Below are 111557 nucleotides of genomic sequence, written 5' to 3'. Positions count from 1 at the left end.
CGTCGCGGTCACGCACCACCACCCCGACCACGTGGGCGGGGTCGCCCACTACGCCCGCGAGACGGGGGCGACCGTCTGGGCGCGTCGCGGGCGCAAAGCGGCGTTCGAGGCTGCGACCGGTGTCGCTCCGGACCGAACCTTCGTCGAAGGGACGACGATACCGGCCGGCGACGGCGTCGACGTCGTGGACCTGCCGGGCCACGCGCCGGAACACGTCGGGTTCGCTACCCGATCGGGCGTCGTCAGTGGCGACGTCGCCGTCGCCGAGGGGAGCGTCGTCGTCGGCGCACCCGAAGGGGACGTTCGGGCGTATCTGACCTCGCTCCGCCGCCTCCACGCCCGGAATCCGGTCCGGTTGTTCCCCGGGCACGGACCCACCATCACGGACCCGCGACGGGCCTGCGCGCGACTGCTCCGCCACCGTCTGGACCGCGAACGTCGCATCCGGGCGGCCGTCGAGGCCGGTGTGACGACTGTAGACGACGTACTCGACCGCGCCTACGAGAAGGACCTGACCGGCGTCCGTGACCTCGCCCGGGCCACCGTCGTCGCCCATCTGGAGAAGTTGGCCGTCGAAGGTACGGTACGCTGGGACGGCCAGCGGGCACGGCCGGCCGACTGACGCCTTTTTGGGCGTCGACACCAACGGGTAACCATGGAGTCTCTCGAATCCGAACTCGAACGCGCCCGTGACCTCGACGTCGCGGCGCTCGCCGACGCCATCGAGACTATCGGGTTCGAGTGTACGCGCTGTGGGGCCTGCTGTAAGGCCGGCGAGACGGCCTGTGGCGACGGCGGCAGCGACACGGCCGGGGAACCCGGACCACACACGGCGACCGTGTTCCCCGACGAGATACGACAGTTGCAGTCGGCGGGGGACTACGACTTCCGGGATATCGCCCGGCCGATGCCCTACGGCATCGAGGAGTCACCCGACGGGCCGCAAGGCGAGACGTTCGAGTGGGCGCTCCAGACCGACGACTGCGGCGACTGTACGTTCTACGCCGAGGACGACGACGGCGTGGGCGCGTGCACGGTCCACGAGGACCGACCGCTCATCTGCCGGACCTACCCGTTTAGCGTCGCGCTGGGTGGGACGAGCCAGCCGATGGGCGAGGCCGTCGACAGCGTTGCGCTGGAAGGCCAACGGGAAGCCGGTGAAACCGACGACGAAGAAGGGATGGTTCGAGCGCACGAATGTGAGGGGTTGGGGCGTGACATCTCGCGGGCGGACGCGGAGGAACTGGCCGCTGCGCTGAAAGAGCGGGCCATCAGAGAACTCGAAGAAGCCGTCGGCGTCCGCGACAACTACGAACCCACGGACGTGGACGGCGTTGTAGTCCACGACTCGGAAGGGCAGAAACGACCCGACGGGACGCCGCTCGACGACGCCTGAGGCCCCACGACGCCCGAAAGAGAGAGACGACGCAGTCGCTGTGGGTCGGCGGTCACGGAAGGAAGCCGTGACCTACACGTCCTCGTCGAGAATCTCGCCGACTGCGAAGTTCGATTTGACTTCGGTCACCTCTATCTTTACGCGCTCGCCGATGTCGGCGCCCGGGACGATGATGACGTAGCCGCGTTCGACGCGAGCGATGCCGTCGCCCTGCTTGCCGATGTCCTCGATTTCGACGTAGCGGGTCTCGCCCGGTTCGACCGGCGGCTGTGGCTGGTCCGGCGGCGTCTCCGTCTCGGTACTCTCGGCAGTCTCGTCGCTCTCGGCGTCCGCGGAGATAAGTGCGACTCGGTACGTGCCACCGGCGTCGACGGCCCCCGTCTCGACTTCGCGGCGTGGCACTTCGACGACGTACCGGTCGCCGTCGTCGCTGACCTCAGCACTGAACAGACACAGGAGTTCGTCGGAGATTTCCAATGTAATAGACCTCCGTTCGGCATACTGACCGCCCACTATTAAAGAACTGCCGGACAGACGGAAGTGTGTGGCTCCGTCCGCGTGTTTCCCCGACGTACCAACCGGGACGGTATCGACACTACAGCCGTCACCGTCGGCCGGACTGCAGCGCAAAAACCGCAAGACGGCGAGGCGTTAACCGACTGTACCAAACCCACTAAGGGTGCACCTACCGAACGAACGAGTGTAGCAATGAGCGCGACTGCACAGGCGGCCGACACCCCGCTCTCGGAGAAACAGCGTCGTATCCTGGAGTACCTCCAATCGAACGCCGACGAACAGACGTACTTCAAGTCCCGCCTCATCGGTGACGAACTGGAGCTCTCGGCGAAGGAAGTCGGGACGAACATGACGGCGATTGCCAGCGGCGACTACGACATCGACGTCGAGAAGTGGGGGTACTCCTCCTCGACGACGTGGATGGTCGAGGCCTGATTCCTGCCGGTTGCACCACCGTTTCTCGCCTCGCGTTCTCGGACTCGCGAGCGACCGCTACGGGTCGTAGCGGAACAGCGAGTCGGCCTCACTCGCCAGTTCGGCCGCGTCGCCGCCAAAGGAGTCCGCGTACCGAACGAGCAGTGTCAGAATCGTCTCCGGTTCGGTGATGGCGTACCCGTCCTCGCGTGAGAGGAGGCCCGCCGATTCGAGGTCGGCAGCGTAGTTGCTGATGGTCGGACGGGAGACGTCCAGCGCCGACGCCAGTTCGGAGGCGGTCACCGTCGGGTCCCGGAGCAATGTGACGAGCATCCCGCGGGGCGTCGCCCGCCGAAGGTAGCCCAGCGTCGTCTGCTCGAACTCGGTGAACTGGTCCGCCGGGAAGTACCGGCGGTAGTCGCCGTCCTTCTGCGAGGCGACGACGCCGTCGTTTTCGAGGCGGTGGAGGTGGTGTTGGGTCTCGCCCGTCCCCAGTTGCAGGTCGTCGCGAAGTTTCGAGAAGTGGGTGCCGGGGTGAGCGGAGACGTAGCCAGCGATGGCATCCGGCGCGTCGCTGTCGCTCCCGTCGTCGGTAAAGCGGACGAAGGGGCTGGCGGCACCGAGGGCGGCGAAACGGCGGAGCGTCGCACGCTTGTCCTCGTCGACGCCGCCGTCCCGTGTCATAGTGGAGCAGAAGTGATTCTGCTACAAAACGTCTTCGGCTACGCTTATTCGTCGTCGCCCGTGGTGTCGTCGGGGCCACCGGCGATGTCCGTCTTCTCGCCGTCGATCTCCGCGTCCATCTGCTCGATTACCTCGTCGGCGCTGTCGAGGCCGGCGTCCTCGCCGTGTTTTATCTTCTGGGCTTCCTGCTCCATGGCCTCGACGTCGACTTCGGCCTCCTGGTCTATCTGGCCGAGAATCTCCTCGATGTCGTCGAGTCCCAGCATCTCGCGGGTCTCCTCGTCGAAGTCCAGCGCGTCGAGGACGTGACCGTCCTCCTTGACGTCAGAGCCCGAGAGGTGCTTGCCGTAGCGGCCAACCAGCGACGTGAGTTCCTGCGGGAGCACGAACGTCGTCGACTCGGATTTGCCCATCTCGCCGAGCGTCTCCATCCCCTTGTCGATGACGGCGCGTTCGCCCATCGACTCGGCGGACTTCGCGCGCAGCACCGTCGAGATAGCGTCACCTTGTGCTTCCAGAATCTGGCTCTGTTTCTCACCTTGCGCGCGGATGATGTTGGACTGCTTGTCACCCTCCGCCGTCTCGATGGCGGAGCGGCGTTCACCCTGCGCTTCCAGAATCATAGCACGGCGTTTCCGCTCGGCGGAAGTCTGTTGCTCCATGGCCTGCTGGACGTCCTTCGAGGGGTTGACCTCGCGGACCTCCACGCTCTCGACCCGGACACCCCACTCGTCGGTGGGTTCGTCCAGTTCCTTCCGGATGCGGGCGTTGATCTCCTGTCGCTTGTTCAGCGTGTCGTCTAGTTCCATGTCGCCCAGCACGGCGCGGAGCGTGGTCTGGGCGAGGTTCGAGACAGCGCGCTCGTAGTTGTCGACTTCGAGGAACGCCTTCTTCGGGTCCATCACCTTGATGTAGACGACGGCGTCGGCGGTCACCGGCGAGTTGTCGCGGGTGATTGCCTCCTGTCGCGGCACGTCGAGCGTCTGGGTCCGCATGTCGAATCGGGTGACGTCCGAGACGAAGGGATAGATGAAGTGAATCCCCTGATCGAGGATGCCACGGTACGTCCCGAGGACGGTGTAAGCACCTTTCTGATACGGGCGGATGATGACGACGCTGGAGTACACCAGCGCGATGGCCAAGAGGAGGAAGATCACCGTGACGAAGCCGATGATCCCACCAATCTGTAGCGGCACTATCGCGGGGAACATAACGATTGAGACTCCGGGACGCTGAAAGAAAAGCCTTCGGTGCGTCTGTCACATACTGACTGTTCGCACGGTCACGCCCGCTCGGATTCGGTGTCTCGCTCCGCCTCGCTCGCCCGGTCACGTTCCAGCGCTCTGTCGATGTCGTCGTCGGTCGCGTTCACCGCCTCGACGGTGATGACGTTCCCGCCGCCGGGGTCGACGACCATCACCTCGGTGCCGACCTCGATGACGCCGTCGACGCTTCGGGCCTGATAGTAGGGGTTGAAGCCGCCGTCCTCCAGTTTCACCTCGCCGGAACTCTTCGTGACTCGTTCGGTGACGGTGCCAAATTGGCCCTGCAGCGAACTCGAACTCAGGGTTTGGCCGCGGTCGCCGCCGGCGAAGTCCAGTTGCCGGTACCCCCAGAGGGTCGCCGCCGTCGTCGCGAGGACGACGACCGCGAGGATGATGGGCGCGAGGATGCCGAGACTCGCCGGGATGAACAGGCCGACGAGACCGGCAGTCAACAGCGCGATACCGAGGACGAAAAAGTGCGTCCCCGGTGCGAGCGCCTCCGCGACGACCAGTCCGGCCCCGGCGAGAAACAGCAACAGCGAGAGCGACATACTGAACAGTGGGTCGACCTGGGCGGGGGCGAGAGAGAGCGAGACCAGGGGAACTACCATACGCTATCGTAGGGCGGGCGCAGGATTAAGTGTCGGGGTCGCTCCGAGCGAAGAGCGCGTAACAGACGGCCGAACCGACCGCGACGACGGCGGTAATCGTCGCGAGCGTCGTCGGCGCGTAGACGGCCGACCCGACGACCATCTGTCCGAGGACGAGCGTCGAGAGGTACACCCCGAGTGCGACGAACAAGACGTTCTCCAGCGACGGCGATCCGGGCGTCACCTCGGCGTCCGGCGCGAGTGCGCCCGCGACGGAGCCCTCTGTCTCGCCCTCGACGTCGATGACGTCGGCCTCCGTCGCGAACTCGTACTCCTCGACGAAGCCGTCGTCCGATTCGGCGACCCGGTCGTCGTCAGACCCGTCAGCAGCCATGTGCGACTGTCTACGGGCGACAGCTACAAAAAGGGACGGAGAGCGCGTTACTGAACGCGCGTGCCGAGCGGCGCGTCCTCGTGGGTGGTCAGCAGGTCGGCCTCCTCGCCCGCGGCGAGCACCATCCCGTTGGATTCGATGCCGAACAGTTCCGCTTGCTCCATGTTCGCGAGCAGGATGACCCGGGTGCCCGGCAACTCCTCGACGTCGTGGAGCTTGGCGAGGCCGGCGACGACCTGTCGAACCTCGTGGCCGATGTCGACCTCGAGTTTGAGGAGTTTGTCCGCACCGTCGACCGGTTCGGCGGCGACGATTTCGCCGACGCGCATGTCGACCCCCTCGAAGTCCTCGAAGCCGATGCGCTCTTCGACGAGCGGTTCGAGGTCGGCGGCCGCAGCCTCGTCGTCCTCGCCCGCGTCGTCCGCGTCGCGTTCGTCGTCCTCGCTGGCTTCCTCGATGCGGGCCTGCAGTTCTTCGTTCAACTCCTCGATGTGGTCGTCCTCGACCTGTTCGAACAGTTCGTCGGGGGCGTCGAACTCGGCCGGCGGGGCCTCCAGCGCGGTGTCGAGCGAGACGTCCGCGACGGACCCCTCCTCGCCCAACTGCCCCCAGAGGCGTTCGGCCTTGCCCGGCAGGACCGGTTGCATGACGACGGCGACGGCCTTCGTCAACTGCACGCAGTCGCGGATGACCTGCTGTGCACGGTCGGGGTCGTCGTCCACGAGGTTCCACGGTTCGTTGCGCTGGATGTACTCGTTGCCGTAGTTCGAGAGGTCGATGGCGACGTCGGCGAGCGTCCGGACGTCGTAGTCGCGCACGGCGGCCGCGAAGTCGTCCAGCGCGTCCTCGATGCGGTCCCGCACGTCGTCGCTGACGCTGGCGTCGGGCGTGCCGTCGTAGTTGCGCTCGGCGAACAGCAGCGAGCGGTAGATGAAGTTGCCGACGTTCCCGACGAGTTCGCCGTTGACCCGCTCCTGGAAGCGGTCCCACGAGAAGTCCACGTCGGTCTCTAAGCCCGCGCCGGTGGCGATGTAGTAGCGGAACAGGTCGGGGTGGAAGCCGGCGTCTAAGTACTCGTCGGCCCACACCGCGCGGTTCCGGGACGTCGAGAGCGCGTTGCCGTCGATGCCGACGAACCCGGTTGCGAGGATGGTCCGTGGCTCGTTGTAGCCGGCGCCGCGAAGCATGGCGGGCCAGAAGACGGCGTGGTGCTGGATGATGTCGCGACCGATGACGTGGATTATCTCGCCGCTGTCCTCGCTCCACTCGTCGTTCCACTGGGTGCCGTGCTCGGTCTCGCCGTCGACCTTCCAGACCTGCTCCCAGTCGTACGCCTCTTTGCCGACGCGCTCGGAGTACTGTTTCGTGGAGGCGACGTACTCGATGGGGGCGTCGACCCAGACGTAGAGGACGAGGTCTTCGCTCTCGTCGGCGGTTTCACCGCCTCCGTCTCGTTGCTCCTCCGGAGCAACGCTATCCCCGGGGTAGTCGATACCCCAGTCCATGTCCCGCGTGATACAGAGGTCCTGCAGTTCGCCCTCGATCCACTCGCGGGGCTGGTTCTGCGCGTTGTCCGTGCCCTCGATGCGGTCGAGGAAGCCCTGTAAGTACTCCTGGAAGTCCGCCAGACGGAGGAACTTGTGTTCGCGGGTGCGGTACTCGGCGGGGTTGCCGGTGATGGTGCTGACCGGGTCCTCGATTTCGCCGGGTTCGAGGTGGCGTTGACACCCCTCGTCACACTCGTCGCCGCGGGCCTGTTCGCCACAGTACGGACAGGTGCCCTCGACGAAGCGGTCGGGGAGCGGTTGGTCCTCCTCGGTGTCCCACGCGACCTGAATCTCCTTCTCGTGGACGTGGCCGTTGTCTATCCACGAGCGGACGAACTCCTGAGTGAGTTCGGTGTTGGTCTCGTCGTCCGTGTGGCCGTAGTTGTCGAATTCGACGTTGAACTGGGGGAACGTCTCGGCGTACGTCTCGTGATACTGCAGGGCGAATTCGCGGGGTTCGACGCCCTCCTCGGCGGCGTTGACGGCGACGGGCGTGCCGTGCATATCCGACCCGCAGACGAAGGCAGTCTGCTGACCGAGACGTCGCAGGGCGCGCGAGAGCGCGTCCCCGTCGACGTAGGTCCGCAGGTGACCGACGTGCAGGTCGCCATTCGCGTACGGCAGCCCACAGGTCACCACCGCTGGCTGGTCCGTCGGGAACTCGTCGTGGCTCATACCTGTCGTGTACCGCCCGCGGGTCAAAAGGGGGTTGGTTTCCGGCGGCCGCGACGCGCCCGAGCGGCCGTTTCCGGGGCCAGTGGCGGAGCCACCGGTACCGGTCGCTCCTGCCGGGGTGTCTCTTTACCACAGTCGCGGTCGTAGAGGACATCATGACACGTGACAGTTACGAGTTCGAGACGACGGCGACCCGGGCGGAGGCGGCAGCAGTACTGACCGACGTCGCGGACGGTATCCTGGCGGGCAGCGTCCTGCTGGGCGACGGACCGGACGCGGTTACCGTCGAACCGCCGGCGGAGCTAGACGTCGAGGTAGAGTTCGAGACCGACGACGACGGCGTGAGTCTCGAGGTCGAGTTGGAGTGGCCGCAGTCGGCCGACGGGGCCGTCGTCGCTCCGGCGACGTCCCCGGAGTCGGACGACGTGACGCCCGAGGACCCCGAACCGGCGCAGGGTGAGAGCGCCGCCGAGGAGGAGCGGGACCCCGGCGCGGACGGGCCGGCCGAGACGACGGACAGCACGCCGGTGGGTGCCGCCGACGGCACCCAGTCGCTGGCGCGGTTCGAGCTGTTCCGGGACCGCAACGACGAGTGGCGGTGGCGGCTCCGGCACCGAAACGGGAACGTCGTCGCCACCAGCGGCGAGGGATACACCCGCAAGCACAACGCCCGGAAGGGGCTCAGGAGTGTCATCCAGAACGCACCGGGGGCCGAGGTCACGGAGGAGTCGACCGAGTAGCGGGGGCGACGCCGACCACCGGGCGCGACTGGCGACCGGCTCACAACAGTGCCAGCGTCCCGCCGGCCAGCCCCAGCGTGACGAGCAGGCGGCCGGCGCTGCCGGCGAACGTCGCCGCACCGAAGCGGAGGTAATCCTCCTCTAACACCGTGAAGGCGTAGATAGAGAGCGTATCGGGGAAAAACGGCACACACAGTGCCAGCGCGAGGCCGACGTAGCCGTAGCGCTTTGCGAGTTTGATGGTGTTCTTCTCCGACCACGCGATGATGTCGAACCGCGAGCGCTGAATCCACCGGACGAGCGGCCCGTACTCCTTGGCCTCCTGCCCGATGTGGAAGGCAAAGAGGCTCCCGACGGCCTTGCCGAACGCGCTGACGACGATGATGGCCGCGAGGTTCCCCGTCGTCGAGAACCCGAGTCGGAGCGTCTCGGCCGGGACGAGGACCACCTCGCTCGGGAGTGGGAGCACGAAGGCGATGAGGAACGAGTAGACGGCGATGATGGCGAGCCCCGTCGGGCCGGTCGCGGTGCAGACGGCCTCCTCTAGCGGAGAGAGGGCAGAGCTTGTCGAACACTCGCCGACTAACGCAATCAACATCGGAAGCGGGGCTACCGAATCCACACTCGCCGGTTATCTATACGGGGTCCTAAAGCTTGGTATGTGCGCTCCGGAGACATGGGTAGTGAGATTGCGACACCGATAGAAGGCGGTCCCGACGGGCGGCACACTCAGTACCAGTCTAAGTCCGCCACGAACGAGCGAAGCATCGACCGGGTGACGTGGGGCATACAGACGACTCGCATCTCGCCGGCGCCCGTCTTCGAGACGCGCCAGCCGCGCTCACGGAGTTCGTCGGTCATCGGCACCGAGAGGTCGGCGGCGACGAGGGGGAGTTCCACGTCGACGACGTCGTGGCCCCGGGCGCGCAACTGGTCGGCGAGCCAGCGAGCGTTCTCCATCGAGCGCTCGTACTGCTCGCGGTAGCCCACGGGCCACAGCGACTCCATCGCCGCGACGGCCGAGGCGACGCCGGCACCCGAACGCGTCCCCGTCAACGTCAACTGACTCGTCGATTCGAGGTAGGGCGTCTCGACGGCCAACTCGTCCAGTAGTGCCTCGTCTCGGGCGAGCAACCCCCCGGCGGGCACCGCCGCCTGCCCGACCTTGTGTGGGTCGATTGTCATCGTGTCCACGTCGGCGTGCCCGAAGTGCCAGTCGTGGTCGGTAAACGGGAGGTAGAAGCCGCCCCACGCGGCGTCGACGTGACACAGCGCATCGGCGTCGTGGGCCAACTCGGCGACGGCGGGGATGGAGTCGACGTAGCCGTACTCCGTCGACCCGGCGACCCCCACCACGCAGACGGTGTCCTCGTCTATCAGTTCGGCCATCGCCGCCAGATTCACGCGGTAGTCCTCGGCCGGTGCCGTCCGCAACTCGACGCCGAGGATGTCTGCGGCTTTGGTGAACGAAAAGTGCGCGTGGACGGGTGCAACGACGTTCGGGTCGTCGGTGTCGGCACGGTTGCGGGCGATGCGAACAGCCTGAACGTTGGCCTCCGTCCCGCCGGAGGCGACGTAGCCTGACGGGTCGTCGAGTCCCGTCACCTCGCCGAGGTAGTCGACGGCCTCGGTTTCGAGTTCGGAGACCGTCTCGTAGGTGCCGGGGTCGCCGGGGTTGGTCGCGAGAAAGCGTTCGGCCGCGTTGCGGGCCGCGGGGTGTGGGACGGTACACATCGAAGAGAGGACTCGGTCGAACTCCTGTGGCTCGGCCCGCTGAAGCATTCTATCGGTAGGCATGGGGGCGAGCGGTTTAGCCGTTTTGCTCGGCCGTGTCCCCCCTTCCCTGCCGCCCTACAGCCGACGGCGACGGACGAGTCGGGCCGCGACGCCGACGGGGACGGCCACCCACGCCACCAGCGCGCCGGCGACGGTCGGCGTCGAGAGGCCGGCCGCCGCCAGCACGCTCCCGAACCCGCCGGCGACGACGTCGACCTGTGCCAGCGCCAGCACGCGGAAGCAGTCGACGGGGTTGAGCAGGACCGCGGCGGCGACGGCCCGCCCGCCAAGGTCCAGCCCGGCGACGGCACCGAGCGCGACGAGGTCGTGCAACAGCGCCACCCAGAGCCAGACCGCCAGCGCGGCCCCGAGCGCGTGGGTCTTCTCGGCGGCGACCGTCGACAGCAACACGGCGACCCCGAGCATCGCCCACGCGGTCAGAACGGCCGCAAGCGCGGTAGCCGCGTAGGTGCCGATGCCGGCGACGCCGACGTACCACAGCGTGAGCAGAGCGCCCGGGAGAAATCCCAGCAGCATCGCACCGGCTAGCACGCCCGCACGGCCGAGGTAGACGCCCGCGACGACGCGAGCCTTCGACACCGGGAGCGCGAACAGCAGTTCGGCGCCCACTCGTGGGCGCCGACGACGGCGTCGTACCCCATCGCCAGCGCCGCGAGCGGGACCAGATAGACCCCGAGTTCGGCGATGGTCGCGACCACGGCGCCGAACCGGCCCGGCCCCACGGCAGTCGCGCCGAACTGGACCACCGCCCCGGAGAACAGGGCAAAGAGTAGCGCCACCCCGGCGGCCCAGCGGCTCCTGACGGCCAGTCGGTACTCGCGACTCGCGATCGCGAGGACGGGGCTGTCGACCAGTCCGGCCCCCGAAACGGACCCGGCGGCGACCCCCGACGCCGGTGCCGTGGCCACGCCGCCGTCCGCCGACGTGTCCGGTCCGTCCTCGGCGGGGGTCACGCGGTCTCACCTCCCGACTGGCCGCTGTCGTCGAGCGACGCCGGCGGCGCCGCGTCGACGGCCTCGTGAAAGGCCGCCTCCAGCCCCGGCTCGTGGACCGCGAACCGCTCGACGTCGTAGTCCGGTCCCAGTCCACAGACGAGGTCGTAGGCGGCGGCTGGCAGACAGTCGGCCTCGACGACCGCACCGGCCCGCGTGACCGACCCCGTCGCGTCCTGCCTCCGGAGATGACTGGCCGCGTCCTCGGCGGCCGTCGGGGTCGACAGCGTCAACCGGACGGTCACCGCGTCGCCGGCGGCACAGCGGAGCGACTCGACCGGCCCCGCGACTGCCACGTCGCCGTCGACGACGACGGCGGCGTCCGTACAGAGGCGCTCTATCTCCGAGAGCGCGTGGGAGGCGAAGACGATGGTCACGTCCGTCTCGTTCGAGAGGGCTTCGATGACCTCGTGGAACGCCCGGATGCCCTCCGGGTCCAGCCCGGCGGTCGGCTCGTCGAGGACGAGTATCTCCGGGCGGCCGACCAGCGCCGTACCGAGTCCGAGCCGGCGGCTCATCCCGTTGGAGTAGCCGCCCACCCGCCGGTCGGCGGCGGCGGTTAGTCCCACGGTGTCCAGCACCCGTTCGACGTGGTGCTCGCGGCGCTCGGCCGGCGTCGACCGGACCCGCGCGTGAAAGCGGAGTATCTCCCGGCCGGTGAGGTTCGGTGGGAAGCCGGCGTCCTCCGGGAGATACCGGACCCGCTCGCGGACGGCCGTCTCGGTCGGGTCGCCGCCGGCGACCGTCACCTCGCCGGAATCGGGTCGGTTCAGCCCGGCCAGCAGTTTGAACAGCGTCGTCTTGCCGGCACCGTTGGTGCCGAACACGCCGAGGGTGGTGCCCCGGTCGACGGACAGCGAGAGCCCGTCGAGGGCCTGTACCTCCCCGTAGGCCTTCGATACGTCGTCGATGTCAATCACGCTCATAGTACGTCCTCCAGTTCTCGTGTGGCGGCTCGGTTAGCGGGCGGGCGTCGACGACCCCGGGCGACTCGACGACCGGGACCGACGACTGGGCCAGCCTGACGGCGTCAAAGGCCGGGCTGCTGGCGAACACCCGCGTCGCGGGCTGTCTCGCGGTCAGTTGCTGGACGGCGCCGGCGGGCTGGTACCTTGTGTCGCTGACGCCGTCGTCGTCGACGTCGGTCGGGGTCGCGCCCGACCAGTAGTTGCCTCGACTCTCGTTCCAGTACACCTGCTCGGACAGCACCGCCAGGACGGCCCGGTCGTTCCTGACGAAACTGTTGCCGTAGACGGTCTCCTCGGTGCTGCCGGCAGAGATGTGGACGCCCACGTCGTTGCCCACGACGAGGTTGTCCGCTATCTCGTTGCTGACGGAGTTGTAGACGAACAGCCCGTTCTCGTTGCCGACGAGGTGGTTCCCGCGTATCTCCGTCGCGTCGATGCTCTTGACGAGGATGCCGTGGCCGGACTGACCGGTGTTGTTGACCGCGACGTTGTCGACGATTTCGAGGTGCTTCGAGACCATCAGCGCGTAGCCCGCGTCGTTGTCGAAGGCGGTGTTGTTCCGCAACACGCAGTCGTCGGAGTACATGTAGTGGACGCCGTAGCGGAGGTCCCACATCGTGTTGTTCGCCGCGACGACGTCTTTCGCCCAGTTGTAGTAGATGCCGTCCCGGACCGTCGTGATGTGGTTGCCCCGGACGACGACGTCCTCGGACTTCCATATCTGGACGCCGTTGCCTCGGGCGGTGAGTGGCGTCACCGCCTCGCGGCCGACGACGGTGTTGTCGAGGACGCGAGCGTCGCTGGCGTCGTTGAGCCAGATGCCGAAGGTCATCGCCGTCACGCGACTGTCCCGAACCGTCACCCCGCTTGCGTTGACGTAGATGGCGGCGTCGTTGTCGGCGGCGCTGTAGCCGCTGTTGCGCACCCAGAGGTCCCGCACGGTCACGCCGGACACTTCGACGGCCAGCACCGTCCCCTCGCCACGGCCGTCTAGCAGCGCCGTGTCGGCACCGCTGCCCGCGAGCGTGACGTTCGGCGTGTCGACGACGACCGTCTCGTCGAACCGCCCGTCGAGGTGGACGGTCTCGCCCCGGTCGGCGGCGTCGACCGCGGCCTGCAGGCTCTCGTAGGTCTCCCCGTCGACCGTCGCCGTCCCGTCGGTCGTCGGCGCGGTGAACCCGTCGGTGTCGGGCACTTCGGGGTCGAACGCGAGGTCCCCGGCCGGCGGCTGGCTCCCGCTCGCGGCGACGGTGAGCACCGACAGGACCACCAGTACGGCCGTCGCGAGCGCGAAGGCCCGTTCGAGACGCTCCCGTGGCATCGTCAGCGGTCCCCCGTGTCGGCGTCGGTCGTCGGTCCGGTCGGCTCCTCGGCCCCGGTCTCACGGTCGAGGAGTCGCTCGATGCGTCCGCGGACCCGGCCCGGCAGTTCACGGACCGTCACCGGTTCGTCGCGGTAGGAGAACGCCACGGCCAGCAGGCCGACCGCGACCATCGCCATGTACGCGCCCAGCCCGAACCGGGAGACGCTGGTGATGTTGGCGACGCTGTAACGGCCCCACAGCGGCGGCGTGAACCCGCTGACGCCCATCACGGGCGCGTCGGGGTCGAGCGTGTGGCCGGCCTGCCAGAGGCGGTACTGGATGTCCGCGACCAGCACGCCGAAGACGGCGACGGTACCGACGAACTGGTAGGTAAGCCCCCGCTTTAGCTTCTCGGTCGTGGGGGCGACGGCGACGAACACCGACAGCAGCGAGACGGCCACGAAGGCGACCGGCCCCAGCGACCACTCCGGCACGTCGATGGCCCGCTCCTGAACCGGGAAGTTCGGCTCGACGAACACCGGGTCGGGGTAGTAGAACCCGATGTAGTGGTTCAGCCGGGCCATCTCGGTGAAGTCGCCGGTGAGATGCGGGTAGGCGTAGAGCTGAACGTGCAACACCGTGTTGGGGTACTGGACCGCCTGAACGCTGATGCGCCACATCGGGAACGCCAGCGCGGCGACGAACAGCACCGCCGCTACGACCGGCAGGCCGCGCCGGACCTCACGAAAGTCGTCGAGGGTGGGTCGTTGCATGGCTAGTCACCTCCGTGGTCGGGGTCGCTCACCCCTCGGCCGGTTCGACGAGCATTCTGCTGCGCATCTCCAGGTGCAGGGCGCTACAGAAGAACGTACAGTAGATCCAGTACACACCGGGTTCGTCAGCGGTGAACGTGACCTCGCGCGTGTCCTGTGGCGCCACGGCGTAGTTGATGTCGTGTTCGGGGATGGCGACGCCGTGGATGATGTCCTGGATGCCCTCGATGTTGGTCGTCGTCAGGCGGACCTCGTCGCCCTCCTGAACGGTGAAGTCGGGGAGGCCGTACTCCGAGCGCTTGGTCGTCATCTTGACGTGGACGCTGTTCTCGCCGGTGCGTTCGACGCCGGAGGCCTCCTCGGTGATGTACGTCTCCTCGTAGTCCTCGGGGTCGTACACCTTCTTGGCGTCTATCTTGTCCTTGTGAGCGAAGACGCAGTCGTGGGGTTCAGGGTAGGCCGGGTGGTCGGCGACCAGTTCCATCTCCTTTTCGCCCTGCCCGATGTGGATGAGCTGGTCGTTGTCGGGCATGATGGGGCCGACCGGGAGGAAGCGGTCCTTCGAGAGCTTGTTCAGGCTCACGAGCCACTCCCCGTCGGGGTCGGTCGTCATCGCTTCGAGCGCCTGAATGTGGCCGGGGTTGTAGTGGACGTCCTGCCGCTCGATGATCGGCTCCTCGGAGCCCTCCTCGGCCTCGACGGCCGCCTCGATGTCCCACTTGACCGCCTGAGAGTCGATGAACAGCGACGTGTAGGCGTGGCCGTTGCCGTCGAAGGTCGTATGCAGCGGCCCGAGGCCCACGCGGGGTCGGCCGACGACCGCGTCGGCGGGATTCTCGACCTCCGGCAGTTTGTTGAGGTCGATGATGGTGACCGTCGGCGAGAGCTTCCCGGCGACCATCGCGTAGTCGCCGTTCGGTTCGACCTCGACGCAGTGGGGGCTCTTCGGCGTCGGGATGTACTTCACTATCGGCCGGTCGCCCTGATTGAGTGGACTCTCCTTCGTGCCGTCGACGACGGGGATGCCGTTGACCTCCTCGTAGTTGCCGTTCTCGACGGCCTGCTCGATGGCGGGGATGTCGAAGGCCTTCACGTCGTCGCGGTCGTCGCGGGTCATCCCCTGGATGGAGGTGGCCTCCTCGCTGTTGTACGCGGAGGCGATGACCCACCGCCCCTCCTTACCCGAGTCGTTGATGTCGAGGTTGCCGTCGACCTTGACCTGCCACTGGGTCTCCATCGACTCGGGGTCGACGGCGGCAAACAGCGCCGTGTAGCTATCGGGATCGTCGAGGTCGCGCCCGTCGTTCGGGAGCGGCGCGCGGAACTCCCCATTGCCGAAGACGTACTTCGTGTCCGGCGACAGCACCGTACAGCCGTGGATGGCCTGCATGTTCGGGACGTCCGTGATGGCGTCCGTCTCGAAGTACGTCAGGTTCACCCGGGCGATGCGGCCGTTGGCCTTGTCGTTGACGTAGAGGTACTCGCCGTCGTAGTCGCCGTCGGTCTCCGAGAGGTTCGGGTGGTGGTTGTCACCCCAGGAGTAGCCGCCGCTGTCCTCGAGCAGTTGCTTCGTATCGTCGGTGTAGCCGTAGCCGCTCGCACAGTCGGTGTTGAACACCGGGATGCGGGTCAGTTCCCGCATCGAGGGGATACCGATGACCCGGAGTTCCCCGGAGTGGCCGCCCGACCAGAAGCCGTAGTACTCGTCGTGTTCGCCGGGCGCGACGGAGTGGTCGACCCCGCCACCGCCGGACTCGGTCGCCTGCCCGCCACCGCCGCCGTTGAGGCTGGAACAGCCGGCGACGGCTCCCATCGCGCCGGCCGCCACGCCAGCCTTCATGAAGTCCCGGCGGTTGAGCGAGAGGCCGGGGAGGCCAAGCGAGACGCCCCCGTCACCGTCCGGTTCGGGCGCGTCGACGTCCGAGAGGACGCTGTCGAGGGTCTCCTCGTACTCGTCGACGACGTCCGTCGGGTCGCGGACCTCGGCAGTGTCGTCGTGCATAGCTCACACCACCTTGATGGAACCGACCATCCCGTTCATCTCGTGGGGGATGCAGTAGTACTCGTAGGTGCCGGTCGTCTCCAGCGTGACCTCGTAGCTCTCGCCCGCAGGGACGTTGCCACCCTGACTCTCACTGTAGCCGTCTTTCGCCGCCTGCTCGGAGTCGAACTCGCCCGAAGCGAAGTAGTCGGCCCCGTCGGGAATCTTGTCCTCGTAGGCCGTCACCGTGTGCCCGATGCTGCCGACGTTCTCGAAGGTGATCGTCGTCCCGGCTTCGACCTGTATCTGCTTGGGTTCGTAGGCCAGTTCGTCGGTCATCTCCACGGTACTGGTCTGGGTCCACTCGTCGCCGCTGCCGCCGTCGCCGCTGCCGCCGTCGTCGCCGGCCGACTCCGTGGTGTCGGAGTCGCCGCCGCTGGACCCGCCGCCGGAAGAGCACCCGGCGAGCGACGCGCCGACAGCCGTCACCGCAAGTCCACGCACGAACGTTCTACGCGAAGTCATGGTAGCTCACACCACCACCTCCCGGCAGGAACCACATATAAGGAAAACCGCGTTCCCGGGCGTCGGGGCCGTCCCCGAACACGTTCGTTGCGGTCACCACCCCCCGACTTGCCACGCCGTCCAGAGACCGTCGGTCTCCTCGTCAGGAACGGACAGGTTCAAGCGCGCCCTGCCTGTACGCGGGTGTATGTACGACCGCGTCAAGGGTTTTCGCGACTTCTATCCCGAGGAGATGGCGGCGCGTCGGTGGGCCATGGACACCATCGAGGACGTGGCAACGCGCTACGGCTTCCGGGAGATCGAGACGCCCGCGCTCGAACCCACCCAGATGTACACGGACAAGAGCGGCGAGGAGATCGTCGAGGAACTGTACAGCTTCGAGGACAAGGGCGGCCGTAGCGTCGCGCTGACCCCGGAGCTGACCCCGACCGTCGCCCGGATGTTCGTCGAGAAACAACAGGCTCTCTCGAAGCCGGTCAAGTGGGTCTCGACACGCCCGTTCTGGCGCTACGAACAGGTCCAGCAGGGCCGTTTCCGCGAGTTCTACCAGACCAACGTCGACATCTTCGGCTCCTCGGACCCCGCCGCCGACGCCGAGGTGCTGGCCGTCGCCGTCGACATGCTCACCGACCTCGGCCTGACCAGCGAGGACTTCGAGATTCGCGTCTCCCACCGCGACATCCTCGCCGGCCTGCTCGACTCCTTCGACGCCGAGGTGGACACCCGCGAGGCCATCCGCGCCGTCGACAAGCGGTCGAAAGTCGACCGCGAGGCGTACCTCGATGCGCTCGTCGAGGCCGGCCTGAGCTACGGGCAGGCCGACTCCTTCGACGAGATGCTCCAGAGCGGCGAGGACGAACTGGACTCGCTGGCCGACATCACCGGCTCCGAAGCCGTCGCCGAGGCCACCCAGAACCTGCGGGCCGTCCTCGACGCCGCGGCGGACTTCGGAGTGCGAGACCACCTCACGCTGTCGCTGACGACCGCTCGCGGACTGGACTACTACACGGGCGTCGTCTTCGAGTGTTTCGACTCGACCGGCGAAGTCTCCCGGTCGGTGTTCGGCGGCGGCCGCTACGACGACCTCATCGAGGGGTTCGGCGGCCAACCGACGCCCGCCGTCGGGTTCGCGCCGGGTCACGCGACGCTGCAACTCCTCTGTCAGCGGGCCGGCGTCTGGCCCGAGGAAGGGCTGTCGACGGACTACTACGTCCTGCAGGTGGGCGAGACGCGGGCGACGGCCGCCCGCATCGCCCGTGACCTGCGCGAGAAGGGTCACGTCGTCGAGACGGACGTCGCTGACCGCTCGTTCGGCGCACAGATGGGCTACGCCGACGGCATCAACGCCGAGACGGTGGTCATCGTCGGCGAGCAGGACCTCGAAAACGACGAGGTGACGCTCAAGGAGATGGACGAGGGCGAACAGATTTCGGTCCCCGTCGACGACTTCCCCGGCGAGTACGACCGGCCCACCTTCCAGGACTTCGCGGACGAGTGAGCCACCACACCGAGCGCCGCTCACCAGTTCGACGGGCCGATTTTCTTCGTCGCTTTCGCCCGGAACCCCGTCGGCCGCACCAGCGAGCAACACCGTACTCCCCGTCGGAATCCGCGGACGTGCCCGTCGAACGCGAGGTCGGTGTCACCGACCTCGTCTAACGTGGCGGCTTCGCCGCCACGCGCCCCGGGATTGCCGAACGGGATGTAAGAGACGCCCTCGCTGATGCTCTTGGCCTCCACCGTGGATGGCCGTGACATACCCGTCGGAAGACGCGAACCGCAAAAATCTGGTGTCCGTCGACGCTGCTGTCAGCGAACCGATTCGAGCAGGAGGCGCTGTTCGACCCGCTTGACTTCGTGCTGGACGTCGCGAACGGCGTCGATGTTCGCGGAGATGGAGGTGACGCCATCGTCGACGAGGAACTGGACCATCTCCGGTTTCGAGGCGGCCTGCCCGCAGATACTGGTCGCCACGTCGTAGTCGCGGCAGGTACCGATGACTTGTCCCATCAGGTCCAGCACGGCGGGGTGGAGTTCGTCGAAGCGGTCGGCGACGTTGCCGTTGTTGCGGTCGACGGCGAGCGTGTACTGGGTGAGGTCGTTCGTCCCGAAGGAGACGAAGTCGAGTCCCGTCTCACACAGGTCCTCGATGCACAGCGCGCTGGCCGGCGTCTCGACCATCACGCCCCAGTCGCGCTTCTCGGGGTCGATGCCGACCTCCCGCATCAGCGACTTCGCACGGAGGACGTCCTCGGCGTCGGTCACCAGCGGGAGCATCAGTTCGACGTTGTCGTACCCGAGTTCGTAGAGGCGCTCGAACGCCCGGAGTTCGAGTTTGAACTCGCCGGGGCGGTCCAGCGAGCGCCGGATGCCCCGATACCCCAACATCGGGTTGTGCTCGCTGGGTTCGTCCTCGCCGCCCTGTAACTGCCGGAACTCGTCGGAGGGGGCATCGAGCGTGCGTACGCGTACCGGGCGTGGGTAGAACGCCTCGGCGACGCTCCGGACGCCCTCGACGATCTCCTCGATGTAGGCCCGTTCGCCGTGGTCCTCGACGTAGCGGGCCGGCGTCTTGTCCGTCGAGAGAATCATGTGCTCGATGCGGAGCAATCCGACGCCGTCCGCCCCCGTCGCGGCGGCCCGTTCGGCCGCTTCGGGGATGGAGACGTTGACCTTCACCTCGGTGCCGGTCATGGGCTTGACCGGGGAGTGTTGCTGGTCGACCTCGGGCGTGGCCAGTTCCGACTGCTCGTCGTCGGCCTCGTCTATCTCGGTCCCCTGTTCGACGGTCCCCATGTCGCCGTCGATGGTGACTATTTGGCCGTCTCGGAGTCGTTCGGTGGCGTCGTCGGCCCCGACGACGGCCGGCACGCCGAGTTCGCGGGAAACGATGGCCGCGTGGCTCGTCATCCCCCCTTGGTCCGTGACGATACCGGCGGCGCGTTTCATCGCGGGCACCATGTCCGGCGTGGTCATCTCCGTGACGATGATGTCGCCCTCCTCGACCTTATCGAGGTTGTCCAGTTTCGTCACGATGCGGACCTCGCCGGTCACCTTTCCGGGGCTGGACCCGATACCGGATAGCCGCACGTCGTCGGACTGGCTCTGCATCGACCCGCCGTCGGCGACGCCGGTGCTCTCGGGACTCTCGCCGGACGTCCCGGCGTCGGCTCCCTCGTCGATGGTCGTTATCGGCCGGGACTGGAGGACGTACACCTCGCCCTCGTAGATGGCCCACTCCACGTCCTGTGGAGTGCCGTAGTGGTCCTCGACGCGGTCGCCGACCTCGACGAGGCGGTGGATCTCCTCGGGCGAGAGGACGCGTTCGTTTCGCTTCTCCTCGGGAACCGACCGCTCGACCGTCTCGCCGTCCTCGCCGCGGACGCACATCACTTTCTTGTCGGCGACGGTGACCTCCTCTATCTCCTCGGTCGCGCGGTCGACGACGTAGTTGTCCGGCGAGACGGCGCCGGAGACGACCGCTTCGCCGAGTCCCCACGCGGCTTCGAGGATGGCCGTGTCCGCGCCGGTCGAGGGGTGACTCGTGAACATGACGCCGGACTTCTCGGCGTCGACCATCTGCTGGACGACGACGGCGATGTCCACCATGTCGTGGTCGAACCCCTGCTCGTTCCGGTAGTAGATGGCTCGCTGGGTGAACAGCGACGCCCAGCACTCCTTGACGCGCCGGAGGAGGTCCGCCCGGGAGACGTTGAGGTAGGTGTCCTGTTGGCCGGCAAAGGAGGCGTCGGGGAGGTCCTCGGCCGTCGCCGAGGACCGCACCGCCACGTCCTCGTCACCCATCTCGTCGTAGGCCGCGAGCAGGTCCTCCCGAACCGATTCCGGCGCGTCGGTTTCGAGGATGAGTTCCTGTGCTTGCTCGGCCGCCTCCGCGAGAGCGTGCGAATCGTCACTGTCGACGTCGACCACCGAGAACAACTCGTCGTCGATACCGGTTGCTTCGATGAACGACCGGTACGTGTCGGCGGTGACGACGAACGCCGACGGGACGGGTAGTCCCGCCGCGGTCAGTTCTCCGAGAGACGCCGCCTTGCCGCCGACCCGCGCTAGGTCGTCGGCACCGATTTCGTCGAGCCACAATGTAGGCATTGACTCATGTGCTGGTTCATGAACGACTGTTATGGACTTTCCGGTGCCGGCATCAACCGGGGGTCGTTCACTCGAATCCGAGCGAACTACACTTCGAGAATCTCGTCGTCCGCGTCGACCGCAGGCACCGTCAGTGACCCGTCGAGCGTCGTTACGGCCCGCCCACCGACCCACACTTCGAGTCCGTCCGTGTCGACTTTTACCGTGCCCGGCCGGTCGAGAAAGTGCCCCTGTTCGACGACCACCTGTTCGACGGTGCTGTCGATAGCACCGTACCGGCGAATGTACGCCCCGCAAGCCCCGGCGGCGGTGCCGGTCACCGGGTCCTCGGTGATACCCGCTCGCGGCGCGAACGCCCGTCCGTGGAGCGTCGACTGGCCGCCGATAGTGTCGAACGTGAAGGCGTATACCCCCATCGCGTCGACCGATTCACAGAGCGACTCGATGGCCGACGGGTTCGGGTCGGCACCGCTGAGATGCTGGAAGTAGTTGACCGGGACCAGTAGCCACGGGAACCCCGTGTCGCCGACGGCCAGTGGGAGGTCCGCGCCGACGTCCTGCAACGTCGCCACGTCGATGCCGAGAGCGTCGGCCACCTCGTCGAGCGCGCAGTCGACCTCACGAATGTCGGCCTCGCCTTGCTCCATCCACACCGTCCCGTCCGCCTTCGTCTCGACGTCGAGGACGCCGCGTTCGGTCGCCATCGTGTGTTGGCCGGCCTCGACGGCGCCGCGTTCGAAGAGGGCGGCGTGAGCCGCGATAGTCGCGTGCCCGCAGAGGTCGACCTCCTGTTCGGGCGTGAAATACCGGAGTCGGCGGTCGGCGTCCTCGCTGTCGAGGACGAACGCCGTCTCGCTAGCGCCCAGTTCGCCGGCGATAGCCCGCATCTGGTCGTCGGTCAGTCCGTTCGCGTCCGGCACCACCCCGGCCGGGTTGCCCGCCATCGGTTCCGCGGCGAACGCGTCGACGAGCAAAGCCTGTCGCGTCTCCATGGCACCGTGTTGTGGGACCCCGCGGATAACAGTTCGTGCTACCCGACGCGATTACAGCTACGTTATATGGTAACAAACGACGAACGGTTAAGCGGTTCCTCCGTGAAGTGTAGCACGTATGACGGTACTGGAACCGCTCGCGTTCGAAACCGAGTCGGACAGGCGCATCTACCAGTTCGTCGACCGACACGGCGCTCCCGCGCTGGAAGAGGTGCGAGACGCCGTCGACGTCCCCGACGACGAGTTCGACGAGCGTCTCGACTACCTCCAAGACCGGGGGTACGTCGAACGGCAAGACGGGACAGTGGAACTCGGACTGGACGCCGGGGCCGAGAGGGAGTACGAGACGCCGGACGTCACGTACGTCGTCCGGCCGGCCCGCGAGGAGGACTTCGAGTCGCTCGTCGACACGATTCGGACGGTCACCGACCGACAGACGTACGTCATCGGCGAGAACCTCGCCGAGGAGTTGCAGTACGAGAACACCGTCACGCGGCACAACACCGTCTGGTCGCGCCTCTTTTTCGTCGCCACCGTCGACGACTACATCGTCGGGTGGTCACACCTCACCCTGCCACAGACGGAGAAACTGCAGGGGACTGCGGAACTGACGCTCGGCGTGCGCAGGGACTACCGCGGCTACGGCATCGGCGAGCGCCTGCTGGACCGGGCACTGGACTGGGCCGAAGCCCACGGCTACTGGAAGGTGTACAACAGCCTCGCGCGCACCAACGGCAACGCCATCACGTTCCTCGAACGGCACGGCTGGGAGCGCGAGGCGGTCCGGAAGAAACACTACCTGCTCGGCGAGAAGCGCGTCGACGAGGTGATGCTGGCGTACACGTTCTGAAACCGTTAAGGCCGCCCGTCCACGCCCTCCTGTATGGGCGAGCTACCGGAGGAGTTCCCGTGTACCATCACCAACTGGGAGTACATCTACGGGTTGTGCCGCGACGTGGCCGACGACGTGAAGGCCGCCGACTTCGAGCCAGACGTGGTCGTCGCGCTCGCGCGTGGCGGCTGGTTCGCCGGCCGCTGTCTGTGTGACTTCCTCGGCCTCGACGACCTCGCGAGCCTGAAAGTCGAACACTACGTCGGCACCGCCCAGCAGGGCGACGAACCCGAAGTCCGGTACCCGCTTGCCGACGGCGCCGTCGAGGGCAAGGACGTCCTCGTCGTCGACGACATCGCCGACACCGGGCAATCCATCGAGACGGCCGCCGAGTGCGTGCGCGACCGGAACCCAAACAGCGTGCGGACGGCGACACTCCAGTTGCTCCAGACCAGTGAGCACGAACCGGCGTTCGTCGGCGAACGGTTAGACGAGTGGGCGTGGGTCGTCTACCCGTGGAACTTCGTCGAGGACATGATAGAACTCCTCGCCGGCGTCATGAGAAAGAGCGACCAGCAGGTCCACACCGAAGACGACGTACGTAGACTCCTCCGTGAGTACCACGACGTGAGCCACACCGAGATGGAAATCGCTCAGCCGAACCGGTTCGACGAGGTGATGGCCGAGATGGTGCGTCGGGACGTAGCCGTCGCTACCGACGACGGCTGGCGACTCAACGACGGCTAAAACGGGCTCTACTCGGCGCGAAGCGTACTCAGTGTCGACGGCCGTCGTCGCGTACGTACTCCAGCGCGGAGACGAGTTTCTCGGTGTCGACGCGGCCCTCCGACTCTTCGAGGCGCTCACGTATCTTCGTCGGAGTCATGTTCAGTGTTACCATACGTCCCGACCCGGCATAGTTCTTTCTCTTTCCCCAACACGTCTGCGCCAAACCGGTTTCAGGGGCTCTCGGAATCTTCCTCGACCGGGATGCTGACCGACTCGCGGTCGTCTTCGTGTGCCATCTCGGCCAGCGTGTATCCGACCGCGTACCCCGTCGACCCACCGACGAGACCGCCGATACCGGCCCCGACCGGCCCGCCGCCGGCCCCGACCACCGCACCGAGGAACCCGCCGACCGTCGCCGACCGTTCGGCCGCACGCTCCGGGTCGTCAGTCACACAGGTGTCGTGAGACATACGCGGTCGTTCGGCCGGGGCGACCGAAACAGTTTCGTGCCCAACAGTTTCTTCGGACCGCCTCTCGTCTGGGTCAGTATGTCACGGACTGCCGTCGTCGCTGGAGTCGGCCCCGGTCTCGGCGCATCGCTCGCCCGTCGGTTCGTCGCGGAGGACTGCCGCGTCGGCCTGTTCGCTCGCTCGGACGACTACGTCATCGACCTCGCCGACGACATCGGGGAGCGAGCCATCGCCGTCCCGACTGACGTCACGGACCCCGAGGCCGTCGCCGAAGGGTTCGAACGCGTTCGGGAGGCGTTTGGCCCCGTCGATATACTGGTCAACCACGCCAGCGGCGGCGCGTGGAAGGGCCTGCAAGACATCTCCGACGACGAGTTCGCTCACGCACTCGACGTGGGGCCGGCGGGCGGCCTCTACTGTTCGCGGGAGGCCGTCGCCGACATGCTCGACAACGACGGCGGGACGGTCATCTTCACCGGCGCGACCTCCGCGGTCCGCGGCCGCGGGGGTGCCATCGGCTTCAGCGCCGCGAAGTTCGCCGTCCGCGGGATGGCCGAGTCGATGGCCCGCGAACTCGGACCGGAGGGTATCCACGTCGCACACGTCGTCGTCGACGGCCAGATTCTCGGCCCGGACGCCCCCGCCGCCGACCGCGACGCCGAGGAGTACCTCGACCCCGACGAGATAGCGGCGTCGTACTGGCATCTGGTCGAGCAGGACCGCTCGGCGTGGACGCTCGAACTCGACTTGCGGCCCCACGTCGAGGCGTTCTAGTCGTCGCTCGGCCGCTCGACGGTCCGCTCCTCGTGGAGTTCTATCCACTCCCGGAGTGGCTGTCGGATACCGTCGACGGTGACGGTCACGTCGCCGTCGAACCGCCACCGGGCGCGCGGCGCATCGTCGCCGAAGCGTATCGGCACGTCCACCTCCAGGTCCTCGACGGACACCGCAAGCGCGTCCTCCCGGTCGACCGTCTCGTCGAGGAGGCGCTCTACCGCCGCACGGAGTTCCTCGAAGTCGGGTTCGGGAACCCCCGCTGACTCGCTCATATCACCGTGTTCACGCCCCCGCCTATTTCGTGTTTCCCCGGCCTCGGGGATGCCCCCAACAGGCATACCCGTCCGTCCCCTCCCGGAACCGACGACGGAGTTTCCGACGCCGTACCACATCGGCGGCCACCACTACGTCTACGACGACCCGTGGCACGTCGTCGCCCGCGTGGCTCCGACCAGTCACGTAGCGGAACCCGCGGAGTCTTACCGATCCAGCCGATAGTGGCCCCATGGAGCAGCGTACGGGCCGGTTCCGGATCTATCGAGTCGTCGAGTCGGTCCCCCACATCAACTTCTTCGACGCGGACGCCACGCGACTGTACACGGTGTATCGGTCGGGTTACGGCGAGCGACAGGCGCGCGTCGACGCACTCCGAACCGGTGACCTCGTCGATGCGACGCTGGCCGGCAACCCGGACGACTCCGAGGAGGCGTGGTCCATCCAGTCCGTAGAGCGGGTCGGTGGCGTCCGGATGTCCTTCGCCGTCGACGCCGAGATGCCCGCCCTCGCCGAGGAGGCGTGGTCCGAGGGACAGCGTCACCCGAGCAGTATCGTCATCGAGGAAGACGGGACGCCGGTCGCGGAACTGTACGTCCAACCCCGCGACCCGCTCCCCGGTGGGTCGTTCGTCCCGAGCGTCCTCACCGGCCTCGTCCCGATGGAGGGGCCGCTCTCGGTCCTCCCGTCTATCGGTGGCCCCGCGACCCACGCCCTCTTTCTGGACCCCGACCCACCCGACGCCGACCGCTACTCGCGCCCGTTCGGCGTCGTCGTCCTGTTCGGCGAGGACGCCGACGCGGTGCTGACAGAGTGGCACGACCGCTACGACGTCGACCCCGAGGGAGACTCTCGGCCGACGTACGACCCGTACGGCATCTGAGCGCAGTCACAGCGAGATGGCGATCGGGACCGGGACGAAACACAGCAGGCCGAGGACGAGCGTCAGCACGCCGATGGCCTGCCGCTTCGGCCCGACGGCCGTCTCGTCAAGCGGCGTCACCGAGCCGACGCGGCCGAAGACCAGCGTCAGCACGCCCCAAAAGCCCCACAGCGCCGCCGCGTCGCCGTTCTCGAAGACGAACAGGTAGCCCGCCAGTCCGAACAGCACCACCGGCACGGCCGTCTGGACGGCCGACATCCGCTCGCCGAGCAGCGACCGGGTGACGTGTGCGCCGTCGAGTTGCCCGACCGGGAGCAGGTTCAGGAACGTGACGAACGCGCCGACCCACGCCCCGATGACGACGGGGTTCGGGATGACCGCGGGGTTCGAGTAGACGACCTGTTCGCCCATGAGCGCCGCGATACCGCGAATCAACAGCGGGTAGCCGAGTTCTATCTGGGTTGCGACGCCGCCGGTGACCCGAATCGGGTCCATCGTCACGCCGATGGCCGTGACCACGACTGTGGCGGCGAGACCAGCGAGCGGTCCGGCGACGCCGATGTCGAACAGCGCATCCCTGTCCGGCATGTTGTCGTTCATCCGGATGACGGCACCGAGCGTGCCGATGACGTTGAACGGCAACGGGATGAAGTACGGGAGGCTGGCCTGCACCTCGTGGTATCGGGAGAGCGCGTAGTGGCCGAACTCGTGGACGGCGAGAATGCCAAGCACCGCGGCCGCGAACGGCCACGCCTGCACGATGGCGGTCGGGTCGTCGGCGAGAGAGAGCCCGTACCACCGGCTCCCCGCGTACAGCGTCGAGAGCAGCGTCGCCACCGCCAGCACGACGTTCAGCCACGGGACGCCGTCGACCCCCAGCGACCGCTCGCTCGCCACGAGGACGTGTTCGCCCGTCTCGCGCTGGAGTCGGACGCGGTACCCGCGCTTGCGGAACGTCGGACCCACCCGACGGAGTACCTGCTCGGACTCGGTCTGTGGCTCGCCGTAGTAGCGCACGCCGTCCTCCGCGTTGGGGTCTATCTCGTAGACGCGAAAGGCGTCGGCCAGTCGCTCGGGGTCCGGAAGCTCCGTCGGCGACGACTGCTGTGCCATTGTACACAGTAGGGACTCGACCCGTTTGAACCTGTTTGCCAGCCGGACGGATGCGAACTGACGGCCGGCGACGCCAGTTAGTCCGCCAATGCTTCCTCGGACCCGCTGACCGCGTTGGGGTCTCGAATCCAGAGGTCGCCGAACACGTCGTCCTGCTGGAGGACGACCTGTCCACGGTGGGCCAGAAACAGCAGGCCGAGGAACGTCTCGACGCGCGACCCGCCCGCGTGTTCGACCTCCTTGTACAGCACCTCGTCGCGGCCTTGGTCGTACTGCTCGCGGACCGCCGCGTACACGTCGTCGATGATGTCGTCTATCTGCTCGGCGTGGGCGGTGCCGGTCACGTCGGCGGCCGACGGCTCGTCGTCCATCCGCATGTCGTCGGCGCTCCGGTAGTCCAGTTCCTGGGTCCCCCGCTGGAATCCGCTGGGCGACCCGCTGGTGTCGTACTCGCGGGACTCCTTCCACCACGAGTCCCGCTCGGCGTCCCGCAGGTCCCGGACGAGTTCGTCGAGCGTCTGGGGCATCCCGCGGGCCCGGCGGCGTTCGAGTCGCCGGTCCATCTCCGACTCCAGCGCCGAGAACGGGTCCGGCTCCTCGATGGGGGCGTCCTCGGTCATCGCCTGCTCCCACGGCTCCGCCGGCGGGTCCTCCGGCTCGTCCTCGCCGAGCATCGCGTCGCTCTTCATCCGAACGAGGACGGAGGCGTAGAACAGCGCCCGCCCGCCCGTTCGCAGGTCGCTCTCGTCGATGCGGGCGAGGAACTTGTCGGTGACCTCCACCACGTCGATGTCCCACGGGTCGATTTCGCCGTCGTCGGCCAGTTGGACCAGCACCTCGACGGGTTCGGCGACGTCCTCGTCAGCGTCGCCGTCCGAATCGCCCGCCTCGTTCAGTAACTCGACGTCCTCCGGCGGGTCCGCCGTCTCTTCGGCGTCGTCCCCGAACAGCGATGACCCCGAGTCGCCGGGTCGTTCGCGGTCTTGCGGGTCGGTCCCCTCCCCGCGCGACTGTTTCGAGCCGCGTGGCGGCTCGCGGTCTTCGTGGCCGGTGATGTCCAGCGGGATGTCGTCGTCAGTCATGGCAGTACACCGCCTCGCTCGTGGGTCACTTCGTTCACCGCTCGCGCTTCCGAGGGCCCTCCCTCGCGATGCGCCGTCGGCCCCTCGCTAGTCATCGCTCACCACCGCCTCCTCTTCGTCGTCCGGCCCCTCACCCGAGAGGTCGATACCGGTCACGGCGCTCACGTTGTCGCCCTGCATCATCACGCCGATGGCGCGTTCCGAGCGTTCGAGCAGGGCCGAGCGGTGCGAGACGACGACGAACTGGGCGTCACCGGCGAGTTCGTCGACCATCTCGCCGACGAGGTCGGCGTTCGCGGCGTCGAGGAAGGCGTCGACCTCGTCCAGCGCGTAGAACGGCGCGGGGTTGTGCCGCTGGATGGCGAAGATGAACGCCAGCGCCGTCAGGGACTTCTCGCCCCCGGACATCGCCGCCAGCCGCTGGATAGGCTTGTCGCCGGGTTGGGCCTTCATCGTCAGGCCGCCCTCGAATGGGTCGTCTTCGTTCTCCAGATGGAGGTGACCGGTCCCGCTGGAGAGGCGCTCGAAGATGTCCTGAAACTGGTCGTTGATCTCGTCGAACGACTCCATGAACGTCTCCTTCTTGCGGGCCTCGTAGGTGTCGATGCGGTCGCGGATGCCCTCGGCCTCCTCGACTAACGTCTCCTTCTGGTCCTCCAAGTCCGCGAGATCGTCGGCCACGCGGTCGTACTCCTCGATAGCGCGCATGTTGACCGGTTCCAGCGCCTCCATCTCGCCGGTGAGCCGTTCGATTTCGGCCTCGACGGTGTCGTGGTCGGGGACGTCCTCGGGGTCGTAGTCGTCGACCTGCGCTTCGAGTTCGTCTATCTCCCACTCTAGCCGTTCTCGTTCCTCCGTCTCGTCGTCGAGGTCACGTTCGACGTCGGTGACCTTCGACTGCTGTTCGTCGCGGGCCTCCTTCGCGTTCTGGAGGTCCTCGCGCAGGTCCTCTCGCTCGCCTTTCAGGTCGGCGAGTTCGTCCTCCAGATCGGCGACTTCCTGCTCTTTCTCGGCTTTCAGTTCCCGCTTCGCCTCGACCTGTTCTTCCAGTTCGGCGATGCGCTCTTCCTTCTCTGCCTTGCGGTTCTGGGCGGTCTCGATGTCGTCGTGGAGGTCCTCGATGGCGTCCTCGGCGTACTGCTTTTCGAGTTGCAGTTCGTTGAGTTGGGCGTCCAAGTCGTCGAGTCGGTCCTCCAGCGCGTCTATCTCGCCCTCGATGGCCTCGCGCTCGTCGGTGAGGTCGGGCAGGTCAGAGTCCTGTACCTCGGCCTCTAGCTCCTCGATGTCGGCCTCGATATCGGTGATCGCCTCGTTCTTGGCCTCGATGTCGGCCTCCAGTTCGTCCATCTCGTCGGCGACCGCCTCGCGGTCGGCAGCGATGTCTTCGAGGGCAGATTCGAGCGTCTCGATTCGCTCGCGGGTCTCTTCGAGTTGGGTCTCCTTGCGCTCGATGCTCGTCTCGATGTCCCGGACCTGCTCGGTCGCGTCGGATTCACGGTCGCGGGCGTCGTCGAGTCGGTCCTCGACGTCCCGCAGGTCGTCGCGCACGTCCGCGCGTTCGTCCTCCAGTTCGTTGATGCGCTTGGCGACGCGTTCGAGTTTCCCGGCGCCGCCGGAGAACGAATACCGGGTCCCCGAGGAGGACCCGCCGGTCATGGCGCCCGATTTCTCGACGAGGTCGCCGTCCAGCGTCACCATGCGGTACTCGCCCATCAGGTCGCGGGCGGTGTCCATGCTGTCGACGACCACGGTGTCGCCCAGCACGTACGAGAAAATGCCCGCGTACTCGGGGTCGAAGTCCACGAGGTTGTACGCGAAGTCGACCACGCCGTCCACGTTCGGAAGCGACGGGAGCGAGCGGTTCTGCATCTGTGTGATTGGCAGGAACGTCGCTCGCCCGGCGTTGCGTGCCTTGAGGTACTCGATGCAGGACTGACCGACGCCGTCGTCGTCGACGACGACGTGGGCGAGTCGCCCCCCGGCGGCCGTCTCACAGGCCGTCGCGTACTCGGGGTCGACGCCACCCAACTGTCCGACGGTGCCGTGGACGCCGCTTCGATCGGCGTTCAGGATGGCCGTCACCGCTCGGCCGTACGAGGAGTCACCGTCCTCGCCGGCCTTCGCTTCGAGTTGGGCGTACTCCTGCTGTTTGGCGCTGATCTCGTCTTCGAGGTCGTCTAAGTCCGACTGGAGTTCCCGCTTCTCGGCACGCAGGTCGTCGACCACCTCACCGATGGTGGCCTTGTTCTTCTCGGCTTTCTCCAGTTCCGTCTCTAAGTCCTCGATGTCGGCTTCGAGGTCGGGAATCTCCGCCTCGGCCTCCTCGATGGCGGCCCGCTTCTCGTCTTCCTCGTTGGAGCGGCGGCGGGCCTCGTCCAGCAGGCGGTCCTGCTCTCGCTGGAGGTCGTTCCGTTCGCTCTTCAGTTGCTCTAGCGTGTCGCGTTTCGCTTCGAGTTCGTCCTTTATCTCCTCGAACTCTTCGCCGATGTCGTCGATACGCTGCTGGACGTCGGCGAGCGAGGCCTCCTTCTCGGCGATTTCGGCCTTGGCGTTCGACTTCTCGACTTTCGTCTCGCGGACGTCCGACTCGAGGTCGTCGATGGTTTCCTGCTTGCGGTCTATCTGGACGAACGCCTGTCTGCGCTCGTTCTCGGCGTCCTCGACGGCCTCCTCTGCGGTCGCTATCTTGTCTTCTAGCCGCGAGATGTCGCCCTTGATCTCCTCGATGTCGCGCTTGATGGCGAGTTGTTCGTCCTCGCCTTTGCGCTCTATCTCCTGATTGAGTTCGTGGAGTTCGTCTTCGAGGCGGACGACCTTCCCCTGTCGCGAGTCCAGTTCTGCCTGAAGCTCCGCGAGTTCGGCCTCCAACTCGGCGATGCGGTCCTCGACGGCGTCGAGTTCCTCGCGCTTGTCTTCGAGTTCGGCGGCCTTGCGGTACCCCTCGTACTCCTCTTTCTCCTCGCGGAGCGACTGGTACTCCAGTGCCGTCTCGCGTTCGTCTTCGAGCTGGTCGAGACGGGTCTGTTTCTCCTCGATGCGCAGTTCCGCCTCGTCGATGCGTTCTTCGACGACGTCCAGTTCCTCGAAGGCGTCGGCCTTCTTCTGGTCGAACTGGGCGACGCCGGCTATCTCGTCGATAATCTCTCGACGAGACCCGGGGGTCATGTTGATTATCTCGGTGACGTCGCCCTGCATCACGACGTTGTACCCTTCGGGCGTGACGCCTGCTTGTGCGAGCAAGTCCTGGATGTCCGAGAGGTTGACCGAGCGGCCGTTGATGTAGTAGTACGAGTAGTAGTTGTCCTCGGTCTCTTTCACCCGGCGCTTGATGGCTATCTCGTCGACGTCGCCGACGTCTTCGGTGCCGGCGGCGTTGACGACCTGTGCGCGTTCGAGGGTCCGGTCCTCGTTGGCGAGGATGACCTCGACGCTGGCCTGCCGGTCGCCAGAGACGTCGACGTCCTCGTCCGCGTGGCCGGGGTTGTAGATGAGGTCGGTGAGTTTCTCGGCGCGGATGCCCGAGGTGCGGGCGAGTCCGAGCGCAAAGAGGACGGCGTCGATGATGTTCGACTTCCCGGAGCCGTTCGGGCCGCTGATGGTAGTGAAATCTTCGTAGAACGGGATGCGAGTCTTCCGCCCGAAGCTCTTGAAGTTGTCGAGGACGAGCTCTTTGATATGCATGCGGTAGTTGGCCGTCTCCTACGCGACGATGATGTCGGACCCGGAGTCCTCCTCGGACTCCGACTCGGACGCGGCCTCGGCCTCCTTGTCGGTGTTGTCGGTGGCCTCCGTGTTAGGTGTGTCGGCCTCCGGCGTCAGAATCTCGTCTTCGTTGTTCGTCGGTTGCTCGGGTGCTGCGGCGTCGTTCCGGGCGGTGCCCTTGTGGGCGTCGGCCCCGAACCCGCTGTCCTCGTCGACGGTGTTCTCGACTTCGCGGAGGCGAACTTTGCACTCGACGAGTTCGTCGGTCAGCCCCTCGACCGAAGCCTGCAGTTCCTGAACCTGCTCTTCTAGTTCCTCGACGCGGTTGCCGCACATATCACAATGCCAGCCACGCTATCGTCATAAACTTACGTCAGACATTGACAGTGGATCTGACACGTCGTACCGACCACCGAAAGTCGCCGTAGGGCCCTCGGCAGCGGTATCGGTGGGGACCGGTCACCCCGGTCGGAGTCCAATGTTCGAACGGCTGATAGTGACCGATGAGAGAGAGGTGGCCGCGGAGACAGTTGCTCGAATCGGTCCGTCGACCGGGCGATGTGCGGCCCGTCCGGGACGCCGTTCGGTCGAACCCCCTACCGTTATGTGTAGCTCAGTCTAAACTTCACGGTGGGATACCATGGTATCAGTTAACGAACTACGAGAGATGTACGTCGACATGGTGACGGCCCGCCATTACGAAGAGCGGTTGCAGGAGGAGTATCTGGAGGGGAAACAGCCAGCGTTCGACATCTCGGCGGGGCCGATTCCCGGGGAGCTGCACCTCGCCGCCGGCCACGAAGCGTCCGCCGCGGGCGTCTGTCAACACCTGCGTGACGACGACACGGTGACGGCACCGCACCGGCCGCACCACGTCGCCATCGCGAAGGGGGTCGACCTAGAACGGATGACCGCAGAGATATTCGGCCGCGAGACAGGTCTCGGCAAGGGGAAGGGCGGCCACATGCACCTGTTCGACCCCGACGTGGGGTTCGCGTGTAGCGGCATCATCGCGGAGGGGTGTCCGCCCGCGGCCGGCGCGGGACTCGCCGCGAAGAAGCGCAACACCGACAGCGTCGCCGTCGCCTACCTCGGCGAGGGGGCCATCGACCAGGGAGCGTTCCTGGAGTCGCTGAACTTCGCAGCGGTCCACGACCTGCCGGTCGTCTTCGTCATCGAGGACAACGACTGGGCCATCAGCATGCCCAAGGACCGAGTCACGGACGTCGAGAACGGTGCCCAGCGGGCCGGTGGGTTCGACATGCCGGGCGTCCGCGTCGACCACGACGACGCCGTCGCTATCTACGACGCCGCAAAAGAGGCCATCGGCCGCGCCCGTGACCGGAACGGGCCGACGCTCATGGAAGTGCAGGTCCACCGGCGGATGGGCCACTTCATGGGCGACCCCGAGAGCTACCGCCCGGAAGCGGACCAAGAGGCGGCCGCCGAGCGAGACAGCATCGCCCGACTGGAAGCCGACCTGCAGGCACACGGCGTCGACGAGGAGACGATAGCGGAGATGCGGGACGATGCGCACGAACGCGTCGAGGACGCCATCGCGTTCGCGAAAGACCAGCCAGAACCGGACCCGAGCGCGGCACACGAGGACATGTTCGTCAATCCACCGAGTGGTGTGACAGACACGGAACCGGAGTACGACCTCGCGGGAGGTGACGACTGATGGCGCAGAAAGAGCCTCCACAGGTAATCGAGCGAGAACTGACGATGAGCAGAGCGATGGTCGAGGCCATCGCTCACGAGATGCGCGAGAACGAGGAGGTGTTCTACATGGGCGAGGACGTCGCCGACTACGGCGGCATCTTCGACTCCACGCAGGGCCTCTTAGACGAGTTCGGCTACGACCGCATCATGGACGTCCCCATCAGCGAGACGGCCTACCTCGGGGCCGCCGTCGGCGCCGCACAGGAGGGGATGCGGCCCATCGCCGAACTGATGTTCGTCGACTTCTTCGGCGTCGCGATGGACCAGATATACAACCAGATGGCGAAGAACACGTACATGAGCGGCGGCAACGTGAGCGTTCCGCTCGTGTTGACGGCCGCCGTCGGCGGCACCTACAACGACGCCGCCCAGCACTCCCAGACGCTGTACGGGACCTTCGCGCACGTCCCCGGTCTGAAAGTCGTCGTCCCCTCGACGGCCTACGACGCGAAGGGGCTGATGCACAACGCCATCCGTGACGACGACCCGGTGATGTACATGTTCCACAAGCGCCTGATGGGCATCGGATGGCTCCCAGCCCCTGACGGGCCGAAGACCCCCGTCCCAGAGGAGGACTACACCATCCCCTTCGGCAGTGCCGACGTGAAACGCGAGGGCGACGACGTGACCATCGTCACCCTCGGCCTACACGTCCACCGGGCGCTGGAGGCGGCGGAGTCGCTGGCCGACGACGGCGTCAGCGCGGAGGTCGTCGACCTGCGGTCGCTGGTCCCGCTGGACACCGACACCGTCGTCGAGTCCGTCGAGAAGACCGGGAACCTCGTCGTCGTCGACGAGGACTACCGCTCGTTCGGCGTGACCGGCGAAATCGTCGCCAGCGTCGCCGAGGAGTCGCTGGGTTCCCTCGACAGCGTCGAGCGTCTCGCCATCCCGGACGTCCCGATTCCGTACTCGCGGCCGCTGGAGAACGAAGTCGTCCCGGACGTCGAGGACATCGAATCGGCGGTCGAACGGACCCAGTGACCGATGAGCGGGGACGCAGACAGGGTCGAAGTGACGGTCGCCGAGTGGCCCGACGACGCCGACAGCGACGAGGGCGTCGTCGTCAACTGGTTCACACGGGAGGGCGCGAGCGTCACGGAAGGCGAGAGCCTGTGTGAGGTCCAGATAGAGAAGGTGAGCCTCGACGTTCTGGCGCCGGTCGACGGGACGCTCGACGATATCGTCCGTGGCGAGGACGACGAGTTCGCACGCGGCGACACGCTCGCGTGGGTGAGTCCAGCATGACCGACGACGAATCCGCCGAGCGGACCGTCCGCGAGGAGCGGGCGCTGAGTCCGATGCGCAAGACCATCGCCAGTCGGTTACAGGAGAGCTATCGGGAGGCCGTCCACGTGACCGTCAATCGCAGTGTCGACGCGGAGGGGCTGTTGAGCGCCGTCGCCGCCGCAGACCCGACCGAGGACGGCGTCAGCCCCTCGATGGTCGACGTGCTCCTCTGTGCGCTCTCGGACACCCTCGACGAACACCCCGCGTTCAACGCCACGTTCGAGGACGAGGCGCACGTGCTGTACGAGGAACACAACGTCGGCGTCGCCGTGGCCATCGACGACGGCCTCGTCACGCCCGTCGTCGCCGACGTCGGGTCGAAGTCGCTGGGCGAACTCGCGAGCGAGCGTCGCGAGTTGACCGAGCGCGTCGTAGACGGCGACTACACGATGAGCACGTTCCGCGGCGGGACGTTCACGGTGTCGAACCTCGGGCCACTCGGGGTCGATTCGTTCGACCCCATCATCAACCCGCCCGAAATCGCCATCCTCGGCGTCGGGCGCATCACCGAGCGGGCCACCCAGAACGGCGACGGCGACGTCGTCTTCCGGCGACAGATGCCGCTGGACCTGAGTTTCGACCACCGTGTCGTCGACGGGGCGGACGCCGCTCGGTTCCTCGGGACGCTCGCAGAGCACCTCGACGCGGCCGAAAAGTACGTCTGAGACGCCGCGTCGAGGCCGCACCGACATCGAAGAAGCGGAGAAAAGAGAGGGAGAGCGGTTACTGTACGTACTGTGCGCCGGCCTCGAACGCCCGCGGATAGGCGTCGACCATCTCGAAGCGCCGGAACTCTTCGGAGAGGATTTCGAGGCCCCACGGCCCGCTAAACCCGCCGGCGCGGACGGCGCTGACCCAGTCGGAGATGGGGAACTCGCCTTCGCCGGGAAGCTTTCGCAGGTTGATAGTCTCTTCGAGGAAGGACATCGTCGTCTCGACGTAGCCGTCGTTGAACTCCACGGCCACGATGTCGCCGCCGGAGAGCGAGCGGATGTTCTCGAAGTCGACGCCGAGTTTCATGTTGTGCCACAGATCCAGATAGAGGCCGCCGTTGTCGGTCTGTGAGGTGGCTTCGAGCGCCTGCGGGATGGTCTGGACGTTGGGGTCCACCGGGAAAAACTCCAGTCCGACCTCCGCGCCGACCTGTGCGAACTGGTCGCTCACCTGTGCGAACCGCTGCTGGAGGTCCTCCATCGCCACCGGATAGCCGTTGATGTTCCCTATCTTGATGTGGTTGGCACCGAGGATGTCGGCCGCTTCGAGCAGTAACTGGCGCGTCTCCTGTTCGGCCTGTCGGCGCGGGTCGTTCATCGCTAAGGGCCACTCGGTGAGGAACTCCAACTCGACGAAGTCGATGTTGTTCTGCTGGAGTACGCTGTTCAGTTGTTGGAGGCCTTGCGTCCTGTTCTCCGCCGCGAACTCGAAGTCGATGATGTGCTGGATGTCGGGTGCGATGAGGCCGATAGCGTTGAACCCGACTTCGTTGAGCATCTCGGCCCGTCGGGCGATGGGCCACGGACTCCAGTTTCGGTGGCCGTGCGCCCCCCTGAACGGCGTCGTCCCGCCCGAGTGCATCCACGTGTTCGCCAGCAGGTTCGCGTCGCCTTGCGGTCCGTCGCCCGTCTGTCCACCGTCGTCTTGCTGTGCGTGGACACCGCCGATACCGCCAGCGGCCGTCAGCGTCCCGCCTGTCGCCTTGAGTACGTCCCGTCTGTATGGTTCCATTGGTGTGAATCGCTCGAAAGGTCGGTCGTCGCGCTGTCCCGTGCCCGTCCGAAAAACCGTCGTCTGTCGTCGGCGTCGGCGTAGTGGGCAACGCTGGAGTTCCGGCGGAAGTATAAAATAACTAACTTATTCTTGCGTATGATTGTGTCGTTGATTGTTCGGCCGTCGGAGGGGAAGGGGTAGCGCCGGTCGATTCGACGGCCAACAGTCGCTGATTGCGAGCGGTCCTCACCCGTCGTCTCGGCGTCGACGCGCTAGTTCGGAACAGGTACTCGGTGCTCGGTGATAGAAACGCGGATGCAGGAGGGGACTTACGCCTTCGGCGAGACGTCGGCAGCTAGCGTCTGGGCGACGATTTCGCCGTCGCGGACGACGAACGTGTCCGAGGCGAACTCGTAGACGTTCTCGGGCGTCTCGGCGTGCCAGACGATGTAGGCGTACTCGTCCCTGACGACCTGTTCGTCGAGCGAGAACGACACCGACGGGTCGTCGAACTCGGGAAGGAGTTCTTCGTACATCGACCGGATGTCGTCGTGGCCCACCAGCGTCCCGTCCGCGGAGATGAAGACGGCGTCGTCCGCGTAGTCGCTCATCAGGCCGTCTACGTCGCCTTCGCCGAACATTTCGAGGTGGTGCTCCAGCACAGATTGGGTCGCACTCATGTTATACAACTAACCATTTGTGGCAAATATTTCTACCGGTTGAAACGACCGGACGATGACGGTCGGGGGACAGCGGCCCGGCGAACCGCGCCGGCGGGGGTCGTTACCCTTTAGCCAGCCGACACCGAACGACGGGTAATGACTGCGCAAGCCGCCGAGTCCCGCGAACTCGCGGCCGTCATCGGGCTGGAGGTCCACGTCCAGCTAGAGACGGAGACGAAGATATTCTGCGGGTGCTCGACAGAGCCGACCGACGAGCCGAACACCCACACCTGTCCGGTCTGTCTGGGCCTGCCGGGCGCCCTGCCGGTCGTCAACGAGGGCGCCGTCGAAGCCGCCGTGAAGGTGGGCAAGGCCATCGACGCCGACATCCCCGAGGAGACGACCTTCCACCGGAAGAACTACTACTACCCCGACCTCCCAAAGAACTTCCAGATAACGCAGTACGACGCCCCCATCTGTCAGGACGGGGAACTGGAGTTCAGCGTCGAGAGCGAACGACGGGCCGTCGACATCCGACGCGCCCATCTGGAGGAGGACCCCGGGTCCATCAAGCACGTCCGCGAGGGGACCGGCCCGCTCGAATCGCGGACCTGCTCTATCGAGCGTGCAGACTACACCCTCATCGACTACAACCGCGCCGGGACGCCGCTGATGGAGATCGTCACGGAACCGGACTTCCGCGACCCGAGCGAGGTCCGCGCCTTCCTCGAAAAGCTTGAGGAGGTCCTCGAATACCTCGGCGTCTTCGACGCCACCCGCGACGGCAGTCTCCGCATCGACGCCAACCTCTCGATGGTCGACGCCGACGAGGTGAGCGACGACGGCCACATCGACGAGTCCGTCCTCGAAGACGCCAACCGCACCGAGGTCAAGAACATCTCCAGCCACAAGGGCGCCGAACAGGCCCTGTCCTTCGAGGCCTCCCGGCAGCGGAAACTCATCCAGTCGGGCCGCGCCGTCGAACAGGAGACCCGCCACTTCAACGAGACCCACGGCAACACCGTCTCCATGCGCTCGAAGGAGGAGGAGAAGGACTACCGCTACTTCCGCGAGGCCGACATCCCGCCGCTCCGCGTGTCGAGTTGGAAAGCGGAGATCGCCATCCCGGAACTGCCCGACGCCCGCCGCGAGCGCTTCGTCGCCGAGTACGGCCTCTCCGAGGAGGCCGCCTCGAAACTCACGAGCACGAAGCAGGTCGCGGACTTCTTCGAGAGCGTCGCCGAGCGCTTCGACGCCGGCCTCGCCGCGACGTGGGTGGCCGACAACCTCCTCGGTGAACTGAACTACCGCGACATGGAGATTACAGACGTCGACGACCGCTTCGGCGAGGTCACCCGCCTCGTCGAACTCGTCGCCGAGGACGAGATTACCGCGAAGAATGCCCGCGAGACGGTCCTCCGGGACATGCTGGACGAGGGCGAGGACCCGGACACCGTCGTCGAGCGGGAAGGACTGGGCAAGACCTCCGGCGACGCCGTCCAGCAAGCCGTCGAAGCGGCCATCGAGGAAAACCCCGACGCCGTCGAAGACTACCACAGCGGCGAGGGTGGGGCCTTGAACTTCCTCGTCGGTCAGGTGATGCAGAAGACCGGCGGCAGTGCGGACCCCGGCGAGGTCAACGGGATGCTGCGAGAGGAACTGGACGGAGAGTAGCATACTGCTCGCCACCAGCGAGCAGTTTCACGCGAATCGTCGTGCGATTCGCGCCTTTTTCGCCCACGTTTTGCAAGGAGGGGTTCGCGAGCGGAGCGAGCGCACCCGACGCCGCAAAAGGTGGGGCGGCAGCGCGGACCCCGGCGAGGTCAACGGGATGCTGCGAGAGGAACTGGACGGAGAGTAACGAACGAACCGAGACAACACCAGTTTCCGCGGGAACAGACGCCCGACAGCGCTCAGTTCTCGCTCGCCACGTCGTGTTCGGTGGACTCCGAGCGTTCGGTCGGGACGATAGCCGGGTCTTTCCACAGCAGCGTCACGAAGATGGCGACGCCGAGGAACTCGATGGTCTTGATAGCGGACTCCAGCGGTTCCGTATCGAAGTGATCGAGGATGAGAAACACCGTGCTCTGGCTGCCGTGGCTGTGACCGCTCGCAGCCGTGGATGCGGCGTCGGCCCCGCTGGCGAGGAACGCGCCGTGTCCGGTGGCGTGCCAGAACACCCACGCGGCGATAGAGCCGACGAGCAGGAGCGTCCCACCGATGTAGGCGTTGCGGAGGCTGACGACCCGGCGAGTCACGAGATAGGGGCCGGACAGCAGGAGCACCGCGAAGACGACGAAGAAGTACGGGCGCGGGTCCGGGACGATACCCCCCGCCGGGAACAGCCCGTAAGCCTGAAAGTAGACGATGCTCCGCGGCAGGCCCCACCAGAGGTGAAACGCCGCCGTCGCGAAGACGAGGGCGGCGGCGACAGCCCGGAGTATCCTGACAGTCCGTCGCTCCATGCATCGGCGTTCGGGTGAGCGCGATAAGAGGGCATCGGAGTTCGGACCGGGCGTGTGCGGGTGGTGAATACGCGACGACGAACCGACGCCAACTGGTCCGAAAAGTCTCGAAGCGTTTAATCCCGGGACCCTCCGAAGGCGAGTGTGCTCTCCAGTCGTCCGTCGCGGCGTCGCCTCGCCCGTGGTGTCGTCCTGTTGCTCGTCCTCGCGTTGCTCACGCCGTCGGTCGCCAGCGCCCTGACCTACGAACCGAGCGAGAGCGGCTCGCTCCAGCGTGGGACAGTCACCGACGCGGCCGAGGGCCAGACGGTCGTCAGTACGCAGGGCTACACGTTCCGGGGCAACACGAACCCGAAGAAGCCCGCCCGACTCGTGGCGCTGGACGAACGCGGCGGGTTGAACTGGACCTACCAGAGTCGGCAGGGGGCCGACGCGTGGTTCTTCGACGTGGACCCACTTCCGAACGGGAACCTCCTCGTCGTCTCCCCCCGTTCGGGCAACACGCTCGTCTACGAACTGGACCCCGAGACGAAAGAGCGCGAGTGGGAGCAGTTGCTTCCCTACGAGGACACCCACGACGTCGACAAACTCAACGACACCGCACTGGTCGTCTCGCACATGCGGGCGTGGGACGAGAGTCAGCAAGTGTCCAACGACGAGATCGTCGTCTACAACCGCACGACCGAATCGGTCACGTGGCGCTGGCGCTACCGCAACCACTTCCCTAACAGCACCGACGGCGGGATGAACGAGGACTGGACCCACAGCAACGACGTCGACCCGGTCGGCGACGACCAGTTCCTCGTCTCGCCGCGAAACTTCGACCAGGTGTTGCTCATCAACCGGACGACCAAGGACATCGATAGGCGACTCGGCGCCGACGACAACTACAGCGTCATGCGCGAACAGCACAACCCCGACTACATCGAAGGCGAGGACGGGACGCCGACGATTCTCGTGGCCGACAGCGGCAACAACCGCGTCGTCGAGTACGCCTACACGAACGGGACGTGGACCCGGACGTGGTCCGTCGGGTCGGACTCGCTCAACTGGCCGCGTGACGCCGACCGCCTCCCGAACGGCAACACGCTCATCACGGACACGCTGAACCACCGCGTCATCGAGGTGACGCCGACCGGCGAAATCGTCTGGGAGTACTACGCGACGTGGGGGCCCTACGACGCCGAACGAGTGGCCCACGGCGACGGGTCGACGGGGCCGACCATCCGCGAGCAGAACGCGACGGGGTCCTACGAGATTACCGGCAGCGCGGGACTGGTCGCCGGGAGCGGCCAGCAGACGAGCGTCGGGACGTTCATCACCGCGACGGCCGCCGGGACGCCGCTGTCGGGCGTCGGCGAGGAACTCGGGACGCTGTGGGGCCACTACGCGCCGTGGCTTCGCCCGGTGTGGATGAGCGGGTGGGACCTCTTCTACGCCGCGCTGGCCGGTCTGTTGCTGGTCGGGTGGCTCCTCACCGAAGTGGGCGTGTACGGCTATCGGTGGGCTAGTGAGCGGTCGGCGGCCGGCGGAGCGACCGGGCGGTAGAGTCAACCCGCAGGCGGCCGACATTCCGACGACGGACGACGCACCGTCCGACCACGCATGAACGTTCGCGAAGCCACCGCCGCCGACGTCCCCGCACTCGACGTAATTCGCAGACAGGCCATCGAGGCCGGGTTTACCGGCGAGTACGACCGCGCGGCGTTCGCGGACCTCGTGGCGTCGCCGGACGACCGTCTGCCCGAGTGGGTAGCCGACCCGGCGTGGGTCGTCCTCGTCGCCGAGAGCGAGGTCACGTCGGTCGGCTACGGCGCACTGGACTCCGAGACGGGCGAACTCGGCGCGCTCTACACTGCTCCGGACCACGAGGGACGGGGCTGTGCGAGCACGCTTCTGGAACGGTTCGAACGGCGGGCGCGCGAGGCGGGCCGCGACCGGCTCCACGCCGCGGTGCCACGGAACGCCGTCGGCTTCTTCGAACAGCGCGGGTTCGACCGTGGCGGGACAATCGAGCGAGACGGAGACGTGGAGCGGGTGTGCGTGGTGAAATCGCTCACGTCGAACTAGAGCAACGACGGGTTGTCCGTCTCCAGACTCGGCGGGAGGTCTGTCTCGCCGGTGAGGTACGCGTCGACGTGGCGGGCGGCGTCGCGTCCCTCGCCGATGGCCCAGACGACGAGGGACTGGCCCCGTGTCGCGTCACCGGCGGCGAACACGCCGTCGACGGCCGTCATCTTCCGCTCGTCCGTCTCGAAGGTTCCGTCGGCACCGCGTGTGACCCCGAGGTCCGCGAACGGGTTGTTCGTGGGACCGGTGAACCCGATGGCGACGAAGACGGCGTCGGCGGGAATCTCCAGAGAGGGGTCGACGACGGTCTTCTCGGCGCGCGCACCGTCCTCGTCGTAGGTCCACTCGACCCGTTCGGCGTCGAGGCAGTCGACGTGGCCGTCGCCGTCGGTGTCGACGAACGCCTGCGTGTCGACGCCGAACGCCTCGCTTCCGCCCTCCTCCTGCGCGTACGTCTTGTGATACGTCTTCGGTTGCTCGGGCCACGGGTTGTTCGGCGGCCGCTCCTCGGGCGGTTGCTCCCGGATGCCTATCTGGACGACCTGTGACGCCCCGTGTCGGTGGGCCGTCGCCACGCAGTCCGCACCGGTGTCGCCGCCGCCCAGCACGACGACGTCGCGCCCCTCTATGGGAATCCGCTCGACGTCGTCGCCCGCCTGTTCGCGGTTCGTCTGGCGGAGGTAGTCCATCGCGAGGTAGATGCCGTCGAGGTCACGCCCCGGGAGGTCGATGTCGCGTTGACGCTGTGCGCCGACGGCGAGACAGACGGCGTCGTGGTTCTCGACGAGGGCGTCGGCCGGCACGTCGCCGCCCACCTCGGTGTCCGTCTCGAACGTGACGCCCTCGGCCCGTAGCTGGTCGATTCGGCGGTCGATGCGGGACTTCCGGAACTTGAAGTCGGGGATGCCGTAGCGCATGAGGCCGCCGAGGGCGTCGTCGCGTTCGTACACCGTGACGCGGTGGCCCACGCGAGCGAGTTGCTGGGCGGCCGTCAGTCCCGCCGGCCCACTGCCGACGACGCCGACGTGGTACTCGGTCCGCTCGTCCGGCGGTTCGGGCGTTATCCACCCCTCCGCCCACCCCACGTCGACGATGGCCCGTTCGATACTCTTGATGGTCACCGGGTCGTCGTTGTACGCGAGGACGCAGGCGCTCTCGCACGGCGCCGGACAGGTGTAGCCCGTGAACTCCGGGAAGTTGTTCGTCTCGTGGAGTCGGTCGAGCGCCCGCCGCCAGTCGTCGCGGTAGACGAGGTCGTTCCACTCTGGGACGACGTTACCGATGGGGCACCCGCTCATGCAGGTGGGGACGCCACAGTCCATGCACCGTTCTCCCTGCTCGCGGAGCGTCTCGGCGTCCCACGTCTCCTGCCAGATCTCGTCGAAGTCCTCGACTCGTGCCGCCGGGTCACGCTTCTCGATGTCCGCCCGGTCGTGGTCGCGCCAGCCGTTCGGATGTGGCTCAGTCATCTGTGGTCACCCGTTCTGCGGCGGCCGCCGGTTCCGGCGGGAGCGACGCCCGCGGGTCCTCACCCTCGGCGAGGCGGTCGTCCAACACGTCGGCGAAGGCGTCCGGCATCACCTTCACGAACTGTGCGACGGTGGTCTCCCAGTCGTCCAGCACCTCGCGGGCGCGGTCACTGCCGGTGTAGCGGTAGTGGTTCTCGACCATCCGCCTGACGAGGCGGCGGTCACGGTCGTCCAGTGGGTCGAAGTGGACCATCCCGGTGTTGACCCGGTCGCGGAACGTGCCGTCCCTATCGAGGACGTACGCCTCGCCGCCGGACATCCCCGCGGCGAAGTTCCGGCCGGTGTCGCCCAACACGACGACGACGCCGCCGGTCATGTACTCACAGCCGTGGTCTCCGACGCCCTCGACGACGGCCGTCACGCCGGAATTTCGGACGGCGAACCGCTCGCCGGCGACGCCGTTGACGTAGGTCTCGCCGTCGGTGGCACCGTACAGCGCGACGTTGCCGACCACCACGTTGTCGGTCGCGTCGTAAGCCGCGTCGGCCGGCGTCCGCACGACGATTTTCCCGCCGGAGAGCCCCTTCCCGACGTAGTCGTTGGCGTCGCCGGCCAACGAGAGGGTGACCCCCGACGCGAGAAAAGCGCCGAAACTCTGGCCGGCCGACCCCTCGAACGCGACGGAGATGGTGTCGTCGGGGAGGCCCGCCTCGCCGTAGCGGGAGACGACCTCGGAACTCAGCATCGTCCCGACCGTGCGGTCCCGATTGCGAATCCGGAGCGAGACGTCGACGGACTCGCCGCGTTCCAGTGCCGGTCTGGCCCGGTCGACGAGTTCGTGGTCGAGTTTCTCGTCCAGCCCGTGGTCCTGTGTCCGGGTCTGCCGGCGGCCGCCGCCCTCGGGCGCGGTCAGTAGCGCCGAGAGGTCCACCGACGCGGCGCGGTCGTGGCTCACCTCGCGCTGAGAGAGCAGGTCCACCCGGCCGACGAGGTCGTCCATCGACCGGACGCCCAGTTCGGCCATGTACTCCCGGACCTCCTGTGCGATGCAGGTCACGTAGTTCACGACGTACTCGGGCCGGCCGGGGAACTTCTCCCGGAGGTCCGGGTCCTGCGTGGCGACGCCGACCGAGCAAGTGTTACAGTGGCACTTCCGGAGCATGATACAGCCACAGGTCACGAGCGGTGCGGTCCCGAAACCGTACTCCTCGGCACCCAACAGCGCCGCGACGACGACGTCACGGCCTGTCTTCATGCCGCCGTCGACACGGACGCGGATGCGCGAGCGCAGGTCGTTCGCCCGGAGAATCTGGTTCGCCTCGGCGACGCCCAGTTCCCACGGGAGGCCGGCGGACTTGATGCTCGTCTTCGGCGACGCGCCGGTGCCGCCCGACTGGCCGCTTATCAGAACGGCGTCGGCTTTCGCCTTCGCGACGCCGGCGGCGATGATGCCCACGCCGGCCTCGGAGACGAGTTTGACGTGGACGTCGGCCTCGGCGTTCGCGCACTTCAGGTCGTGGATGAGTTGCGCGAGGTCCTCGATGGAGTAGATGTCGTGGTGGGGCGGCGGCGAGATGAGCGGGACGCCGGGTGTCGTGTTGCGCGTCTCGGCGATTATCTCGTTGACCTTCTCGCCGGGGAGGTGGCCGCCCTCGCCGGGTTTCGACCCCTGTGCCATCTTGATGCCGAGGTGGTCGGCGTTGGCCAGATACGTCGCGGTGACGCCGAATCGACCCGAGGCGACCTGCTTGTTCCCGCACTCGCGTTCGGTGCCGAACCGCTCGACGGGTTCGCCGCCCTCGCCGGAGCAGGCGGTCCCGCCGATGCGGTTCATCGCGACGGCCAGCGTCTCGTGGGCCTCCTTGCTGAGCGACCCGAACGACATCGAGGCGGTGAAGAACCGCTCGACGATGCTGTGGACGGGTTCCACCTCTTCGAGCGGGACCGACTCGCGGCCCTCGGTGTCGAGTTCGAGGAGGCCCCGGAGCGTCTGGAGGCGTTCCTGCTGGTCGTTCACCATCTCGGCGAACTCCCGATAGGCCGCGAAGTCGCCAGCCTGTGCGGCGTACTGGAGTTTGCCGATGGTGTTGGGGTTCCACTGGTGGAACTCGCCGTCGCGCCGCCAGTAGAGTTCGCCGCCGGGGTCTAAGTCGCTCCCCGCGTCGGCCTCGAAGGCGCTGTGGTGGCGTTCGAGTACGTCGGCCTCCAAATCGTCGACGTCGATGCCCTCCGTCCGAGCCGTCGTCCCCGCGAAGTACGCCGCGACGAACTGGGAGTCCAAGCCGACGGCCTCGAACACCTGCGCGCCCTTGTAACTCGACAGCGTCGAGATGCCCATCTTCGCCATCACCTTCTGGAGGCCGTCTTCGAGGGCGTGCCGGTAGGCCGCCAGCGCCTCCTCACGGTCGCACTCCAGCACGCCGTCCGCGACCATCGCGTCGATGCTCTCGTAGGCGAGGGAGGGGCAGAGCGCGTCGGCCCCGTAGCCGACGAGCGTACAGACGTGGTGGACCGCACACGGCTGGCCGGAGTCGAGGACCAACCCGACGTGCGTGCGACGGCCGGTGCGGACGAGGTGGTGGTGGACCGCGCCGACGGCGAGCAACGACGGAATCGGCACGCGGTCGGGACCGACGGCCCGGTCCGAGAGGACGAGTACCTCGCACCCGTCGTCGATGGCCGCGTCGGCGGCCTCGCGGACACGTTCGACGGCGGCTTCCAGACTCGTCGCTCCCTTCTCGTAGGTCAGGTCTATCGTGGCGGCGCGGATGCCGTTCCGGTCGATGTTCTCGACGGCAGCGAGTTCCTCGCGGGTGAGTATCGGCGACTCGCAGAACAGCCGTCGGGCGTGGGCCGGCGTCTCGCCGAGCAGGTTCCGCTGGCGGCCGACGTGGGTGTGTAGCGAGGTGACGACGTCCTCGCGGATGTAGTCCAGCGGCGGGTTCGACACCTGCGCGAACAGTTGTTTGAAGTACGTAAAGAGGGTCTTGTTGCGCTCCGAGAGCACCGACAGCGGCGTGTCGTTGCCCATCGCACCGATGGGGTCCTTTCCGTCGTCGGCCATCGGTTCGACGAGGCGGTCCAGATGCTCGCGCGTGTAGCCGAAGGCCCGCTGCCGAGCGCGGACGTCGGCGTCGGCTGGCGGCGACGGTGGTGGGTCGCTCCCGTCCACGAGGTCCGCGAGGTCGACTCGCTCGCTGGCCACCCACGCGCCGTACTGCTCGTCGGTGAGGCGGTCGAACACCTCCTCGTCCGGGACGATGCGACCCTCGTCGGGGTCGGCGTAGAACATCTGACCGGGCTGGAGGCGGTCTTTCGTGACCACCGCCGAGGGGTCGGCGTCTAAGACGCCCGTCTCGCTGGCCATCACCAGTCGGTCGTCCGCCGTGACGTAGTACCGGCAGGGGCGCAGGCCGTTGCGGTCCAGCACCGCACCGACGCGGTCGCCGTCCGTCGCGGCCACGAGAAGCGGGCCGTCCCACGGTTCGTTGATCGTCGCGTGGTAGCGATACCAGTCCCGCCGGTCGGCGTCCATCGCGTCGTCGCCGTGCCACGCCTCGGGGACCAGCATCCGGAGGGCGTGCGGGAGCGAGCGCCCACCCTCGACGAGGAGTTCGAGGACGTTGTCGACGACGGCCGTGTCGCTCTGGTCGGCGTGCGTGATGGGCGTCAGTTTCTCGACGTGTGCGCCCAGTTCGGGGCTGTCGAGGTCGGACTCGCGGGCGGCCATCCAGTTGAGATTGCCACGCAGCGTGTTGACCTCGCCGTTGTGTATGACCTTCCGGTAGGGGTGGGCCAGTTCCCACGCGCCGAGCGTGTTCGTCGAGAACCGCGCGTGGACGAAGACGAGTTTCGTTCGGAACCGCTCGTCCGAGAGGTCGGGGTAATACGAGCGGAGTTGTCCGTTCGTCAGCAGGCCCTTGTAGACGACCGTGCGGCGGTCCAGCGAGCAGACGTAGAACCGGTCCGCACCGGGCGGGTCACGCTCGTCGACCCGCCGCTCTACGACCCGTCGCAGGACGTACAGGCGCGTATCGAGGGCCTCGGGGTCGAGCGAATCCGTCGGTTCGACGAACACCTGCCAGACCGCGGGTTCGCTCTCCAGCGCCGTCTCTCCGAGGCCGGTGTTGTCCGTCGGCACCTCTCGCCACGCGACCACCTCGAACCCCTCATCGGCGGCCGCGCTCTCCAGCAGGTCACGGAACCGGTCGCGTTCGGCGGGGTCCCGTGGGAGGAACACCTGTCCGACGCCGTACTCGTCGTACTCGCCGAGGTCGGGGACGACGTCGCTGAAGAAGGCGTGGGGTTTCTGGACGAGCATCCCGGCCCCGTCGCCGGTGTTCGCCTCCGCGCCGCGTGCGCCGCGGTGGTCGAGGTTCTCCAGCACCTCGAACCCGTCCTCGACGACGTCGTGCGTTCGCCGCCCGTCGAGGTTCACGAGGACGCCCACGCCACAGTTCGCACGCTGGTCGTGGGGGTCGGACAGCGGTGCGTCGGTGTCGATGTCGGTCCTTCTCACGGTCGCTATCGGGACGTCGTGGACTGGTGTGCGTCGCCGACACTTCGTCGACCGCCGGACCGGGTCACGTCGATACTGGGACGAGCGGGTCAAGGCAGCCCACATTGTTAAAAGTTAACTAATAACACACTAGTATCGTCAATACACCAATATATTATTTAATGCCGGCGTCGTGTCCGAGCGACCGTTTGGGTGGTGGTACCCGGCGCGTGCCGACCTATCAGCCCCCACCGCGCGTGCGTGTAGGTGCGCCCGCAAGCGCCCGCACACCCGCGCTGTCGGCCGATTTCCGCCGAAAGTCTTTAGAACGTCTCCGGGCGTACCGACCGCTAATGACTACCGCAGGTGGTGTCCGATGGAGCTAATCATCACGGAGAAGGACAACGCCGCCCGGCGCATCGCCGAGATTCTCTCGGAAGGGAGCGCGACGGCCGAGCGACGAAACGGCGTCAACGTCTACCGGTGGGGGGACACGCGCGTCGTCGGCCTCTCGGGGCACGTCGTCGGCGTCGACTTCCCGCCGGAGTACAACGACTGGCGCGACGTCGAACCCGCCGAACTCATCGACGCCGAGGTGACCAAGGAACCGACCCAAGAGAACATCGTCACGACGCTCAAGACGCTCGCTCGCCGGGCCGACGAGGCCGTGGTCGCGACGGACTACGACCGCGAGGGCGAACTCATCGGGAAGGAGGCCTACGAACTCATCCGCGAGGAGACGGACATCCCCGTCTCCCGCGTGCGCTTCTCTTCGATCACCGAGCGCGAGGTCCGCAACGCCTTCGCCGACGCCGAGGAGATAGACTTCGACCTCGCGGCCGCCGGCGAGGCCCGCCAGATTATCGACCTCGTGTGGGGGGCGGCGCTGACCCGCTTCCTCTCGCTGTCGGCCCGGCAGTTGGGTGATGACTTCATCTCGGTGGGCCGAGTCCAGTCCCCGACGCTGAAACTCATCGTCGACCGCGAGCGCGAAATCGAGGCGTTCGACCCCGAGGACTACTGGGAGATATTCGCCGACCTCCAGAAGAACGGCTCCGGGTTCGAGGCCCAGTACTTCTACGACGACGACGGCAGCGAGGCCGAACGCGTCTGGAACGAGGCCGACGCCGACGCCGCCTACGCCGACCTGACGAGCGTCGACACGGCCACCGTGACGAGCGTCCGCCGGCGTACCCGCACCGACAGTCCGCCGACGCCGTTCAACACCACCGCCTTCATCTCTGCGGCCAGTTCGCTCGGTTACTCCGCCCAGCGCGCGATGTCCATCGCCGAGGAACTGTACACCGCCGGCTACATGACCTATCCCCGGACGGACAACACCGTCTATCCGGACGATCTGGAGGAAGACGCTCTGCTGGACGAGTTCGTCGGCTCTCCCACCTTCGGCGAGGACGCCGAGTCCCTGCTCGAACAGGACGACATCGTCGCCACCGAGGGCGACGAGGAGACGACCGACCACCCGCCCATCCACCCGACCGGAGAGATACCCTCGAAGGCAGATATCTCCGAAGACGAGTGGGAGATATACGAACTCGTCGTCCGGCGCTTCTTCGCCACCGTCGCGGAGGCGGCGACGTGGGAGCGCCTGCGCGTCGTCAGCGAGGCCGGCGGTCGCTCGCTGAAGGCCAACGGCAAGCGGCTGGTCGAACCGGGCTACCACGCCGTCTACCCCTACTCCAGCGCCAGCGAAAACCACGTCCCCGACGTCGAAGAAGGCGAGGAACTCTCCATCTCGGAGGTCCGACTGGACGCCAAACAGACCCAGCCACCGCGGCGCTACGGCCAGTCTCGCCTCATCGAGACGATGGAGGACCTCGGACTGGGGACGAAGGCGACCCGGCACAACACGCTCGAGAAACTGTACGACCGGGGCTACATCGAGGGCGACCCCCCGCGGCCGACGGCGCTCGCGAACGCCGTCGTGGAGGCCGCCGAGGAGTTCGCCGACCGCGTCGTCAGCGACGACATGACCGCCCAGTTAGAGCGGGACATGACCCGCATCGCCAACGGCGAGGCGACCCTCGAAGAGGTGGCCGACGAGTCCCGCGAGATGCTCCAGGAAGTGTTCGACGAACTGGCGGCCTCTCGTGAGGAAATCGGCGAGCACTTACAGGAGTCACTGAAAGCGGACAAGACGCTGGGCCCGTGTCCCGAGTGCGGCGAGAGCATGCTCGTCCGGCGGTCCCGGCAGGGGTCGTACTTCGTCGGCTGTGACGGCTTCCCGGAGTGTCGGAACACGCTGCCGCTCCCGTCGACGGGCGAGCCGCTCGTGCTAGACGAGACGTGCGAGGAACACGACATGCACCACGTGAAGATGCTCGCCGGCCGCGACACCTTCGTCCACGGCTGTCCCCGCTGTGAGGCCGAGAAGGCCGACGAGAGCGACGACGAAGTCATCGGTCCCTGTCCCGAGTGTGGCGTTGCTCCGGCGGAGCAACGAGACGAAGGCGGTGAAGCCGCCGAAGGAGGCGACGCGGAGGAAGGCGGCGAACTCGCCATCAAACACCTCCGCTCGGGGTCCCGGCTGGTCGGGTGTACGCGCTACCCCGACTGCGACTACTCGTTGCCGCTCCCCCGCAACGGCGACATCGAGGTCACCGAGGCGTTCTGCGAGGAGCACGACCTCCCGGAACTCGTCGTCGACCCCGACAGCGACGACCCGTGGGAACTGGGCTGTCCCATCTGTAACTTCGAGGAGTATCAGGCCCGCAACGCCGTCGAGGACTTAGAAGACCTGAACGGTATCGGGGCCGCGACGGCGGATAAACTCGCCGCCGCTGGCATCGAATCGCTGGACGACCTGCGGGCGGCCGACCCCGACGGCATCGCTGCCGAGGTGCAGGGCGTGAGCGCGGGGCAGGTACAAGACTGGCAGTCCGAACTCGAAGCCTGAACGCGTCCGCATTTCCGACCGCCTGCTTCTCAGTCGTCGACGACGAACGTCACGCCGTCACAGACCGGACACTCGACAGCGTCGGCGTTCTCGACCGTCACGGCGTCGACGGCCCCGTAGACCACGGCGTGTGCCATCGGGTCGACGAGTTGCCGGCCACAGAGCGGACACTCCACGCGGCCCGCACGGAGGTCCTCGCGGTCGATGACGTTCGCGTCGCTGTCGTCGGTCATCCGCGCTGGGTCACAGCTGTAGGTGCGAGGAGGAACTCGGTCCCTCGTCGTCGTCCGTACCGCCCTCGTGAGAGAACTCGTAGTCGTCGTCCACGAGAAAGACGGTGCCGTGACGCTCGGCGACGTCGACGCCCGGCAGGGTCGTCCCCGCGGCCTCGCCGTTGTCACAGTCGCCCTCGCAGGCGTCGAACAGCGACCCGTGACGCGGGCAGAGTAACTGTCCGTCGCGCATCGGGACCCCTCGGCCGGTGTCGAAGTGCTGGTTCTCGTGGGTACAGCGGTTGACCCACGCCTCGACGCCGTCCTCGCAGGGCACGACGACGACTTCTTCGAGGTCGCCGTAGGGCCCCGTCGCGGTGAACAGGTACGACCCGGTGTCGTGGACCGTTTCGACGGTCGTGAGTTGATGCATAGGGCAGTGCTGGGCCGCGAGCGGCTAAGAACTGCTGGTGCACTCACTTCACGAAGGTCGGCGCGTCCGTGTGAACGTGTCTATAGGACTGTTCCGCCATCCGAAGCCGTTATGCCCACAGGCAAAAGTCAAAGCGATATGAGCGACTGGGCGGACTGGGACCACATCGTCAAAATCGACCCGGACAAGACGCTGGTCGACGGCGAGACGTTCGAGGACGTGGCGGCGACCGGTACCGACGCCATCGAGGTCGGTGGCACCACCGGGATGACCGAGGAGAAGATGAAGCGGGTCGTCGACGCCTGTGGGAAGTACGACATCCCCGTCTACATCGAACCGTCGAACCCCGCCTCCGTCGTCCACAGCGACCGCCACGACGGCTACCTCATCCCCGTCGTGATGAACGCCGGCGACGTGACGTGGATAACCGGCGCCCACAAGGAGTGGATTCGCATCGACGACGAGATCGACTGGTCTCGGACCTTCACCGAGGCGTACATCGTGATGAACCCCGACGCCTCCGTCGCAGCCTACACGCAGGCCAACTGCGACCTAGACGCCGACGAGGTGGCCGCCTACGCCGAGGCCGCCGAACACCTGCTCGGGCAGGAAATCGTCTACGTCGAGTACTCCGGGATGCTCGGCGACACCGAGAAAGTCGCCGCCGCGGCCGACATCTTAGACGACGCCACCCTCTTTTATGGCGGCGGCATCCACGACTACGAGTCCGCGCGGACGATGGCCCAGCACGCGGACACCATCGTCGTCGGCGACCTCGTCCACGACGAGGGCGTCGACGCCGTGCGAGAGACGGTAAAGGGCGCACAGGACGCGAAGGCCGCGACGGCCGACCGATAGCGGGTATCAGAACGCGAGTCGGTCCAGTACCCGGCGGAGCGGTCTGGCCGACTCCCCACTAGAGTGGACCGTGATAGTCGCGTGGTCGCTGTCGTCGATGACCGCCCGTGTCGCCCGTTCCTGTCGCGAGAGGCCGGCGGTGAGTCCCCCGTTACGGCCGTGTAACACGATGTTGGTCTCGGCGTCCGGCATCGATACCGCCGCCGAGAGCCCCGTGGGCGGTGTGAACGTTGCCTCGGTCGGCACGGAACAGGCCGCGACGAGATCGGCGTGGTACGCCTCGAGGACGTGTCGCTGTTCGGTCGAACTGCGCTCCGGGAGCGGGTAGACGAGTCGGAGGGAGGCATCCGTCGCGTCAGCGATGGCCGCACCTACGCGCACCTTCGTCGGGTCGTAGGGTCCCCGGGTGGCGACGAGCGTGACCGCCGCGACGTCGTCGAGGTCGTGGGTCTGGACCGCCAGCGTGTCACAGTCGGTCCGCTTCCGGATACGGTCGACGTCGCGCCTCAGGCGGCCGTCGCCGAACGTCGCGTCGCGGTCGACCAGCAACAGGTCGGCGTCGACGTCGGCGGCGGCGTTGGCGACCGCCCGCGCCGGGTGGTGACTGACCAGTTCAGCGTACTCGACGCGGGCGTCGACTCCCGCGGACAGTTCGTCCGTGCGCCGCTCGAACGCGACGTCCGACCCGGTCTGGACACTGGAGGCGTATCGCAGTGGGGTCTGGTCCGGCACCTCGTCGAACTGAACGGCCGCGACCCGTCCGTCCGCGGAGCACAGCGTCGACGCCAGTTCGAGCAGCGTCCGCTCGCTCTCCCGGTCGGCGTCCTCCGGGAGGGCGACCAGCACCGTCTCGTCGAGCGAATCGTCGAGCGCGGTCTCGGTCCGCTCGACCGCCTCCTGTCCGACGCTCTGTCGCATGGACTCGCGGATAGCGCCCTCGCGGGACACCCGTCGGCGGACGTACCACAGGTACCAGAGGGTACTTCCCGCGGTGATGACCGCGGCACCGACGATGGCGACGGTGCCCATCTGCGTGAGCAGGGCGAACCCGGTCAGCGCCCCGAACACCTGCGTCCACGGGTACAGCGGCGACTCGAACGACGGGTCGTAGGCGGCCGTGTCGCTCTCCCGGAACCCGACGAGTGCGACGTTTATCAGCGCGAACACGAGTATCTTGAACGCGCTCGCGAGCTTCGCTATCTCGAGAATGGGAACGAAGGCGATGAGGGTCAGCATCACGCCGCCGGTGAGCGTGATGGCGTTGACCGGCGTCGTGAACCGGTCGCTGACTTCACTGAGGCGGCTTGGCGCGAGTGCGTCGCGGGCCATCGCGAACGGGTAGCGGGAGGCCGAAAGGATGCCGGCGTTGGCGGTGCTCACGAGCGCCAGCAGGGCGGCGAGCACGACGGCGCCCACGCCGGCGACTCCCAGCGTCGCGTCGGCTGCGTCGGCGACGGGCGTCGAACTCCCGGCGACGGTCTCAAGCGGGACGACGCCGACGATGACGGCCACGATGAGTACGTACAGGAGCGTCGTGAACGCGAGCGACCCCAGCATGGCCAGCGGAATGACGCGGTCGGGGTCTTCGATCTCCTCGGCGACGCTCGATATCTTCGTCACCCCCGCGTAGGAGACGAACACGAGCCCCGTGGCGGCGAAGATGCCCTCGGCACCGTAGCTCCAGAGGCCGTCGTAGGCGGCCGTCTCGACGGCCGGCCCGCCGCCGACGACGAACCACGCCATCGCCGCCAGCATCACGGCGACGATGCCGACCTGAAGACGGCCGGTCTGTTCGGCGCCAACGACGTTGATCACGACCAGCAGGGCCGCCAGCGCGATCGCCACCGGTCGCACGGGCAGGTCGAACAGCAACAGGAGGTACGGGACGCCGCCGACGAGCGCGAGCGCACCCTTAAACGACAGGGAGAACCACGTCCCGACACCGGCGATGGTTCCGAGCAACGGCCCCATCGAACGCTCGATGTAGACGTACGTCCCGCCGGCCTCGGGCATGGCCGTCGCCATCTCGGCCTTGCTGAGCGCGGCCGGCAACACCAACACGCCCGCGAAGAAGTACGCGAGGACGACGCCTGCACCGGCCTCCTTGACCGCGAGTGCGGGCAGGATGAAGATGCCACTGCCGACCATCGCACCGATGGAGATGGCGACGACCGACGGGAGTCCGAGATCGCGTTCGAGGTCCTTCGGCATCGTTAGTCCCTGACGACGAGATCGAGGGTCGGTTCGAACCGCCGACGGGTCTCCGCGGCGAGGACCGGCGCCTCGGAGACGGTAGCAGTGGCGATATCGTCGAATGAGTTACACAAGTCGGGGTCGTCGACGAGGACCGTGACCTGACTCACGCCGAAGCGGGCCCGAAGCAACTGTGCGACCAACATCGTTCGACGGTCACACGTCAGGGCGACGACGGCGCCGTCAGCGTCGGTCGCATCGGCAGCGGCGAGTGTCTCGACCGCCGTCACGTCACCGACGGTCGGAGTCGTGCCATCCTCGCGGTTAGCGACGCTCTCGGCATCGGTGACGACGCCGACCGTCGCTATCGCGGTCAGTTCGCCGGCGATTTCGGCGCCGACGAATCGATCGGTGACGACCAGTACCGACGGCGGTCCTCTCTCTCGTGCGAGCGTGTCTCGGAGTTTCTGTCGGGACATCATGGTGGTTCACGACCGGTGGCCCGGCCGATACCAGCCAATAGTTCCGAGAAGCGATAAATGCCTAGCTTTTATTTCCGGTTCGGAAATGGAATGGCGGTGTGATCCCGTTACAGAATCATTCGTCGTCGAGTCCGTCGTGGCCGAAGCGGTGGAACGGGCGCGTGTACTCGTTGCGGATGATGTCCTCGTCGACGACTTCGAGTCCGACCTCGTTGAGGTCGCGTCCGATGCGGCTCAGGTCGTTCCCGTCGACGCCCACGACCTCGACGTGGACGTTGTCGGCACCGGTCATCACCTCACGGATGGCGACAACGCCCGGCACTTCGAGCGCGCGTCGCGCGATCTCCTCGCGTTCGTGTATCGGTGCGGTACAGATGATGAGCGTGTGTAGCTGGTACCCCGCCGCCTCGTAGTCGACGTCGACGTCGTAGCCGCGAATGACGCCCCGCTGCTCGAGTTTGTCGATTCGGTTTCGGACGGTCCGGGCCGAGACGTCACAGGACTCGGCTATCTCGCTCGCGGACGTGTGTCGGGCGTCGTTCTGCAGTTCGTGGATGATTCGCCGGTCGAGGTCGTCGATGGGGTACTCGCTGTCGGTCATGGCCATCGTTTGGACGGGTCATGATACAAACGTTCATGTTCTCTCACGCCACCGTGTCCGGTCGACCGAATCCCTCGACGGTGGCGCAGTCGAATAAACGGAGTTTAAGTCCGTCCCGGCAAAGAGGGGAGATATGGACGACCGCACCTACACGGCGGACGCCGAGCCCGGTGACGAAGTCACCGTCGCTGGCTGGGTTCACGAGATTCGTGACCTCGGTGGCATCGCGTTCCTCATCCTGCGAGACACGACCGGAAAGATTCAGGTCAAGTTCGAGAAAGACGAGATGGACGAGGACCTCGTGGAGACGGGACTGAACGTCCACCGCGAGTCCGTCATCTCCGTGACCGGCGCGGTCGAGGAGGAGCCACGCGCGCCCACCGGCGTCGAGGTCACGCCCCAGAGCGTCGACGTCATCGCCGAGGCCGACCCGGAACTGCCGCTCGACCCCTCCGGCAAGGTCGACGCCGAACTCCCGACCCGACTGGACAACCGCACGCTGGACCTCCGCAAGGACGAGGTCAAGGCCATCTTCGAGATTCGTGCCGAAGTTCTGCGCTCGGTACGCGAGGCTTTCCGTTCGCTGAACTGTACCGAGATCAACACGCCGAAGATCGTCGCCACGGGGACCGAAGGCGGCACCGAACTGTTCCCCATCACGTACTTCGGCCGCGAGGCGTTCATGAACCAGAGCCCGCAGCTGTTCAAACAGCTGATGGTCGGCTCCGGCCTCGAACGCGTCTTCGAAATCGGCCCGATCTTCCGCGCCGAGGAACACAACACGCCGCGGCACCTCAACGAGGCGACCTCCATCGACTTCGAGTCGGCCTTCTACGACCACACCGAGGCGATGGACGCCTGCGAACACGTCGTCAAGGCCGCCTACGAGGGCGTCGCCGAGAACTGCGCCGAGGAACTCGAAGCGCTCGGTCTCGAAGACGAGTTTGCGGCCCCCGAGGGCGACTTCCCGCGACTGACCTATCAGGACGCGCTGGACAAGATCAACGCCACCGGCGAACTCGACGAGCCGCTGGTCTGGGGCGACGACCTCTCGACGGAGGCCGAACACGTTCTCGGACAGGAGGTCGGCGAGCACTACTTCATTACCGACTGGCCAAGCGAGATCAAGCCGTTCTACATCAAGGACCACGACGACGACGAGGAGGTCTCGACCGGGTTCGACATGATGCACCCGTCGATGGAACTGGTCTCGGGCGGCCAGCGTGAACACCGCTACGAGCATCTGGTCGCCGGGTTCGAACAGCAGGGGCTGGACCCCGAGGCGTTCGAGTACTACACCAAGATGTTCAAGTACGGCATGCCGCCCCACGCCGGGTGGGGTCTCGGTGGCGAGCGCCTCGTCATGACGATGCTCGGACTGGACAACATCCGCGAAGCCGTGCTCTTCCCGCGTGATCGGCAGCGTCTGAGCCCATAGCGAGCGCCCAGCGACACGCGGGCAGTGAATATCTGAGGGCCAGCGGGAAACAGGCGAGTCTCGGGGACAGGTAGCTAAACAGAGGTTCCCAAACGGTCTCGCCTCTCAGTTCGTGTCTCGGAACGGTAGTGAAAAGCCGGCGGTTCGTTCCCGGAAGGTACTGGGTAGCGGTCCGTTCCGGACGCCGTCGACCGTCGCGACCGGATCGTTGGACGTACGCATCGGTGTTGTGACAGAGAGAGAAAACGGTGGGGGTCCGGACGGCTACTCGGGAAACAGTTCCTCTCGCCGCTCGATTGCGTCGATGCGCTCGACGTCGTCGCTGTCGAGTTCGAGGTCCGCCGCTGTGAGATTCGCGGCGAGGTGGGCCCGCGAGGACGCCTTCGGGATGGTGACGACGTTGTCGTGGGACGTGACCCACGCGATGCTGACGGCGGCGGGCGACGTGTCGTGTTTCTCGGCGATAGCCCGTATCGTCGGGTCGTCGAACACTCGCCCGCCCGCCAGCGGCGAGTACGCGACCAGCGGATAGTCGTGGCGCTGGGCGTCGGCAAGCAGTGCCTCCTGACGGAAGTACGGGTGGAACTCGACCTGATGTGCGGCGATAGTGTCGAGGTGGTCGCGGGCGGTCGCCAGTTGCTCGGGGTCGAAATTCGACAGACCGACGTGTGTGGTCAGGCCGGCCTCGCGAACGGCGTCGACGGCCGGCAGCGTCGTCTCGGGGTCGTAGTCGCCGCGCGGCCGGTGGACGTACAGCAGGTCCACGCTATCGAGTCCGAGGCGGTCGAGGCTCGCCTCGGTACCCGGTCGAACGTCGTCTTCGGCGAGGCAATCGATCCACAGTTTCGTCGCGACGGTCAGTGCATCGCGGTCGACGGGTGCCGAAGCGATACCGTCGCCGACGACGGTTTCGTTCTCGTAGACCTGTGCCGTATCGAGGTGCCGGTAGCCGACGTCGATAGCCGCCGCGACGGTGTCGGCGTCGTCGATACCCATCGTCCCCAGACCGACCGGTGGGAGGTCCATGGTCGCCACTCGGCCGACAGGGAAAAGGACGTGTCGGTCATACTGCTGGCTGTAACTTCGCGAAGAAAGTCACCACGCTGGGTGGCGAAACCGTTCGCGTGATTACAGCCGGCAGTATCAGAATTCGGTGCGGTCGCTGACGGCCGCGGCGTGTTCGGCCCACTTCTCGACGGTCGGTGACTCCCAGTACCGGACGGCTTCGCTCCGCTCGTCGAAGTCGATGATACCCAGCCGATGGAGTTCGGGCAGGTGCGTCTCTATCAGTTCGTCCTCGACTGACTCGACGTCCGTATCGGCCACCGGCAGACTGGTTTGTTTCCCTCGGTCGGCGACAGCGGTGGCAAGCGTCGTGACGTCGACGCCCGTTCCGTCACTGGTCGTGAGATAGCGACAGACCGCGCGTCGTCGCCAGTCCGACAGCGCCTCGAACACGTCGTCGATCATCGGTGTCGTGAGGCCCCGGTCCTCTGGAGTCATCCCACACCACGCTCGGTCCTGCTGTTCCGGGTCGGATGACTGGTCGCTCATGAGCACGTATGTAATGACAGGACAGTATCGGGCATCAACGCAACACCTAGTTCTCTAGGCACAGTCTGACGCCTACGCGACTGTGGAATACCGTGGTTAGAGGTCGAGCAATCCGTCCAGCAGATTCCGCTCGGCCCGTCGCAAGTGCTGATGGAGCGTCGGCGAGGAGATGTCGAGCGTGTCTGCCAGTTGTTCGGCCGTCGTATCCCGCGGCCACTCGTAGTACCCCGCGAGGTAGGCCGCTCTGAGGACCTCCAGTTGCCGGTCGGTCAACTGTTCCTGTAGCGGCGGTTGGTCCGTGACGGTCGTCGGTCGGCGCTCGCGTTCCCGTTTCGAGACGAGGGCGAAGCCGCTGAGTTGGGCCGAGAGCGTCTCCTGTATCGTCCGCGGGTCGCCGTCCGTCGGCGCCTCGACGACCAAGGTGAGTCGATTCGGGTCCGCGATGGCGTCGACGAGTCGCGCACCGACGTCCAAGAGCAGCGACTGATACGTGTCCGTCGTTTGGAACTCGACGACACCACTATCCCCGTCAGACCGGATGACCCGGCCGTCGAGTACCGGCTGGAACTCTAACAGGCTCTCGAGGACGTCCGCTGGCGGGGCTCCGTCGACGGTGAGGTACTGGAGAGCCTCCTCGCCGATATCGACGCTTCCGGCCGATTCGAGCCGACAGTCGTGTCGACGGGCCACGACGAGCGGGTACGCGTCCGGGTCTTCGGACTTGAACTCCATCTCGACGATCCGGTCGCGTGTCAGTAATCGTCTGTTCTGGACGGCGGTGAAGGCGAATCCGACTGTCTCGCCCAGAACCGTGAGGGCGTCGAGCGCTCTGGAGCTAAACGCTTCGGCCCGGTTCGCGTAGACGATGAGCGCGGCGTGGACGACGTCGTCGTGCCGGAGAGGGATGACCGCGGCCGAGCGGAAGTCCCGCGCCAGCGCCTCGTCGCGCCAGTCGTCCATCCGCTCGTCGGTCGCCACGTCGTGGATGACCTGCACCTCGCCGGTCCGGATAGCGGTCGTTCCGGGGTCGTTCGTCCGGTCGACGGGTTCCGCGAGTTCCTGGATGGTGTCGAGGTACCCCTCGTCGTTGCCCGCCGTCGTCTTCCGGGAGAGGGGCCCTCCCGTCCCGTCGCGCTCGCCGATCCACGCGAGTTCGTACAGGTCTGACTCGACCAGTCGGTTACAGACGGTCGTCTCGATTTCGTCCCGGGTCGCCGCCGTCCCGAGCGCTCGGATGACGTCCTGAATGAGGACGTGGACCCGCGTGAGCGTCACCAGTTCGTCGCGCTGTGTTTCGAGTTCTCGCTGGCGGTGCTTTTGTTCGGTGATGTCCTGATGGATGCCGACGGCTCGAATCGGGTCGCCGTCCTCGTCACGTTCGAACACCCGGCCCAGATCCCGTATCCACTTGTAGTCGCCGTCTTTCGTCCGCAGTCGGTGGTCGCACTGGTAGATGTCCGTCTCGCCTTCGAAGTGTGACTCGATGGCGTCCCAGGCGCGTTCGAGGTCGTCGGGATGGACCAGCTCCTCCCAGGTCTCTATCCGCTGATCGAGGTCCGACAGGGAGTACCCGAGCATCCCCACCCAGCGCTCGTCGAAGGAGACGTCGCCGGTCTCGACGTTCCAGTCCCAGACGCCCAGTTCGGCCCCCTCCAGCGCGAGTTCGAGGCGTTCGGTCGTTCGCACCAGTTCTCGTTCCCGATCCCGCTGCTCGGTGACGTCCCGGTAGAGCCAGAGGTTCGCCTCGCCGTCCGGCAGGTCGATGGGGAGGTAACTCCGCTGTACCGTCCGCCCGTCGCTCAGTTCGAGGTCTGTTCGGAGGTCGGCCGAGCGGGCCGCCAGCAACTGCTCTGTCTCGTCGAGGAAGCACTCGGGGTCAGCGAACTGCTGGCTCACGCGCTCGACGGCGACCGAACAGTCCGTGCCGACGAGGTCTTCGGCCGACCCGGGGATGTCGAAGATGTCGACGAGTCGCTGATTGGCCGTCCGTATCTCGCGGTCGTCGTCCTCGACGAGGATACCCACCGGGAGCGCGTCGAGTAACGTCGACAGGAGCGTGTTCGACTGTTCGAGTTCCTGTTCGTACTCCATCCGGTCCGTGATGTTCTGTGCGACGGTCATGCCCGAGACGACCGTCCCGTCGTCGTCGCGTATCGGTATCACCTGCACGTAGTAGTGGTCGCCCCGATACTCGTCGACGAACGCACTGGTCCGCCCCTCGAAGGCCGCTTCGTACGCCTCTTCGAGGAGCGACGCGTTCTCTGAGGGCAGCACCTCTCGTGGCGTCTTCCCGACGAAATCCGACGGTTCGAAACCGTGTGCTTCCAGGTCTTCGCCGCCCGCTTCCGTGTACCGGAACGCTTCGTCGAACAGGAACACCGTACCGTTCGGGAAGCGATCGACCAACCCTTCGAACAGTTTCGTGCGCTCCCTGAGTTGCCGCTCGCGTTCACGGCGCTCGGTGACGTCCCGGGCGACGCCGTTCAGACCGCGGTACGCGCCGCTGTCGTCTCGGAGCAGCGTGTAGTGGATGGATATCTCACGCTCCGTTCCGTCCTTACATCGGCAGGTGAGGTCGACGCTCGTGTCGTCGGCGTCGCTGGTGAGCAACTGTTCGATGGTCTGCTGGCCGTTCGCCAGCTCGCCGGGCGCGAGCGTCTCGGCCGCGTGTGTGCCGGTCAGTTCGGACGGGTCGTAGCCCAGCATCGCTGCGAACGACTCGTTACAGTAGTCGATGACGCCGCGTTCGTCGAGCGTATACAGGCCGTCCTGAGCCTGCTCGGTCAGCATTTCGAGCAGCGACAGTCTGGCCTCCCGACGGGCCTCTGGCGTGACGTCGGTGATCTCGAAGAGTCGGAGCGATCCGGCGGCGTCCGGCAGGTCGTACCCCCGGAACTGGAGGTACCGCTCGCCCCGGGCCGTCTCGGCCCGAACCGTTACCGGGTCCGTCGGGTCCGAACGGAGCCTGTCCGCCACGTCCCCGGCCGCGGTGTCGGACGCGAGCGTCGCCACCGCGTCGTAGACGTTCGCCGTCTCGAAGTCGAGGCCCGGGACGTCTTCGACGGAGCCGCGCGACCAGACTGGGTCGCCCGCGTCGTCGACCAGTAGCGTCAACTCGCCCTCGTCGGCGCGGCTCTCGACGTCGTCGACCGCCGCCTGGAGAGCGTACGTCGACCGGTCTGCCACCGACTCGGTGACGCTGACGACTTTCTCGGCGAGGAAGGCCCCGTGTGTGCTGGGGCCCTTTTCGACCACTGTCGTCGCCGCACCCAGCAATGCATCGTCGACGGCCGCCGGGTCCCGTGCCGAATACAGTATCACGGGACAGTCGAACGTCTCGACGAGGTGGTCGGCCGCTTCGATACCGACAGGGTCGACGACGAGACACGCCGGTGGTCTCGACGCGCCGACGTCGAGTGCCGCATCGGAACTCCCGACGGCAGCGACGTCGACGTCCGGTCGGTGGTCGGTCATCCCGGTCCGTGTTCGCTCGCGTGTCGCGGCGTCGGCATCGACGTACAGAACGGTGCTGCGCTCGGTCTGCTGGCTGTCCGCAGCAACGGTCCGAGGCTGAGAGTGCTCTGTCATGCAGTAGTCCGCCGTCGCGTGTTGGGCGTACCCACCACCTCCCCCAACTATATACTGTCGGTCAATTTATCCGAATCGATAGTCGAATCGCCCGAGGACGGCGCGTGCTATCGACTCTCGCCGGCGGCCTCGGCGACGCTCGTCAGCGTCAGCCACGTGTTACACCCCGCCCGGAGCGCGACGAGGTCGGTGGCCGTGACGGTACACTCCAGTGTCGCGCCGTCGCGGGTCAGCGTCGCCGTCGTCCGGTCGCCGTCGATGGCACCCAGTTCCGGGCGGAGGCTCCGCTCGACGCGGCGTGCGCGCTCTTCGTCTGGGTAGTCGAGCGTGAGAATCGTTCGGTGTGTGTCCGTCACTTGACGTCGATTTCTTTGACGTCGGGCGACCGCTCTTTCAGCAGAACGCGGTGACCACAGTACGGACAGCGGACGCCACCGTACTCGTCGAGTGTTACGTCGCGCTTACAGCGTGAACACTTGTAGCTCATACCAGATATGTGGGGCGTCGAGGCCCTTTATTCCTCGTCTTCGGCCAGCGCGGCGCGGATCGAACGGCGGACGGTCTTGCCACCGGGCGTCTGGGGCTTGTAGCTCCCGCCGGTGTACTTGTAGTCACAGTAGCTACACTGCCAGATACCGGTTCCCTGCCGGTCGACGCGGTCCTCGCCGCAGTTCGGGCAGGCGTGGTCCTCGTTCATCTCCGACTCGATTTCTGCGACGCGGCGGCGGGCGACGCGACCGTAGCGAGCGCCGAATCGACCGGCGCTCCCGGTTCGCCCTCTCTTGTTGGCCATAGTACTCTCTGGTCGGCCCAGCGTCCACATAAGCCCTTCGAGACGGACGTAAACTGAACTGCGTCAGGCACTCACACCCGCGGCGGCCCACCGAGCGGTGGAACCGTGGCCACAGCGACTAACCGTCGCCATGACAAACGATGCTGGTGCTATGGACGAAGCACTCGAAGTCGTCGAAGTCGTCGCAGACTCCGAACTCGAGGGTGTCGTCACATGGCTACTGCGCCTCGTCGGGCTCGTCGCACTGCTCGCGGGGCTCGGGCTGTGGCTGTTCACCGAGATGGGGCTGCTCGTGCTCCCGGCGTTGCTCATGTTCGTGGGCGCCGTCCTGCTGGTGGCACCGAGCGTCCTCCTGCTGGCCGCAGAGCTAGCGTAGGGAGAGCCACATCCATTACCGTCGACGCCGAACGACCAGCGATGGCAGTGACAGACCGGCTCCGGACCCGCCTCACAGCGGTCGCCCCGGCGACCAGCGGCCGCCTCACGGAAGCCGAGTTTCTGCTGGCCGGGCGACCGTCGGCGCCCTCGGCGCCACTGCGCTGTGGGTCGTCCTCGTGGGCGCGTTTTCGGGCACGACGGTCCTGCACGGCCCGGACGCCGTGCGTTTCTCCGACGCGATGTTCGTCTGGGGGGCGGTCAACGGCACGGCGATGGGCCTGACGCTGACCGGTCTCGCGGGACTCGTCCCCGAACCGCTGGCGTTCTGGCACGCGTGGGTCGGCGCCGCCGCGGTGGGGTACTGCTGGACGGCCGGCTTGTTAGAAGGTACCGGGCACGCCGACCGGGGCCGGGCCTACCTCGTCTCGGGCGTCGTCGCATTGGCCCCCCTCCTCATCGGCAGCGTGCGGTTCTCGCTGGTCGAACCGGTCGCCTTTCTCCTGTTGGGAGCCCTCCACGTCGTCCCACCCGTCTTCGACGCCCGACGGCGGTCGTAGCACTATCGAACCGCGCGCGAAGCGACGGCGTCAGTCCTGTAACTCGGCGTCCCGCAGCGCTTCGTTCAGGTCGTCCCGGACGTGTTCGCCGAGTTCCCGGTCGCCAGCCGTCGTGACGACGCGGTTCTCCTGTACGCTCGACCCGTCGCGGATGAGTACCCGGACGTTGCCGTTGGCGTCCGCACGCGTCGCTTTCGCCCGGACGCCGGTCCGGGACCCCGACCCGCCGGCGTCGATGGGGCCGGGGATGACCTTCTTGACGTGGGGGTGGCCCGCGACGGTCTGGATGACCCGCTGGCCGGTTCGACCGCCGATGAGCGTCGAGTGACTCCCGCCCAACTTCTCGGCCGGCGCGGCGTCGACGACTTCCAGCGCGGGTTCGCCCTGTCGGTCCAGCACCCGCTGGACGGGGTCGTCGCCCTCGACGCGGAAGAACTCGTGGTGTAACTGGCCTCGGACGGCGGCGATGACGTCCCGGTCGCCGGTGACGTACACCTCCTCCGGGCGCTTGCGCCGCACTTCGTCGGCGACGAGGCCGGCGAAGTTGCGCAACTCGACGACACTCTTCTCGTCGCTGCCGTCGCCCTCCGGCGTCGTCGTCACCGTCCGTTGGCCGACGACGGACTCGTCGGCGATACAGGAGACGGTCGCCCGGTCGCGGCCGAGTTCGAGGACGACGGCCTCGGTGTTGGCAGTGTGACAGACCAGACAGTAGTCGCCCGGTCGGTCGAGTGGCGTCGCACACTGCCGGCAGTCCATGCGTGGGTGTAGGGGCGCTCGGCCGGATAAGCCAGACGGTTCGCGTTCCCTACGCGTCCGGGTCCGTCTTGCGGAACTCCCGTAAGAGGACCGTCGCGTAACTGCCCTTCGGGAGCGCAAAAGAGAACGTCAGGTCGTCGCCGTCGCGGTCGACGCCGAGGTCCGTCCGGACCATAATCGCTCGACGGGTACCCTCGCTGTCGAACTCGCCCGGCAGATCGAAATCGCCCGGTTCGAGCCCCACGTCGGCAAGCACGTCGCGCTCTATCTCGCCGGGTTCGCCCGCGGCCAGTTCCGTCTCGGTGCCGACCAGCGGTGCCGTGACGAACGCCCGGCCGCGCTCGCAGTGTCGCTCGACGGTCCGCAGGCGTTGCTCGGTCACGCGCTGGGTGCGGTCGGGGTCCGGGAGTCGCAATCCCTCGGGAGCGTCACTATCGGCGAAACACACTGCGTCGCCCTCGACGGGGCGGTCGAACGGCAGCCCCCGTTCGAGTCGCGCAGAGAGGATGCGGTTGAAGACGTAGGACTGGGCGGCGTTGACGAACAGCGTCTGGAGGTTCGTCGGCAGCGTTTCGACGGCTTCACGGAAGTCCTCGGGCGACTCGGCACCGTTCTCGACGAGCGTGTGACACATCGACCGCTCGTAGCCCAGCGCCCGCGGCAGGCGGTCCAGCGCACCTTCCCAGTCACGGGTCTCGTCGACGTAGGACCGGGCGGCCTGCGTGGCCTCGGGTTCGCGCTCGTGCGGGTTGCCGACGTAGGCGAGCACCGCCCCCTCCCAGTCCTCGCGGACGATTGCGAGGCCGACCTCGTGGGTGACTGGACGGCGCGACCCGAACCGCTGCTGGCCGAAGTAGTTCGGGACGCCGACGGTCGACTCGCCGTCGGGGAGCGAGTCGGCGTCACTGTCCTCGGGACCGCCGTCTCGCGGTTCGGTCCCCTCACCGCCCGCGAACGCCCGCAGGTCCGCCAGTACGCTCGCGGCGTTCGCCGCGTTTTCCGTGTCACGCACCACGATGTCGAAGGCGTTGCCGGCAAGGTCACCGAAGAGGACCGGCCGGCCGGCGCGGCCAACTACCTCGACATCCGTCCCGTCCACGTCGGGCACGTCGTCGGCGTCGATGCCCTTCACCGAGAACAACTGCCGGGTGACCGCCCGCTTGTCCTTCGTCCCGGCCCACGAGACGCGCTCGCGAGAGATTCCGAGTCGGTCGGAGAGCGCGCTCGCGAAGTCGTTCGTGTCCCAGTTGTGTAACTCGACGCGGAGGACCAGATGGGGGTAAGCGCCGGTATCGGCGTCGACGGGCGACGTATCGAACGCCTCCAGTTCGGTGACACGGAAGTCCTCGGGGCTCGCTCGCAGGTGGCCGCCCACGCCGTCGGCGTCGCTGACGTAGTACTCCATGCCGACCACTCGCTCGATGGGGTGGGCCTCGCGCATTGGTGCCCTGTTCGTCGGGCCGGGTTTAGCGTTGGCGTTCGTCGTCGGTCACGCGTAGGCCTCGAACTCCTCGCCGAAGACGAGGAAGTACGCGACGCCGACGACGCCGACCGCCGTCGCGACGCCGAAGGCCAGTTCCGGGCCCGCTCGGAGTGCGAACTCGGGGAGCGCGAGTGGGCCAACGGCCTCGGGGAGCGAGAGGGTCCACTCGCTCCCGTAGAGCCAGCCACCCAGCGCCGCGCTGGGGATGACGAGCGTGTTCCGGACGAGGTAGTACGTCCCGGTGACCCGGCCGCCGGCGTTCCGTTCGGCCGGGCCGACGATGAGCGCCTTGTGCGCGGGCAGGCCCGCAAAGCGGAGGCCCGAGTACGCAAAGAGCAAGAGCAGTATCCACTGGTCCGCCGGTGCGTAGATGAGCACCAGCGGGAAGATGGCATACACCGAAAAGCCAAGCGCGACGGCGGGTTTCAGCCCGGCGTACTCGGCGAGTTTCGAGACGGGGGCCATCGAGAGGATGGCGACGACCATCTCCACGCCGAGGAGGACGCCGAAGAAGGCGTCGGGCCGAAGCGAGAGGCCGAATCCGGAGAACCCGACCGAGAGGAAGTCCGTGACGACGATGACGAAGAAGACGTACACCATGCCGTTGGCAAAGCGGACGAGCGTGTCGGCGACGAGCAGGGGGCGGAGCGTCATCGGCATCCCCCGAAGGTCGTCGATAACCTGTGCTACCCCCTCGAAGGATTTGCCTAACGTGTCCTCGCTAGCGTCATAGAGGACGTGCTGGGCCACCGTCGCCACCGCGCCACAGGCAATCGCGACGAGCAAGACGAGTTGGAAGCCGCCGACGAACGTCGCCGAGACGGCGAGTAAGCCCGCCGCCAGCAACGGACCGATGAGAAAACCCAGTCGTCGGAACACCTCGGTGCTGGCAAAGCCCATCGCCAGTCGGGCCGGCGGGACGCTCTGCTTGACGATCGCGAACGTCGCGCCGAGGCCGAACGACTTCCACGCTTGGGCCAGAAACAGGCCGACGAAGACGAACGCCCACGCGGGGACGGTCACCGGACCGACAGCGACGGTGCCGACGACGGCGGCGAGGTACCAGACGCCGAACCCGAGCGTCGCCAACACGGCGAAGGCCGTGAGCGCGAACCGGGAGCCGAGGCGGTCCGAGACGGCCCCGCCGGGGTAGGGGTAGACGGCGCTGATGAGGTTGCCGACGCTGCCGTAGAGACCGATGACGCCCGCGCTCGCGCCGAGGAGCCGCATGTACTCGGGGACGTAGCGACTGGTCATCTGAAAGGCGAGCGAGAACGCAAGCATCGACAGCGAGAGGACGAGGACGTCCCGTTCCAGCGCGAAGAACTGCCGGAACGCGTCGAGCAGGTCGACGTCCTCGTCGGCGTGGTCCGTAGCCATCGACTGGAGTCAGACGCGGGTCGCACTTATAGCCATGAATCCCGGCGTGGTAGTGACTATATATCCCCCCGCAGAGATGCAGAGCGGATCGGTGCAGCGGGTTAGCAACGGCATAACGAGGGTCGTCGGTCGCTCATCATCGGACGAGGGGTACCGTGACAAAACCCGAATCAGAACACAGACGCGACGACATGGGGGAGCGCGTCGAGCGGTGGCGCGAGAGCGACGTAGTGATTACCGAATTCAGCGGCCGCACCGTGGCCTACTGTCCCGACGCCGAAGAGGCGTGGATATGCGGGTGGGTCGAGGTGCCGCGATAGGCGTCGCTCGCCACCGGAGCCGAAAACGCAGAGAGAACTCCTGACGCGGTCAGACCGCCGACTCGTAGTCGTCGAAGCGGTCGATTTCGACGCCGTCGGTGGTAATCTCTGCGAGGACGATACCGTTCCCAGAGCCAGTGTCACGCTCTGCAGCCGCCTGCACGGCGCGGATAGCCAGTGCGCGAGCGTCTTCGAGACTCATCTCGGGGTCGTACTCGCCCTCGATGGTCCCAGTCGCGACCATGGTCCCGGAGCCAGTGACGGTGTACTCGTCCTGCAGGACGCCGCCGGCCGGGTCGATGCTGTAGACGTGGCTGCCCTCCTCGTCGACCCCGCCGATGATGGGGTTGATGGCGAAGAACGGGCCGCCGCGGGCGAAGTTGCCCGCCAGCGTCGCCAGCGCGTGGATGGAGAGCGGTTCGTCGCGGCGGACCTCGTAGAGGTTCGCCTCCGAGCGCAGCGAGCGGATGAACGACTGTGCACCGCCGACGCTGCCGACCAGCGTCATGGCGGCCGTCGGGTGGATCTGCTCTACCTTCTGGACGTTCTTGTTCGAGACGAAACGGCCGCCCAGCGAGGCGCGGCGGTCCGTCGCGATGAGGACGCCTTCCTCGGTACTGATACCGACGGTGGTCGTCCCCGTTTTGGTGACCGTCTCCTCGTCGCGGCCGCCGTCGTCGTTCGGTAGCGTGCCGACTTCGGGTTCGTAGGCGTCGGTGAGACGCTCCTCAGGGTCGTACATCATTCGTCACCTCCGAGTTCGAACTCCTCGATACGACCGGCGATGTCGTCCTCGGCGAGTTTGGTGAACTGCTCGCTCTCGACGTCGACGGTGGCGATGTCGACACCGGTGGCGTCGAGGCCGTCGTCGTTGACCGACGCGAGGGCCTGTAGCGCCAGTTCGACGCCACTTTCGAGGTCCATCTCGTCGGCGTACTCGTCTTCGAGGAACGTCTGGAGTTCCTCGCGAGACCCGCCGATAGCGACGGCCTGCCACTCGTAAGGCGTTCCCGAGGGGTCCGTCTCGAACAGGCGCGGTTCGCCGTCCTCGATGCCGCCGACCAGCAGGGCGACACCGAACGGGCGTGCGCCGCCGGTCTGGGTGTACTGCTGGATGTAGTCGGTGACCTCCTTGGTCAACGACTCGACGCTCGCCGGTTCGTCGTAGCGGAGGCGGTTGACCTGTGCCTGCCGCCGGGCGACGTCGATGAGCTGGCGGGCGTCGGCGACGTGGCCGGCGCTCGCGACGCCGACGTGGTCGTCGATTTCGTGAATCTTCTCGATGCTGTCGCGCTCGATGAGCGGGGAGCGGGCGTGACGGTCGGCCGCCAGCACGACGCCGTCGGCCGTGCGGACGCCGACACTCGCGGTCCCTCGCTTGACTGCCTCACGAGCGTACTCGACCTGATAGAGGCGCCCGTCCGGCGAGAAGATGGTTATCCCGCGGTCGTACGCCTGTTGTTCGTTTCCTTGCATTGTGTGTGCTCTGTTGTTCACCTGAGGTTAGGGCTTCTAGTATATAACTACATCGCCGGTATCGTCTCCGCTGCCCTCAGTACAGCGAGAGGTCGCCGGTGACGCGGTCCACCGACTCGTCCTCGGCCGGCCCCACCGCGAGGGCGGTGACCGTGCCGGGGTCCAGTTGCGTGTGGCCGGCGTCCCTGACGATGGCATGCGGCAGGCCTTCGCGCTCGGCGACGTCGGCGAGTTCGAACAGTTCGGACTCGCTCGTCGCCTTCAGGACCACCTTCTTCTGACCCTCGCCTTTCCAGGCGTTGCGGGCCGTCCGACCGGCGTCCTCGTAGGCCGACAGCGAGGCGTGGGCGACCTGTGCGGCGAGTTTGCCCTCGCCCATACCGATATCGGCCCGGGCGACGATGGCCTGCTTCATATCCCACACGTAGCGACCCTGACTTAAACCCCCGTCGGAGCACCCGTGCGGTTGCACATACCACAGGGCACTTACCGTATGGGTGTGCACTCCCCGGGGATGCCCTCCACCGTCACGACGTTCGTCGCACGACCGGGCGCGTTCTTCGAGCGGCGAGCGGACCGACTCAGCGGCTTTCGTGGGGCCGGACTCGCGGCCGCGCTCGCGCTCCTGTTGACCACCGTTCTCGGCGTCGCGCTTCGCCTGTTCAGCCAGCAGTTCACCGGGACGACCACCGTCGACAACCCGGCCTATCCCGGCGACGTGTTCTGTGAGGACGGCGTCGGCGGGATGACCCCGAGTGGCTGTGACGAACCAGCCACGATGACCGTCGAGATCAGCTCGTTGCTCTGGCAGGAGATAGCCGACAGGCTCCCGTGGCTGTTCGTCGGCCTCCTGTTCGTCTGGTTCGGCCTCGCCGTTGCACTCCACGTCGGCGCGTGGCTGGGCAGCGGCACCGGCCGGTTCGGCGAGAGCATGGAAGTCGCCGCGTGGGGTCTCGTACCGACGGTAGTCGTCACGGGCGTGGCCGGTGTCGCGCTGGTCTACTTCGCCACGCAGGCCGACCTCGCCGGTGCGACCCCGGAGACGCTCCTCTCGGAAGTCAGAACGCTCCAGTCGGGCGTCTCCGGGTTGACGTTCCTCCTGATTCAGATCGCGGGGGCGGCCTGGCAGGCGTACGTCTGGGCCGCCGGCCTGCGCGTCGCCCACGAACTCAGCCGTCGGGCGGCAGTGGTCGTCGCCGTGGTAGTGGCGACCGTTCCAGTGGTGCTCTCGTAGGGCGACGGCGGTTACTCGACTCGCGCGTCGGCCTCGGTGAGCGTCTCGTCGTCGTGGCGGACGCTGACCTCGAACCGGGTGCCTGCAGGGACCGATTCGAAGTCCATCGTCACGGCGAACGTCCCGTCGTCCCCTACCGTCGCCGTCCGCTGGTGCAGGAAGGGCGTACTCGACCCGGTACTCTGCGCGCGGACCGTGACGTTCGTGCCGGGTTCGAGGTCGGTCGTCCCGCGAATCGTCTGGTCCGTGGCGCTCCGGACGGTGAGGTTCTCGCCGCCGTAGTCGAGTCGCGTGCCGGCGACAGACGCGTCGTCACTGTCGGCAGCCGTCGCCCCCGGCACGTACACGACCTGTGCCGTCCGGTTCGTCAGTTCCTCGCCGTCGTGGCGGACGCTGACGGTCGCTGTCGCGTTCTCGGGGACGCCCGAGAGATCGGCCGGCACGGCGAACGTGCCGTCGTCCCGGACCGTCGTCTGTTGCTGATAGATGAACGGGCTGTCGCCGCTATCGCTCTTGATGCGAACGGTCACCGTGGCCCCGGCGGCGACGTCCGTCGCACCTTCGATCGACTCGTTCGACCGCGTTTCGAGGACGAGCGAGTCGTTCACCGGATAGACGACGGTGCCGTTCACGTCCGTGGGTGCCGTCTCGTCGGTGGCCGGCGCGTCGGCGGGTCCGTTCGTCTGTCCGGAGAGCGCCGGCAGTACGAACAGGCCACCGGCGACGAGGACGGCACTGACGGCGACGGCGCTGACGATAGCGGTTCGCCGGGTGGTCATACGCACGCCTCCCGAGGGGTCGGTCTGTCGATGGGCCTGTGCGACGCCTCGCGAGTGGAGGGTGGGCGGCTAGCTGGCATGCACTCGACGCTACGTCCGGGGTTGAAAAACCCTCGACGAATGCTAAAAGCAGCGTTGAACAGCCCCGGCGACCGACCGCGCTGGTGGCTTCGAGACGGGACGCTTTAGGTATCCCGCGCCGGTACGTCGGGTAATGATACTCTCCGACGCGGACATCGAGCGCCGACTCCGCGAGGGCGACCTCGTCGTCGAACCGCTCGACGACCCCGACATCCAGATTCAGCCAGCCAGCGTCGATCTCCGACTCGGTCAGGAGTTTCTGGAGTTCCAGCACGCCAACATCCCGTGTATCCACCCCAACGCCGAGGCCGAGGTGGCCGACTACGTCGACGAGACCGAGATCGCGGAGGACGGCGAATACATCCTCCATCCCGGCGACTTCGTCCTCGGGACGACCCACGAACGCGTCGAGATTCCCGACGACCTCATCGCCCACGTCGAGGGCCGGTCCTCACTGGGCCGACTGGCTATCGTCGTCCACGCGACGGCGGGCCTCTGTGACCCCGGCTACAAGGGCCAGATAACCCTCGAACTGTCGAATCTCGGCACCGCCCCGGTCGCGCTCACCCCGGGCATGCGAATCTCTCAGCTCACCTTCACCGAACTCAAGACGCCCGCCGAGCGCCCGTACGGGTCCGACCGCGGCTCGAAGTATCAAGACCAGACCGGGCCACAGGCGAGCAAGATACAGGGGGACAGGGAGTTCGGAGGCGACCAATGAGGACCGACCCCTGCGGCGTCGTGTCCGCGTCTCGGCTGCGAGCGAGTGTGTTCGGAGGCGACCAGTAGGATGCGCTTCGTCGAGGAAATCGTCGTCGAGGAGTTTCTCCCGACGTTCCGGTCGATGCTGGCCGAGTCCCTCCGGGACCGGGACCTCACGCAGTCCGAGGTGGCGGACCTGCTGGGCATCAGCCAGAGCGCCGTCTCGAAGTACGTCCACGGCGACGTCGAGCGCAACGACGCACTGCTCTCTCACCGGGGGTTGAACGAACTCGTCGAGCGACTGGCCGAGGGGCTTGCCGACGGCGACATGAGTCCCGTGCAGGCGCTCGTCGAGGCGGAAGTGTTCATTCGCGAACTCGAACAGGGCGGCCTGCTCGCGTCGCTTCACGAAGACGCGGTGCCCGAACTGGCCGAGTACGGCGGCGAGTTCAGCGTCCACGACCCGGACTCGAAACTCCGGGCCGCAGAGCGGACGCTGTCGACGGTCCGGCAGGGCCTCCGAGTGCTAGAGAACACCAGCGGCTTCGCGACGCTCATCCCCGCCGTCGGGTCGAATCTCGTACAAGCGCTGCCCGACGGCGACGCCATCGAGGACGTGGCCGCCGTCCCCGGCCGGGTTCTGGACGTGAAGGGGCGGGCGACCATCCCCGCCGAACCGGAGTTCGGTGTGAGCGAACACGTCGCCACGGTACTGCTAGCGGCGCGTGCCGCCGGGAGCGACGCTCGCGCGGCGCTGAACGTCCGCTACGACGACGCTGTCGTGGCGGCGCTGGAGGAGGCCGGCCACACCACCGTCGAGTTCGACGCCGAGGAAGCCCTGGAACCGGCAATCGCCGAGGCACTGGCAGATAGCCCCGACGCGGACGTCATCTACCAGACCGGCGGGATGGGTATCGAACCGGTCGTCTATCTGCTCGGCGACGACGCCGTGACCGTCGCCGAGTGGGCGAGAGACCTGCTGTGAGCGACCCCCGGGCCGTCTACGCGCGCTGGGCAGCGCTGTACGACCGACTGGCTTCCCTCCCGGTTGTCCGGTCGTGGCGGGCCCGCGCGGTCGACGCGCTCGACCTCTCGGCGGGCGAGACGGTCGTCGAGATGGGGTGTGGCACCGGCGCGAACGTGCCGGCACTCCGCCGCCGCGTGGCTCCAGCGGGCCGCGTCGTGGGCGTGGACCTGACACCAGAGATGCTCCGACGGGCACGCGGTCACGCCGACCGAACGGGCAACGGCGTCTCCTACCTGCTCGGTGACGCAACCAGACCGCCCGTCGACGACGCCGACGCGGTACTCGCGACGTTCGTCGCCGGCATCTTCGCGGACCCCGCCGCGGCCGTCGACGCGTGGTGTGACTGCGTCGCTCCCGGCGGCCGGGTCGCGCTGTTGAACTTCCAGCGAAGCACCAACACGCTCGCAACGCCGGTAAACGTCGCCTTCGAAGGGTTCGTCCGCCTCTCGGCACCCGGGGCGCACCTCTCGCGGCGCTCGCACGCCGACGCCTTCGAACGGCGGGTCGCGACGGCCCGGGACCGACTGACCGAACGGACCGTCGACCGGCGCTACGAGACGTTCGCGGGCGGGTATCTGGGACTCGTCTCCGGGCGGGTCGAGTGAACGGCTGGCGCGCGGCATCTCGCCGGTCTCTCGCCGTGACTCACTGTCCGACTTTCGCGTCGAGGAGCGCACTCGCCTCCGCCCGACCAGCCTCGAACAGGTCGTCGATGAACGTCGGCGACCGGTCGAACCGGGAGGAGTACGAGAGTTCCTCGTCGAGACGGAGTTGCTCGACGACGACGCGTTTGTAGCGGTCGTCGTCCAACGCGCCCTCGTCCAGCCACTCGTTGACGCGCTCGACGAACGCGAGTTCCTGTCGAAGCGAGCGGTTCCCCGAGAGCTCCGACCGGCGGTCCGCGATAGCGGCGAGCGACGTCGGAACGTCCTCGCGTCCCGCAGCGGTTACCCGGAGGACCCAGATTTCGTCGGGTTTCTCTTCGGCGGCCTCGACGTCAGAGAGGAAGTTCTTGACCGGCGGGTTCTGGGCGAACAGGCCGTCCCAGTGGGGCCGCCCGTCGACCTCGACGGCCTCGAACAGGCTCGGGACCGCGGCCGACGCGAGCAGGGCGTCGGCGGTCACGTCGCCGCCACTGAAGACGCTGAACTCGCCCGTCGTGACGTCGACGGCGCTTACGAGCAAGCGAGGGCTCTCGCCGTCGGCGAGTGACGGCACCCGTTCGAAGTCGACGACCCGCTCTATCGACCGACGGAGGTCACGCTGGGCGAGGTCCGTCGCGGGGGTGGCGTACGGACTCGTCTCCGGCATCGGGACGCCGCTCTCGTCGAGCGCGACCGCCCATCGGGACGCGCTGTTTATCGCCCAGTCGACGGGTGTCGACGCCGCGATGTCGGCCCACAGCGTATCGAGCAGTTCGGCGGCCCGGTCCGGACCCTCGTCGACGTAGCCGAACCACGCGGTCGTCGCAGACAGTGCACCGCCCGACGTGCCACTGAACCCGAGTATCTCGTAGCTGTCGGGGAGATCGGTAAGCAGTCGTTGGAGGGCCCCGGCACAGAACGCACTGTGTGCCCCACCCCCTTGACAGGCCAGTGCGACCGTCGTCACGTCGTCTGTCTCCTCGGTCATCTCAGTCGGTCAGTGATGCGCTCGGTACGTAAAACGGTAGGATGAATGACAAAGCGGGCGGCGGGAAGTTCCCTACCGGTAGCGCTCGGCGTGGCGCGGACAGAAGTCGGGCGCGCGTAGTTGGGCCTCGACGACGCCGGGTTGCCGGTGTGGGTTGTGCAGGCGACAGGACGCCTCGTCACAGAACGCCTCGCCCGTCTCGAGGTAGTGATACGCCTGCAGGACGTACCCCTTCAGGGCATCGGTCGTCCGGGGGTCGTCCTCGACCAGAAAGTCGCCCTCGACTTCGTTTTCCAGTACCTCGCGTGGCGGCGAGTCGCCGGTGAGCAGCGCGTGTTTCTGCTGTTCCTTGTAGTACTGTTCGGGTTTCGCAGGGGCCTCGTACAGCCCCGGTACCGAGACGATGGCCGGGTGACCGAGAACGTTCACCCGCTTGTGCCAGCGCCCGTCGTGGTCGCCCCACGTCCCGACCACCCGATCCAGCAGGACGACGTGGAGGTGGTCGAGAGACCGGTCGGCATCAGGGAGCCGTCGGTGTAACAGCCGCTGGAGTTCGAGTCCGTCGTAGATGACGCCGCCGGCCCGTTCCGGGTTCTCGATGGCACGTTCCTCGTAGCGGACGATACCGAGCATCGTGTTGCCCGTCTCCCGGTCGTACGGGTCCAGTACGCGTCCGTCCGCCAGCTCTTCGGGGAGGTCGTCGTCGGCGTACTGTGAGAGGAACCGGTCGCGAACGTCCACCTCGGCGTCGACGCGACCGGCGACCCAGTCGGCGATAGCGTCGGCGTCGGCCGCAGCCGTCGGAGCGCGATAGAGTGTGACCTGTTCGACCATATTACCATGTGGTACTGTCGAGTAATACAGGTTGTGGACCGGGCGGAAACACGTTCGGGTCCGGGGGGTCGAGACGTCGGCGGCAGTCGAGGGTGCCCGAGCCACCGTCTCACGTCGACCCGGGGTCGGTCATCGGCAACGCCACCGCTTTACCGGCACCGGACACCGTTCCCTCGGTTTCGAGGGCGTCGAGGAACTCCGGGACAGTCCAATTGTGCTCGCCATCAGTACAGGGATAGACGCCGACGACGTCGTCGCCGTCGTACAGGCTGGCGAGCAGCATCGGCGTCGTCAGGACCTCTTTGCTCCTGCCGACCAGAAGCGACGCCGTCCGCGTTTCGAACGGCGGCCGGAGGCTCACACCGTTGTCGGCCGCCCACGCTTCGAACTCCTCGATGGTCCCCAGCAACTCGCTGTGTCGGTTCCGGTCCGAGATCACGATCTCGTCTGGCCACGTCGCCACCGAGAAGTCGGCCAGCGTTCCCGCGGCCCGAAGACTACTCAACCGGTCGATGACAGTTACCCGCGGTCCGCACACGGGCCGTCGCGTCCAGAGGTCGACCGTGAGGCGGTTCGTCCCACCCGTGTCGGGTGCCGTTTCGTTCAGCTGTTTCAATTCGGTTGGCATTGAGAGTCAATCACTACCATACTTGGTGAAAATACTACATAATTGTTCTTGTTGGCGAAATACTACCCCATACGATTAATGTCGGGCAGTTATATTTACATACAGTCGTCGAAGTGGTATTATTCTATCCGTATGACCAATCCGGCGTGATGGATAGTATTATACATCAATGTGTGAAAGTGTACATCAACATGGGCAGACAGTTCGACGTCGGCGAGCAGTTCCGGTTCATCGGACGGACGTTCGAGGAGTACGCCCGGATGTTCGGACTGGCGCCGACGGCGCTCGCCGGAACGACGATTCTCGACTGCCCCGGCGGACCGGGGTCGTTCACGGCTATCGCGGCACAGCGTGCCGACCGGACCCTCGCCGTCGATCCGATGTACGGACGGCCGGTCGGGGAATTAGCGACAGTGTGTGCCGACGCCGTCGAACGGACGGTCGCCCAGTTACACGAGAAGCGCGGCCTGTTCGTCTGGGACGAGTACGGCGACGTGGCGACCCGTGGACGGTACCTTCGCGCTGCCGCCCAGCGGTTCCTCGCCGACTACGCGCGCCACCCCGGTCGCTACGTCGGGGCGGCCCTGCCCCGCCTCCCGTTCGCGACGGACAGCGTGGACCACGTACTCTCGGGGAATCTCCTGTTCCTCTACGACGACCGACTGAGCGAGCGGTTTCACGTCGAGGCGCTACTGGAACTGGCCCGCATCGCCCGTGAGGACGTTCGGGTATTCCCGTTGCATTCGCTGGACGGGGAGCGTTCCGAGTCTCTGTCCCCAGTCGTCGACACGCTTCGAGACGCCGGCCGCTCGGTCCGTCTCGAACCCGTCGACTACGAGTTCCAACCGGGCGCGACGGAGACGTTGGTCGTCGGAGATACCGACGGCTACGGCGAGAGTGAACGAAAACGGGCGAACGCCCGGACGGGCGTCCCGAGAGAAGACCGTTAGTCGTCGGCGGTGGCGGCGTCGCGGCTAGTGACGTCGACGGGTTCGGCGTCGACGTCGAGTTCGTCGAGTGCGACCTGTGCGGCGCGCTTGCCGGAGACGAGCATAGCACCGAACGTCGGACCCATGCGCGGGAGGCCGTAGGTGGTCGCGGTGGCCATGCCGGTGACGACGAGACCGTCGTGGGCCAGACCGGTGTGTTCGACGACGGCGTCCTCGCTCTCGCCGACCCACATCGAGTCGTGACCCGGCGAGTCGTGGCCGGGGGCGCCGTAGGTGTCGTCGCTGGTCTGGTCCATCCCCGAGTTCGACTTTGCGTCCTCGATGCCCGGCGCGTTCAGCACGCCGCGCTCGTCGAGTTTCTTGATCGCCATCGCGTCGTGGCCCGTCGCGTCGATGACGAGGTCCGCCTCGACGGCGATGGGGTCGACACACGTAATCTCGCGCGGCAGGGCGTGGACCGGCGTCCAGTTCATCACGATGCCGCCGACGCGGTGGTCCTCCCGGATGACGATGTCCGTAAACTCGGTCATGTTCTGCATCTTCGCGCCCGCGTCGCAGGCGGCCTTGATGAGGCCGGAACAGGCTTCCGGCCCGTTGGCGATGTACAGCCCCTCGCTGTCCTGTGAGCGCTTGTAGTCCACGTCGAGTTCGTCGAGGACGTTCTGAGCGGGGTCACGCACCGTGACCTTGTTCATCAGGAAGCCGCCGAGCCAGAACCCGCCGCCCAGATAGTTGTTCTTCTCGACGACCATCGTCTGGACCCCGCGCTCTGAGAGTTCCTTCGCGGCCATCAGCCCGGAGGGGCCGCCACCGACGATGATGACGTCCGAGTCCGAGAAGTCCATGAACTCCTCGGTCCACTCCTGCCCGATTGCCCGTGTCACTTCCGCCTCGCCGACGTCGCTGAACTTGTCGAAATCGCTCATACCACCTAGTGATATCTTGCTGTGGTAAATAGGTGTTGTGGTCGGAGCGGCGCCGTCACTTCGAACGCAGTATATAAATACACCACCACACGGTGGTTTCAGGACTAACACTTCGATGCCGGTAGTGTATGCTAATGTCTACCGAATCAAGCAGCACCTACACCGTCGACACCGAACCGGCGGTCGAGAGCATCGAAGAGATAGACCTCAACGAGTACGACGGGCGTCCGGTGATGAAGTTCGTTGTCGCCTTCCTCATCGGTGGCGTGTTCTTCCTCCTCCCGGTTCCCTATCAGGGAGAGGTGACAGTGCCGTTCGACATCGTCGTGAGCAACGTCACCGAGAGCTTCCCAGACGCCGTCGGCGTCTACTCGCTGGCCATCATCGTCGCGGGCGGGGTCCTGACGACGCTTGCGATGGTCGGTGAGAGCGAGGTCGGTAGGTACGACCTGTCGTACTTCGAGACGTCGACCGTTTTCTGGGCGCTTCGGGTCGCCGGCCTGCTGTTGGCGCCGGTGATGTTCTTCAAGCTCGGGCCGGGGTGGTTGCACACCCCCGGGACGGGTGGGTTGATGTGGAACACGCTGGTGTACAGCGTCGGGGTCATCATCCCCATCGGCGCCATCTTCATCACCATCTTCGTCGAACTCGGGGGGTTGGAGTTCGTCGGGACGCTCGCTAGACCGGTGATGCGGCCGCTGTTCAAGGTGCCCGGTCGGGCCGCGCTCGACAGCCTCGCGTCGTGGGTCGGGTCCTACAGTGTCGGGCTGTACGTGACCCGCAACGTCTTCGAGGCGGGCGGCTACCACAAGCGCGACGTGTTCACCATCGCCACCTGTTTCTCGACGGTCTCCATCGGATTCGTCGGCGTCGTCGCCGCCACGCTGGAGATACTGCCGCTGTTCCCGCTGATCTTCGGCGCGTACTTCTTCTGTGTCGTCGTGACCGGCGCGATTCTCGTGCGCCTGCCGCCCATCTCGACGACGCCCGAGGAGTACATCGCCGAACCGGACCCGGAAGTCGCCTTCTCCGGGTCGCCGACCGACTACGTCCGGCTGGCTATCAGCGAAGCCGTCGGGAAGGCCGAGGAGGGCGAGACGTTCGCGCAAGCCGCCAAGCGCGGCTTCGTCGACGGCCTGAAACTGACGAGCCTCATCCTCGGGACCATCCTCGCAGTGGGGCTGGCGGCCACCCTGCTGTCGGCGAACACGCCGCTGTTCGACATCCTCGGGCGACCGTTGACGCCCGTCGTCGCGGCGCTGGGCATCCCGAACGCCGAAGTGGTCGCGCCCGCGACTATCGTCGGCATCACCGAGATGTACGTCCCCGTCCTGCTGGTGACCGAGACGGCGACGAAAGCGAAGTTCTTCGTCGCAGTGCTGGCGGTCTCACAGCTCATCTTCTTCTCTAGCGTCGGCCCGATGATCATGGACATGTTCAGCGACGTGCCCGTGCGCTTCCGTGACCTCGTGGCGCTGTTCGTCATGCGGACCGTCATCCTCCTGCCGCTCATCGCGGGTATCACCCACGTACTCGACTTCCTCGGATACCTATGAGGACCGCATAGAACGCTTGCCACGGCCGTTGTCTTTCACGGAACACCCTTTCGAATGGTCGAGAGACGGTGTCTGCGTATCGTGTACGCCGGTATTATCGAGACCTTCAACAGCGTCGAGTCTGTCTTTTGTGTCGCTGTCTATAGGAATGGACGTTCGGCTCATACGAATTCCTCATGAGTTTCGCGGATATCTGTCTTTGGCCTGTGCTGAGCAGTCATCACCGTTCTCAGATCACTCTCGGTGCGTGCTGAATGTTACGTCGCTGGACAAACTCCTCAACTACTGTCAGAAACGCTGTGACCGACACAGAGGGTATATTTAACAAGCCCTCTGCCGGGGCGTCGAGTGACGTATTAGGTTCACCGCCAGTATGGCATGACCTCTCCAGAAAGAGTAATCAATGCCCTCCAACTCGAACTCACTTCTGCGGTCGATACGTCGCTGGCTACTGATAAGCGTCTTCTTGCTCGGGATAGGTGTGATTATGCTTGCGGATATCGCATACATCGTCTCGAACTACGAAAGTGGAGGTATCCCTGCCGCTGTGGGAATAACTGGTGGCGTCATTGCACTGATTACCGGTGGGAAGGTCCTCGGGAGCTTCTCGGCGGAAGAGTGACCGAAAGGCGTGCTGTATGCAGCACCGTCAAATGAGACCCACCGAACGATAACTACAGAGGGTGTCTCCAGAGATCAAGAGGTCAGTCTGAGGAATCAGAACCAAGCGTAGTTCGGTCGCCTAACCTGTTCTTTGTGCTGCCTTAACGACATTCAGGGACATCTCTTGACAGTTGTGTTCGTACGAGTATACAGAGGTTTCTGCGTCGAAAATCCTGCTCTCGATTTCGGGCAGGAGTTCTCAGGCCGTCGTATATCACTACAAATAAGCACGATTGGCGAAATCACTCCGAGGATTAGTTCAACCACCAGCAAGGCGGGGGGCTCTGAGTCGACGCTCACGAACAGAAGTATACTTATCAGCGATAACAGACCGATATCGATCAAGGTCTACTGGCCGCCCTTCTCGTGCAACGATTCTTTGCGAATGAGCGGACCGGGGCGTTCCATACGCCATAGTATAATCCTACTAACCGAAATCGACACACCCAGACGATTTCGCTGGCACACTACGCCATTCGAGACGTCGCAATTTTACCCATTAACAATCGATTACTGTATGATAGCATATATTCGACATCCTACTGATAGTTTGAAATGTGGTGAAATCGCCGATTTTACGCCTCCTGTGGTGGATAGATTGCATATTATGAAATGTGTGTAGACATCATATATGATCGATGATAGGTGCTATACGACGATTCGTACAGTACGACGTGCGCTCGTACAGTACCACAATAGGCAAATGGATGCTCGCCAAGGCTGACAATCTCGGCATTGCCACTCCCGACATTATCTATGGGTTTGGCGACCGCTGGCTTCGCTTGGTTTCTACCACGCCGACCGAGGAAGCCCACGCCGTCGCCGATGTCCTGTACCGAGAGTACGAGCCTGACTCTGTGATCGACTTCGGGTGTGGGCTCGGCCGGTACCTCACTGGGTTCCAGGCCCATGGCGCCGCAGTTCACGGCGTCGAAGGCTTTTCAGAGGCCCGAGGCTACGCTGAGATACCGGCTGACGCGCTCACCATTCATGACCTTCGAGAGCCACTAGAACTCGACGAGCGGTACGACTTGGCGCTGTGTATCGAGACCGCTGAACACATCCCGTCGCGATTCGCCGACACCCTCGTCGAGACCGTCACGGCAGCGGCGCCGCGCGTGGTGTTCACCGCTGCCCCGCCTGGGCATCGTGGGACCCATCACGTCAACGAAGCCCCACGCGAGTACTGGATCGAGAAGTTCCAGGCGCAAGGCTTCTCATATGCTCCTGAAGAGACAGACCGACTTCAGAAATCGGTTCGCTCCGAAATAGAGGCCGCAGAGTGGGTCGCTGACCGGCCCTTCATCTTCGTCCAAGATTAAGACGACGCTCGCAGTCGTGCTGTGTACTCCCACTGGATCGATCGAATATAACCCGTCTGGGGACGGCATTTTGATGTCTGTTACTCACTTGATCAAAAATATGTGAGGGTGAAAATGTGAGCGAAATATACCAGTACGGAACTACTACAATATATGGCCAGTATTGACAAACCGGAAACAGATTCTTGGATTGAACGAGATACCCCTTCGAAGGGGACGCTCTTTTGTCCGAACTGCAGTCACCAGAGTCAGTATGACGATGACTGGCATGTTGTCAAGAGCGGCCAGGGTTCCCGCTACCTTTGTCCTGACTGTCGAACAGAAATCACGTCCCGGCAACCTCCGGAAATGTTCCGTTCACCCTTCAACAACTATGGCCCCTGGCAGATGTGGCGAACCAATATTCGGCTGCTGCAGAAAATATTCTGGATGTAGCCGATACTTTCTCCGCGAAATGACTGGTAGCTGCTCTGTATTGAACGTTCAGCAAATCGCCTGTATCTATCGTGCCATCCGCTTCGAAGGGAGTGCAAGAGCGGTTCTGTGACACCCTATAGGAACTCGACGAGCGCGTCAGTCAGTTTCTTCTCCGCACGCCGCAGGTGTTCCTCGGCCGTCCGACGACTCACACCGACGGCGTCGGCGATAGCCTCCGTGGACGTCTCCCGCGGAAGTTCGTAGTAGCCCATCTCGTAGGCCGTCAGGAACACCTCGCGCTGGCGCGCCGAGAGGGCGGGTAACACGGCGTCGACCGTCAGCAGCGGCGCGTCGGGTGTCACGGACTGAATCTCGCGTTTCGACTCGACGGTGACGGCGTAGTCTTCGGCCATCGCCGCGTACACGTTCGACAGGGATTCGGCGTCGAGCGCGAGGACGCGGGCGAGTTTCGCGCCCTCGGTGTACGTAAGCGGCGGCACGAGCAGACAGCCCTGATCGGCGAGATACGCTTCGACGTTGTGTTCGAGATACGCCGTCAGACATTCGGAGGTAACGAGTACTAGTTCCTCGCCCTGTCGGAGGTGTTCGCTGACGCCGACGGTGTCACGGACCTCGTCGAGGACGGCGTCGGCGCCGCGCCCGCTGACGTGTAAGAGGTCACGGTGGTCGTTACACCACAGTTCTATCGTCGTGTCGGTGTCGTCGGTGGCCTCGGCGTATGCGCCACCACCGGCGACGCGGAAGACGGCTTCGTACATAGCTCCCAGTACGCAGTCAGTATATAAAACAATCTCCGCAGGGAGGGGATTTGCTATCACACTTGCGACCATATCTCAGACCATGTCACAGCAACCCACGACGGCCGACCACGACATCGGCGAACCGTCCGAGCAGTGGCGGGAGTACCAGGGCGCACCGACCGGCACCGACATCGAGTGTGAGGGCTGGCGACAGGAGGCCGCCCTGCGGATGTTGAACAACAACCTCGACCCCGAGGTGGGCGAAAAGCCCGAGGACCTCGTCGTCTACGGCGGCACCGGCCGGGCGGCCCGGTCGTGGGACGCCTACGACGCCATCCTCGCGGAGCTCCGCGAACTGGGCGACGCCGAGACGTTGCTCGTCCAGAGCGGCAAACCCGTGGGTCGCTTCGAGACTCACGAGAAGGCCCCCCGCGTGCTCATCGCCAACTCCAACCTCGTCGGGAAGTGGGACAACTGGGAGCACTTCCACGAACTCGAATCGAAGGGCCTCATCATGTACGGCCAGATGACGGCCGGGTCGTGGGCGTACATCGGCACGCAGGGCATCATTCAGGGCACCTACGAGACGCTGGCCGCCCTCGCGCGCGAACACTACCCCGAGGACGACGGCCTGCGCGGGAAGATCGTCGTCACGGCTGGTCTGGGCGGGATGGGCGGCGCACAACCGCTCGCCGTGACGATGAACCACGGCGTCTGTATCGCCGCCGAAGTGGACGAAGAGCGCATCGACCGCCGCATCGGGACGGACTACTGTCAGGCAAAGACCGACGACCTAGACGAGGCCATAGAGCGCGCGAAAGCGGCGGCCGAGAGCGGCGATTCCTACAGCATCGGCGTCCACATGAACGCCGCCGACATGCTGGAGGGGATGCTCGAACGCGGGTTCGTCCCGGACGTAATCACCGACCAGACCAGCGCCCACGACGAACTCGAAGGCTACTACCCGTCGGGGTACACCGTCGCCGAGGCCGACGACCTCCGTGAGCGTGACCCCGAGCGATACGTCTCCGAGAGTCTGGACACGATGGAGCGCCACGTCGAGGGGATTCTGGAGATGCAAGAGCGAGGCGCCATCGCCTTCGAGTACGGCAACAACATCCGCGGACAGGTCGAGGACCACCGAGGGATGGAAAACGCGTTCGACTTCCCCGGCTTCGTCCCCGCCTACATCCGCCCGTTGTTCTGTCAGGGGAAGGGACCGTTCCGCTGGGCCGCCCTATCGGGGGACCCCGACGACATCCACCGGACCGACGAGGCCGTCAAGGAACTGTTCCCCGAGAAAGACGACCTCCACCGCTGGATAGGCTTAGCACAGGAGCAAGTGTCCTTCCAAGGGCTCCCCTCGCGGGTGTGTTGGCTGGGCTACGCCACGGAGGACGGCCTAACCGAGCGCGCGCGATTCGCCCTGCGTATCAACGAACTCGTCGCCGAGGGCGAGATTTCGGCCCCAATCGTCGTCACGCGCGACCACTTAGACGCCGGGAGCGTCGCCTCGCCCAACCGCGAGACGGAGGCCATGCAGGACGGCTCTGACGCCGTCGCCGACTGGCCCATCCTGAACGCCCTGCTGAACTGCGCGGCGGGTGCGGACATCGTCAGCGTCCACGACGGCGGCGGCGTCGGCATCGGCAACTCCCTGCACACGAACAACCACGTCGTCCTCGACGGGTCCGATCTCGCCGCCGAGAAGGCCCGTCGCGTGTTCACCACCGACCCCGGGATGGGCGTGATTCGCCACGCCGACGCCGGCTACGACGTGGCATTCGAACAGGCCGACGCCGACGACGTGGCCGTGCCGATGCGGGACCGCGAGCGATGACCGGTCTGACCGACCCGCCGACGTGGGAGGGTCCCTCCGACGACCCGAACGACGAGCAGTTCGGCGACGTCATTGAGGGTACGACCCTCGGCGCAGCGGGTGACTACGTCGCCGCCCTCGTGGGCGAACCGTACGACGGCGCGGTTATCGGTCGCAAGGGTGCGTGCGAGGGACCCGAGGCCATCCGTCGGGAACTTGCCGGGACGAAGACCCAGCACGTCGACCGCGGCCCGGTAGGTCCGGTCGCGGACCTCGGCGACGTGGCGCTACCCGAGGGCAGCGTCGAAGCGGTCCAGTCGGCAGTGCGAGCGGTGACGAGGGCGATGTACGACGCGGACGCGGTCCCCGTGTTCCTCGGTGGCGACAACTCGCTGACGTTCCCGAACGCCGCCCCCTTGCTGGTAGAGGGGACGCTCGGCGCGCTCAGTTTCGACGCCCACCTCGACTGCCGGGAAGTCCATGACGGGCCGACGAGCGGAACGCCCTACCGCCAACTTCACGAGGCGGGACTGGACGCCTTCGCCGTCGTCGGCGCGCGCCACTTCGAGACGTCGACGGCGTACCACGAGTACGTCGCCGACCATGGCGGGCACGTGACGACGCCCGAGACCGTCCGGGCAGACCCGAGAGCGGCGGTCGAGGACGCCCTCGACTCGATGGGCAGCGTCGATTCGGTGTACGTCAGCCTCGATTTGGACGTCCTCGAAGCGGCGGCCGCCCCCGGCGTGAGCGCGCCGACACCCGGGGGCGTCACGCCCCGTGAGATGTTCACGATGCTCGGCCACGTCGCCAGCCACGACCGGGTCGCCGGGTTCGAGGTGGTCGAGTGCGCGCCGCCGCTCGATGAGGGGGGCCGAACCGCTCGCGTCGCCGCCCGCGCCGTCGCGCACTTCCTCGCCGGACTGGAGGTGACGGAATGACCGACCTCGACGCGGTGGTCCACGGCGCGAGCGAACTCGTCGTCGGCCCGGACGGGAGCGGCCGGGCCCTCGAAACCGTCGAGGACGGTGCGGTCGCTGTCGTCGACGGGACGGTCGCGGCTGTCGGTCCGACCGAAGACGTGACGCGCGAGTACCCACCGGGGAACGCGCGTCGTGCCGTCGACGCGGGCGGCCGGGCCGTCCTCCCGGGATTCGTCGACCCGCACACACACGGCCTGTTCGCGGGCGACCGCTCGGACGAGTTCGCGGCGAAACTCCGCGGGAAGTCCTATCAGGACATCCTCGCCGAGGGCGGCGGCATCCTCCGCACCGTGCGTGCGGTTCGGGACGCCGACGACGAGACGCTGCTCTCGAACCTGCTGGGCCACCTCGATACGATGCTCGCCCACGGGACGACGACCGTCGAGGTGAAGTCTGGGTACGGTCTCGATACGGAGACGGAACTGCAGATGCTTCGAGTGATCGACCGCGCAGACGACCGCCACCCGGTCGACGTGGTGCCGACGTTCATGGGCGCACACGCCGTCCCCGAGGGGCGCGACGCGGACGACTACACCGACGAGGTCGTCGAGGAGCAGATACCCGCCGTCGAATCGCAGGGCGTCGCCGACTTTTGCGACGTGTTCTGCGAGGAGGGGGTCTTCTCGGTCGCCCAGTCCCGGCGCGTCCTCGAAGCGGGGGCAGAGGCGGGACTGACCCCGAAGGTCCACGCCGAGGAACTCGCCCACATCGGCGGGACCCAACTCGCCGCCGAGATGGGCGCGACCAGCGCCGACCACCTCCTCTACGCGACCGAGGAGGACATCGATGCCCTCGTGGAAGCGAGCGTTACACCCGTCCTGCTCCCCGGGACGGCGTTCGGCCTCGGCGCCGACTACGCCGACGCGGGGGCGTTTCTAGAATCGGGCGCGCCGGTGGCCGTGGCGACGGACTTCAACCCCAACTGCCACAGCCACAGCATGGGCTTTGCTATGGCGCTGTCCTGCGTCGAGATGCGGATGACCCCCGCCGAGGCGCTGGTCGCGGGGACGCGAAACGCCGCGCTGGCACTCGACCGCGAGGACGGCAGCGGGACCCTCCGAGAGGGCGCACCGGCTGACCTCCTCGTCCTCGACGCACCGACTCACGTCCACGTCCCCTACCAGTACGGGACGAACGTCGTCGACACCGTCCTCGCCGACGGCGCCGTCGTCTGCGAGGACGGGAGAACAACGTATGAGTGAGTGGCACGTACCCTGAGGCATGTCACGAGTTGGTACGGACAGCGTCGTCCTCGACGGCGCGTCGCTCACTCCCGAGGCGGTGGTCGCCGTCGCCCGCGAGGATGCCACCGTCTCAATCGCCGACGAGGCCCGCAGAGCGGTCCAGGAGTCGCGTGCGCGCGTCGAGTCCGTTCTGGCGAGCGGCGAGGCGGTGTACGGTGTCAACACCGGATTCGGCGAGTTGGTCGACGAGCGCATCCCGCGGACGGACCTCGAAGCCCTCCAGACGAACCTCCTGCGGAGCCACGCCGCGGGCGTCGGTCGGGAACTGACCCGCGAGGAGGTCAGGGCGACGATGGTCGCGCGCGCGAACGCGCTGGTAAAGGGGTACTCGGGCATCCGGGAGGCGGTGGTCGACGTCCTCGTCGCCATGCTGAACGAGGGCGTCCACCCGGTCGTCCCCTCGCGCGGGAGCCTCGGCGCCAGCGGTGACCTCGCGCCGCTGGCCCACATGTCGCTGGTGCTCATCGGGGAAGGGGCGGCTGACGTGGCGGGCGACAGACTCCGCGGCGACGAGGCGCTCGCTCGCGCGGGTCTTGACCCGGTTACCCTCGAAGCCAAAGAAGGGCTAGCGCTCGTCAACGGCACGCAGTTGACCGTCGGACTGGCCGCGCTGGCCGTCCACGACGCGGCGACGGCCCTTCGGAGCGCGGACGTGGCCGGTGCGCTCACGACGGAGGTGACGATGAGTTCGACGGTGCCGAGCCACGAGGCCATCTCGGCGGTCCGCCCCCATCCCGGACAGGCCGCGAGCGCGCGGAACGTCCGCCGACTCACCGCCGAGTCGGGCATCGTCGAGTCCCACCGCAACTGCGACCGGGTGCAGGACGCCTACTCGCTGCGGTGTCTCCCGCAGGTCCACGGCGCGGTGCGGGACGCCCTCGAACACCTCCGCGAGGCCGTCGAGACGGAACTCAACAGCGCCACTGACAACCCGCTGCTGTTCGCCCGCACGGACGCACCGGACCGGGCGAGTGGAACCGGCGACGCGGCGGTCCTATCGGCCGGCAACTTCCACGGCGAACCGCTGGCACTCCGACTGGACTACGCGGCGGGCGCGCTGACTGAACTCGCGGCTATCTGTGAGCGTCGCGTCGACCGCCTGCTCAACCCCAACGTCCAGGAGTCACACCTCCCACCCTTCCTCACCGACCGTAGCGGCGTGATGTCGGGCTACATGATAGCCCAGTACACCGCGGCGGCGCTGTTGAACGAATGCCGGTCGACCGGCCGACCGTCGGTCGATTCGACGCCCGTCAGCGGCAATCAGGAGGACCACGTCAGCATGAGCGGGCAGTCGGCGCTGTCGTTTCGCAGCGTCGTCGAGAACGTCCAGACCGTCGTCGGCATCGAGTTGCTCTGTGCGGCACAGGCCGCCGAGTTCCTCGAGGCCTCTCCGGAGCTATCACACGGCGTCGGGACCGATGTCGCCTACGAGACGGTCCGGGATGTCGTCCCGAAACTGGACGCCGACCGAGCGGTCCACGAGGACATCGACCGGGTGCGGACGCTCGTCGCCGAGGGCCTGCTCGTCGAACGTGTCGGTGAGGCCGTCGACCTCGAATAGCCCTACCCCCACGCGTGCAGACCGGCCGCGGTGAGCACGTCCCGCCCGCCGTCCGGTTGGCAGACGGCCCAGCGCGACCGGTCGGCGTCGGCGGGGAACAGGTGTTCGGGGACGATAGGCATCGGAACCGGGGCGTAACCGCCGCGGCGCATCGCCGTCGGCCCGGGGAACCGCTCTATCACCTCGCCGCCAGCGGTCACCTCGAAGCGGCCGTCGTCGGCCCGGCGGTAGGCGTGCTGGAAGGCGTGCCGTCCCGCGTCACCGAGGGCGTCGACGTGTTCGAAGACGGCGACGACCTCGGTGCCGACGCTCAGTTCCAGTCGCGGCCGGCCCTCGTCGACTCGGACTTCACGCCACTGGAGGTCCGCCGCCGGCGCGCGGGCACAGGCGTAGCTCCCGTCCGACAGCGGCACGCGGTCGGGGCCCTTGTAGAAGTGTCTGCCGTCTGGTTCGTCGACGGCCACGCACGCCGGGTCGCCAAGCACCGTCGCGACGACCTGCGTGAGCGTCGTTCCGGTCGCCTCCGTCGAGGGGACGACGAACAGGCAGTCACGGCCCTCCCGAAGCGCGTCGGCGAAACGCGGGACGAGTCCGGACGGCCCCACGTCGGCCTCGGTGAGCGGTTCGATGGCGACGGGGCGCGGGATCTCCGCGTCGACGAGGCCGACCGCGGCGTCCTCGGGTTCGGCCAGTGCTGGCGGTCCCCGCAGGTCCTCACGCACCGTCACGTCGTAACCGGCCCGTTCGCACAGCGAGACGCCGTGGTCACGGACCGAGGGATACACAGGCATCGTTCGGAGAGAGGGGCCGAACCGGCAAGAAGTCACCCCCCAAGGCTACAGGTTCAGCGCTGCCGTGTCCTCGTCGTCGGCGTACCGGTCGCGGCCGTCCCAGTCGGCGATGCTCGACCGAGTCTCCCAGACGGCGGTTTCGAGGTGAGTCTGTGCGATGTGGGAGTCGTCTCGGAACGCGTGCCGAGCGGCGTCTTCGGCCAGCAGTTCGAGGTCGCTGGCCGCGTAGCCCTCGGTGGGTTCGACGACGGCGTCCCAGTCGACGTCCTCGGCCACCGGTCGGGTCCGGAGGTGGATGTCGAGAATCTCGCGGCGGGCCTCGGCGTCCGGCGGCGGCACCTCCACTCGCTCGTCGAACCGACCGGAGCGACGCAACGCCTCGTCGACGTCCTCGACGAAGTTCGTCGCGCCGACGACCACCACGTCGTCGGCCGCAGCGCCCTCCAGTTCGGTCAGCAGTTGATTGACGAGTTGCTGTTCGCTCGTGTTCATCGACCCCCGCCGGGAACTGGCGATGCCGTCTATCTCGTCGATGAACAGGACGCAGGGCGCGTTCGCCCGCGCGATGTCGAACAGTTGGGCGACGTTGCGGGCCGGTTCGCCCATCCACTTGCTCGTCACGTCGGCCGGCGACACCTCGACGAACGAGTGACCGAGTTCGCCCGCGAGCGCCCCGGCGAGATGGGTCTTGCCACACCCCGGCGGGCCATAGAGCAACAGCCCAGAGAGCACGTCGATGTCGTACTCGGCGTAGGCGTCGCTGTTCTCGATGGGGTCTAGCACCGTCTCTTCGAGACGCGCCTTCAGATCGGCCATCCCACCGACCGCCGAGAAGTCCCGGTCCGGGTCCGGGTCGACCAGATTCGTCGCCTGCAGGTCGACGCCGTCGGGTTGGACGACGCCGCCCTCGGCCACGTCCGCCGGGTCGACCCAGTCGGGGATGCTCGTCTCGGCCTCGGCGGCGGCCGACGCCAGATGGGCCGTCCCGATGGGTTCGTCGGCGCGGAGCGCCGCCCGAGCGGCGTTCTCCGCGAGCAGTTCGAGGTCGCTGGCCGCGTAGCCGGCCGTCTCCTCGACCACCGAGTCGAGGGCGAGGTCCTCGGCGATAGGGCGGCCGGTGAGGTGGAGACGGAGTATCTCGCGGCGGGCCTCGGCGTCCGGCGGCGGCACCTCCACTCGCTCGTCGAACCGACCCGAGCGCCGGATAGCGCCGTCGACGTCCTCGACGAGGTTCGTCGCGCCGACGACCACCACGTCGTCGGCCGCGATGCCCTCCAGTTCGGTCAGCAGTTGGTTGACGAGTTGCTGCTCGCTGGCGTTCATGTCGCTGTCGCCGCCGCGAGAGCCGGCGATACCGTCTATCTCGTCGATGAAGAGGATGCAGGGAGCGTTCGCTCTGGCGACGGTGAACAGTTCCTCGACTTTCTTTGCGGGTTCGCCCATGTACTTGCTCGTTACGTCGGCCGGCGATACCTCCACGAACGAGTGGCCGACTTCGCCGGCCAACGCACCGGCGACGTACGTCTTCCCGCATCCCGGCGGTCCGTGTAAGAGGACGCCGTTGACGACGCCGATGCCGTACTCCTCGAACGTCTCCGGGTCTTCGAGCGGACGGACGACCTTGTGATTGAGCGTCGAGAGCAGGTCGCTCATCCCCCCTACGTCCGCGAAACTCCGGTCGGGATTCGGGTCGACCAGTCTCTCGGCGGACATATCCACGCCGTCGGGTTGGACGACGCCGTCGTCGTCTGAGCCCTCGCGGGTCACCGTCGGCGCACCGCCGGCCTCCGACGGCCGGGGCGGTGTGTCGGTCCCGTCGGTCTCGTCCGGGTCGTCCTCCTCGCTCGTCCCGATTCGCTCGCGGATGTTCCGTTCGAGGCGGTCCGGGTCGACTTCGTAGCCGTAGGTCGCGAGGCGGCGAGGTCGTTCGCTGACGAACGCCGCGAGCCACCCGTGCATTCGCATCTCCCGCTCTGGCGCATCTGGGTCGCGGAACGTCACCATCGCGGCGTCCTCGGAGTGAGGGGAGTGAAACTCCGCCAGCCAGAACGGGAGATACACGCGCTCGACGTCAGTCACGCCCTCGAACCCGGCGGGGTCGAAGTCGCCGGGCAACCCGTAGGACTCCCGGAGCTTCCGCAAGAAGACGTTCGCGGTGCCACCACACTGTTCGCGGTACTCCTCGACGCGGCGGGGGAGCAGCGACTCGGCGTCGCCGGTCGGCACCTGAAACCGGAAGAGGACGGATCGACCGAGGCCCGGGTCGTCGAGGCCGAAATCGTAGTCGTTGGTCGCCCGACGCACCGGACTGCCCGTCCCGTCGGCGTACTGGACCAGCGCGTCGTCGTTGTCCGCCCAGAGCCCGTCGAGCAGTGCCATCGCCTCCTTTCGCTCGGTCCCGAACAGTTTGCCCTCCCCGGTCTCGTAGGCATAGGAGACGCGGAAGACGGGGTAGAACACGCGGTGGAGGCGGGCCAACTGCTCGTCGTCGCCGAACTTCGTCAGCGTTCGCTCTGCGAGCGTCTCCCGAACCGTCTCGGCGTCCGGGAGGCGCCGGTCCGCATAGATGTACGGTCGCAACCCCATCGTCACTCACCGCCGCGTATCGCCCGCTCGGCCGCCGAAAGCGCCTCGTCGGCGTCGAACGCCTCGATAGCGTCCCGCTGTGCCTCGGGGTCGTCGGCCAGTTCGCGCGCGTGGGCAGTCACGTTCGGAATCGCCCGGACGATGTTGTCGATGATGGGGACCGTCGCGACCTGTGCCGACCGGCTGAGCGGGTTGAGGTCGACGACGAGTTCCGTCTTGCCCATCTCGCCCAGCGCCTCCGCCCGGTCGCCGTCTTCGAGGGGGACCAACACCACGTCGGCGTCGCCGATGCCGTCGGCGTCGACCTTCGCGCGTTCGTGGTCGAGGCCCGGGATGCGGCCGTCGGCTTCGAGTCCCAGCACCGCCTCGGCGCCGTGTTCGCGGAGGTACTCCGCGATGGCGCGAATCCGCTCTTCCGTGCGGTTGAACAGGTTCACTTCGAGGTCAGCGCCGGTCGCCTCGGCCAGTTCGACGAGTTCGCCGGGGACGAGGGCGGCGGCGTTGCCGTTCACCGAGATGACGGCGTGGTCGGCCTGCAGGATGTAGGCGGCCGCCGCTCGCTCGGCCCGATCAGCGCTCTCGATGGTCCGTTCGCCCAGTAGATAGTCGTAGGCCTCGCCGCGGCCCTGCGCGATGAGTCCCTGTCTGGAGGTGATTCCGCGGTCCACGCCCGCCTCGATGCGGTGGCGCGTCAGCAACGACTCGTAGCGGGGATGGCTTTCGGGTACCTCGACCTCGTCGCTCATATATTCCACTCCAACGCCGACCGTCGAAAAGTCGTCGGTCGCGGGCCGCTACGACGGCCCGTTCTCGACGGTCGCGCCCGGTGGGTACACCTCACAGACGCTCGCGTCGTAGCCCGCGTCGGTCAGCCCCGTGCCGAACGAGAAGACCGTCTCGCCCAGCATCGCCATCGCCGCGTCGCCGCCGGCCTCGGTCACGTCCCGGATGACTGCCTGTACCGCCTCGGTCAGCAACTCGGCTTCGCGAGAGAACTGCCGTGACGCGCGAGTGAAGGTGTCGAGCGTCGGGTCTTCGACGACCATCGAGAGCGCTCGCTCGCCGGCCCGGGTCAGCGTCTCGGTGTCGCCGCCGACCACGTCGGCCGTCGACAGTTCGCCCAACGTGTGGTACTCTACGCGGGCGCGTGCGGGAATCGCGTCGACGTAGTTGTGCTGTGGCCCGCCGGGTTCGAGTCGAAGCGGCACCCCGCCACGGGCCTGCCCGACGACGTCGCCCAGTCCGGTCCCGGCCTGCACTTCAGCGCCGTGGGCAATCGTCACCAGTTCGTTGTACGAGAGGTGACGGTCGAAGGCGGCGTTGGCCGCCAGTGCCGTCCCCAGCGCCATCGCGCCGGAGACCCCGAACCCGGCACCGATCGGAAGAGGCGTCTCGGCGGTGACGCGTGCCGAGGCGCGGAGCGCCGCCAGTACTCGCTCGACAGCGTCCATCTCGACGCGCTCGCCGTCGAGTTCGACCGTCGTCTCGGCGGCCGGTTCGACTGTCACCGAGACGCCGTCGGAGAGTGCGATCCCGCCACCCCGAGACCCCGTCTTCGTCGGGTCGTCCGCCCGGTCGACCGTGAAAAAGCCGGTCACGTGGCCCGGGACGAACGCCCGTGCGTCGTCGCTCATTGCCCACTCATCGGGGACCGGCCCGCTTAACGGTTGGCGGTTCGACTCGTCGCCGGCTAGAATAGTCATCCATCCAACACTCGGTTCCCCGACCCCTACCTTGATGTGCGTTTACCTGAGACCACCGTGTAAACAATGCCAACGATTAGCGCTCGGCTTCCCAGCGAGGAGAAGGCCGAACTCGACGACGTGGCAGAGTTGCTCTCCGAGGACCGCTCGACGACGATCCGCAAGGCACTTCGTGAGGGACTGGAGACGCTGCGCATCCGCGTGGCCGTCGAGCAGTACCAATCGGGCGACATCTCGGCGGCGGAGGCCGCCCAGATTGCGGACCTCTCCATCGCCGAGTGGCTAGACGTGGCCCGCGAGCGCAACCTGACCACGCAACTGCAACTGTCGGACCTCGAACTCGACGCCGACACCGCCGCGGAGCTATGACCCGTATCTACCTCGGCCCGACCGCCGTCTACAGCCTCGGACAGGTGGGCGAACTGTCGCTGTTGGAGGCGTTCGACGGCGACGTGGTCATCCCCGACCCAGTCGTCGAGGCGGTGCCGGTCGAACCGACCGCCACCAACCTCTCGGAGTTTCTGGAGGGGGGCGACGTGGAGACGACCGTCGACGAGGGCCAGATAGAGCGGGCCCGTTCGGTGCTTGGCGAGAAGGACATCGGTGCTGCCGTCACCGTTCTGGCCGGCGTCCTCGCACACCGCGACCAGTCCGACCGCTCGGCCGTCGCAGTCGTCTCCGAGGACCGCACCGTCCGCCGGACCGCACAAGGACTCGGCGCCGAGGTGACGAGCAGTTTCGGCGTCGTCGTCCGCGCGGCCATCGAGGACAAGTATCTCAGTCCGACACAGGCAAAACGCATCGTCCGGCGCATCGACCAGCACGGGATGCACCTCACGGGCGAGTTGCGAGAGCGGGCGGTCGGCGAGGTGGCAGAGTAGTGCCGCGACCGGCGGAACCGCCCACCCCCGCGCAGTCGGGCGACCACGCGGGCTCGCCGACGTCCTCGGGGTCGGGGTCCTCCAGTCGGCCGGCGAGGGAGCCGCTGCGGCCGGGCGTGTTCTTCGTGGGGCGCTCGACGAGTTCGTCGAACGTGGCACCGCAGTGCCGACAGCGGTAGTCGTGGTCGTGGTTGGCGTCGACGCCGTAGCCGTTCTGGACCATCGACCGGATGCCCGTCGAGTATTAGATACAGGTGCGCTACTGAGTTGTACAGAGACCATTCAGAGACAGATCCGCTAGAAGAACATGATTCCTCTAGTCGTGTTCAAGAGATGAGTGTTACAGTCCCGTAGTCAGACATCCCATTTCCAATTAAACACGAGATAACTCTTTCAGATACTCTGTAACTTTAGTTTTCACCCTCCGTGTGGATGTATGTCAGACTGGCGATCAGGGAATGGGCTCCCTGACGAGTTCCACGCGGAGAAGCGGGGCCAGTCGGAACTTGTCGGCGTCATCTTACTCGTCGCAATCGTGATCCTCGCTAGTACACTACTCGTGGTCACCGGTTCGCCAATGCTTGCAGACGGGAAGAAGGTTATCGAGGTAACGCAAACCGAGCATGCTCTGAGGCAACTCGACGCTGAGACAAGCGACGTCGCCTTTGGTTCCGGCACCGACAAATCTCATCGGCTCAACCTTGGTATCTCGGGACAGGGCGGACAGCTCTACACTGAGAACAATAGCTGGATGCGGGTTCACCTCGTCAATGCGAGTACCGGGACCGTCGATGCAGTGGCCGCAAACGAGTCACTTGGAACTGTCCGCTACGTCCAGGCGGGGACGACGGTTGGCTACGAAGGTGGTGGCGTCTGGCGGCACGAGGATGGGGGCTCAGTGATGATCTCTCGGCCGGAATTCCACTTCCGTGAGAAGACGCTCACACTTCCGATCGTCGTTATTGACGGCGACCCCGCGCTCACAAGCTACGTTCAGGTGGCCGCTAACGGCCCGCCACAGCGTCGTTTTCCGAACACATCTGCAGGGCTGACAAACAGGATTCGAGGGCAGAAAGTGGCTGTCACCGTCCACAGCGAGTATTACGAGGCGTGGGGGCGGTACTTCCGTGAGACCACCAACGGGTACATCAGAGTCGACCACGACGCACGGACGGCGACAGTCATCTTCCCCTCGAAGGGGACAGGGCCGTCCGCGTTCCCGAGCGGTGTCGTCGCTACCTCCGGGAGCGGGTTCCTCGAGTTCGCCGGCCAAGGGGCATACTCTGACAGCTACTCGTCGGCCGACGGTCCGTATACCGCACCGGGGGATCGCAACGGCACTGTCGTCGCGGCCGGTGACGTTCGGACGACAGGGAACTCGACTGTATACGGCGACATCTGGTCGGGGAGTACGGTCACGTTAGACGGTGAGACGAACGTCTCCGGCGACATCCACTGGACCGAAGACTACGAACAGAACGGGGCCGCCGTCTCGGGGACTGATCGTAACATCTCTGGCATCGCATCTATCGAGCCAGTCGACTTTTTCGTTCGGGATCGGGTCGCGTCGATACGGGCTAGCAACAACAACGCTAACACCACGAACATAACCGACAACGAGATATCGATCAGCGACGACGGTGGAGGCGGCCTCCCGACCGGGACGCTCACTGCGGGCAGCTACTATCTGGAGACGATGAACCTGAGCGGCGAGCGATTGGTCCTCGACACGACAGATGGAAACATCTCGATCGCCGTCCGGGACTATATCCTGATGGAGCGCGGCGGGCAAGGAAACCCTGGCAGTAACATCACCGTGAAAGGCGACGGTGTCGTCCGGTTGTACGTCGCTAGCGAGCGGAAGATATTGATCGAGAAGAGCGGGCACAACAATCTCGACCGCGACCGCCACCTCTCGTTTTATCAGTCGATCGACTCAGAGGTGCATGTTCCCGGCAACCGAGCGCCTCAGCTCCGGGTGTTCGGGCCTCGCGAGTTCACCTTCGCGATGGCGGGCAGTTCGTCGAAACCCACGTACTTTAATGGGTACATCTACGCGCCCGCAGGGCTGGACGGCGCTGGGTCCGCCTATCTCAAGCAGGGTGAACTCTACGGCGGCGTCGTCACGGGGAACCTCACAATCGGCCAGAACGCGGCCGTCCACTACGACATGGCTCTTAGCCAGCGGACGATTCCGGAATCGCCGGGCGTGTCGCGTATCGAGTTCATGCACGTCGGCGTCCGTCGCGTGAACGTCACCGCCACGTAGCGAGACAGTGACGGGGAGATTCGGCTTCGACTCTCTCTACACAAATCTGGCATCTGGCGCGAGGTCTATCGCCTCTGTAGTCAGTACGCAGTATCTGGAGTAATCGGGCAGATTGCTGAACAGTGCGTTAGATCGCTGGCCTGTATTGAGCGGTTTTGCGACTTATTGAACAAGTCGTCACGTCCGTTTCAGGGCCATCTGAGAGAATACGCTGCTCGGTAGATGTGCACATTCAGCAATTCAAGCATGGTGGAGTGGTAGTCAGTCAATTCAGTCTAGCTCAGGTCCGTTCAACGCTCGGTAAGATGTTAATTATTAATGGTGTTGTATGCCTGTGAGTGGCTGCATGTACGAGGTAGTCTGTGAGGAGTGCGGACAAATCGACTTTCATCCGTCACGCACCGCAGCGGAATCGAAAGCAGAACGTCACCAGGACGAGACTGAACATACCCTCTCTATAGAGACGATGGACAGCGTGTAATCAAGATTAGCAAAAGAATCCGTTGTTCGACTGCGGCTGTTCTGAAAAGCTGCGAGAACAGCTGGTGTGGGATATACCGCCTGTATCGACCGATTCGCCGTACCAACCAGTGGTGAGATGTCGATACGCGCCCTGGATTTACCATCCCCACTGAAACAGGTCAGCGGATGTGGGTTTTAAAGAGGGTAATATTTTCGCGACCCTACGTCGGGATGTTGACTACGACAACCGCATCCTCGGCTGGTCGGTCGCCAGTATAAACACCGAGTTCTCCGAGGCGCTCGGCGGTCTCCAAAATGGCCCCTCGAACTGCAGCGTCGCTCGAGCCATCGACGACACACAGGCGGCCATCTGAAAATATCACGACCGTCAGTGGGTCCGTTGCGATATCGTAGAATACTGCTGGAAAGACCGTCGGGTCATACTCGACATCTCCACCTTCGAGATCGCTGGCGATTGTGTCTAAGTCCAGTTCCGAAGCCAGCTGAAGGTACCCACCGATGTGGCCGTTGGTCAACTCTCGCCCCATCTGTTGGAGGGTACGCTGTAGGTCAAGCAGCTCCATCCGGATTTGTGACTCGGACTTGCCGTTCGCGACGCTCATATCTCCCGAAAAATATCGATGCGCAAGCATGAGTATATAGACCTTACTGGCCTACGAATCCGATGTGACTGCCCCGGCTCGGACGTCGATATCGTACCCCGACCGAACGTTCTCGTCCAACACCCAGTAGATGCGGTCTTTCGTCCCACCCTCCTGTCCAAGGAGATCGTGCCCGTGCAGCTTCGCGAGCGTGTCCCGGCGAGTCCGTTTGATGAGGGACGTCCGTTGTCGGCCGGCGTAGACATCGTCGGCGATGGCGCCGTAGCGCTTGTGCAGTGTCTGGCTGTCGATTGTCCCGGCTTCGCGGATACTCTCGTAGAGTACGTGATGATGGAAGGCCACCGAGTCCAGCGCGGCCTGTCGCATCCACTCCTTGGCGAGCGGGTAAGCATCGGCGACGTCGACATCGTCTTCGGGGACCGGGACGTGCTCGACCGACTCCTCACCGTCGGGGTCGGGCGTCGCGTCGACGGTCTCACCATTCGGACCCCGAACGGGCTCTCGGAGATGTGTTGGTAGGTCCCGTCTAGCGCTGGACCGTCGTACGCGCGGTGGCTCACGTTTCGACACCTCCGCTGACCGCAAACGATACAGCTCATGGGGGGGTATTGGCGTGTGACGAGGTTCTCTGCCGGTCTCGTTGGCGATTCTCGTTGTCCGCTTGTGCCTCAGAATCGAGGTGAGATGCGTGGGTTTAACACTCCGGGTCCCGACCCTCGGAGTATGCAGGGTAATCTTCCGCCTGAAGCACAGGAGAAGCTCGAGGAACTGCAGGATCTGCAGGAGACCGCACAGCAGGTCGCTGCCCAGAAACAGCAGGCCGAGACGAGCCTTCAGGAGTCCCGCACCGCGCTGGACGAACTCGAAGACGTCGACGAGGACACGACGATGTACCGCGAAGTCGGCGAACTTCTCGTGAAGACAGGCTTCGACGAAGCACAGGACGACCTCGAAGAGAAGGTCTCCAGCCTCGAAGTCCGCGTCGAGACCCTCGAAAAGCAGGAAGAGCGCGTCCAAGAGCAGTTCGAGGACCTGCAGGGCGAACTCCAGCAGATGCTCGGCGGCGGTCCGGCCGGCGGCCCCGGCGCTGGCGCGTAAGTCATGCCGACCGACGAAGAGGTCGTCGAGGTGGCCGCTGACGCGGCCGAAAACGTCGTTTTTTCGCGGTTCGACGCGAGCGATGTCGAGGACGTCGACGTGACCGTCACCTTCGAGGACGACGTACTCGAAGTCGACGTCTACGTCAACGCACCGGAGAGTCGCGTCGACGAGAAACGGGTCGCCGAAGACGCCGCACTGGCCGCTCGCTCGGCCGTCGACGACCTGTTCGCCGACGACGAGAACTGAACGACGCGGGTTTCGCCCGCGCCGATTCGGCGGGTGGTGACGAACACGCTGTCAGTGGCGACGCTCCCACAGGAGCACGGCGCTCACGACGGCGGCGAGGGCGACCAGCGCCGCGAGAACCCCGAATCCGGAGCCGCTACCGCCGGTCGTCTGTGGCGTCGTGGCCGTGGCGCTATCCGTGGGCGGGGCTGTCGTTGCGGTCGTCGCTGCCTGCGTCGGCGAGTCCTCGGTCGCGGTCGTCGCCGGCGTCGGCGTCGTGACGGTCGGCGTCGCCTTCTCGATGGAGAGGTGCGCGCCGACGTGTTCACTGCCGGCGGTCACGAGTGTGTCCCCGGCCGGGTCGAACGACCCGTCTCCGTCGTCGTGGTACAGCGTGAGTTCGAGTTCGAACGACGACGGCTGGCTGTTGTAGAAACCGGGGTCGAGTCCGACAGTTACGTTCTCGTGACGGCCTTCAGTGAGCGGCGTGACGCCGACCGGCCCGCTGTCGTGGGTGCCGGCGACGAGGTAGCCGTCGGCGTCGATGGCAACCTGCTCGACCGTGACGTTCGTCGCCGCCGTCTGGTCGCGCGCGAGGACGCTGGCGTTGCCGTCGGCCTTCCCGAGGACGAACTGGTGGCCGACCGGGTCGCCCTCGCGGCTGATGACCGCGTCTGCCTCGGGGTCGAACGCCCCGTCGCCGTCGTCGCTGTGGAGGGCGGCGAACAGCGTGACGCTCTCGCTGACGTTCGTCCACGTCGACGCCTCGATGCCGACAGTGACGTGATCACGTTCTGTGAGAGCGCCGTCGTGCGGGAGGAACCGGTGCCCGACGACAGGGCCGAGCGTCTCGCCGTCGGTCTGATAGAGCACCACGTGGACGCTTGTAATCTGGGAGACGTGTGCGACCTGTACGGCTCCGTTTGAGGAGCGCTGGGTGTGGACGACGACGTCGTTGCCGTGCGCCGCTGCGACGCCACTGGCGGCGACGATAACGATAAGGGCCAGGCCGAGCGTGCGAGCCCGCATACGTGACAGACGTTTGCTTGGTACTAAATAACACGGTGTCCGTCAGGTGCGGTCGCTCGCGAACCCGGTCCGGAACGCGATCCAGCCGAGGACGCTGACGAACAGGATGGGGGGCAGAATCATAAAGCCCCACAGCGGGTCCAGTCCCCACCCGAGCAACAGCACGAGGTCGAACAGACCGATAGCCACGAACGGGGCGACGTACTTCGTGGCCTGCCAGCGGTCGACGCCCTCCGTCTCCACGACGTCGGAGGCGTCGTCGGCCGACAGCAGGTCCTCGGTAGTCCGTTCGGCCTCGTCGGCGTGGACGGAGTCGTCCATACCGACAGTGGGTGACGAACGAGCAAAAATACCGCGCTTGGTCGCTACGTGCGTCGGCGGACGGACGAAGAATCAGCCGGATTACTGCTCGCCGTCGGTGCTGGTCTCGTCGTCGCTGTCGGTCGGCGCGTTGCTGGCTTCACCGCCGTCGGGCGTGACGTCACTAATCTGCTCGCCGAGGTTGCCGTCGAGGTCACCGTTCATGTGCTGGTGGACGAGACTGTGAATCTCGCTGACGAAGTCCGGGACCTGTTCGGGGAGGTCGGTGGGCGGACCCCGTTCGCCGTCAGGACCGGCGTCAGCGGGCGGACCCTGACTGTCGGCGGCCACGCTCGCGTTCGCCGCCTCGGCGTCCGAGTCGTCGGACTCGTTGGTTTCGTTCATCGCTGCGCTGTCGGCGGCGTGGTCGTCGGCGTCGGCCGCCGTCTCGTTCGCGTGGGCGTCGGCCTGTGCGCCGTCCGCATTGTCCGAAGCCTGTGCGCCTGCCGCCGCGGGCAGCGCCGCCGCCGAGCCCGTGATGACGAGCACGGCCAGCAGCGCGCCGGAAATCTTCGTGAGCTTCATCGTGCGTTGACTCCACCCGACCCTGCGGACCAGTGCTACTTCAAGGGGGTAAGCAGAGAACCCGGATTAACCCGATTTGCGTCGTTTTAGCCGTTCTGGATTGGGTTTTAATCCGGTTTAAACGGAGTTTTCGGGTCACTCACTCGTCCGTCTCGGTCAGCGTCCGCTGGTGGCCGGGCACGTCGGCGCGCGCGACGGTGCGGGTCCGGCCGACGAGGTAGCCGTCGGCGTCGTCCTCGGCCCACGGCGGGGCGTCCTGTAGCCACACGGCGGCCGTCGCGCCCCGACAGGCCCGTGCCCACTCGCGGGCCAGCGGCTTCGAGTCGAAGGTTCGGACCGGACCCTCGCGGTTGACCCAGCGACCGACGCGGGCGCTCACCCGACGTGCGGACGGTTTCACGACGACACGATAGGCGTCCTCGGCCACGGACGTCGTTGGGGCCCGCCCCCCGTAAAACCGACCGCGGGCTAGCTTTTCATACCTACCCGCCAAACTGTACCGTATGGAACACGAGGCCACGGTCGAAGGGGTCGGTGTCGGCGTCAGCGAAGAGGGAGCGGGAACGCCGGTCGTGTTGCTCCGCGCCCGCGGGGAGATCGTCCCGATTTTCGTCAGTTCCGATCAGGCCCAGTCGATGCAACTGGCCATCGACGGGGAACCGTTCGAGCGACCGCTCACCCACGACTTGCTGGTCGAGATGGTCGCGGAGTTCGGCAGCGCCATCGACCGTGTCCGTATCGACGACCTTACCGACGGCACCTTCTACGCGAAGATAGACACCGAGCAGTACCTCGACGACCGCCGCAAAGAGATGGTGTTCGACGCGCGCCCCTCCGATGGCATCGCCATCGCCCTGCGGGTGGACTGTCCGCTGGTCGTCTCCGACGAGGTGGTCGACGCCGCCGGTCGCTCACCCGAGGAGTTCGACACCGGGGACGAGTTCGGGCGCTGAGTGGAAAGGTACTCGGCGAGCGAGCGCTTTCGCTCGGGTATGGGCTATGAGGCAGTCATCTTCGACAACGACGGCGTCCTGCTGACCCTGACCAGCATGGACGCTCACCGCGACGGGACGCGCGAGGCGTTCGCGCGCGTCGGGGTCACCAACCCGCACCCGGACCACGTCGAAGCGATGAGCATCGGCGTGACGGTGGACCGACTGGAAGCGGTCTGTGCGGAGTACGACCTCGACCCCGAGGCGTTCTGGGCGGCACGTGACGGGGCCATCTCCGAGGCCCAGCGTGCCGAGATGACCGCCGGCGAGAAGCGCCCGTACGACGACATCGACGCACTCGACGCCTTCGACACGCCGCTGGGCGTCGTCTCCTCGAACCAGACGGCGACGGTTGAGTTCGCCTTCGACCACTTCGGACTGGCCCCGCACTTCGAGACGGTCCACGCACGCGACCCGACGGTACAGAGTCTCGAACGCAAGAAGCCACGTCCGTACTACGTCGAACGGGCACTCGCCGACCTCGGCGTCTCGGAGGCGCTGTTCGTCGGCGACAACGAGTCCGACGTGCGGGCCGCCCACGCCGCGGGCATCGACTCGGCGTTCATCCGCCGCCCGCACCGCGTGGACACCGACCTCTCGGTGACGCCCGACTACGAGGTGTGGGGGTTAGACGACGTCGTGAGCATTGCGGAGTGAGTGCCGGGAGAGTCAGGGTTGGTAACTACCTGAGGACCATCGTGGTGTAGCTGACGTAGAGCCCGAAATCACACTTTCCAACGACAGGCACGGACGGGCGTGCATGGAAAAGTCGGTCAGTGACTCCTCGGGTGAGCGGACCACCACAGCCGAGACGTCACAGACACCGCGCGCGTTTCTCGATTCGCTCGTCACTCGGCTCCCCGAACCAGCCGTCGTCGTCGATACGGAGTTGCGCGTGCTCGCTGCGAACGACCACCTCTATACGCTCGTCGAAACCTCGGCCGAGACTGTCCTCGGTCGCTCGCTCCCGGACCTGTTTCCGGCGGCGACCCGCGGCCGCATCGAGGCTAACTGCGCCCAGACCGGCGAGTACGTCACGACCTGCTGTCAGACAGTCGAAGACGACCGCTGGGTCGACCTCGCGTTCGAGCGCCACGAGTCAGAGGACGAGACGGTGTATCTCGGTATCGGCCACGACGTGACCGAGCGACAGGACCGCGAGCGAACGCTCGAAGCGTACGAACGCATCGTCGAGACCATCGAGGACGGAGTCTACACACTCGACGATACCGCCACTATCCGGACCGTCAACGACGCGATGTCGTCGATTACCGGCTACGACCGGGAGACGATGGTCGGATCGGACGCGTCGTTGCTCGCCGACGAATCGGCCATCGACCGGGCGGCGACGCTGAGTCGACAGCTCAGAGACGGCGACCGGGACGTAGCGACCATGACGACGGAAATCCAGACGGCCGATACTGGGACGGTCCCCGTCGAGACGCGGTTCTCGGCGTACAGCCTCGACGACGACCACTACCGGCAGGTGGGCGTCGTCAGAGACGTCTCCGACCGCCAGCAGTTCGCTCGTATGCTCGCGGCGCTTCACGACACCACGCGGCAACTCCTCCGAGCCGAGACGAAAGACGACGTGGCGACGGTCATCACGGAAACGGCAGCGGACGTACTGGACCTCTCTGGGGCGACCGTCTACCTGTTCGACCGGAGCGAGAACCACCTCCGGCCGACCGCCGTCGGCCCGGACGCGACCGTCGACGAAACCGACCTATCCCCTATCGGTCCGGACGGCGGCCTCGTCTGGGACGTCTTCGTCGACGACGAGGGCGCGACGCTGGGGACGGGCGCTATTTACCGTTCGCTCACCGACCACGGCGTGTTCTACGCGCAGACGCCCAGCGACGGACTCGACGAACGGACGCGTGAACTCGTGGACTTGCTCGCGAGCAGCGCCGAGGCCGCACTCGCCCGCGTCGACCGCGAGATGGCACTGCGAGAGCGTGAGGAAGAGCGCCGTCAACAGAACGAAGAGCTCAGACAGTTGAAGGAGGTCAACGCCATCATCCGTCGGGTCGACCGCGTCCTCGTCGAGGCCGACACCTGCGAGGCCATCGAGCAGGCCGTCTGTGACGAACTCGCGTCGTCACAGTGGTTCTCGTTCGCGTGGGTCGGCCGGTCGACCGACGCGGGCGTCGAGCCACGTGCGTGGGCCGGTCGGTCGTCCAGCTATCTCGACGCCGTCACGCAGTCGGCCGCCAGCGACGGCGGACCGCCCGCCGTCCAGACCGCACAGACGGGGACGCCGACGCTCGTCCCGTGTATCACCGACGACCTGCGACGGGAACACTGGCGGACCGAAGCTATCTCCCGTGACTTCCGCTCGGCAATCAGCGTCCCGCTCGCGTACGACGATTTCCTCTACGGCGTGTTGACCGTCTACGCCGACCGGACCGAACACTTCGGCGAGATGCTGGAGTCAGTGTTCGTCGAACTCGGCGAGGGTATCGCGAACGCGATGCGAGAGATAGCGTCCCGCCAGCGACACCTCGGAGACGACGTCGTCGAACTCGCCCTCTCGGTCCCCGCTCCGAAACCGTTCACCACGCAGTTGGCTCGGCGACTCGACCGACCGATCACGTGCGAAGGCGTTGTCCCCGGCGAGGCCGACACCACGCGACTGTTCGTCAGCGTCCCCGACGTCGAGCAAACCACGGTCGCGGAGACGATAGCCGAGATACGGCGAGTCGAGTCGGTGTCGTCGGTCTCCGAGGGCCTGTACGAGGTGGTCGTCGAGGGCGATACGGTCGTTCGAGCAGTCACCGACCAGGGGGCACGACTTGGTGGCCTCGAAGCCCGGTCCGACCGCGTCGACGTCGTCGTCCACCTCGCGTCCGAGGTGGACGTGCGGACGTTCGTCGAGCAACTGGAGAGTCGGTACGCCGACGTCAAGTTGAACGCCAGACGCGAGAAGACGACGCGCCGGCCGAACCACGGCAGTATCCGCGCCGCCCTCGAAGAGAAACTCACCGACCGCCAACTGGAGGTGCTGCAGACGGCGTATCTCAGCGGCTTCTTCGACTGGCCCCGTGAGACGACCGGTGAGGAAGTCGCGTCGATGCTCGACATCACCCAACCGACGGTGAATCGCCACCTACGTGTCAGCGAGCGGAAACTGCTCGAACTGGTGCTCGGCGACGGCTGATCGGGTCGCTATCTGTATGGTGCGTCTCGCCGACGGGGGGCATTCTGTATAGCCAGAACGCGTTTTTTACAACAGGATGATTGGCCGATAGCGGAGTGCAACCGATGACAGGAACCCAACACGTGTACACTACGTCGCCGTCCGAACCACTGAGTCAGACAATCGTCTACGGCATCGCCGACGCGAAGGGTATCGACCCGATGGACTTAGACGAGTGTCTCTACGACTGTATCGACCCAGAAGCGCTCGATGAGTTGTTCGACTCCTCGAACGGAAGTCTCGTCGGAACGTTCTCTTTCTCGATGTCGGGGTGTCGCGTCGAAGTCGAACGCGGACAGAAAGTAATCGTAACCGAACGGCAGGACGAGCAGACACGAGTCGGGGTTACCGCCTAACCCGTCGACCTTTCTGTACGATTCCACGTCGCCGAGCAGCGGCCCTCTCAGTCGTCGGCGACCAGCGTCTCGTCCTCGTCGGTCACGAGGCGATCCATCGCGTCGACCATCGCCCGCACGGAGGCCCGGGTGATGTCCGAGTCGCTCGCGGAGACGGCGACGTGGTCGTCGCCACGGGACATCTCTATCTCGACGGTGACCATCGCGTCGGTCCCGCCGGTGATGGCGTCGACGTGGTAATCTTCGAGCGTCGCGTCGGCGGTGTGAGAGAGCGCCGCCTCGGCGGCGTTCATCGCGGCGTCGACGGGACCAGAGCCGACGGCGGCCTCCTTGCGTTCCTCGCCGTCGACCGAGAGACGCACGCTCGCCGTCGGCGTATCGGACCCGGAGACGGCCGTCAGCCCGAGCAGTTCGACGCGGCGGTCCTGCTCCTGTCCGGTCACCTCGTCGGCGATGGTCAGCAGGTCGGCGTCGGTGACGCGCTTGCCACGGTCGCCGATCTCCTTGACGCGGCCGACGATTTCGGAGAGTTGGTCGTCGGTGACGTCCACGTCGTGTTCGTCGAGTGCGGCCTGCACGCCGGCGCGGCCGGCGTGTTTGCCGAGTGCGAGACGGCGCTCGCGGCCCACCTTCTCGGGCGGGTACGGCTCGTACATCGCGTCGTCTTTCAGCGTCCCGTCGGTGTGGATGCCCGACTCGTGGGTGAACGCGTTCTGCCCGACGACGGCCTTGTTCGGCGCAAGCGGGATGCCGGTTCGGTTGGCGATGAGGTCGGCGAGGTCGTACACCTCGGTCAACTCCATCGTCTCGACGCCGTAGCCGTGGTCCAGCGCGATGGCGACCTCCTCTAAGGCGACGTTGCCGGCCCGTTCGCCGATGCCGTTGATGGTCCCGTGGACGAGGTCCGCACCCGCGGCGATGGAGACCAGCGCGTTCGTCACGGCCAGTCCGAGGTCGTCGTGCGTGTGGGTGCTGACCGGGCCCAACTCGGAGAGCCGTGCGACGCATTCGAGCGCGCGATCCGGCGTCGCGTGGCCGACGGTGTCGGCCCAGCAGATGCGGTCGGCGCCCGCATCGAGTGCGGCCCCGAGCAGTTCTTCGAGGTAGTCGAGGTCCGCGCGCGACCCGTCCTCGCCGATGACCTCGACCCAGAGGTCGTTCGCTTTGGCGTACTCGACGAGTTCGACCGTCGACTGGACGTTGTCCGCCTTCGAGGTGCCGACCTTGTCCTCGATGTGGCGGTCGCTGGCCGGGACGACGAGGTTGACGCCGTCGACCCCACACTCCAGAGCGAGGTCGATGTCGTTCTGGATGCCGCGGCAGAAACTCGTCACCGTCGCGTCCAGATCGAGTTCCGCGACGCGCGAGATGGTCTCACGCTCGCCCGGCCCGGTACAGGCGCTGCCGGCCTCGATAACGTCGATACGCGCGGCGTCGAGTTTGCGCGCGATGTCGGCCTTGTCGTCCGGCGTCAGCGAGACACCGGGGGCCTGTTCGCCGTCGCGCAGCGTCGTATCGAGAAACTGTACCTCACCGACCTCGTCGAGGGGACGCGTCGCTGGATGGTCCCCGAACAATGTATGCTGGCTCACAGAACGTTCACTTCCGTCACTCTTGGGGGCGAATTTCGCGCCCAGCCGCCTCGCGGCGACTTCCTCTATCCTCCGTCGGGTGTTCCGACATGGTGATAGCTACTCACACGTTCATCCTTTAAAATCTGCCGGATGCGCGACGGGGCGTGGCAATCGACGCTTACCCCTCGACGACGACCGTATCCCCCTCGCTGACGCCCGTCGCAGCCCCGGCCGGCAGTTCGAGCACCGTGTCGGCCTTCGCCCACCCGAACGACCGCCACGGGTGCATCGTCGCCACCGCCTGAACCTCCTCGTCTGCCAGCCACACTACGTCAAGCGGAAAGCGGACGAACAGCATGTGGATGAACCGCCGACCCACGTCGTCGAAGGGAAAGACGAGGCCGTAGTCGTCGGGAATCGACCCCCGAAACATCAGCCCCCGGGACTGTTCGAGCATCGTCTCGGCCCGGTCGACTGTCGCGGCGAGGGTCCGTCGCTCTCCCCCGTCGTCGTGGACGATTCGCATGCAGACAGCGTGGACCGAGAGCGGTTTAGGTGTTCTGTCCCGGACGCCCGTTCCTACCGGCTGGGAAACCGCTGTCGGATTCATTCCCGGTCGAGGACGACTGGCTACCGATGCGTCCTCCCTCGGACATGTCACACCCCTTCGAGCCCCACCCCGATTCGGGGTCCGTCGAGCAGTGGCGATGGGTCGGCACGGCCGCACTCGTCTCGCCCGCGGTGCTGGTCGCCGTCGTGACCGCCCGCAGACTGACGCGACCGGGTGTCGCCCCGTCGACACAGGTCCTCGCCGGAGTCGCGCTCGTGTGTCTCGTGGCGCCGCTGGGTGTGGGTGCCGGGTGGCTCTTCCGAGGCGAGGCCGACCCGCCGGACGTCCGCCGGATCGTCACGTGGTCGCTGGGTGGCTCGCTCCCGATTACGACGCTGACGCTGCTCGTCGTCGGCTACCAGCGGGCCCACGGGGTCGCCCTCGCGGACCCGTTCCTCGTCACTGGATGGGTCGCCGGCGCGGGTGCGGTCGGCGGGCTCCTGACGGGCGTCTACGACACCCGCCGGGCCCGCGAGCGGCGGCGGACCGAACTGGCACAGAACCGCCTCTGCGCCATCTTCGAGGCGTCGCCCGTCGCAATCGTCGCCATCGACACCGACGGCGACGTGCTGTCGTGGTCGAGCAGCGCCGAGCGACTGTTCGGCTGGAGCGCCGACGCGGTCCGCGGCACGCAGTACCCGCTGGTTCCGGACGACCGGCGCGAGGAGTTCCGACGACACATGTCACAGCTCGACGCTGGCGGCGTCATCGACGGCGTCGAGACGAAGCGCAAGCGCAAGGACGGCGCGCTCGTCGACGTGCGCCTCTGGTCGGCCCCGATTACGAACCCCGACGATACCGTCGCCGGACACATGATCGCCCTCGCCGACGTGACCGACCGCAAGCAGCGCGAGCAACGACTGGCCGTCCTCGACCGCGTACTCCGCCACGATATCCGCAACGCGGTCAACGTCATCGAGGGGAACGCGTCTGTCCTTCAGCAGGAACTCTCCGACGACGACGTCGACGCAGTCGAGCGAATCGTCGCCCGGACGCGGCAGTTAGAGCGGGTGAGCGAGAAGGCACGCGACGTGACGGAAGTGCTCCGGGCCGACGGGACGGTCAGACCGGTCGACGTCGTCGAGGTTCTGGACCGACAGCGCGGCCGGTTCCAGCGAGACAGCCCCGAGTGTGAGTTCGTCGTGGAGACGCCGGCCACGGCGACGGTCCCCGGCGACGAACGCGTCGAAATCGTCCTCCGGGAGGCCATACAGAACGCCGTCGAACACGGACAGCGCCAGCCGACGGCCGACGGCACGTCGAAGGTCGTCCTCCGCGTCGAACACGAGTCGGACCACGTCGTCGTCGACGTGGCGGACACCGGTCCCGGGATTCCCGAGCGAGAGCAACGCCCGCTCAGAGCCGAGACGGAGACCAGCCTCCAGCACACCAGCGGTATCGGCCTGTGGGCGATACACTGGCTGGTCCGGAGCCTCGGGGGCGAGGTGACCATCGCCGACCGAGACCCCAACGGCGCAGTCGTGACCATACGGCTTCCCCGTACTGGCGACGGGAACCAACCGATGTCGCCGGGCGAACAGATTGATTAGCGTCCGTGTCCGAGCGGGCGACATGGAGAAGGCACCGGGCGGGACGAGCGTCGGCGTCGACGACCCCTACGACCACGTCGACCGCTGTGACTTCGTCACCGACGAGGGGAAGTGCCGCTGGGCACGCGAACACGGCCACCACGACCCCGACTTTGCCGACGCCCGGAGCGCCGAGGCGTTCCGGTGTCCGGCGGCAGTCGGTCCCGATGGAGAGACTGAAGGGGCGGAGTGGGACTGGGGCGATTGCCCGCACTTTCGCTGTCGGAACCGCGACCGAGAGTGCATCCGGTGTGGGCTCGAAGAACGACGGCTGGCCCACTCCGAGGAGCGGCCGTTGCTGGAAGAACATCACCTCTCGTACGACGAGACGCGAGAGGGCGAGGACCTCGCCCACGAAATCACGGTGTACCTCTGCCGGTGGTGTCACTCGAAGGTCCACAACTCGTGGGCGCGGGTCGACGACGACGTGAACCCCGACCCCGAGGCCATCGCGGAGAAGGAGGGTCGCCGCTCGAAAGAGCAGTCGGAGATGGGCTTTCAGTCGGCGGCCGAACGGTACGACGACGAATGACGGCGGGTCGACCGAACGACGGGTGGGACTGAGAAGGATGAAAGGCGCGACGCGTCCGTCGGGACTGAAAGGGGCTTTCTGACTGTTCTCGGTTGCTGTGCCAGTGGTTTAGAAGGAAGCCCCGGTCATCGCTAGCCCCGTTTCAGGGGATATATACGCGCCGGTGGCGTGACACTATCCAATGACTCACATCGTCGTCATCGACAATCACGGACAGTTTACGCATCTGGAGCAGCGTGCGCTCCGGGACATGGGCGTCGACGTCGAACTGCTGGACAACGACACGCCGCCCGAGGACATCGACGCGGACGGCATCGTCCTCTCCGGTGGCCCGGACATGGACGACATCGGCAACTGCCCCGAGTACCTCGACCTCGACGTTCCGGTGCTGGGCATCTGTCTCGGGATGCAACTCATCGCGAAGGAACTCGGCGGCCGCGTCGGCAGCGGCGAGTACGGCGGCTACGCCGACGTTACCGTCGAGATTCTGGACGAGGACGACCCACTAATCGGCTCGTTGGCCCCGGAGACGCGCGTCTGGGCCAGCCACGCCGACGAGGTGAAGGAGGTGCCCGAGGGCTTCGAGCGCACCGCGACGTCTGACGTCTGTGGCGTCGAGGCGATGAGCGACACCGACCGCAACCTCTTTGGCGTCCAGTGGCACCCGGAAGTCGCCCACACCGAGGAAGGCGAGGCCGTCTTCGAGAACTTCCTCGCGGTCTGTGACCGGCAATCCGCACCCAAGCAGTAACCGGCAGCAAGCGACCGTTTTATGTGCTGAGGCGGGGAGTGAGTAATAAATGACTGCGACACAGGGCAACCTCGCCAGTCTCTCCCGGTTCATTTTCCGGGCGCCGAACTGGTACGCGAGCCTCACGTTCGCCCTGTTCATCGCCGCACTGACCGGCGTGGCCGCGTTCGACTCGCGGTTCGTGCTGGACGACGCGTGGCAGGGCGTCTTCTTTATCGGCTTTCCGACGGCTATCGCAGGTGCCGCCACGCCGTGGGTCGACCAGCGACTCGACGGCCAACTCACCCCCAACCGTGCCTCCCTGCTGGCGCTCATCTGCGAACTGGTTACCATCGCGTTCCTGACCACTGCGGGCGTGATAGCCCTCGTCAGCCCGAGGTTCGGTCAGAACTTCGTCTTCGACGTCCTGCTGGTGGCGCTGGCCTCTATCTTCGCATTCCGACTGCTCATCCTGATGGCCGTCTCCCGGCACTCCCTGCTGAAGGCGGCCATCCCCGCGAGCATCCAGACCGTCGCTGCCGCCGGGTTACTGGCCGTCTACAGCGGTGCGACGGCGTTCATGTTAGACGACCCGGTGCTACAGGAGATGTTAGCCCGGGCCGAACAGGCCCCGCCGGAGATTCAGGGGTTCATCCCCGCGGACTTCGTCTTGCTTGGGGTCATCTGTGCCATCTACGCGCTTGCAGTGTGGCTCTTCCTCGTCGTCATCGACCGGCCGTGGCGCTCCTCGCTGGGCGTCTCGGCGCTTGACTTCCTCCGTGGCTTCATCGGCCACATCGCCGAGGGCTCGGACGAACTGGAAGCGTTCTTCGAGGACATCGGCGAGGAGGCCATCGTCCCGGTGACCGTCCTCTCGGTCCGGCGGCCAAACGGCGAAGAGAAAGCTCGGTTCGTCCTCCCGATGATTCACCCCGGCCCGATGGGCGAGATCGGCGGGGGGAACCTCCCGAAACGCGTCGCCGAGTCCGCCGACGGCCTCGCGTTCCCGCCCCACGCCACCGCCGGACACGACTTCAACCTCGTCACCGAGCGGGAGGTCGACACGATTCTGGACACCGCAGACCGCGCCTTCGATGACATCGAGTACCGCTCGGAGGCGACCGTCGGCCACCGCATCACCGAAGGAGAGGCGACGCTGACCGGGCAGGCCTTCGGCGGCGACGCCTTCGTCGTCACCACGTACGCGCCCGGGTGTGCCGACGACGTGGACTACTCCGTCGGCCTCTCGGCCATGTCCGAGGCCCGGTCGGGCGACATCGAGGACGTCCTGTTGGTCGACGCACACAACTCGAACGACGGACTGGAGGGCGACGACCTCGGCCACGTCGTCCCCGGGAGCCAGCGCTCCTTCGACATGATACACGGGACCGGGAAACTCGCCCGCCTCCTCACCGAGGCCGAGACGGGGCCGGTGCGCTGTGGCGTCGCGTGGGACGAGACGCCGTGGGAACC

112 protein-coding genes (2 of these 112 cut by a window edge) are annotated in these 111557 nt (G+C 66.4%); 47 read left to right on the top strand and 65 right to left on the bottom strand.

The features are described from left to right. Both G9465_RS07390 and G9465_RS07385 read left to right on the top strand, forming a co-directional pair. Positions 1-622: the 3' portion of an MBL fold metallo-hydrolase gene (locus G9465_RS07390; protein WP_166968553.1), read on the top strand. The gene continues 155 nt to the left of window position 1, outside the view; only the last 622 of its 777 coding nucleotides appear in the window; its start codon lies off the left edge, out of view; its stop codon occupies positions 620-622. A 33-nt stretch (positions 623-655) separates the two neighbouring features. After that, positions 656-1396: a YkgJ family cysteine cluster protein gene (locus G9465_RS07385; protein ID WP_166968551.1), complete on the top strand. Its 741-nt coding sequence runs from the start codon at positions 656-658 to the stop codon at positions 1394-1396. Positions 1397-1468: 72 nt separating this feature from the next. Here the strand turns inward: G9465_RS07385 and G9465_RS07380 are convergent, their stop codons facing one another. Further along, positions 1469-1873 carry a TRAM domain-containing protein gene (locus tag G9465_RS07380; RefSeq protein ID WP_166968549.1) on the bottom strand — a complete coding sequence of 135 codons (405 nt, stop codon included), beginning with the start codon at positions 1871-1873 and terminating at the stop codon, positions 1469-1471. Between the two features lie 231 nt (positions 1874-2104). On the opposite strand from G9465_RS07380, the gene G9465_RS07375 reads away from it, so the two are divergent. Further along, entirely contained in the window at positions 2105-2347 is a 243-nt protein-coding gene (locus G9465_RS07375) for a hypothetical protein (RefSeq protein WP_166968547.1), read from the top strand. Positions 2348-2404: 57 nt separating this feature from the next. On the opposite strand, the gene G9465_RS07370 is transcribed toward G9465_RS07375, so the two are convergent. The 5 genes from G9465_RS07370 to metG all read right to left on the bottom strand — a co-directional run bounded on the left by G9465_RS07370 (position 2405) and on the right by metG (position 7481). Then, on the bottom strand, positions 2405-3010 hold the full coding sequence (locus G9465_RS07370) for a MarR family transcriptional regulator (RefSeq protein ID WP_166968545.1): 606 nt from the start codon (positions 3008-3010) through the stop codon (positions 2405-2407). A gap of 44 nt (positions 3011-3054) precedes the next feature. Continuing rightward, complete coding sequence (locus tag G9465_RS07365; protein WP_166968543.1) at positions 3055-4221, bottom strand: SPFH domain-containing protein; 1167 nt, start codon at positions 4219-4221, stop codon at positions 3055-3057. A gap of 71 nt (positions 4222-4292) precedes the next feature. Then, on the bottom strand, positions 4293-4886 hold the full coding sequence (locus tag G9465_RS07360) for an NfeD family protein (RefSeq protein WP_166968542.1): 594 nt from the start codon (positions 4884-4886) through the stop codon (positions 4293-4295). Between the two features lie 25 nt (positions 4887-4911). Then, positions 4912-5259 (bottom strand): hypothetical protein, encoded by a 348-nt coding sequence (locus tag G9465_RS07355; RefSeq protein ID WP_166968541.1) that lies wholly within the window; start codon positions 5257-5259, stop codon positions 4912-4914. Positions 5260-5306: 47 nt separating this feature from the next. After that, positions 5307-7481: a methionine--tRNA ligase gene (metG, locus tag G9465_RS07350; RefSeq protein ID WP_166968540.1), complete on the bottom strand. Its 2175-nt coding sequence runs from the start codon at positions 7479-7481 to the stop codon at positions 5307-5309. A gap of 155 nt (positions 7482-7636) precedes the next feature. Between metG and G9465_RS07345 the strand changes: the two genes are divergently transcribed. Then, entirely contained in the window at positions 7637-8221 is a 585-nt protein-coding gene (locus G9465_RS07345; RefSeq protein WP_166968539.1) for an HVO_2922 family protein, read from the top strand. A 40-nt stretch (positions 8222-8261) separates the two neighbouring features. Here G9465_RS07345 and G9465_RS07340 read toward each other — a convergent pair whose 3' ends face one another. The 9 genes from G9465_RS07340 to G9465_RS07305 all read right to left on the bottom strand — a co-directional run bounded on the left by G9465_RS07340 (position 8262) and on the right by G9465_RS07305 (position 16560). Further along, positions 8262-8819: a YqaA family protein gene (locus G9465_RS07340; RefSeq protein WP_166972950.1), complete on the bottom strand. Its 558-nt coding sequence runs from the start codon at positions 8817-8819 to the stop codon at positions 8262-8264. Positions 8820-8950: 131 nt separating this feature from the next. Next, positions 8951-10003, bottom strand: a complete 1053-nt coding sequence (gene mfnA, locus G9465_RS07335) for a tyrosine decarboxylase MfnA (protein ID WP_166968538.1) — start codon at positions 10001-10003, stop codon at positions 8951-8953. Between the two features lie 69 nt (positions 10004-10072). After that, a complete protein-coding gene (locus G9465_RS25575; RefSeq protein ID WP_227015752.1) occupies positions 10073-10627 on the bottom strand; it encodes an ABC transporter permease subunit in 555 nt (184 codons plus the stop codon). Further along, on the bottom strand, positions 10543-10971 hold the full coding sequence (locus G9465_RS25570) for an ABC transporter permease (protein WP_227015751.1): 429 nt from the start codon (positions 10969-10971) through the stop codon (positions 10543-10545). The genes G9465_RS25575 and G9465_RS25570 overlap by 85 nt, the downstream gene beginning before the upstream one ends. Next, positions 10968-11936, bottom strand: a complete 969-nt coding sequence (locus G9465_RS07325) for an ABC transporter ATP-binding protein (protein WP_166968537.1) — start codon at positions 11934-11936, stop codon at positions 10968-10970. The genes G9465_RS25570 and G9465_RS07325 overlap by 4 nt, the downstream gene beginning before the upstream one ends. Next, the gene (gene nosD / locus G9465_RS07320; RefSeq protein WP_166968536.1) at positions 11923-13299 is read right to left on the bottom strand and encodes a nitrous oxide reductase family maturation protein NosD; all 1377 of its coding nucleotides are present in this window, start codon (positions 13297-13299) and stop codon (positions 11923-11925) included. Before nosD ends, G9465_RS07325 begins: the two co-directional genes overlap by 14 nt. A gap of 2 nt (positions 13300-13301) precedes the next feature. Then, complete coding sequence (locus G9465_RS07315; RefSeq protein WP_166968535.1) at positions 13302-14054, bottom strand: hypothetical protein; 753 nt, start codon at positions 14052-14054, stop codon at positions 13302-13304. A 28-nt stretch (positions 14055-14082) separates the two neighbouring features. Further along, the gene (gene nosZ, locus G9465_RS07310; RefSeq protein WP_166968534.1) at positions 14083-16056 is read right to left on the bottom strand and encodes a TAT-dependent nitrous-oxide reductase; all 1974 of its coding nucleotides are present in this window, start codon (positions 16054-16056) and stop codon (positions 14083-14085) included. Between the two features lie 3 nt (positions 16057-16059). Continuing rightward, positions 16060-16560, bottom strand: coding sequence for a plastocyanin/azurin family copper-binding protein (locus G9465_RS07305; RefSeq protein WP_166968533.1), 501 nt, complete (start codon positions 16558-16560; stop codon positions 16060-16062). A gap of 187 nt (positions 16561-16747) precedes the next feature. Between G9465_RS07305 and hisS the strand changes: the two genes are divergently transcribed. Beyond that, complete coding sequence (hisS, locus tag G9465_RS07300) at positions 16748-18058, top strand: histidine--tRNA ligase (protein ID WP_166968532.1); 1311 nt, start codon at positions 16748-16750, stop codon at positions 18056-18058. A 20-nt stretch (positions 18059-18078) separates the two neighbouring features. Here the strand turns inward: hisS and G9465_RS07295 are convergent, their stop codons facing one another. From G9465_RS07295 to G9465_RS07285, 3 genes are all read right to left on the bottom strand, one after another. Then, a complete protein-coding gene (locus G9465_RS07295; protein WP_227015750.1) occupies positions 18079-18318 on the bottom strand; it encodes a hypothetical protein in 240 nt (79 codons plus the stop codon). A gap of 51 nt (positions 18319-18369) precedes the next feature. Next, a complete protein-coding gene (gene ppsA / locus G9465_RS07290) occupies positions 18370-20670 on the bottom strand; it encodes a phosphoenolpyruvate synthase (protein WP_166968531.1) in 2301 nt (766 codons plus the stop codon). A gap of 86 nt (positions 20671-20756) precedes the next feature. After that, positions 20757-21662 (bottom strand): PhzF family phenazine biosynthesis protein, encoded by a 906-nt coding sequence (locus G9465_RS07285; RefSeq protein WP_166968530.1) that lies wholly within the window; start codon positions 21660-21662, stop codon positions 20757-20759. 118 nt (positions 21663-21780) lie between these two features. Here G9465_RS07285 and G9465_RS07280 point away from each other — a divergent pair, with 118 nt between their 5' ends. Together G9465_RS07280 and G9465_RS07275 are read left to right on the top strand one after the other, a co-directional pair. Further along, complete coding sequence (locus G9465_RS07280; RefSeq protein WP_166968529.1) at positions 21781-22512, top strand: GNAT family N-acetyltransferase; 732 nt, start codon at positions 21781-21783, stop codon at positions 22510-22512. 33 nt (positions 22513-22545) lie between these two features. Further along, entirely contained in the window at positions 22546-23241 is a 696-nt protein-coding gene (locus G9465_RS07275) for a phosphoribosyltransferase (protein WP_166968528.1), read from the top strand. 212 nt (positions 23242-23453) lie between these two features. Here G9465_RS07275 and G9465_RS07270 read toward each other — a convergent pair whose 3' ends face one another. Beyond that, complete coding sequence (locus G9465_RS07270; protein ID WP_166968527.1) at positions 23454-23693, bottom strand: hypothetical protein; 240 nt, start codon at positions 23691-23693, stop codon at positions 23454-23456. A gap of 78 nt (positions 23694-23771) precedes the next feature. Here G9465_RS07270 and G9465_RS07265 point away from each other — a divergent pair, with 78 nt between their 5' ends. Then, positions 23772-24467 carry an SDR family NAD(P)-dependent oxidoreductase gene (locus G9465_RS07265; protein ID WP_166968526.1) on the top strand — a complete coding sequence of 232 codons (696 nt, stop codon included), beginning with the start codon at positions 23772-23774 and terminating at the stop codon, positions 24465-24467. Here G9465_RS07265 and G9465_RS07260 read toward each other — a convergent pair. After that, positions 24464-24742: a hypothetical protein gene (locus G9465_RS07260; protein WP_166968525.1), complete on the bottom strand. Its 279-nt coding sequence runs from the start codon at positions 24740-24742 to the stop codon at positions 24464-24466. The genes G9465_RS07265 and G9465_RS07260 overlap by 4 nt on opposite strands. Positions 24743-24975: 233 nt before the next feature. Here G9465_RS07260 and G9465_RS07255 point away from each other — a divergent pair, with 233 nt between their 5' ends. Beyond that, positions 24976-25626: a hypothetical protein gene (locus tag G9465_RS07255; RefSeq protein ID WP_166968524.1), complete on the top strand. Its 651-nt coding sequence runs from the start codon at positions 24976-24978 to the stop codon at positions 25624-25626. A gap of 6 nt (positions 25627-25632) precedes the next feature. Here G9465_RS07255 and G9465_RS07250 read toward each other — a convergent pair whose 3' ends face one another. From G9465_RS07250 to G9465_RS07235, 4 genes are all read right to left on the bottom strand, one after another. Next, positions 25633-26739: a site-2 protease family protein gene (locus G9465_RS07250; protein WP_166968523.1), complete on the bottom strand. Its 1107-nt coding sequence runs from the start codon at positions 26737-26739 to the stop codon at positions 25633-25635. Positions 26740-26816: 77 nt separating this feature from the next. Next, a complete protein-coding gene (locus G9465_RS07245) occupies positions 26817-27821 on the bottom strand; it encodes a ScpA family protein (RefSeq protein WP_166968522.1) in 1005 nt (334 codons plus the stop codon). 87 nt (positions 27822-27908) lie between these two features. Next, positions 27909-31502, bottom strand: coding sequence for a chromosome segregation protein SMC (gene smc / locus G9465_RS07240; RefSeq protein ID WP_166968521.1), 3594 nt, complete (start codon positions 31500-31502; stop codon positions 27909-27911). A gap of 18 nt (positions 31503-31520) precedes the next feature. Beyond that, complete coding sequence (locus G9465_RS07235) at positions 31521-31859, bottom strand: hypothetical protein (protein WP_166968520.1); 339 nt, start codon at positions 31857-31859, stop codon at positions 31521-31523. A gap of 331 nt (positions 31860-32190) precedes the next feature. On the opposite strand from G9465_RS07235, the gene G9465_RS07230 reads away from it, so the two are divergent. Genes G9465_RS07230 through G9465_RS07215 form a run of 4 tightly spaced genes read left to right on the top strand, consistent with a single transcriptional unit; the run spans position 32191 to position 35200 of the window. After that, positions 32191-33204, top strand: a complete 1014-nt coding sequence (locus G9465_RS07230) for a thiamine pyrophosphate-dependent dehydrogenase E1 component subunit alpha (protein ID WP_166972948.1) — start codon at positions 32191-32193, stop codon at positions 33202-33204. Next, on the top strand, positions 33204-34229 hold the full coding sequence (locus G9465_RS07225) for an alpha-ketoacid dehydrogenase subunit beta (protein WP_166968519.1): 1026 nt from the start codon (positions 33204-33206) through the stop codon (positions 34227-34229). Before G9465_RS07230 ends, G9465_RS07225 begins: the two co-directional genes overlap by 1 nt. A 3-nt stretch (positions 34230-34232) precedes the next feature. Next, positions 34233-34493: a lipoyl domain-containing protein gene (locus G9465_RS07220; protein WP_166968518.1), complete on the top strand. Its 261-nt coding sequence runs from the start codon at positions 34233-34235 to the stop codon at positions 34491-34493. Then, complete coding sequence (locus G9465_RS07215; RefSeq protein ID WP_166968517.1) at positions 34490-35200, top strand: 2-oxo acid dehydrogenase subunit E2; 711 nt, start codon at positions 34490-34492, stop codon at positions 35198-35200. Before G9465_RS07220 ends, G9465_RS07215 begins: the two co-directional genes overlap by 4 nt. Before the next feature lie 58 nt (positions 35201-35258). Here G9465_RS07215 and G9465_RS07210 read toward each other — a convergent pair whose 3' ends face one another. Beyond that, positions 35259-36260 carry a sugar phosphate isomerase/epimerase gene (locus G9465_RS07210; protein WP_166968516.1) on the bottom strand — a complete coding sequence of 334 codons (1002 nt, stop codon included), beginning with the start codon at positions 36258-36260 and terminating at the stop codon, positions 35259-35261. Between the two features lie 311 nt (positions 36261-36571). Then, entirely contained in the window at positions 36572-36922 is a 351-nt protein-coding gene (locus G9465_RS07205; protein WP_166968515.1) for a nuclear transport factor 2 family protein, read from the bottom strand. A gap of 138 nt (positions 36923-37060) precedes the next feature. On the opposite strand from G9465_RS07205, the gene gatB reads away from it, so the two are divergent. Next, positions 37061-38578: an Asp-tRNA(Asn)/Glu-tRNA(Gln) amidotransferase subunit GatB gene (gene gatB / locus G9465_RS07200; RefSeq protein ID WP_166968514.1), complete on the top strand. Its 1518-nt coding sequence runs from the start codon at positions 37061-37063 to the stop codon at positions 38576-38578. A 239-nt stretch (positions 38579-38817) separates the two neighbouring features. Here gatB and G9465_RS07195 read toward each other — a convergent pair whose 3' ends face one another. Continuing rightward, a complete protein-coding gene (locus G9465_RS07195) occupies positions 38818-39369 on the bottom strand; it encodes a hypothetical protein (RefSeq protein ID WP_166968513.1) in 552 nt (183 codons plus the stop codon). A gap of 144 nt (positions 39370-39513) precedes the next feature. Between G9465_RS07195 and G9465_RS07190 the strand changes: the two genes are divergently transcribed. Both G9465_RS07190 and G9465_RS07185 read left to right on the top strand, forming a co-directional pair. Next, entirely contained in the window at positions 39514-40917 is a 1404-nt protein-coding gene (locus G9465_RS07190) for an aryl-sulfate sulfotransferase (RefSeq protein WP_166968512.1), read from the top strand. Positions 40918-40974: 57 nt separating this feature from the next. Next, entirely contained in the window at positions 40975-41439 is a 465-nt protein-coding gene (locus G9465_RS07185) for a GNAT family N-acetyltransferase (RefSeq protein ID WP_166968511.1), read from the top strand. Here G9465_RS07185 and G9465_RS07180 read toward each other — a convergent pair. Both G9465_RS07180 and gltB read right to left on the bottom strand, forming a co-directional pair. Continuing rightward, complete coding sequence (locus tag G9465_RS07180; RefSeq protein ID WP_166968510.1) at positions 41436-42908, bottom strand: glutamate synthase subunit beta; 1473 nt, start codon at positions 42906-42908, stop codon at positions 41436-41438. The two genes, G9465_RS07185 and G9465_RS07180, sit on opposite strands and share 4 nt — an antisense overlap. Beyond that, positions 42901-47532 carry a glutamate synthase large subunit gene (gene gltB / locus G9465_RS07175; RefSeq protein WP_166968509.1) on the bottom strand — a complete coding sequence of 1544 codons (4632 nt, stop codon included), beginning with the start codon at positions 47530-47532 and terminating at the stop codon, positions 42901-42903. The genes G9465_RS07180 and gltB overlap by 8 nt, the downstream gene beginning before the upstream one ends. A gap of 250 nt (positions 47533-47782) precedes the next feature. On the opposite strand from gltB, the gene G9465_RS07170 reads away from it, so the two are divergent. Beyond that, a complete protein-coding gene (locus G9465_RS07170) occupies positions 47783-50320 on the top strand; it encodes a DNA topoisomerase I (protein ID WP_166968508.1) in 2538 nt (845 codons plus the stop codon). A 29-nt stretch (positions 50321-50349) separates the two neighbouring features. On the opposite strand, the gene G9465_RS07165 is transcribed toward G9465_RS07170, so the two are convergent. Both G9465_RS07165 and G9465_RS07160 read right to left on the bottom strand, forming a co-directional pair. After that, positions 50350-50553, bottom strand: coding sequence for a hypothetical protein (locus tag G9465_RS07165; RefSeq protein WP_166968507.1), 204 nt, complete (start codon positions 50551-50553; stop codon positions 50350-50352). Between the two features lie 10 nt (positions 50554-50563). Beyond that, the gene (locus G9465_RS07160) at positions 50564-50965 is read right to left on the bottom strand and encodes a Rieske 2Fe-2S domain-containing protein (protein ID WP_166968506.1); all 402 of its coding nucleotides are present in this window, start codon (positions 50963-50965) and stop codon (positions 50564-50566) included. A gap of 138 nt (positions 50966-51103) precedes the next feature. Here G9465_RS07160 and G9465_RS07155 point away from each other — a divergent pair, with 138 nt between their 5' ends. Next, complete coding sequence (locus G9465_RS07155; RefSeq protein ID WP_166968505.1) at positions 51104-51823, top strand: phosphoglycerol geranylgeranyltransferase; 720 nt, start codon at positions 51104-51106, stop codon at positions 51821-51823. Between the two features lie 6 nt (positions 51824-51829). On the opposite strand, the gene G9465_RS07150 is transcribed toward G9465_RS07155, so the two are convergent. The 3 genes from G9465_RS07150 to G9465_RS07140 form a co-directional block, all read right to left on the bottom strand. Beyond that, positions 51830-54034 carry an APC family permease gene (locus G9465_RS07150; protein ID WP_166968504.1) on the bottom strand — a complete coding sequence of 735 codons (2205 nt, stop codon included), beginning with the start codon at positions 54032-54034 and terminating at the stop codon, positions 51830-51832. Between the two features lie 2 nt (positions 54035-54036). After that, positions 54037-54495: an NAD-binding protein gene (locus G9465_RS07145; RefSeq protein ID WP_166968503.1), complete on the bottom strand. Its 459-nt coding sequence runs from the start codon at positions 54493-54495 to the stop codon at positions 54037-54039. A gap of 118 nt (positions 54496-54613) precedes the next feature. Next, positions 54614-55099, bottom strand: coding sequence for an Lrp/AsnC family transcriptional regulator (locus tag G9465_RS07140; RefSeq protein ID WP_166968502.1), 486 nt, complete (start codon positions 55097-55099; stop codon positions 54614-54616). Positions 55100-55232: 133 nt separating this feature from the next. On the opposite strand from G9465_RS07140, the gene aspS reads away from it, so the two are divergent. Beyond that, positions 55233-56537, top strand: a complete 1305-nt coding sequence (aspS, locus tag G9465_RS07135; RefSeq protein ID WP_166968501.1) for an aspartate--tRNA(Asn) ligase — start codon at positions 55233-55235, stop codon at positions 56535-56537. Between the two features lie 264 nt (positions 56538-56801). Here the strand turns inward: aspS and G9465_RS07130 are convergent, their stop codons facing one another. The 6 genes from G9465_RS07130 to G9465_RS07105 all read right to left on the bottom strand — a co-directional run bounded on the left by G9465_RS07130 (position 56802) and on the right by G9465_RS07105 (position 62472). Continuing rightward, a complete protein-coding gene (locus G9465_RS07130; protein WP_166968500.1) occupies positions 56802-57563 on the bottom strand; it encodes an aldo/keto reductase in 762 nt (253 codons plus the stop codon). 117 nt (positions 57564-57680) lie between these two features. Beyond that, positions 57681-58040 (bottom strand): ArsR family transcriptional regulator, encoded by a 360-nt coding sequence (locus G9465_RS07125; RefSeq protein ID WP_166972946.1) that lies wholly within the window; start codon positions 58038-58040, stop codon positions 57681-57683. 147 nt (positions 58041-58187) lie between these two features. Then, positions 58188-61679 (bottom strand): PAS domain S-box protein, encoded by a 3492-nt coding sequence (locus G9465_RS07120; RefSeq protein ID WP_166968499.1) that lies wholly within the window; start codon positions 61677-61679, stop codon positions 58188-58190. Between the two features lie 107 nt (positions 61680-61786). Further along, the gene (locus G9465_RS07115; protein ID WP_166968498.1) at positions 61787-62035 is read right to left on the bottom strand and encodes a KEOPS complex subunit Pcc1; all 249 of its coding nucleotides are present in this window, start codon (positions 62033-62035) and stop codon (positions 61787-61789) included. Next, on the bottom strand, positions 62032-62166 hold the full coding sequence (locus G9465_RS07110; RefSeq protein ID WP_166968497.1) for a DNA-directed RNA polymerase subunit P: 135 nt from the start codon (positions 62164-62166) through the stop codon (positions 62032-62034). The genes G9465_RS07115 and G9465_RS07110 overlap by 4 nt, the downstream gene beginning before the upstream one ends. Positions 62167-62193: 27 nt before the next feature. Then, a complete protein-coding gene (locus G9465_RS07105; protein WP_166968496.1) occupies positions 62194-62472 on the bottom strand; it encodes a 50S ribosomal protein L37ae in 279 nt (92 codons plus the stop codon). Between the two features lie 130 nt (positions 62473-62602). On the opposite strand from G9465_RS07105, the gene G9465_RS07100 reads away from it, so the two are divergent. Continuing rightward, positions 62603-62848 (top strand): hypothetical protein, encoded by a 246-nt coding sequence (locus G9465_RS07100; RefSeq protein WP_227015747.1) that lies wholly within the window; start codon positions 62603-62605, stop codon positions 62846-62848. A 178-nt stretch (positions 62849-63026) separates the two neighbouring features. Continuing rightward, complete coding sequence (locus tag G9465_RS07095) at positions 63027-63407, top strand: hypothetical protein (protein WP_166968495.1); 381 nt, start codon at positions 63027-63029, stop codon at positions 63405-63407. Positions 63408-63437: 30 nt separating this feature from the next. Here G9465_RS07095 and G9465_RS07090 read toward each other — a convergent pair whose 3' ends face one another. The 3 genes from G9465_RS07090 to G9465_RS07080 are packed head-to-tail and all read right to left on the bottom strand — an operon-like array spanning position 63438 to position 67029. Next, a complete protein-coding gene (locus tag G9465_RS07090) occupies positions 63438-64166 on the bottom strand; it encodes a DUF2103 domain-containing protein (protein WP_166968494.1) in 729 nt (242 codons plus the stop codon). A 49-nt stretch (positions 64167-64215) separates the two neighbouring features. After that, positions 64216-65607: a tRNA pseudouridine(13) synthase TruD gene (gene truD / locus G9465_RS07085; RefSeq protein ID WP_166968493.1), complete on the bottom strand. Its 1392-nt coding sequence runs from the start codon at positions 65605-65607 to the stop codon at positions 64216-64218. Positions 65608-65655: 48 nt separating this feature from the next. After that, a complete protein-coding gene (locus G9465_RS07080; RefSeq protein WP_166968492.1) occupies positions 65656-67029 on the bottom strand; it encodes an MFS transporter in 1374 nt (457 codons plus the stop codon). A 155-nt stretch (positions 67030-67184) separates the two neighbouring features. Between G9465_RS07080 and G9465_RS07075 the strand changes: the two genes are divergently transcribed. After that, positions 67185-67349: a hypothetical protein gene (locus G9465_RS07075; protein ID WP_166968491.1), complete on the top strand. Its 165-nt coding sequence runs from the start codon at positions 67185-67187 to the stop codon at positions 67347-67349. A gap of 49 nt (positions 67350-67398) precedes the next feature. Here the strand turns inward: G9465_RS07075 and psmB are convergent, their stop codons facing one another. From psmB to pth2, 3 genes are all read right to left on the bottom strand, one after another. After that, positions 67399-68091 (bottom strand): archaeal proteasome endopeptidase complex subunit beta, encoded by a 693-nt coding sequence (gene psmB, locus G9465_RS07070; RefSeq protein WP_166972942.1) that lies wholly within the window; start codon positions 68089-68091, stop codon positions 67399-67401. Then, positions 68091-68825: an archaeal proteasome endopeptidase complex subunit alpha gene (gene psmA, locus G9465_RS07065; protein WP_166968490.1), complete on the bottom strand. Its 735-nt coding sequence runs from the start codon at positions 68823-68825 to the stop codon at positions 68091-68093. The genes psmB and psmA overlap by 1 nt, the downstream gene beginning before the upstream one ends. 76 nt (positions 68826-68901) lie before the next feature. Next, the gene (pth2, locus tag G9465_RS07060; RefSeq protein WP_166968489.1) at positions 68902-69240 is read right to left on the bottom strand and encodes a peptidyl-tRNA hydrolase Pth2; all 339 of its coding nucleotides are present in this window, start codon (positions 69238-69240) and stop codon (positions 68902-68904) included. Positions 69241-69339: 99 nt separating this feature from the next. Between pth2 and G9465_RS07055 the strand changes: the two genes are divergently transcribed. After that, positions 69340-70059 carry a Yip1 family protein gene (locus tag G9465_RS07055; protein ID WP_227015746.1) on the top strand — a complete coding sequence of 240 codons (720 nt, stop codon included), beginning with the start codon at positions 69340-69342 and terminating at the stop codon, positions 70057-70059. An 11-nt stretch (positions 70060-70070) separates the two neighbouring features. Here the strand turns inward: G9465_RS07055 and G9465_RS07050 are convergent, their stop codons facing one another. Further along, complete coding sequence (locus G9465_RS07050) at positions 70071-70838, bottom strand: BGTF surface domain-containing protein (RefSeq protein WP_166968487.1); 768 nt, start codon at positions 70836-70838, stop codon at positions 70071-70073. 214 nt (positions 70839-71052) lie between these two features. On the opposite strand from G9465_RS07050, the gene dcd reads away from it, so the two are divergent. From dcd to G9465_RS07035, 3 genes are all read left to right on the top strand, one after another. Beyond that, positions 71053-71640: a dCTP deaminase gene (gene dcd, locus G9465_RS07045; protein WP_166968486.1), complete on the top strand. Its 588-nt coding sequence runs from the start codon at positions 71053-71055 to the stop codon at positions 71638-71640. 69 nt (positions 71641-71709) lie between these two features. After that, positions 71710-72606: a thiamine-phosphate synthase family protein gene (locus G9465_RS07040; RefSeq protein WP_166968485.1), complete on the top strand. Its 897-nt coding sequence runs from the start codon at positions 71710-71712 to the stop codon at positions 72604-72606. Then, entirely contained in the window at positions 72603-73253 is a 651-nt protein-coding gene (locus G9465_RS07035) for a class I SAM-dependent methyltransferase (protein ID WP_166968484.1), read from the top strand. The genes G9465_RS07040 and G9465_RS07035 overlap by 4 nt, the downstream gene beginning before the upstream one ends. Positions 73254-73293: 40 nt before the next feature. Here G9465_RS07035 and G9465_RS07030 read toward each other — a convergent pair whose 3' ends face one another. The 3 genes from G9465_RS07030 to G9465_RS07020 all read right to left on the bottom strand — a co-directional run bounded on the left by G9465_RS07030 (position 73294) and on the right by G9465_RS07020 (position 75742). Continuing rightward, positions 73294-74280 (bottom strand): patatin-like phospholipase family protein, encoded by a 987-nt coding sequence (locus G9465_RS07030; RefSeq protein WP_166968483.1) that lies wholly within the window; start codon positions 74278-74280, stop codon positions 73294-73296. Positions 74281-74352: 72 nt separating this feature from the next. Then, entirely contained in the window at positions 74353-75114 is a 762-nt protein-coding gene (locus tag G9465_RS07025) for a DUF7001 family protein (RefSeq protein ID WP_166968482.1), read from the bottom strand. Positions 75115-75223: 109 nt separating this feature from the next. After that, the gene (locus tag G9465_RS07020; RefSeq protein WP_227015745.1) at positions 75224-75742 is read right to left on the bottom strand and encodes an HTH domain-containing protein; all 519 of its coding nucleotides are present in this window, start codon (positions 75740-75742) and stop codon (positions 75224-75226) included. 191 nt (positions 75743-75933) lie between these two features. Between G9465_RS07020 and G9465_RS07015 the strand changes: the two genes are divergently transcribed. Continuing rightward, complete coding sequence (locus tag G9465_RS07015) at positions 75934-76692, top strand: class I SAM-dependent methyltransferase (RefSeq protein WP_193571739.1); 759 nt, start codon at positions 75934-75936, stop codon at positions 76690-76692. On the opposite strand, the gene G9465_RS07010 is transcribed toward G9465_RS07015, so the two are convergent. Then, a complete protein-coding gene (locus G9465_RS07010) occupies positions 76689-77618 on the bottom strand; it encodes a sulfide-dependent adenosine diphosphate thiazole synthase (protein WP_166968481.1) in 930 nt (309 codons plus the stop codon). The genes G9465_RS07015 and G9465_RS07010 overlap by 4 nt on opposite strands. 134 nt (positions 77619-77752) lie before the next feature. On the opposite strand from G9465_RS07010, the gene G9465_RS07005 reads away from it, so the two are divergent. The 3 genes from G9465_RS07005 (at position 77753) to G9465_RS07000 (ending at position 81159) form a co-directional block, all read left to right on the top strand. Then, the gene (locus G9465_RS07005) at positions 77753-79174 is read left to right on the top strand and encodes a YjiH family protein (protein WP_166968480.1); all 1422 of its coding nucleotides are present in this window, start codon (positions 77753-77755) and stop codon (positions 79172-79174) included. Between the two features lie 487 nt (positions 79175-79661). Further along, positions 79662-79796 (top strand): hypothetical protein, encoded by a 135-nt coding sequence (locus G9465_RS26035; protein WP_255491971.1) that lies wholly within the window; start codon positions 79662-79664, stop codon positions 79794-79796. A gap of 679 nt (positions 79797-80475) precedes the next feature. After that, complete coding sequence (locus tag G9465_RS07000; RefSeq protein ID WP_166968479.1) at positions 80476-81159, top strand: methyltransferase domain-containing protein; 684 nt, start codon at positions 80476-80478, stop codon at positions 81157-81159. Between the two features lie 551 nt (positions 81160-81710). Here the strand turns inward: G9465_RS07000 and G9465_RS06995 are convergent. Beyond that, positions 81711-82355 carry a helix-turn-helix domain-containing protein gene (locus G9465_RS06995; RefSeq protein ID WP_166968478.1) on the bottom strand — a complete coding sequence of 215 codons (645 nt, stop codon included), beginning with the start codon at positions 82353-82355 and terminating at the stop codon, positions 81711-81713. 82 nt (positions 82356-82437) lie between these two features. On the opposite strand from G9465_RS06995, the gene hutU reads away from it, so the two are divergent. Genes hutU through hutH form a run of 4 tightly spaced genes read left to right on the top strand, consistent with a single transcriptional unit; the run spans position 82438 to position 87947 of the window. Continuing rightward, complete coding sequence (gene hutU / locus G9465_RS06990) at positions 82438-84177, top strand: urocanate hydratase (RefSeq protein WP_166968477.1); 1740 nt, start codon at positions 82438-82440, stop codon at positions 84175-84177. After that, entirely contained in the window at positions 84174-85097 is a 924-nt protein-coding gene (hutG, locus tag G9465_RS06985; RefSeq protein WP_166968476.1) for a formimidoylglutamase, read from the top strand. The genes hutU and hutG overlap by 4 nt, the downstream gene beginning before the upstream one ends. Beyond that, positions 85094-86341, top strand: a complete 1248-nt coding sequence (gene hutI / locus G9465_RS06980; protein WP_166968475.1) for an imidazolonepropionase — start codon at positions 85094-85096, stop codon at positions 86339-86341. Before hutG ends, hutI begins: the two co-directional genes overlap by 4 nt. A 19-nt stretch (positions 86342-86360) precedes the next feature. Further along, positions 86361-87947 carry a histidine ammonia-lyase gene (gene hutH / locus G9465_RS06975; protein WP_166968474.1) on the top strand — a complete coding sequence of 529 codons (1587 nt, stop codon included), beginning with the start codon at positions 86361-86363 and terminating at the stop codon, positions 87945-87947. Between the two features lie 2 nt (positions 87948-87949). Here hutH and G9465_RS06970 read toward each other — a convergent pair whose 3' ends face one another. From G9465_RS06970 to G9465_RS06955, 4 genes are read right to left on the bottom strand one after another with little or no spacing between them, the layout of a single operon-like run. Next, positions 87950-88738: a hypothetical protein gene (locus G9465_RS06970; RefSeq protein WP_166968473.1), complete on the bottom strand. Its 789-nt coding sequence runs from the start codon at positions 88736-88738 to the stop codon at positions 87950-87952. Positions 88739-88783: 45 nt separating this feature from the next. Beyond that, complete coding sequence (locus G9465_RS06965) at positions 88784-91324, bottom strand: AAA family ATPase (RefSeq protein WP_166968472.1); 2541 nt, start codon at positions 91322-91324, stop codon at positions 88784-88786. Positions 91325-91326: 2 nt separating this feature from the next. Next, positions 91327-92070: a 4-phosphopantoate--beta-alanine ligase gene (locus G9465_RS06960; RefSeq protein ID WP_166968471.1), complete on the bottom strand. Its 744-nt coding sequence runs from the start codon at positions 92068-92070 to the stop codon at positions 91327-91329. Positions 92071-92118: 48 nt separating this feature from the next. Then, positions 92119-92958 (bottom strand): pantoate kinase, encoded by an 840-nt coding sequence (locus tag G9465_RS06955; protein WP_166968470.1) that lies wholly within the window; start codon positions 92956-92958, stop codon positions 92119-92121. Positions 92959-93093: 135 nt separating this feature from the next. Between G9465_RS06955 and G9465_RS06950 the strand changes: the two genes are divergently transcribed. Together G9465_RS06950 and G9465_RS06945 are read left to right on the top strand one after the other, a co-directional pair. After that, positions 93094-93396: a UPF0175 family protein gene (locus G9465_RS06950; protein WP_166968469.1), complete on the top strand. Its 303-nt coding sequence runs from the start codon at positions 93094-93096 to the stop codon at positions 93394-93396. Next, on the top strand, positions 93393-93908 hold the full coding sequence (locus G9465_RS06945) for a hypothetical protein (RefSeq protein WP_166968468.1): 516 nt from the start codon (positions 93393-93395) through the stop codon (positions 93906-93908). The genes G9465_RS06950 and G9465_RS06945 overlap by 4 nt, the downstream gene beginning before the upstream one ends. Here the strand turns inward: G9465_RS06945 and G9465_RS06940 are convergent. Then, on the bottom strand, positions 93862-94131 hold the full coding sequence (locus G9465_RS06940; protein ID WP_166968467.1) for a hypothetical protein: 270 nt from the start codon (positions 94129-94131) through the stop codon (positions 93862-93864). The genes G9465_RS06945 and G9465_RS06940 overlap by 47 nt on opposite strands. A 213-nt stretch (positions 94132-94344) precedes the next feature. On the opposite strand from G9465_RS06940, the gene G9465_RS06935 reads away from it, so the two are divergent. Then, positions 94345-96177 carry an archaellin/type IV pilin N-terminal domain-containing protein gene (locus G9465_RS06935; protein WP_166968466.1) on the top strand — a complete coding sequence of 611 codons (1833 nt, stop codon included), beginning with the start codon at positions 94345-94347 and terminating at the stop codon, positions 96175-96177. A gap of 683 nt (positions 96178-96860) precedes the next feature. Here G9465_RS06935 and G9465_RS06930 read toward each other — a convergent pair. Beyond that, positions 96861-97262, bottom strand: a complete 402-nt coding sequence (locus G9465_RS06930) for a hypothetical protein (protein WP_166968465.1) — start codon at positions 97260-97262, stop codon at positions 96861-96863. 51 nt (positions 97263-97313) lie between these two features. Further along, the gene (locus tag G9465_RS06925) at positions 97314-97832 is read right to left on the bottom strand and encodes a hypothetical protein (protein WP_166968464.1); all 519 of its coding nucleotides are present in this window, start codon (positions 97830-97832) and stop codon (positions 97314-97316) included. A 153-nt stretch (positions 97833-97985) separates the two neighbouring features. On the opposite strand from G9465_RS06925, the gene G9465_RS06920 reads away from it, so the two are divergent. Further along, a complete protein-coding gene (locus G9465_RS06920) occupies positions 97986-98360 on the top strand; it encodes a prefoldin subunit beta (RefSeq protein ID WP_166968463.1) in 375 nt (124 codons plus the stop codon). Between the two features lie 3 nt (positions 98361-98363). Next, complete coding sequence (locus tag G9465_RS06915; RefSeq protein ID WP_166968462.1) at positions 98364-98609, top strand: DUF3194 domain-containing protein; 246 nt, start codon at positions 98364-98366, stop codon at positions 98607-98609. A 51-nt stretch (positions 98610-98660) separates the two neighbouring features. Here G9465_RS06915 and G9465_RS06910 read toward each other — a convergent pair whose 3' ends face one another. The 4 genes from G9465_RS06910 to G9465_RS06895 form a co-directional block, all read right to left on the bottom strand. Then, on the bottom strand, positions 98661-99617 hold the full coding sequence (locus tag G9465_RS06910; RefSeq protein ID WP_166968461.1) for a hypothetical protein: 957 nt from the start codon (positions 99615-99617) through the stop codon (positions 98661-98663). A gap of 42 nt (positions 99618-99659) precedes the next feature. After that, positions 99660-99938, bottom strand: coding sequence for a hypothetical protein (locus G9465_RS06905; RefSeq protein ID WP_193571738.1), 279 nt, complete (start codon positions 99936-99938; stop codon positions 99660-99662). 81 nt (positions 99939-100019) lie between these two features. Further along, positions 100020-100502, bottom strand: coding sequence for a hypothetical protein (locus G9465_RS06900; protein ID WP_166968460.1), 483 nt, complete (start codon positions 100500-100502; stop codon positions 100020-100022). 139 nt (positions 100503-100641) lie between these two features. Further along, positions 100642-100929, bottom strand: a complete 288-nt coding sequence (locus tag G9465_RS06895) for a hypothetical protein (RefSeq protein WP_166968459.1) — start codon at positions 100927-100929, stop codon at positions 100642-100644. Between the two features lie 76 nt (positions 100930-101005). On the opposite strand from G9465_RS06895, the gene G9465_RS06890 reads away from it, so the two are divergent. The 4 genes from G9465_RS06890 to G9465_RS06875 all read left to right on the top strand — a co-directional run bounded on the left by G9465_RS06890 (position 101006) and on the right by G9465_RS06875 (position 105049). Beyond that, a complete protein-coding gene (locus G9465_RS06890) occupies positions 101006-101455 on the top strand; it encodes a bifunctional nuclease family protein (RefSeq protein WP_166968458.1) in 450 nt (149 codons plus the stop codon). A 39-nt stretch (positions 101456-101494) separates the two neighbouring features. Then, on the top strand, positions 101495-102151 hold the full coding sequence (locus G9465_RS06885) for an HAD family hydrolase (RefSeq protein ID WP_166968457.1): 657 nt from the start codon (positions 101495-101497) through the stop codon (positions 102149-102151). A 103-nt stretch (positions 102152-102254) separates the two neighbouring features. Next, complete coding sequence (locus tag G9465_RS06880; RefSeq protein ID WP_166968456.1) at positions 102255-104654, top strand: bacterio-opsin activator domain-containing protein; 2400 nt, start codon at positions 102255-102257, stop codon at positions 104652-104654. A 104-nt stretch (positions 104655-104758) separates the two neighbouring features. Beyond that, positions 104759-105049: a HalOD1 output domain-containing protein gene (locus tag G9465_RS06875; RefSeq protein WP_166968455.1), complete on the top strand. Its 291-nt coding sequence runs from the start codon at positions 104759-104761 to the stop codon at positions 105047-105049. 47 nt (positions 105050-105096) lie between these two features. Here the strand turns inward: G9465_RS06875 and G9465_RS06870 are convergent, their stop codons facing one another. Together G9465_RS06870 and G9465_RS06865 are read right to left on the bottom strand one after the other, a co-directional pair. Then, positions 105097-106641 (bottom strand): (R)-citramalate synthase, encoded by a 1545-nt coding sequence (locus tag G9465_RS06870; RefSeq protein ID WP_227015744.1) that lies wholly within the window; start codon positions 106639-106641, stop codon positions 105097-105099. Positions 106642-106801: 160 nt separating this feature from the next. Continuing rightward, the gene (locus G9465_RS06865) at positions 106802-107149 is read right to left on the bottom strand and encodes a DUF192 domain-containing protein (protein ID WP_166968454.1); all 348 of its coding nucleotides are present in this window, start codon (positions 107147-107149) and stop codon (positions 106802-106804) included. Positions 107150-107259: 110 nt separating this feature from the next. Here G9465_RS06865 and G9465_RS06860 point away from each other — a divergent pair, with 110 nt between their 5' ends. The 4 genes from G9465_RS06860 to G9465_RS06845 form a co-directional block, all read left to right on the top strand. Then, positions 107260-108783, top strand: a complete 1524-nt coding sequence (locus G9465_RS06860; protein WP_166968453.1) for a PAS domain S-box protein — start codon at positions 107260-107262, stop codon at positions 108781-108783. Between the two features lie 22 nt (positions 108784-108805). Then, entirely contained in the window at positions 108806-109354 is a 549-nt protein-coding gene (locus tag G9465_RS06855; RefSeq protein WP_166968452.1) for a hypothetical protein, read from the top strand. A gap of 181 nt (positions 109355-109535) precedes the next feature. After that, a complete protein-coding gene (locus G9465_RS06850; RefSeq protein WP_166968451.1) occupies positions 109536-110105 on the top strand; it encodes a GMP synthase subunit A in 570 nt (189 codons plus the stop codon). Positions 110106-110154: 49 nt separating this feature from the next. Beyond that, positions 110155-111557 carry the 5' portion of a DUF2070 family protein gene (locus G9465_RS06845; RefSeq protein ID WP_166968450.1) on the top strand. It continues 460 nt past the right edge of the window, so the window shows 1403 of its 1863 coding nt (coding positions 1-1403); it begins with the start codon at positions 110155-110157; the stop codon falls past the right edge of the window.

This window comes from Haloarcula sp. JP-L23, from assembly GCF_011602445.1.
GTDB classification, from domain to species: Archaea; Halobacteriota; Halobacteria; order Halobacteriales; family Haloarculaceae; genus Haloarcula; species Haloarcula pellucida.
The sequence above is the reverse complement of the archived record's forward strand: the minus strand, read 5'-3'. Positions and strand labels throughout refer to the sequence as shown.

Coding starts and splice junctions, on each gene's coding strand:
- G9465_RS07155 (WP_166968505.1), top strand. CDS start 51,104: ATGAGCGACTGGGCGGACTGGGACCACATCGTCAAAATCGACCCGGAC.
- hutG (WP_166968476.1), top strand. CDS start 84,174: ATGACCGGTCTGACCGACCCGCCGACGTGGGAGGGTCCCTCCGACGAC.
- G9465_RS07315 (WP_166968535.1), bottom strand. CDS start 14,054: ATGCAACGACCCACCCTCGACGACTTTCGTGAGGTCCGGCGCGGCCTG.
- G9465_RS07285 (WP_166968530.1), bottom strand. CDS start 21,662: ATGGAGACGCGACAGGCTTTGCTCGTCGACGCGTTCGCCGCGGAACCG.
- dcd (WP_166968486.1), top strand. CDS start 71,053: ATGATACTCTCCGACGCGGACATCGAGCGCCGACTCCGCGAGGGCGAC.
- G9465_RS07365 (WP_166968543.1), bottom strand. CDS start 4,221: ATGTTCCCCGCGATAGTGCCGCTACAGATTGGTGGGATCATCGGCTTC.
- G9465_RS06970 (WP_166968473.1), bottom strand. CDS start 88,738: ATGCCTGTGTATCCCTCGGTCCGTGACCACGGCGTCTCGCTGTGCGAA.
- hisS (WP_166968532.1), top strand. CDS start 16,748: ATGTACGACCGCGTCAAGGGTTTTCGCGACTTCTATCCCGAGGAGATG.
- gltB (WP_166968509.1), bottom strand. CDS start 47,532: ATGTGGGCTGCCTTGACCCGCTCGTCCCAGTATCGACGTGACCCGGTC.
- G9465_RS07215 (WP_166968517.1), top strand. CDS start 34,490: ATGACCGACGACGAATCCGCCGAGCGGACCGTCCGCGAGGAGCGGGCG.
- G9465_RS07005 (WP_166968480.1), top strand. CDS start 77,753: ATGTCTACCGAATCAAGCAGCACCTACACCGTCGACACCGAACCGGCG.
- G9465_RS07050 (WP_166968487.1), bottom strand. CDS start 70,838: ATGACCACCCGGCGAACCGCTATCGTCAGCGCCGTCGCCGTCAGTGCC.
- G9465_RS07105 (WP_166968496.1), bottom strand. CDS start 62,472: ATGGCCAACAAGAGAGGGCGAACCGGGAGCGCCGGTCGATTCGGCGCT.
- G9465_RS06860 (WP_166968453.1), top strand. CDS start 107,260: ATGCGTCCTCCCTCGGACATGTCACACCCCTTCGAGCCCCACCCCGAT.
- ppsA (WP_166968531.1), bottom strand. CDS start 20,670: ATGCCTACATTGTGGCTCGACGAAATCGGTGCCGACGACCTAGCGCGG.
- G9465_RS07090 (WP_166968494.1), bottom strand. CDS start 64,166: ATGGACTGCCGGCAGTGTGCGACGCCACTCGACCGACCGGGCGACTAC.
- G9465_RS06865 (WP_166968454.1), bottom strand. CDS start 107,149: ATGCGAATCGTCCACGACGACGGGGGAGAGCGACGGACCCTCGCCGCG.
- G9465_RS06890 (WP_166968458.1), top strand. CDS start 101,006: ATGGAACACGAGGCCACGGTCGAAGGGGTCGGTGTCGGCGTCAGCGAA.
- G9465_RS07040 (WP_166968485.1), top strand. CDS start 71,710: ATGCGCTTCGTCGAGGAAATCGTCGTCGAGGAGTTTCTCCCGACGTTC.
- G9465_RS06875 (WP_166968455.1), top strand. CDS start 104,759: ATGACAGGAACCCAACACGTGTACACTACGTCGCCGTCCGAACCACTG.
- psmA (WP_166968490.1), bottom strand. CDS start 68,825: ATGCAAGGAAACGAACAACAGGCGTACGACCGCGGGATAACCATCTTC.
- G9465_RS07170 (WP_166968508.1), top strand. CDS start 47,783: ATGGAGCTAATCATCACGGAGAAGGACAACGCCGCCCGGCGCATCGCC.
- hutH (WP_166968474.1), top strand. CDS start 86,361: ATGTCACGAGTTGGTACGGACAGCGTCGTCCTCGACGGCGCGTCGCTC.
- G9465_RS07010 (WP_166968481.1), bottom strand. CDS start 77,618: ATGAGCGATTTCGACAAGTTCAGCGACGTCGGCGAGGCGGAAGTGACA.
- G9465_RS07130 (WP_166968500.1), bottom strand. CDS start 57,563: ATGGACCTCCCACCGGTCGGTCTGGGGACGATGGGTATCGACGACGCC.
- smc (WP_166968521.1), bottom strand. CDS start 31,502: ATGCATATCAAAGAGCTCGTCCTCGACAACTTCAAGAGCTTCGGGCGG.
- G9465_RS07180 (WP_166968510.1), bottom strand. CDS start 42,908: ATGACTGAGCCACATCCGAACGGCTGGCGCGACCACGACCGGGCGGAC.
- G9465_RS07270 (WP_166968527.1), bottom strand. CDS start 23,693: ATGTCTCACGACACCTGTGTGACTGACGACCCGGAGCGTGCGGCCGAA.
- G9465_RS06940 (WP_166968467.1), bottom strand. CDS start 94,131: ATGGTCCAGAACGGCTACGGCGTCGACGCCAACCACGACCACGACTAC.
- G9465_RS06880 (WP_166968456.1), top strand. CDS start 102,255: ATGGAAAAGTCGGTCAGTGACTCCTCGGGTGAGCGGACCACCACAGCC.
- G9465_RS07120 (WP_166968499.1), bottom strand. CDS start 61,679: ATGACAGAGCACTCTCAGCCTCGGACCGTTGCTGCGGACAGCCAGCAG.
- G9465_RS07360 (WP_166968542.1), bottom strand. CDS start 4,886: ATGGTAGTTCCCCTGGTCTCGCTCTCTCTCGCCCCCGCCCAGGTCGAC.
- G9465_RS07165 (WP_166968507.1), bottom strand. CDS start 50,553: ATGACCGACGACAGCGACGCGAACGTCATCGACCGCGAGGACCTCCGT.
- G9465_RS07250 (WP_166968523.1), bottom strand. CDS start 26,739: ATGGCACAGCAGTCGTCGCCGACGGAGCTTCCGGACCCCGAGCGACTG.
- G9465_RS07195 (WP_166968513.1), bottom strand. CDS start 39,369: ATGGAGCGACGGACTGTCAGGATACTCCGGGCTGTCGCCGCCGCCCTC.
- G9465_RS07295 (WP_227015750.1), bottom strand. CDS start 18,318: ATGTCACGGCCATCCACGGTGGAGGCCAAGAGCATCAGCGAGGGCGTC.
- G9465_RS06905 (WP_193571738.1), bottom strand. CDS start 99,938: ATGGACGACTCCGTCCACGCCGACGAGGCCGAACGGACTACCGAGGAC.
- G9465_RS07385 (WP_166968551.1), top strand. CDS start 656: ATGGAGTCTCTCGAATCCGAACTCGAACGCGCCCGTGACCTCGACGTC.
- G9465_RS06885 (WP_166968457.1), top strand. CDS start 101,495: ATGGGCTATGAGGCAGTCATCTTCGACAACGACGGCGTCCTGCTGACC.
- G9465_RS07125 (WP_166972946.1), bottom strand. CDS start 58,040: ATGACTCCAGAGGACCGGGGCCTCACGACACCGATGATCGACGACGTG.
- G9465_RS07100 (WP_227015747.1), top strand. CDS start 62,603: ATGACAAACGATGCTGGTGCTATGGACGAAGCACTCGAAGTCGTCGAA.
- G9465_RS07030 (WP_166968483.1), bottom strand. CDS start 74,280: ATGACCGAGGAGACAGACGACGTGACGACGGTCGCACTGGCCTGTCAA.
- G9465_RS06850 (WP_166968451.1), top strand. CDS start 109,536: ATGACTCACATCGTCGTCATCGACAATCACGGACAGTTTACGCATCTG.
- G9465_RS07205 (WP_166968515.1), bottom strand. CDS start 36,922: ATGAGTGCGACCCAATCTGTGCTGGAGCACCACCTCGAAATGTTCGGC.
- G9465_RS07280 (WP_166968529.1), top strand. CDS start 21,781: ATGACGGTACTGGAACCGCTCGCGTTCGAAACCGAGTCGGACAGGCGC.
- nosZ (WP_166968534.1), bottom strand. CDS start 16,056: ATGCACGACGACACTGCCGAGGTCCGCGACCCGACGGACGTCGTCGAC.
- G9465_RS07025 (WP_166968482.1), bottom strand. CDS start 75,114: ATGGTCGAACAGGTCACACTCTATCGCGCTCCGACGGCTGCGGCCGAC.
- G9465_RS07305 (WP_166968533.1), bottom strand. CDS start 16,560: ATGACTTCGCGTAGAACGTTCGTGCGTGGACTTGCGGTGACGGCTGTC.
- G9465_RS07260 (WP_166968525.1), bottom strand. CDS start 24,742: ATGAGCGAGTCAGCGGGGGTTCCCGAACCCGACTTCGAGGAACTCCGT.
- G9465_RS06995 (WP_166968478.1), bottom strand. CDS start 82,355: ATGTACGAAGCCGTCTTCCGCGTCGCCGGTGGTGGCGCATACGCCGAG.
- G9465_RS06965 (WP_166968472.1), bottom strand. CDS start 91,324: ATGGGGTTGCGACCGTACATCTATGCGGACCGGCGCCTCCCGGACGCC.
- G9465_RS07235 (WP_166968520.1), bottom strand. CDS start 31,859: ATGTGCGGCAACCGCGTCGAGGAACTAGAAGAGCAGGTTCAGGAACTG.
- G9465_RS07245 (WP_166968522.1), bottom strand. CDS start 27,821: ATGACTGACGACGACATCCCGCTGGACATCACCGGCCACGAAGACCGC.
- truD (WP_166968493.1), bottom strand. CDS start 65,607: ATGCGCGAGGCCCACCCCATCGAGCGAGTGGTCGGCATGGAGTACTAC.
- G9465_RS07150 (WP_166968504.1), bottom strand. CDS start 54,034: ATGCCGAAGGACCTCGAACGCGATCTCGGACTCCCGTCGGTCGTCGCC.
- psmB (WP_166972942.1), bottom strand. CDS start 68,091: ATGTACGACCCTGAGGAGCGTCTCACCGACGCCTACGAACCCGAAGTC.
- G9465_RS06920 (WP_166968463.1), top strand. CDS start 97,986: ATGCAGGGTAATCTTCCGCCTGAAGCACAGGAGAAGCTCGAGGAACTG.
- G9465_RS07015 (WP_193571739.1), top strand. CDS start 75,934: ATGGGCAGACAGTTCGACGTCGGCGAGCAGTTCCGGTTCATCGGACGG.
- G9465_RS07220 (WP_166968518.1), top strand. CDS start 34,233: ATGAGCGGGGACGCAGACAGGGTCGAAGTGACGGTCGCCGAGTGGCCC.
- G9465_RS07340 (WP_166972950.1), bottom strand. CDS start 8,819: ATGTTGATTGCGTTAGTCGGCGAGTGTTCGACAAGCTCTGCCCTCTCT.
- G9465_RS06855 (WP_166968452.1), top strand. CDS start 108,806: ATGGAGAAGGCACCGGGCGGGACGAGCGTCGGCGTCGACGACCCCTAC.
- G9465_RS07210 (WP_166968516.1), bottom strand. CDS start 36,260: ATGGAACCATACAGACGGGACGTACTCAAGGCGACAGGCGGGACGCTG.
- G9465_RS07000 (WP_166968479.1), top strand. CDS start 80,476: ATGATAGGTGCTATACGACGATTCGTACAGTACGACGTGCGCTCGTAC.
- G9465_RS07230 (WP_166972948.1), top strand. CDS start 32,191: ATGTACGTCGACATGGTGACGGCCCGCCATTACGAAGAGCGGTTGCAG.
- G9465_RS07375 (WP_166968547.1), top strand. CDS start 2,105: ATGAGCGCGACTGCACAGGCGGCCGACACCCCGCTCTCGGAGAAACAG.
- G9465_RS07370 (WP_166968545.1), bottom strand. CDS start 3,010: ATGACACGGGACGGCGGCGTCGACGAGGACAAGCGTGCGACGCTCCGC.
- G9465_RS07265 (WP_166968526.1), top strand. CDS start 23,772: ATGTCACGGACTGCCGTCGTCGCTGGAGTCGGCCCCGGTCTCGGCGCA.
- mfnA (WP_166968538.1), bottom strand. CDS start 10,003: ATGCTTCAGCGGGCCGAGCCACAGGAGTTCGACCGAGTCCTCTCTTCG.
- G9465_RS07355 (WP_166968541.1), bottom strand. CDS start 5,259: ATGGCTGCTGACGGGTCTGACGACGACCGGGTCGCCGAATCGGACGAC.
- G9465_RS07325 (WP_166968537.1), bottom strand. CDS start 11,936: ATGAGCGTGATTGACATCGACGACGTATCGAAGGCCTACGGGGAGGTA.
- G9465_RS07080 (WP_166968492.1), bottom strand. CDS start 67,029: ATGGCTACGGACCACGCCGACGAGGACGTCGACCTGCTCGACGCGTTC.
- G9465_RS07140 (WP_166968502.1), bottom strand. CDS start 55,099: ATGACCGACAGCGAGTACCCCATCGACGACCTCGACCGGCGAATCATC.
- G9465_RS06915 (WP_166968462.1), top strand. CDS start 98,364: ATGCCGACCGACGAAGAGGTCGTCGAGGTGGCCGCTGACGCGGCCGAA.
- G9465_RS07055 (WP_227015746.1), top strand. CDS start 69,340: ATGCCCTCCACCGTCACGACGTTCGTCGCACGACCGGGCGCGTTCTTC.
- G9465_RS07020 (WP_227015745.1), bottom strand. CDS start 75,742: ATGCCAACCGAATTGAAACAGCTGAACGAAACGGCACCCGACACGGGT.
- G9465_RS26035 (WP_255491971.1), top strand. CDS start 79,662: ATGCTTGCGGATATCGCATACATCGTCTCGAACTACGAAAGTGGAGGT.
- nosD (WP_166968536.1), bottom strand. CDS start 13,299: ATGCCACGGGAGCGTCTCGAACGGGCCTTCGCGCTCGCGACGGCCGTA.
- G9465_RS07225 (WP_166968519.1), top strand. CDS start 33,204: ATGGCGCAGAAAGAGCCTCCACAGGTAATCGAGCGAGAACTGACGATG.
- G9465_RS06910 (WP_166968461.1), bottom strand. CDS start 99,617: ATGCGGGCTCGCACGCTCGGCCTGGCCCTTATCGTTATCGTCGCCGCC.
- G9465_RS06935 (WP_166968466.1), top strand. CDS start 94,345: ATGTCAGACTGGCGATCAGGGAATGGGCTCCCTGACGAGTTCCACGCG.
- G9465_RS06945 (WP_166968468.1), top strand. CDS start 93,393: ATGACCCGTATCTACCTCGGCCCGACCGCCGTCTACAGCCTCGGACAG.
- G9465_RS06955 (WP_166968470.1), bottom strand. CDS start 92,958: ATGAGCGACGACGCACGGGCGTTCGTCCCGGGCCACGTGACCGGCTTT.
- hutU (WP_166968477.1), top strand. CDS start 82,438: ATGTCACAGCAACCCACGACGGCCGACCACGACATCGGCGAACCGTCC.
- aspS (WP_166968501.1), top strand. CDS start 55,233: ATGGACGACCGCACCTACACGGCGGACGCCGAGCCCGGTGACGAAGTC.
- metG (WP_166968540.1), bottom strand. CDS start 7,481: ATGAGCCACGACGAGTTCCCGACGGACCAGCCAGCGGTGGTGACCTGT.
- pth2 (WP_166968489.1), bottom strand. CDS start 69,240: ATGAAGCAGGCCATCGTCGCCCGGGCCGATATCGGTATGGGCGAGGGC.
- G9465_RS07110 (WP_166968497.1), bottom strand. CDS start 62,166: ATGAGCTACAAGTGTTCACGCTGTAAGCGCGACGTAACACTCGACGAG.
- G9465_RS07255 (WP_166968524.1), top strand. CDS start 24,976: ATGGAGCAGCGTACGGGCCGGTTCCGGATCTATCGAGTCGTCGAGTCG.
- G9465_RS06950 (WP_166968469.1), top strand. CDS start 93,094: ATGCCAACGATTAGCGCTCGGCTTCCCAGCGAGGAGAAGGCCGAACTC.
- G9465_RS06930 (WP_166968465.1), bottom strand. CDS start 97,262: ATGAGCGTCGCGAACGGCAAGTCCGAGTCACAAATCCGGATGGAGCTG.
- G9465_RS07160 (WP_166968506.1), bottom strand. CDS start 50,965: ATGCATCAACTCACGACCGTCGAAACGGTCCACGACACCGGGTCGTAC.
- G9465_RS07185 (WP_166968511.1), top strand. CDS start 40,975: ATGAACGTTCGCGAAGCCACCGCCGCCGACGTCCCCGCACTCGACGTA.
- gatB (WP_166968514.1), top strand. CDS start 37,061: ATGACTGCGCAAGCCGCCGAGTCCCGCGAACTCGCGGCCGTCATCGGG.
- G9465_RS07345 (WP_166968539.1), top strand. CDS start 7,637: ATGACACGTGACAGTTACGAGTTCGAGACGACGGCGACCCGGGCGGAG.
- G9465_RS06960 (WP_166968471.1), bottom strand. CDS start 92,070: ATGAGCGACGAGGTCGAGGTACCCGAAAGCCATCCCCGCTACGAGTCG.
- G9465_RS07145 (WP_166968503.1), bottom strand. CDS start 54,495: ATGTCCCGACAGAAACTCCGAGACACGCTCGCACGAGAGAGAGGACCG.
- hutI (WP_166968475.1), top strand. CDS start 85,094: ATGACCGACCTCGACGCGGTGGTCCACGGCGCGAGCGAACTCGTCGTC.
- G9465_RS06900 (WP_166968460.1), bottom strand. CDS start 100,502: ATGAAGCTCACGAAGATTTCCGGCGCGCTGCTGGCCGTGCTCGTCATC.
- G9465_RS07275 (WP_166968528.1), top strand. CDS start 22,546: ATGGGCGAGCTACCGGAGGAGTTCCCGTGTACCATCACCAACTGGGAG.